Below are 100,561 nucleotides of genomic sequence, written 5' to 3'. Positions count from 1 at the left end.
AGCAAGCGGCTTATTTTTAATGTGAATGAGACGATGTTGTCTCATCCTGAGTCTGCCATTTTTTCATGAAGCGCTGAATGCGCGCGATGGCTTCTTGCAGTTGTTCGATTGAACTCGCGTAACTTGCTCGGACATAGCCTTCACCGCTTGCTCCGAAGACGGATCCTGGAACGACGGCGACGCGCTCAGCGAGCAACAATTGCTCGGCGAACTGCTCACTCGTCAGCCCAGTATGACCAATGTACGGAAAAGCATAAAAGGCACCGCCTGGTAAGTGCGTCGGAAGACCCGCATCGTTTAACGCCTTGACGAAGTAATTCCGACGTTGGCGATAACTTGTCACCATATCAGGGACCGTCTTATGACGAGAACGTAACGCTTCAATACCCGCGAATTGGACGAGTGTTGGTGCACACATCATTCCATATTGGTGGACCTTCAGCATCGATTGCGTGATTGCAGGTGGTGCGCAAGTAAAGCCGAGCCGCCAGCCCGTCATCGCGAAGGCTTTCGAGAAACCATTGATGATGATTGTCCGCTCCCGCATACCAGGAAGGGACGCAAAACAAATCGCTTCCGTTTCGTAGGATAGCTCCGCATAGATTTCATCACTGATGACATATAAATCATGCTTTTGAACAAGTAACGCGAGGTCCGCTAATTGATCGCGTGTCATCGTCGAGCCTGTCGGATTCGATGGGAAACAGAAAATGATTGCTTTCGTTTTGTCCGTCAGCAACTGTTCGATCGTTTCCGGTTGAATCGCAAAACCGTCTTCTGCGTGACATGCAGCGGCGACAGGAATTCCTCCAGCAAGTTCGATCAAGGGGGCATATGAAACGAACGCCGGTTCAACGACGATGACTTCATCTCCCGGATTGATCAAACTACGAAACGCAAGGTCAAGTCCTTCCGAAGCTCCGGTCGTGACGATGATCTCTTCCGTCGTCGAATAGGAGATGGCGAACTTTTCTTGCATGTAAAGCGCGATTTCCTGACGTAACTCGAGTAAACCGGCGTTAGCACTGTATGCTGTGTAGCCCTGTTCAAGTGCTGCAAAGCTTGCTTCTCGGACGTTCCATGGCGTGACGAAATCGGGTTCACCGACACCAAGTGAGATGACATCTTCCATCGATCCGGCTAAATCAAAGAAACGACGAATGCCGGATGGGGCTAGCTGTTCGACACGTGTTGATAAAGATTTCATGGAGACACCTTCAATCGTTTGTCGTCATCATCCTGACTGAAGAGAACGCCATCGTGCTTATACGTCTTTAAGCGGAAATGGGTCGTCGTCGAGATGACGGAGTCGAGTGTCGATAATTTTTCAGAAACGAATTGAGACACTTCTTGTAGCGATTTGCCATCAAGTACGACTTGTAAGTCATATGCGCCTGACATCAGATACAGGGACGTCACTTCCGGGAAACGATGGATCCGCTCTGCGACTTCATCAAAGCCGCGTCCCCGTTTTGGTGTGACTTTGACATCGATGAAAGCTGTCACGCCGTGATGGGCATGAATCTTTTGCCAGTCAATGACGGCGGTATAGCCGAGTAGGACACCGTCACGTTTGAATGTTTCGATCGAAGCTGCTACTTCTGACGCTTCCCAATCGAGCATCTGCGCAAGTAAGTTTACGTCCATCGGACCATTTTGTGTTAATAGTGCTAATAATTCGAGTTGTTTTTCGGTGTACATGGAATCACTCACTTTCTGTCAATTGACCATTGAAGGTACGGCGTGTCTGTCGCAATCGTGCGCGTCGTTCTTCCTGAACGATATGGAAGTTCTTCATTTCACGTGTCGGAAGTTGATGTTTTTCGACCAGGCGGTCAAAATAGACGCGTCGCGTTGCGTCTTGTCGTGCCGACTCATGATTGCCGGACGGGTTGAAGGCGTACAGGACGGTTGCTCGTGCCGGATGTAACACTAAATGATCCTTACCGACGCGTAAAATCCAGTCCCAGTCCCAGTAGTTGAAGACGTCTTCATCAAACAGACCGAGTTGATCGTGGAGCGATTTACGGTAGAGCGATCCGGACGGAATGTACGTCGAGTCTTCTCGGATCGTCTCCGGATCATACGGGTACGCGAACGGTTCGGAATGGAGTGCAATCCGGTGACCGTCTTCCCAGCGATACGTAAAGAGCTCCGCGTCCGTATACGTTAGATCCGCGCCGGCTTCGAGATCACCGACTGCCTCTTCGAGATGACTCGGTAATAAGAGGTCATCGTCATCATGAAGTAAGATATACCGACCGGAAGCGAGCATGACACCGTGATTTCGAGCACGGACGTGATGATTTTCAGGTAACTCGACATATGTGATCTGCAGACGATCCTGATAGGCAGAGGTCACTGCTGAGACATCGTCGCCATTATTGTTTAGGACGATGACATCGAAGTCCTGATAGTGTTGACGTGTCAACGCTTCTAGCGCTTCTGCTAGTTCGCGAGGACGATTGTATGTCGGGATGATGATGGATACGGTTGGCATCAGCGATCGCTCCTTGAACAAAGACACCTGTTCAGGAACAGGTGTCTTCTTGTTTTTTTACATGTTTGCTTCGATACGTGGTAGCAGCTCATTCCATTCTGCTTCTGGTTCTTTCGTGACCGTCACGAAGTCGCCGTAAGCGAATAGATTATCGATGCCGTCGATCGCGATCAAAGATGCGAGCAACGTATCTTCCGGTGCATCTTCTTTTTTGACACTCGTACTTTTCGCACCGAAGCGCTGTTCCTCGAGCGTGATTTTGACGGAATTCGGGTTTGGTGTGTAATCGACTTGCATAGGTAAGCTCCTTTCAACGTACATACGTATATGCCATATGTCATCTTTTCGTGATAGTTGGATTCAATCCTTCTTCCTCCAAACGGAAGATCGGTACGTTCAGTATATCAGAAAATTCGAAGAGATTATTTTTCTTCTGATAGGAGAAATGACTCATCTTTATTTTAAGGGTTCGCGTGAACTTATAATATGTTTTACTCGCTATCTCAATATATCTCAAAAGGCGTCATGATGCCTTTTTCAAATTGTTTGACCTGAATTTCAAAGCAAGGGGTTATTTTTTTAGATTTCAGTGATAACCTATATCTTGTACATTAACAGGTTTAAAAACGTCTAAAACGTCTATATATAGAGTGATACTTGTAGAGTTCTTTCTATATGTAGGACGTCTTTTTTTAGTTTAGCGTATTTCATCGTGTAATGCGAACCTGTTTAACGATAGAGAATGGGAGTGGTTCATAGTGGCATCTCCACTGAATACAGCACGCATCTTTAAGGGTGCAATGACAATAGAAGACGTATATGTCGTGATTCGACAAGCGACGGAAACGTATCCGGAACTTGATATCGACCGCTATACAGAACGTGCCATCCGAGCGCTTGAAGGGAAGTCCTTACAAGCAGATCAAGTCTATGAACTGTTAACGATGCATGCACTCGATATGTTGAAGGCAGAAGAGCCGAACTGGACATTCGTAGCGACAGCGACTTACTTAAATCGGTTATATCTAGAAGCGGGTGAAAACCGCGGATATGCAGCGGAAGAACGATATGGTTCGCTGTATACATTGATTGAAAAGCTGACAGAAATCGGTATCTTCACGAAACATTTACTGGATGCGTATTCGAAAGAAGACATCAACGAACTGTCGGCAACGATTGATCCTTCCCGCGACCACCTGTTCACATACATTGGCCTTCGGACACTGGCAGACCGGTATCTTGCACGTGATCACGTCAAAAATTTGTACGAGCTACCGCAAGAACGATTCATGGTCATCGCGATGACGCTGATGCAGAACGAACCGAAGGAACGTCGTTTAGAACTCGTCAAAGAAGCCTACTGGGCATTGTCGAACCTCTACATGACGGTCGCGACACCGACGCTTTCGAACGCCGGTAAATCATATGGTCAACTCTCATCATGCTTCATCGATACAGTCGATGATTCGCTACGCGGCATCTATGACTCGAACACGGATGTAGCGACACTTTCTAAGGGTGGCGGCGGAATCGGTGTCTACATGGGGAAAATTCGCTCACGTGGATCAGACATCAAAGGCTTTAAAGGTGTTTCAAGTGGTGTCATCCCATGGATGAAACAATTGAACAATACGGCAGTCAGCGTCGATCAGCTCGGTATGCGCCAAGGATCAATCGCCGTGTATCTTGACATCTGGCATAAGGACATCCTCGAGTTCTTAGATGCGAAGCTCAACAATGGGGACGAGCGACTTCGGACACATGACTTGTTCACGGGCGTTAACTTACCAGACCGCTTCATGCGTGCTGTAGAAGCACGAGAAGACTGGCACCTGTTTGACCCACACGAAATTCGGACGATTATGGGCTTCAGCCTTGAAGATTATTTCGATGAGACAGAACAAGGCGGTAGCTTCACGGAACGATACGAAGCATGTGTCAACGAACCGCGTCTCAGCAAAAAAACAGTCCCAGCGATTGATCTCGTCAAACGCTACATGCGTTCGCAACTTGAGACAGGGACGCCATACATGTTCTTCCGTGACGCCGTTAACCGTGCGAATCCGAATAAACATGCAGGCATGATCTATTCATCAAACCTGTGCTCGGAAATCATGCAAAACATGAGTCCGACGACCGTGACAGAAGAATATACAGAAGACGGTAAAATCATCGTCACGAAGACACCAGGTGACTTCGTCGTCTGTAACTTATCATCGATTGCGCTTGCACGTGCGGTTCGTTCAGATGTTCTCGAACGATTGATTCCGATTCAAATGCGGATGCTTGATAACGTCATCGACTTGAATACGATCGATGTTCCGCAAGCACAATTGACGAATCAAAAATACCGTGCCGTTGGTCTTGGAACATTCGGTTGGCACCATCTGCTCGCGCTCGAAGGTATCCGTTGGGAATCGGTCGAAGCGGTGCAATACGCAGACCGTCTCTACGAGAAAATCGCTTACTTGACGATCGATGCGTCGATGCAACTTGCGAAAGAGAAAGGCGCGTACCGTCTCTTTGAAGGTTCAGAATGGCAAACAGGAGAGTACATCAAACGTCGCCACTACAAAACGACGGATGAACTCGATTGGGATCGTCTCCAAGCCGACATCACGGCGCACGGGATGCGGAACGCTTACTTGATGGCAGTCGCACCGAACTCATCGACGGCGATCATTGCGGGAAGTACGGCATCGATTGATCCAATCTATAAAAAAGTCTACTCAGAAGAGAAGAAAAACTATAAGATCCCAGTTACCGTTCCGGATTTAACACCGGAAACGAACTGGTTCTATAAATCAGCGTTTGAGATTGACCAGTTATGGAGCATTCGTCAAAATGCTTCGCGTCAGCGTCACATCGACCAAGCGATCAGCTTTAACCTGTACGTGAAAAATAACGTCAAAGCAAAAGAATTACTCGAGATGCACATGGAAGCATGGCAACTTGGGATGAAGACGATCTACTACACGCGTTCGACGACGGTTGAGATCGACGAATGTGAATCGTGTTCATCATAAGATAAGGAGGACGATATCATGAAGGCAGCAATCGTATATGCGTCATTGAGTGGAAACACGGAGGAGGTGGCAGAACTCGTCGCGAAGACGTGTTCTGAGATGGGAATCGAGCCGACGATGTTGTTTGCGGACGAAGTGACGACGTATCAGTTAATGCCTTATGATATCGTCTATTTTGGTTCGTATACGTGGGGAGATGGGCAATTACCCGACGATATGCGCGACTGTCTTAGAACGGTTTTGAAGGAGAGCACGCATGCGATTCCGCAGGCAGCTGTTTTTGGAACAGGGGATAAGATGTTCGTCAAATATTGTCGCGCCGTCGATGAGATGGCGTATCACCTCTCGAAATTCGGGATCCCGCTTGCCGGAGAACTGTTGAAAATCGAACAGTCGCCACGCAATCGCCCGCATCTCGTCAAGGAATGGACAAGACGGACCATTCTTCAATTACAGCAAGAGGGAGTCGAAGCACATGGAACAGCTACAAAAAATCAAACTGCTTGATGCACGTCATCCAAACCGCGCGACAGCGATCATCGGTGGCGAAACAAGTGCCATCGTCAATTGGAACGACATTGCGTATCCACAGTTTTATTCGATTTACAAACAACTGTTATCGAACTTTTGGATTCCAGATGAGATTTCAATGTCAAAAGACATGCAACAATGGAATCAATTGAGTGAACGGGAACAAGATGCATTCAAACGAATCATTGGGCTACTCTCGATCCTTGACTCGGTTCAGACACGCTACATCTTAGAATCAGCGATGTTCACATCAGACTCATCCGTTCATGCGATTCTCGCCATCATCGCGCAACAGGAAGTCGTTCATAATCAATCGTATAGCTACGTCTTATCCAGCTTAGTTCCATTGGCTGAACAAAACCGGATTTTCGATATCGCGAAAGACGATGACATGGTCATGAAGCGTAATGCATTCATTCTTGATTTATACGAAGATTTCCAAAATGACCGGACGCCAGAGAACTTCGCGAAATCACTCGTTGCTTCAATCGTTCTTGAAGGGATCAACTTCTATTCTGGCTTTGCTTTTTTCTATAACCTAGCGCGCCATCAGAAGATGGTCGGAACATCGACGATGATCAGCTATATTCAACGTGATGAATTGCAACACTCGTACTTCATCAGCCAGTTATTGCGTGCTGTCTTGTCAGAGCATCCAGAAATCGATGCAGATGGCTCATTCACACAATTCGTCTACGACACGTTTAAGCGTGCGGTGGATCTTGAAATCGAATGGAGCGAATATGTCTTGCGTGATTTAGACGGTCTGGACGTCAGTGAGATGCGTGACTATGTCAAATATCTTGCGAACAAACGCCTTCGCGTCATCGGTTTGTCGGACCTCTACGAAGGACACGACGAAGACGTCATGCCATGGATTCGGGCGTATTCAGATGATTCGATGAACGCGACGAAATCGGACTTCTTCGAACAAAAATCACGTTCATATGCGAAAGTAACGGATGCGAATGGATTCGATGATCTGTAAGTGAAATGAAAAGCATGTGGAAAGGACTAACTGATAAAGTTTTGTTTACACTATTCAGTTAGTCCTTTTTCTAACGGCTTAAATAATCGAAAATTCAGATATCAAAGGAGGTGGTCCGGAAAAGTGTACAAAAAAAGCAGCTGCGAAATCGCAACTGCTTAGTACAGCGAGGGAGTTAACTCTCAGCTGCACGTTGCGTTCGAACAGACACGGCAATGTCTATTCGAACAAGAATAGTGTTGTTAAGAACTTAATCAAACAATACTACATATGTGCCTCAAGTAAAACAATTTTATTTGTTCGAAGCTGAAAGTAATCCTTCCTTGCTTAAAGGAAAGGAGGACTTCGAATGTGCCTTATTAAACCGCACTATCGTAATGCACACTGGGTATGTGGACATTTTCGTCGCGATAAATGGATTGAAGAACACTTTCGTTCAGGTTCATTTGTGAACGGTCATTGTCAATTGCAGTTTGATTTTTGAGTAAGTAATGTCCCTCTTAATTTATCATTGCTTCTACTCTATATTTCCTTTACGCTAGGACAGGTGAGGTTCTGCTCGACTCCTGCGAAAAAACAAGTCGTCATGACCCTGGAAGATGCGACGCATCTGAAGCGGCATGAGGGCTTGTCCGCGGAAAGCGAGCAGACCGAGACTGTCCGTTTTTATTAGAGCGTTTTGAAAGTCGTTCCCATCACTTTTCGGTATCTGTTTTTTAGGTCAATTGAGTAAAAGAACAAAAAAGGGCCGAACTCGGAAAGTTCGGCAGAATCAGGGGGAATACTTGAAGTCTTGCTACTAAAATGTTCCCTTGTGAAATAAAAAATAAACAAATTCCAAAAATATTTTTTACGATACAAGAAAAGTGTGTTATTATAAGTTGATGAATTTAGTTAGGGAGTGTATACATTATGGCAAACTTTGAAAAAGACCAAGTCGTTACTGGTAAAGTAACTGGTATTCAAAACTTCGGTGCTTTCGTAGCACTTGACGAGCAAACACAAGGTCTCGTCCACATTTCAGAAATCTCACACGATTACGTAAAAGACATCAACGATTACGTAAAAGTTGGCGATGAAGTAACTGTTAAAGTTCTCGACATCGACGAAGCTAACAAAAAAATGAAGCTTTCGATCAAAGCAACTCAGGAAGCTCCAAAACGTGAAGCACGCGCGAAAGGTCCACGCAAAAACGCTGGACGTCGCGATGCAGGTCCTGCTTTCAAACAAGAAGAAGCACCTGGATTCAACGTTCTTAAAGGTAAATTGGAAGAATGGATTGAAAAATCAAACTTCCAAAAATAAGCCACATGAGAGAATCGACATCGGTCGGTTCTCTTTTTTTTGCGATTGTTACATACAATAAGCATTAAATTAGATGCGAAAGGGGAATGTGTGGATAATGTAAGGTGTTCATTACTTATTGAGGAGGCAACACAGATGGAAAACTTTGAATATCGCAATCCAACAAGACTTATTTTTGGTGACGGTCAAGTCAGCCAACTGAAACCACAACTCGAAGCACTCGGTGCGAAGAAAGTCATGCTCGTCTTTGGCGGTGGAAGTATTAAACGTAACGGCGTCTACGATGATGTCACACATGAACTCAATGCGGCAGGAATCGAGTACGTCGAATGCGACGGTGTCGAACCGAACCCGCGCATCGAAACTGCAGAACGCGGAATTAAAATTGCACGTGAAGCAGGCGTTGACGCACTACTTGCACTTGGTGGCGGTTCTGTCATCGACTGCACGAAATTGATCGCAGCAGGTATCCCGTATGAAGGCGAAGCATGGGATCTCGTCATCGGTAAAGCGACACCCAAAACAGTCATTCCATTCGGAACAGTCTTGACGCTTGCAGCGACAGGTTCTGAGATGAACTCAGGATCGGTCATCACGAACTGGAAAACACAAGAAAAATATGGTTGGGGTAGTCCGCTTACGTACCCAACATTCTCAATTCTTGATCCAAAATACACAGTCAGCGTACCGAAAGATCAAACGATCTACGGTATCGTCGATATGATGAGTCACTGTCTCGAACAATACTTCCATCCTGCACATGCACCGGTTCAAGAACGCATGACAGAAGGTGTCATGAAAGCAGTCGTCGAAGCAGCACCAAAACTCGTTAACGATCTCGAAAACGTGGAACTTCGTGGAACAATTCTCTTCGCTGGTACGATGGCGCTCAACGGTGTTCTTCAAATGGGAGCACGCGGCGACTGGGCATCACATAACATCGAACATGCTGTCTCGGCTGTTCATGACATCCCACATGCGGGTGGACTCGCGATTCTCTTCCCGAACTGGATGCGCCACGTACTCGACGAATCAAACGCACATCGTTTCGTCACACTCGGTGAGAACGTCTTTAACGTCGACACGGAAGGTAAATCAGAGATGGAAGCAGCACATGCAACAATCGACGCGATTAGTGCTTTCTGGACATCACTCGGCGCACCAAACCGTCTTGCGGATTACGACATCAAAGAAGATACAGTCGATTCAATCGTCAAGTCAGCAATGACTCGCGGCGACTTCGGAAACTTCAAATCACTCGGAAACGAGGATGTTCGTCAAATCGTGACAGCTGCCCTATAACAACTCGTAACATTTGCTAATCTTTTCACAAAAGACTTGAACGACCTTCCTTCTTGCGTTTTAATGAAAAGGAAGGTCGCATTTCGTTGCGAATGAATAAGGAGGACGATGGCATGTCAACAGTACGTTTTGATTATTCGAAAGCCCTACAATTCGTAGGTCAACATGAAGTAGAACACATGACGGAGACCGTAAAGACGCTCCACCATGCGATTCATGCAGGAACAGGTGCAGGAAGTGATTTCTTAGGATGGGTAGATCTTCCGACGAACTACGATCAAGCGGAGTTTGCACGTATCCAAGCGTCTGCAGAAAAAATCAAGTCGGATTCTGATGTGTTGCTAGTCGTCGGAATCGGCGGTTCGTATCTCGGTGCACGTGCGGCAATCGAGATGCTTGGACACTCATTCCATAACTTGTTATCAAAAGACGAGCGTAAAGCACCACAAATCATCTATGCAGGGCATAATATCTCATCAACGTATCTGCATGATTTATTTGAAGTACTTGAAGGAAAAGATGTATCGGTCAACATTATCTCGAAATCAGGTACGACGACAGAACCAGCAATCTCGTTCCGTCTCTTGAAAGCATTCATGGAAGAAAAGTACGGTAAAGCAGAAGCGAAACACCGGATTTACGCAACAACGGACAAAGCCCGCGGTGCATTAAAAACACTCGCAGATTCTGAAGGATACGAAACATTCGTTATTCCAGATGATGTCGGCGGACGTTTCTCTGTGTTAACGCCAGTTGGTCTATTACCGATCGCAGCAGCAGGAATTTCGATCGAAGAGTTAATGCAAGGGGCACGTGACGCACAAGAGCGCTACGCGAGCGAAAACTTAGCTGACAACGAAGCGTACCAATACGCAGTCGTCCGAAATGCATTGTATGCGAAAGGGAAAACGATCGAGCTACTCGTCAACTACGAACCAGCACTTCATTACGTATCAGAGTGGTGGAAGCAATTGTACGGCGAATCTGAAGGAAAAGACTTCAAAGGGATCTTCCCAGCAGCAGTTGATTTCTCGACCGATCTTCATTCAATGGGACAATATGTCCAAGAAGGTCGTCGAGATCTGTTTGAGACAGTCATTAAAGTCGGACAAGCGCGTCACGCGTTGACGATTGAAGAAGACGCTCAGGACCTTGATGGATTGAACTTCCTCGCAGGACAGTCGATTCAGTTCGTCAACGATAAGGCAGCAGAAGGCACATTGCTTGCGCACACGGACGGACAAGTTCCGAACCTGACAGTCGAACTTCCAGAGATGACACCGTATCACCTCGGATTCCTGTTCTACTTCTTCGAAAAAGCATGTGCGATGAGTGGTTACCTCCTTGGAGTAAATCCATTCGATCAGCCAGGCGTCGAAGCGTACAAGAAAAATATGTTCGCTCTTCTTGGAAAACCAGGATTCGAAGCAGAAAAAGCAGAACTCGAAGCACGTTTGAAGTAATACAAAACGACAGTCGATTGTTCCTTAGTGGAACATCGGCTGTTTTTTTACGTTCACGAGATGAGGACGAGTAATCATTTTCCAGATTTATAGGCAATCCTAGCGTTTTCACTTTTAGAATACCCGTGAAACAGGTAAAGTGAAGTTAGAAGAAGAAATGAGGTGCACGTACGTGATTACATTCTTGGATTATTATCAAAATCAAGTGGAGTTAAGTTTTGAGGACCATCCGTTCTCGGATCGCCCTCTACATGTGTGGGTCATTGCCGTGTACGAAGGGAAATGGTTGCTGACCCATCATAAGCAACGCGGATATGAATTTCCGGGTGGGAAGGTTGAACCGGGTGAAACGGCAGAAGAAGCCGCACGTCGTGAAGTGATGGAAGAGACAGGCGGAAAAATCGATTCCTTGAAGTACATCGGGCAATATCGTGTTGCCGGAAAAGGGGATACGATCATTAAAAATATCTACTTCGCGCAAATCGAATCGCTGTCATCCCATTTGGCTGTAGATGAAACAGATGGTGCTTTTCTGTTCGAGGAACTCCCTGATCGTCTCGATACGAACCGACAATACAGTTTCATGATGAAGGACCGCGTCCTTCCAGAGACACTCCGTGTACTTAGCGAACGCCGATTGGTTTGAACTTCCGCGGCAAGGTCCGTTTCGGACGTTTCGGATGTTCTATACGACGACAGACGGGGAGCGCGTCGGTGCCTATATCGTACTTCCGCAAGTCGCGAACGGACAGGGGATTCTCTACTTGCGAGGTGGCACACGATCTATCGGAATGGTTCGACCGACACGGCTGCTCGCGTTCGCGCAGGCTGGTTTTTTCGTCATGGCACCTTTCTATCGGGGAAACTTAGGCGGAACAGGAAAAGAAGATTTCGGACATCGGGATGTCGAAGACGCATGCAGTGCTTTCGATTGGTTGCAACAACGTGTCTCGCATGTTCATGCATTCGGATTTTCTCGTGGGGGGCAAATGGCATTACTCCTGGCTCATCATCGTCCAGTTTCGCGGACGGTGTCGTGGGCAGGCGTGACCGAGTTGACATGGACCTACGAGGAGCAGAAGACGATGCAAAAAATGTTGCGTCGCTATACGGGGGGGACACCAGACACCGTACCTGAGGCGTATAAGGTGCGCTCGCCGCTTCATGTCGCTCCTCAAGGTGAAGTATTATTGATTCACGGTGCGTATGATGAGAACGTTCAGTTACGACATGCGACGGCTTATGCTGCACGTCATCCCGACCAAACCCTGCTTCAGACTTATGCGTATGCACATCAGTTCCCGATCCATGAAAAATTACGTGTGACGCGTGATATTTTGACTTGGTTCGAGACAGGCATTTGGAACCGATATGATACATGATTCAAGCAATACGACGTTTGTCGTATTGCTTTTTGTATTTTGGAAGATGAAGCATAGAGATTGAAAAAACAGACCATTGATACATTGTAAAAAACAATAATCTCCTAAAAAGTAAACTTTGATATAATAGAAACCATCTGAGGACAATGGAGGGGGCAGGAGAACGATGGATATCTTATTAGCACGTCAACCCATCGTTAATCGAGTTGGATCAATTGATGCATTTGAATTATTGTATCGTTCGATTGAACAAATGACTATTTTTGATGGGGATTTAGCGACGATGGATGTATTGACGAATACACTCGTCCATATGGGGGTGGAACATGTCGCGGAAGGAAAAAAACTTTTCGTCAACTTTACGTCAGATTTGTTGAAAAGTGATCTGATTCATTATTTAGATCCTAACCGATTCGTCATTGAAATTTTAGAGACAGTTGATATTGATACTGAAATGTTGTCTGTTCTGCATAGTTGGAAAGAAGCAGGCTTCACATTAGCACTTGATGATTTTGTGACAGATTTACTTCGACAGCACGGAGCGGAATTGTTTGCGTTGATCGATTTAATTAAAATCGACATCGAGGCAATTTCCCCTCGCGAGCAAAGTGCCATTTTGCATATCGTTCGACGTAATTATCCTCATATTAAGATGCTTGCTGAACGTGTCGAGACGCACGAGGATCATACACGTTGTCTTGATATGGGGTATGACTGGTTCCAAGGCTATTTTTATGCTAAACCGATGCTGATGAAAGGGAAAGCTGTTCCACCACAATTGCCGGTGTTGTTAAAGATGCTGAAGTGGCTTGATACGGATGAGAAGTACGATGAAGTCATTGATGAAATCGAAGCCAATCCGTATATCAGCATCCAGGTATTACAACTAATCAATTCTCCGGGAGTGGGATTACGCAATACAGTTAGTTCCGTTCGTCAAGCGATCTCACTACTTGGCTTCGCTCAACTTAAAAGCTGGATTTCGTTGATTGTCTTACGTGAAATGAAGCTCGCAAGTCCTTATGAATGGTCGAATGAGTTGCTGCGATCTTCCTTACATTGCGCAAAGCTCTGTGAGTTGTTTGCAACAGAAACAAGGACGCTGCAACAAGAGAGTGCCTATATGATCGGCTTGTTATCGCATATCGATGCGTTATTGTCCGTTGATATTGACGACATCATCGATCAATTGCCAATCGAGGATTCCTTGAAGATTGTCCTCCAAGGAAAAGACCATCCGTTCCGGGATTGTCTAGTGCTTGCGATCAGCGCAGATCGCGGTGATTTCGAACAGTTCGAATTGCTCAGTCAACGGTTAGGTGTATCACTTCCGCGAGCATATGCGTTACTTACGGAAAGTCAGGAGTGGCTTATGCAAAAAGAGATGCATCTTCAAGAAGAGACAGATGCCATTCTATAAAAAAAAGAGCCCTGAGGCTCTTTTTTTTATAGACATGGACCTGCTGACTTGATCGCATCCGTCGCACTTTCGAAACGAAGGAAATTATGTTGGAATTTCTCAGCAAGCGAACGCGCTTGTGTGTTGTATTCGTCAGGATTTGACCAGACGCGTACCGGATTGAGTAATTCACTTGGAACACCAGGAACTTCAAGTGGCATATGAAGTCCGAAGATTGGGTGCTCTTCTGTTGGAATCGCTGCAAGTGTTCCGTTGACGGCAGCGTTGACCATCGTCCGTGTATACGATAGCTTCATTCGACTACCTGTCCCGTAAGCACCGCCTGTCCAGCCTGTGTTGACGAGATAAACGGTCACACCGTGACGATCAATCAGTTCTCCGAGCATCGTCGCATACTTTTCAGGTATCAGTGGAAGAAATGGTGAACCGAAGCATGTCGAGAACGTTGCTTCCGGTTCCGTGATACCACGCTCTGTTCCAGCAAGTTTTGATGTATAACCTGATAGGAAATGATACATCGCTTGTTCTTTCGTCAATTTACTGATCGGAGGCAAGACGCCATACGCATCAGCCGTCAAGAAGACAATCGTCTTCGGATGACCAGCCCGTGATGGAACAGCGATGTTATCGATCGCTGTGATCGGATAAGCAGCACGTGTATTTTCTGTCAACGATGTGTCATCATAATCAGGATGACGAGATTCATCGAGCACGACGTTTTCAAGGACAGTTCCGAAACGGATCGCATCAAAAATTTGCGGTTCTTTTTCGCGTGACAGATTGACCGTCTTCGCATAACATCCACCTTCAATGTTGAAGACGCCGTCATGCGACCAACCATGCTCATCGTCACCGATCAATTGACGGCTATCGTCTGCTGACAGGGTGGTCTTACCAGTACCGGATAGACCGAAGAACAAGGCGACGTCGCCTTCGTGTCCGACGTTTGCTGAACAGTGCATCGAAAGGACATTTTCTTGTGGTAAGAGGTAGTTCATGACAGAAAAGATCGATTTTTTGATTTCGCCCGCATATTCGGTTCCGCCGATCAAGACGATCCGGTGTTCGAACGACATGGCGATGAATGTCTCGGAATTCGTTCCGTCAACGGTAGGATCTGCTTTGAAATGTGGCGCGTAGACGACCGTGAACGGTTCGAAGGCAGCCACTTCAGGATACTCGCGTAAAAAGAGTTGTTTGGCAAACAGGTTATGCCAAGCGTATTGTGTGAGCACACGAACCGGAAGGGTGAAGTGCGTATCTGCCCCAGCAGCAGCTTCTGTGTAGTAGAGCTGATCGGCCTCGTTCATGTAACGAAGAACCTTTTGTAACAATTGTTCAAATTTGTCTCCATCCATCGGTTGGTTAACATGACCCCAATCAATGTGAGACTCGCAGGAAGAATCACGGACGATGAACTTATCTTTTGGTGAACGACCTGTAAATTTCCCCGTTTCTACAGATAGTGCGCCGTTCTCAGCAAGGACACCTTCTTCGTTTCGAATCGCATGTTCGACAAGTTCAGCAACAGATAGTTGTTTGAACACATGCTCTTTCTTGAGTAGTTCTTCGATATTCAGGACCGTCATCGGCATCCTGACCCCACCTTTCCCCTACGTTGGTTTTGGCTCACTGCATTTAGTATGACACATTCATTATATATGACATACTAAAGGGAGCGCAATCATTTTCTGGTGCTGATTTCTATTTATCTGGAAACGCTTTCAGCATTAATAGTTTAACATCTCTTTTAAAAAGTTTCGACTAGAATTTGAAACCTTGCTTGACAGAGTAGGTACAACTTTATATCATGTAATTCGTAACGGATACTCTTATTCTGAGCAGGTGGAGGGAACAAGGCCCGAAGAAACCCGGCAACCGTCCTACATTAATTCATATATTAATGAGGGAAAAGGTGCTCTCCTGAAGCGAAGTAAACACTTCGAACGATAAGAGGGTAAAGGAAGAACGCACAACCTTTCCCTGACCATTTTTTGGACTTGGAAAGGTTTTTTTCATTTTACCGTCCCACTCAACTAGGGGAAATGAGTACACCGTCAAATTCTTTTTTGGGAGGGTCATACATGACAAACCTTAATCGCCGACTATTCACGTCGGAGTCAGTCACTGAAGGTCATCCAGATAAAATCTGTGACCAAATTTCGGATTCAATCCTCGATGCGATTCTTGCAGCGGATCCAAACGCACGTGTTGCGGCAGAAACTTCTGTTACAACAGGTCTCGTTCTCGTTGCAGGTGAGATCACGACATCCACTTACGTCGACATTCCAAAAGTCGTTCGTGAAACGATTCGTGAAATCGGCTACACACGCGCGAAATACGGTTTCGATGCGGATACATGTGCTGTATTGACATCGATCGATGAGCAATCAGCAGATATCGCTCTTGGTGTCGACCAAGCGCTTGAAGCACGTGAAGGTAGCATGTCTGATGCAGAAATCGATGCAATCGGTGCAGGAGACCAAGGTCTTATGTTCGGTTACGCAACGAAAGAAACACCAGAACTCATGCCACTTCCAATTTCGCTTTCGCACCGTCTCGCACGCCGTTTGGCAGAAGTGCGTAAAAACGGTCAACTCGACTACCTTCGTCCGGACGGAAAAACACAAGTCACGGTCGAATACAACGAGAACAACGAGCCGGTTCGTGTCGATACGATCGTCATCTCGACACAACATGCGGAAGAAGTTACGCTTGAGCAAATCCAAGCTGATTTGAAAGAACACGTCATCACACCGGTCATCCCGGCTGAATACATCGACGCAGCAACGAAATTCTTCATCAACCCAACTGGTCGTTTCGTCATTGGCGGACCACAAGGAGATGCTGGATTGACTGGTCGTAAGATCATCGTTGATACGTATGGTGGATACGCACGCCACGGCGGTGGAGCATTCTCAGGTAAAGATCCAACAAAAGTCGACCGTTCAGCTGCATACGCAGCACGTTACGTCGCGAAGAACCTCGTTGCTGCAGGTCTTGCAGACAAAGCAGAAGTTCAACTTGCGTACGCAATCGGTGTCGCGCACCCTGTATCAATCGCAGTTGATACATTCGGCACAGGAAAACTTCCTGAAGCACAACTCGTCGAATTGGTTGCTGAAAACTTCGATCTTCGTCCGGCTGGAATCATCAACATGCTTGATCTCCGTCGTCCGATCTATCGTCAAACAGCTGCATACGGTCACTTCGGTCGTACAGATGTTGAGCTTCCATGGGAGCAAACAGATAAAGCAGCAGTTCTTGAAGAACAAGCAAAACGTTTCGCATAATCAAAAAGTCCGGAAATCCTACGTGGGTTTTCGGGCTTTTTTGTTTCCGCGGAACTTTGCAGGAAACGAATGTTTTTTCTAGAAAAGGGTAAAAGTACATGAGTCGATTTGTATGAGTATAAAGGGGGGTTCCGATTATGGAAATACGCGAAGCTATTCCAGCTGATGCAGGACGTATTCATGACATTGCTATCACATCTTGGTTGGATACGTATGAAGAAATCTATTCCGAACGTTCGAAAGCGCATTTCGTGCAGGAGGCGTATCCGCAAGAAGAAGTCGTTCGTGCGATCCGGACGGCGGAAGAAGCACGGGGAGAGTATTTTTATGTCGGAATCATCGACGAGGAAATCGTCGGTTTCATTCATGCTGTTGATGTCGAAGGAACATGGGAGATCATTCGGCTTTACGTCTTGCCGGAATATCAGCAAAACGGAATCGGAAGACGTCTGATTCGTGAACTCGAACGACAAGGAGCCGTCCCACTCGAAGTCTACGTGGAAGCACGTAACTATAAAGCGCGTCAATTCCTGACCTCATTTGGTTTTGAAGAACTTAGTGAGATGACGGAAGAAGTGTTTGGGCAAGCGGAATCAGTCGTTCGTCTTCGCCATGTTGCCTCGTGAAATCCGTCTCGGGACGGTTTCGTTTGCGTTTGAAATAAGGTATCGTGAAAAGGAAGTATGAAGTGAAGAGGTGAGTTTGTGGTTGAACAACCAACAGGAATCATCGTATTAGTCTATCCGTTACAACTGCGTGCCCGTCCGAGTGAAGCTTTGATTCGAGTACTCGAAAGAGAGTATGAAGTGCTACTCGTCGACGCACCACGTCGCATTTCGTTTGAAGAGCACGGTCAACTGTTAAAAGAAGCATTACGCGAAGCAGGAAAACGAAAGCTACCGATTCATATCATCGCCTGTAGCATGGGGGCACTCGTCGTCAATCGTCTGTTGCAAGAATATGAACTACCAGTCGCAAGTCTTGCGTTCGTTTCACCATTGTTTGATTGGCATCCGTCGAAACAACTCGGAGGTGTCAAACAAGTCTTCGCGAGTGCGTTTGATCGTTTCCGTCCCGATGCGCCACTCGGTACGTTGCCGTTTGGTCAAAGTACGGAAGATACCGTTCGCATCGGTGAACTGACGTATGCGCAGTACCGGGAAATCGAAGAAGAGATCGTCGTACATGACGAGGAACGAAAAAAACTGCCTCGTGTAAACTTGGCTTGTTTTTATGCACCAGACGATCAGTTCGCAGACGTCAAACTGACACTCGAAGTATGTCGGAAAATGGGTGGCGATCAGATTTACTTACAACGTCTACACGGTTTCCCGCATTTCAGCTTTGAACGGTTGAATACACGGTTTGCGGAAAAATTATTGTTGTTTTTTAAATTAGTCGAAGAATGAAAGAAGTGATGGTTTCCATAGCGGAAGCCATCACTTCTTTATTTCTACTGTCAGCGCACTTTTTTCTCGATCGCGATGATGAACGGTGGATGATTCTGTTGATTCAAGAAGCGGTACTGAAGAACGGCATAACCTTGCTGATCAAGGGCTGTGACGTAATCTAGGACAGCATCGCGTTCCCGTTTTCCTTCAAGATGACCGTGATAGACGACAAGGACGACAAGACCACCAGGTGCAAGTACCGGGAGGAGAGCGTCGAGTGCTTCAAGCGTCTCTTCACCTGTCGTCGTGATCGATTTATCACTTCCAGGCAAGTATCCGAGATTGAAGACGCCGGCACGAACAGGCCGTCGTTCGTCCGAAAGACGCGCACCAACATGGATGTGACTTTCGTGATAAAGATCGACGCGTTCTAACATTCCGGCTTCGTCGAGACGTCGTGTCGATTCCTCGATGGCTTGAGCTTGGACGTCGAACGCAAGGACTCTACCTTCTGGACCGACGCATTCTGCTAAGAACTGCGTATCATGTCCATTTCCGGCAGTCATATCGACGACGCAGTCACCAGGTTCGATGACGGACTCCAGTAATTGTTTCGTATAAGGTAGTACACGGGCAAGTGACATGGCATAGACTCCTGTTCCTATGGGCTGTTTTTCTCTTTATACATGATCATCGTATGTATGATTCCTCCTGCATTATACCATCTTTTGAGTCATTGACGAAAAGTGAAGTGGCTTGACAGGCGGGGGAGGGATTGCGTAAAGTGGCAAGGTTGAGAATGAAATAGGAGGACCAAAGGTATGCCAAAATTACCAAAAGCGGTCTGGATCCTCGTCCTTGCGATGGCCATCAATACGACGGGATCCTCTTTTTTATGGCCGTTCAATACATTATATATTCATGAATATTTAGGGGAGTCGATGACAAAAGCCGGAATGGCGTTATTCGTCAACTCAGCCTTAGCAATCGTTGGGAACTACTTAGGCGGAAAAGCGTTTGACCGACTCGGCGGAAAGAAGACGCTTGTCATCAGTGTCATCGGACTTGTCCTGTCTTCCGTCGGCTTGTTGCTATTTCATCAGACGTATATTGGATACGTCGCGATGCTTGGATTGATTGGATTCGTCGGTGGGATGGTTTTCCCAACGATCTACGCAATGACGGGCGTCATCTGGCCGGAAGGCGGACGCCGCGCCTTTAATGCGATCTATGTCGCGCAAAACGTCGGTGTAGCCCTCGGGACAGCTGTTAGTGGTCAAATTGCTGCTTTTTCGATTCAGTACATCTTCATCGCCAATCTCGTTCTCTATATCGTCTTTGCCATCATTTTGTTTGTCGGTTTGTCCTGGATTCAGGCGCCAGCGCGGATGCATGCGGCACATGACGAGATCGAAACGACACGCACACCACTTTCGCGCGGATCCGCACGGACGATGTTGCTCGTTTCGATCGGTTATGCCTTACTTTGGTTCGTTTATGTGCAATGGCAAGGGACCTTTGCTGTCCATACGAAATCGCTCGGTGTCACGATTTCCGAGTACTCGATTCTTTGGACAATCAATGGAGCGCTTATCGTGTTCGCACAACCTTTATTAACACCAATTCTTCGTTGGTTTGGAGATGATTTGAAACGCCAACTGATGACCGGGACAGGCATCTTCCTTCTCTCTTATCTGATTGTTCCGTTTGCAGGCGGCTTCAAGATGTTCCTCGTGGCGATGATCATTCTGACAATCGGTGAGATGTTCATCTGGCCAGCGGTTCCTGCAATGGCGGCGCGACTTGCGCCAATCGGAAAAGAAGGAGAATTCCAAGGATACGTTAATATCGCTGCTTCAGCAGGACGGATGATCAGTCCGACAGTTGGAGGTTTGATCTACGATTTATCAGGTATGTCAGCAGTTTTCTTGACCTTAATTGGATTGATCCTGTTAGCAGGAGTTGTCTTCCTTCGTGCTATTCCTAAAACCACATCATGAGCTTTATCTTGTGAGACAGCGGACAATAGATCAGCTGTCTTTTGTTACATCATTCGTTCGAAAATTATAAAACAAACATTTAATAATATGGAATATTTCGGCAAAGAAACGGGTACTTTCTAATCAAGAACTTGAAAAGAAAGGTCATATGAACGTTGCTTCTTTTTGACTGGAGGTGCACGGATGGAAAGGTGTCAATTCATCACAGATGCCGCAACTTGGACGACACACGTACAGAAACAGCCTCTTGATATCTTCTATAGTCACCAATACGTCACGCTCAACGCTAGACCGTCTGAGCAAGCGGTATTATTTCTTTATGAAGGTCATGCAGGGACACTGTTTTATCCTTTTTTGAAGCGTCGTATTTTTGATACGCCTTATTCAGATCTCATTACCCCGTACGGCTATGGCGGACCGGAAATCATCGGTCGACTGACTGCGTCCGAGATCCAGCAGGCTCGTTTATCCTTTGAGAGGTGGGCGGAGCAAGAATCGATCGTCTCGGAAATGATCCGCTTTAATCCATTAACAGGTAATGAACGGTTTATGCAGGACTGGACAAAAGTTTCCTTCATCCGTCATACGACGAGTATTGATTTGCGTCCTTCACTTGAAGATATCATGCAGACATTTCATAAGAAGACGAGAAGCATGATTCGTAAATCGCTTGCTTCACCCTTAACCGTCAGAACAGGAACACGGGACGATCTACCTGTTTTTTTAGCGTTGTATCATGAAACGATGGACCGGAAGAATGCCTCGGCTCATTATTATTTTACCGCGACGTATTTTGAGCAATTGATGGAGACGAACCCACTTTGTGAGCCCTTATTACTGATGGCGGAAATCGACGGAAAAGCGGTTGGAGGATACTTCGTATTGCTTGGAAAAGAATACGCCCACGGTCATTTGATCGGCTGTAAGCGGGATGAAGCGAAGATGTTCCCGAATCAGCGACTTGAGTACGAAGCAATTCTTCAGGCAAAAGCACGGGGACTCGTCGAACAACATCTTGGGGGCGGGTATCAAGAACGGGATAGTCTTTTTGAGAGTAAATGCCGTTACACTGGATATCGACTATTTGAGTATCATCAAGGAAAATCCATCCTGCAGCCATCACTATATGATTTGCTCTGCATACGATACGGATCAAATGCTGATTCCGATTATTTTCCGGCGTATCGACAAGCTGGTATTCAGGTGGCAACTAGTTAAATAGATAATGAGAGTATGAAAACGACTACATCGTGTAGTCGTTTTTTTGATATGCTGAAGTCAGGATCGATCAATAAAGGGGGAGTTATCGTGAAAAAACGCGGTCTGATTTTTGATATGGACGGGGTTATCTTAGATAGTGAGATTCGCTACTTTGAAGTGCATCAACAGATGTTCAAAAGGTTATCGATTCCGCTTGATCCGGTTCAGTATGCGACGTTCATGGGAAAAACAGGAGATGAAATGTGGGAAGAACTCGTCGCCCAGCATCAGCTGAAAGAAACAGCTAGTGCGTTGCTTGAGGAAGAACATCGCTTGTTTCAAATTCATGCAAAGCCGGAAGAGTGTGGATTAAAAAAAGGCGTCACACAAGTCATCGAACAAGCGGCGACTCTTGGTTACGATATCGGCATTGCTTCTTCGAGTTCACTTCAGAAAATCGAACGTGTCATCCGTCATTATGGGCTTCCGATCACGCACTACGTCAGTGGAGAAGAAGTCATCCGTTCGAAACCGGATCCCGCGATTTTTCGACTTGCGGCAGAGCGGATTGGACACGCACCCGAGAACTGTCTCGTCATTGAAGACGCTGCGAACGGGATGATTGGTGCGAAAGCAGCAGGCATGGAAGTGATTGCGCTTCTTGATGACCGGATGCCAACGCAACGCTTAGAGCAAGCGGATCATGTCGCGCAATCACACGCAGAAATCGAGGAAATTTTACGGAAGCGTTGACGCTTGAGGAAGAAACAGATTACACTAGAAAAAGATAGTCAAATGCATGGAACTGAAGCAGTAGGGGAAAGGTGCCGTCAAGAGAGCTGGTGGAAGGTGCGAACCAGTCGGTAACAACCGTGAACTCGTCAGGGAGCACGATTCGTGAAGTCGTAGTAGCGAATCCGGTCTTTCACACCGTTATCCGTGAATCAAGCGGTCTGTCATAGACAGACAACGTGGGTGGTACCGCGGAAGCCAAACCGGTCTTTCGTCCCTTTTCTTAGGGGCGGAAGACCGGTTTTTTTTAGATTAGAGGAGGAAAAGACATGCCGTACAATCATCGCGAAATTGAACCGAAATGGCAGGCGCGTTGGGATCAAGACAACGCCTTCGTCACGACAGAAGATCCAGAAAAAGAAGGGTTCTATGCCCTTGATATGTTCCCGTATCCGTCAGGTGCTGGACTCCATGTTGGTCATCCGGAAGGTTACACAGCAACGGATATCCTCGCACGGATGAAGCGGATGCAAGGATACAATGTCCTTCACCCAATGGGATGGGATGCGTTCGGATTACCAGCAGAACAATACGCGCTCGATACAGGAAACGATCCACGCGAATTCACAGCGAAAAACATCGAGACGTTCAAGCGTCAGCTTAAAGAACTTGGATTCTCGTATGACTGGGATCGTGAAATCAACACAACGGATCCAAAATACTACAAATGGACGCAGTGGATCTTTACGAAGTTGTATGAAAAAGGACTTGCCTTCGTAGACGAAGTCGCAGTCAACTGGTGCCCGGCACTTGGAACTGTCCTTGCGAATGAAGAGGTCATCGACGGATTATCCGAACGCGGAAATCATCCGGTTGTGCGTGTTCCGATGCGTCAATGGGTCTTGAAAATCACGGAATATGCGGATCGCCTTCTTGAAGATCTGGATGATCTCGATTGGCCGGATTCTGTCAAAGAGATGCAACGCAACTGGATCGGGAAATCTGAGGGTGCTGAGATTGATTTCACGATTGATGGACATAAAAAACAAGTCACGGTCTTTACGACACGTCCGGACACGATCTTCGGTGCGACGTATCTAGTACTTGCACCGGAGCATCCATTCGTAGCTGACATCACGACAGCGGATCACAAGGAAGCCGTCGATGCGTACATTTCGCAAGTCCAAACGAAGTCAGATCTCGAGCGAACGGATTTAGCGAAGGAAAAAACGGGTGTCTTCACGGGTGCTTTTGCGGTCAATCCGATCTCAGGCGATCGTCTTCCAATCTGGATCGCTGATTACGTCCTTGCTTCTTACGGAACAGGTGCGATCATGGCTGTTCCAGGACACGATGAGCGCGACCACGAATTCGCGAAACAATTCGACTTACCGATCGTTGAAGTCGTCGCGGGTGGAAATGTCGACGAAGCAGCCTACACAGGAGAGGGCGAACACGTCAACTCGCATATGCTTGATGGACTTGGGAAACAAGAAGCAATCGAGACGATGATCGCTGAACTCGAAACGAACCAAGTCGGTCGTAAAAAAATCACGTATCGACTCCGAGACTGGTTGTTCAGTCGTCAACGGTATTGGGGCGAGCCGATTCCAGTCGTTCATATGGAAGATGGTTCAATGAAAACACTCAATCAAGAGGAATTACCGCTTGAACTTCCAATCATTCCAGAAATCAAACCGTCTGGTACGGGCGAATCACCACTTGCGCTTGCTGAAGACTGGTTGGATTACACAGATCCTGAAACAGGAATGAAAGGCCGTCGCGAGACGAATACGATGCCACAATGGGGCGGAAGCTGCTGGTACTATCTTCGTTTCATCGATCCACACAATGAAGAAGCGATTGCGGATCCAGAAAAATTAAAATACTGGCTTCCTGTCGATATTTATATCGGTGGGGCAGAGCATGCTGTTCTCCATTTGTTGTATGCACGGTTCTGGCATAAAGTCTTGTATGATGCAGGCGTCGTACCAACAAAAGAACCATTCCAGAAGTTATACAACCAAGGAATGATCCTTGGAGAGAACAACGAGAAAATGTCAAAATCTCGCGGTAACGTCATCAACCCAGATGAAATCGTCAAGTCGCATGGTGCTGATACGTTACGTTTATACGAAATGTTCATGGGACCACTCGATGCATCGGTTGCCTGGTCTGAGAACGGTCTTGACGGAGCGCGTCGTTTCCTCGATCGCGTTTGGCGCTTGTTCGAACGGACAGCAGACATTCAAGACGTCACGGAAGTCGATGCTGACTTCGAACGGACATACCACCAGACCGTCAAGAAGGTCACGGAAGACTTCGCGAACATTCAGTTCAACACCGGGATTTCGCAACTCATGGTCTTCGTCAACGAAGCGAATAAACAGCCGGTTCTTCCGCGTCACTTCCTTCGTGGATTCATTCAATTGTTAACACCAGTCGCACCGCACCTTGGTGAAGAACTGTGGGAACAACTTGGCTTTGAAGAGACATTGACGTATGCGGCATGGCCAACATTCGATGAATCAAAACTTGTCAGCGATACGATGGAATTCGTCATTCAAGTGAACGGTAAAGTTCGCTCGAAAATCGAAATCAACATCGATGCGACAAAAGAAGAAATCGAAGCACTTGCCTTTGCTGATGAAAAGACACAAGAATGGATTGGCGACAAGACGGTTCGGAAAGTCATCGTCGTACCGAAAAAATTGATCAATATCGTGGCGAACTAAGCCATAACCCCTTTCATTCACTTGATGCGAATGGAAGGGGTTTCTTCATTTCCGTCGCAAGTCCGCTTTTTTTTTGAACGTCCTTCTGCTACACTGAATCAGAAACCGAGAAAGAAAGGCGATTATCATCAATGAAACGATCTTATATAGTCTATACAACGATTTTTGCTGTCGTTTCGGGGTTGATCCTTTGTATACTGCTCGTCTTCTCGAAGCCAGAGACGTTGTCACGTATTCAGGAAACGTTCGCGAAAATCGAGACGCAATCGAAGCATCAGGCAGCTGTCAAACAGGTGCCACCGAAAACGCCTTCAGCCATTCCGAATCCAGAAGAACCGTTAATTAAAAATGTTCAACAGATGTTATATGATGATTCCATAGGTTCGTACCTCGTCGTAACAGAGGACTACCGTTTCTTTGAAATCAGTGGAACTGGAGAACGTATCAATGCGACGTTTCAGTTGGAAGAAGGGAAACTCTTATTGTCTGGTCTTGACGGGATGACACTCGTTGACGGAGAGACAGTCGCTTTATTGACGTCGAATCAAATTCTAGTCACGATTAAACGAAAAGATGGCGTCTGGAGTGAAGAAAAACGCGAAAAAGTACAAGGGACGACGATTCGAGACAGTTTCCATGGTCTTGGATATGATGCGAAGAAAAAAGAATTCTATACAATCAATCAAATTCGCTCGATTGGTCGTGTTGAATTGACTTACTTTGCAATGAAAGAGGACAAAATCAAGATTGATCCAGATGCTTCGGAAAAGAAGAAGCGTGCCTTAAAGAAAAAGCAAAAACCACCGTACTTGTCGATCATCAAACGAGAGAAAATCGAAGCGGCGAGCGGAATGCGAAGTGATGCGAAAAAAGCATTTGAATCCAGATTCCGTCCGATTGGTCTTGCAGAACGGCAAGGTCGGATCTATACGTTAGACTCAGAAGCACTTTATCTTTATTCGATTGATCAGAAAGAGAAAACGATTACGGGGGAGACAGCGAGTCCGAAAGTGTATGGATCAAAAGGAATCTTTGTACAAGATAATGAATTGTTCGCCTTAGTCGTCACGGATAAATTCTCAAGTCGATCATTCACACCGATTGACTGATGTAGAAAAAAGACCCGATTTCTCTGATTAACAGAGACAAATCGGGTCTTTTTTGTATTAAGAGACAGTGTCACGTGCCATCTCTGCAGCGTGACTACCGGCACAATGACCCGTCACGAACGCAGCTGTGATATTGTATCCACCTGTATAGCCATGGATATCAAGAATTTCGCCAGCGAAGAATAATCGCTCCGCCTTTTTCGACATCATCGTTTTGGGATCAATCTCTTTGATCGAGACACCGCCACCAGTGACGAAGGCCTTATCGAAATCGAGCGTTCCTGTTGCTTTGAGTGGGAATCGTTTCAATTGTTGCAGGAAGTCCGTCCAGTCCTGTTTCTTGACTTGTGTACAAACTTCATCGCCAAAGCCAATTCGAGCGAACAGGAGTTCAAGCAATCGTTCTGGTACAAAACCACGAAGGGCATTCCGAACCGATTTCTTCGGATTTGCCGCAAGTGCTGCCTGGAAGCGTTCTGTTAATGCACCAAGTGACTCATCCGGGAAGAGATCGATCGATAGATGAACGATCGTCTCTTTCGATCGTTTGCGCTCTTTGATCGTATATTGGCTACACCGTAAAGCGATCGGACCACTTAAACCGAAGTGTGTGAACAGTAGATCACCCGTATGTGTCTTGATTGCTTTGTCCTTTTTACCGTGAACCGTTAAGGCAACGTCACGCAACGACAGTCCTTGTAACGTTTTTTCATGAATGAACGTATCACCTAACAAAATCGGGACTTCCGTTGGGAAAAGTTCCGTGATCGTATGACCCGCTTTTTCAGCCCACGGATAGCCGTCACCCGTCGAACCCGTGTGCGGAACAGATTGTCCGCCGACCGCTACGATACAACTTTTTGCTTCAAGACGCATGCCGTTTTCTAAGATGACAGCTGCAAAAGAACCATCTGGATGGAAGTCGAGCGTAGCGACTTGCGCGTCTGTTTGAATCTCGGCGCCATGTGCACGGATTTGATCGATCAATACACGAACGACGTCTGCCGCCTTATCCGAGACCGGGAACATCCGACCGTTATCCTCTTCTTTGAGTGCGACACCAAATCCTTCGAACAAATCGATGATCGATTCATTATTAAATTGAGAAAAGGCGCTATAAAGGAAACGTCCGTTTCCTGGAATCGACTGGACGAGCTCATCGAGTGGCTTTCGGTTCGTGACATTACACCGTCCGCCGCCAGAGATTGCGAGCTTTCGTCCTAATTTATTTCCTTTATCGAGCAGGAGCGTCCGGGCTCCGGCTTGTAAAGAGGCGAGCGTCGCCATCAAACCGCTCGGTCCGCCTCCGATTACGATTACATCGTACATAAGGTCACCTCATTCATAGAATTCTGCTTGTTTCACTTTAGCAGAAGTTGCGACTGTAAACAAACCGTCTCTTTCAATTCAAGATAGACAGCGGTATAATGATTTGCAATTGTGTACGAGAGAACTTGTATAATGAGACAGTCACGATTAGAGTGTCGATTTAAAAATTAGAAAGCGTGAGGGATGTTACCATGTCCACAGTCAGTAATAAGCAGTCTACTTCTTCCGGCAATGCAGGATTCGTTCGTGGAACGATGCTCCTGTCCGGTGCGTCACTGATTTCCCGCGCACTGGGTTTGATTTATCTCTTTCCGTTTCAGTTCATGGTCGGTGCGACAGGTATCATGTTCTATACCTATGCCTACAACTACTATGCGATCATGATTGGTCTTGCGACAGCGGGGATTCCTGTTGCCGTCTCGAAATTCGTCGCCAAATACAATGCGTTAGGAGAATATGATACGAGTGAACGTTTGTATCGGTCTGGTCTAAAAATCATGTCCTTGACCGGGGTTGTTTCTTTTCTTGCCTTATTCTTCCTTGCACCGTATTTAGCACACCGGGCGATTCCAGGCGGTGACGTCGATTCAGCCTCGTACGTCGATGCCGTCACGATGACGATTCGAGGGGTTAGTTTTGCGTTACTCTTGATTCCACCGATGAGTATGACGCGTGGATATTTCCAAGGGTATCAATCGATGGGACCGACTGCGATTTCGCAAATTCTAGAACAAATCGTCCGCATCATCTTCTTACTCGTAGGAGTCAGCATCGCCATCTATTTATTTGATTCAGGTGTAGCCTTTGCAGCGACGATTGCAACGTTCAGCGCATTCATTGGTGCAATCGGTAGTGTCGCGGTTCTCATCTATTACTTCCGCAAACGATCCAGTGGTTTACAAGAACTACGCGCTACACAAATCGTCCGTTCGCCGGATCGCCCGTTAACGGATTTGTATAAGGAATTATTGACGTACGCGATTCCAATCGTCATGGTCGGTCTTTCGACGCCGCTTTACCAAGTCATCGATCAGAACACGATGAATGCCGCGTTACAAAGTATTGGCTATACGCTCGAAGCTGCCGGAAATGCGACGGCCTATCTGATTGCGGATAGTCATAAGATCGTCTTGATTCCGGTCTCGGTCGCAACAGGCTTATCGTTGTCTGCGACGCCACTGTTGACAGCTTCCTTCACGCAAGGAGATATGCGAAAAGTACGGGCTCAAATTTCACAGATTTATCAACTCGTCTTCTTCGTGACGATTCCGGCAGTTGTTGGAATGATTCTCCTCAGTGAAGAAACGTTCCATGTGCTCTTTCCGAAAGATCAAGCAGCATGGGTCTATCTGTTGAGTTATGCACCAAGTGCCTTGTTCCTTGCCCTTTATTCAGTCACGGCAGCGGTCCTTCAAGGGATTAACCGTCAGTACTTTACGATCATCGCAACACTTGCTGGATTACTTGCGAAGTATCTCTTGAATGCACCGTTGATTCATTTGACGGGTGATGGAACAGGTGCTGGATATGCGACGATCATCGGCTATCTCGTTGCGACCGGTTTGATGTTCTTCCGGATCACACAAACGGTGAAGTTCCCATTCAGTACGGTCTTACGCCGGACGTCGTTGATCTTGATCATCAGTGCCTTGATGGGAGCGGGTGTCGCGCTCGTCAAGTGGGGAATGGTATCCATCTTGCCAGAGACGACATGGGCGTCTCTATTGATTCTGATCGTAGGTGCAGCAGTCGGAATCGTGATTTTTGCAGGACTCTCGATTTGGAGTGGCTTAGCAGAAGTCGTATTAGGGCGTAAAATTTCATTGAAACGAGGACGAGGTCATGCGTCTAGATAAATTGTTATCCAACATGGGAGCAGGCTCCCGAAAAGAAGTGAAGCTGCTGCTGAAGGCAGGGGCGATTCAAGTCGATGGAGAGATCGTGCGTGATCCGAAACAACATGTCGATGTCGAGACGCAACAGGTTCTGATGTATGGGGAACCGGTTACGTATCAAAAATACATCTACTTGATGATGAATAAACCACCGGGTGTCATTAGTGCAACAGAAGATAAACGAGATGAGACCGTTATTGATCTGTTGTTTGAAGACGTGACGTATTTCAAACCGTTCCCGGTCGGACGACTCGATAAAGATACAGAGGGTCTATTGCTGTTGACGAATGATGGGTCGTTTAATCACGCTTTAATGTCTCCAAAGAAACACGTCGAAAAAACGTATTACGCAGAAGTGACAGGAGTGTTGACGCAAGAAGACATCGAAGCGGTTGCGGCAGGCGTCACGTTAGAAGATGGCTACCGAGCAAAGCCGGGAAAACTTGTCATCTTATCGACGACAGAAACAGATTCAACGCTTGAATTGACGATCACGGAAGGGAAGTTCCATCAAGTCAAACGGATGATGCTTGCGCTCGGGAAAGAGGTCACGTTCTTGAAACGGCGCTCGATTGGCCGCTTGGAACTCGATCCGGCACTTGCGCTCGGAGATTATCGTGAACTGACGCCAGCGGAACTGTTTTTGTTTGAGTGGCAACCTGAATAAGCAAAACGAAAAGGCGGTGGAATGAGCGTACATTCCATCGCCTTTTGTTATGGGTTTCGATTATTGATTACGCAATGCTTCTGCGATTGGATAAGGACCACTGAGTACTTCGAATACACGAGATTGTGTCGGATGATCGATCAAGTGAACGAATAATGCTGCGATATCATCACGCGACACCTTACGATCTTCGTATGAATCGAAATGCTCTTTCGTTTCGACAGTGCCTGCCGGGTCGTCGTAGCTGAGTGGACCAGGACGTACGATCGTATAATTGAGTCCGCTTTCCTGGAGGTGTGCGTCTGCTGTTGCTTTAGATTCGAGATATACTTTCAATTCACCTTTTGGTTCTTCGGTACCTACTGAACTGAGCATCAGGAAACGATCGATACCGTTGGCTTTTGCTGCATCGATGACTTTAATTGCGCCTTCTTGATCGACGGCGCGCGTCAATTCGTCTGATGCGCCACCAGCACCCGCTGCAAAGATGACGACGTCCGCATTACTGATGACACCACTGACATCCTTCGTCAAATCCCCAAGTCTGACTTCAGATGCACCGAGTGCAATCAAATCGTTGATTTGATTTTCTTCTCGTACGACCGCGATTGCTTGATGATCACCTTGTTTAGCGATCAATTCGACCATCTTGCGTCCGGTCGTTCCGTTTGCTCCAATGATTAAAATATTCATTCTGCTCAACTCCTTCTCCCAATAGCTATACCCCACGTTTTAAAAAAGATAACAAAAAAAGACGCGAAGAATCGCGTCATCGAAAGATATACATAGTGAAACAGTGGATCAACCCGCTTGCTTTTGTTTCTTGCTCGACGTCCATGTACCGCGTCGAGGGCTCACAATGAGATTGTTGTATTCGAGCACGTTCAAATCCCGCTGAACGGTCCTTGAAGTGATGCCAAACTCTTCAACCAACTCTGCTGTCGTAGTAGCTCCGTTCTCTTGGATGTAGAGATAAATCGATTTAATCCGGGTCAACATACGGTCTGTAGAATCTTTCATTGGTATAACCACTCCCCCAATGGATAGAATAGTGTTCTAAAGCTTCGGGTGACAAAAGACAATGCAATATCCAGTTGTTTCGCCTTTAGTATAACGTTTTGATGTTAAATTGCAAGTGATTTAACCGAACGTTTGCATAAAAAACATATTCAAACAGATTGTAAAGTCGATAATTGGAGTTTTAATATCGTTTAATGTTCGTTATTTAAACAAATAAAAAAGAAAACAGAATTTGGATGTTCGTATCTGAACGAATATTCGCTATACTAGAAAGGTGTATAGGAAACGAATTCAACCTAGAATGAAGGAGCGAAATCAGATGGTGAATTGGAAAGAAGAAGTACTCGCGCGTCGCGAGGACTTATTAGAGGATTTAAAAGAACTACTGCGGATTCCGAGTATACTTGATGAATCAACAATCGAAGAAGGTGCACCGTTTGGTCAAGAAGTCAAACGAGCCCTTGATTGGATGCTCGCGACAGGGGAACGAGACGGATTCAAGACAAAAAATGTTGATGGATACGCCGGACATTTGGAATATGGTCAAGGGGAAGAGTTACTCGGTATTCTTTGTCACTTAGACGTCGTACCAGCTGGTGGCGATCACTGGACATACGGTCCATTTAACCCAACGCTTGTCGATGGGAAACTGTATGCGCGCGGTGCAATCGATGATAAAGGACCGACGATGGCAGCTTATTATGCCTTGAAGATCGTCAAAGAACTCGGATTACCGCTCTCAAAACGTATTCGTTTGATTGCTGGAGGAGATGAAGAGAGTGAATGGCGTTGTGTGAATCATTACTTCAAACATGAAGAGATGCCGACTCTCGGCTTTGCACCAGATGCCGACTTCCCGATCATCAATGCGGAAAAAGGACTGTATGATGGGTTATTGATTCAAGGGAAACCAGCGCAAGCATCTGATACAGGCTACCATCTCGTTCGTTTTGAAGGCGGCGAACGTCCGAACATGGTTCCGGGTCATGCCCAAGCACTTCTTCGTGTCGTCGAATTGGGGACGCTTGAAACGGATTTCCATACGTATCTTGAAGAACAAGGCTTGTCTGGGACGGTCAAGCAAGAAACGGAAGGTCTTGTTCTTGATGTGAACGGTGTCGCAGCCCATGCGATGGAGCCGGATAACGGTAAAAATGCTGCCTTACATTTAGCACGTTTCCTCAATACGCTTCACTTGGATTATAACGGTCGTCGTTATATTCAGCTTGTCACGCACATGTTCCGTGATTCTCGCGGTGTAGCGATTGGTGTCGCTGCTTCAGACGAGACAGGTGACTTAACGATCAACGGTGGTGTATTCCGGTATGCAGAAGAGCAAGGAACAGCGTCGATCAACATCCGTTATCCTTATTCAGCAGACTTCACGGAACGCTTGCAAATCATCAAGGAAGCGGCAGCGGGATATGGCTTCGAGTTACAGACTCGAACACATATGACACCACACCATGTCGATCCGGATCATGAATTGATTCAGACACTGAGTGCCGTGTATGAACGTCATACGAACCAACCAGCTGATCTGATTGCTATCGGTGGTGGTACATATGCACGTTCGTTGACGGCAGGGGTTGCATTTGGACCAGTCTTCCCAGGTGGTCCTGAAGTTGCCCACCAAGTCGATGAATATGTTGATTTTGAAGAACTCTTGCTTGCTGTCGCGATTTATGCAGAAGCAATTTATGAACTCGCAAAATAATGACTGATGATCCCCCGCATCGTGAAGATGGGGGGATTGCTTCTTGAAAGGAAGTTCCGTGTGAAAAATCGTCAAACTTATCATTTCCAAGCGTTATATTTCTTTATTTTCTTTGGACAAGGTGCACTCATTCCGTATCTTGCGCTTTATTTCTCAAGCGATGCGTTCGGTCTGTCCGCTTCAGAGATTGGTACAATCGTTGCGATCGGACCGATTCTCTCTATTTTCTTACAGCCCGTTTGGGGCATCGCGGCAGATCGACTCGGAAAGCCGAAACGTCTCTTACTCGTTGCCATGCTCGCCGCTGGAGTATTTACATTAAGTTACTTACTGACGTCCGCTTATCTACTTTTACTGTTGATTTCATGTGTCTGGGCATTATTCCAGTGTGCGCATATTCCACTCGTTGATACATTAGCGATCGAATATACACGAAAACGTAAGGTAGATTATGGCGCCTTGCGTCTTTTTGGATCAGCTGGTTTTGCTTTAGCCGTCTTCATCCTTGGACAAATCACTGAAGAGGGCGGACTTGGTCTGATTTTTTATGCGACCGGTGCAGCTTGGGTTCTTGGTTTTCTTGTGTTGATCGGTATTGAAGAAACGGGGAACGTACACATTTCACATCAACAACAGGTACCGTTGAAACAACTCTTTTCGAATCGACGCTTCTTGTTATTCTTAGCGGGAGGGAGTTTGATCTTCGGACCGATCTTCGCCAATAACTATTACTTTGGCAGCTACGTCACGATTCGTGGAGAGACAACCGCGCTCGTCGGGACCTTGTTCTTCGTCGCCGTTCTGTGCGAAATCCCGTTCATGCGCATCGCTTCGCGTCTATTGTTACGATTCGGAGCGATTCCAGTTCTTGTCTTCATTTCCTTGCTGTCAGCTGCTCGTACGGCGATGATCGCATTAGAGCTTCCGATCGTCATGCTTTGGGTATTGTCTGCGATGCAAGGAATGATCGTCGGATTGTTGATCCCTGTTGCATTAGACTATGTTCGGTCACTCGTTCCAGAGACGATGGTCGCAACAGCTGTCAGTACATATATGGCAACGACGACAGGGCTAGCGACAGCGCTGTTTAACTTGATGAGTGGGTTTGTGCTAGACCAAAGTACAATCTATACCGTCTTTTGGGTATATACAATTAGCAGTATTCTTGGTGCCGTCCTGTACAGTGTCAGTGGTCGAATGAAGGAGTGAAGATACGATGAGACAGGAACGACACTTTTTCGTTGCCTTACCGATTCCTTCTGAAGATTTAGCAAATATCGCTAATCGTTTATCTCTATCTGATTACTTTCGAAATGTCTATACGTTAGAAGAGTACCATTTGACGCTTCGTTTTTTTGGCCCGCTGGAGGAAGAAGAACAACGATCGTGGAAACAGCAACTGCAGGAGATTGCGCGCACGATCGAACCTTTCGTACTTCGATTAGATCGTCTAATTACCTTTGGACAAAGCGAGCGACCACGTGTCGTCGGATTCGGAACAGAAGCAGAGGAATTGTTTCGATTAGTGCGTCTGATTGATCCAAGTGCGACTAAACCATTCGTTCCGCATGTCACGATCGCGAAGAAGTGGCGCACGGAGGCGGAAGAATGGACGACGAATCCGATACAACCGGTGGAATGGACTGTTCGTGAACTTATTCTGTTTGAAGTACGACCAGGCGTTTCGCCGCGATATGAACCGGTTTACCGGATTCATCTAGGTAAAGAGGAATGAGGTGATCCCCATCGCAATCTTGATGAAACTATATGACTTAGATAGTCGATTTGAAAAAAATCCGCTTGAGATGACAAAACGGTTCGGTGAACATCAGGCGCTTGATTACGCTCATGTCTATCGTAGATGGGAGGCTGGAGAATTATTTCCCGGGGAAACGCTCATCCGTCCGAAGAAGTGGTGGCAAGTGATGAAAAAAAGCGAAGTCATTCAACTTCCGGGTAAACAATTATCTCGAAGAGCGTTTGATAAATGGTACAAAAAACGTCTCGAGTTACAAAAATTATTAAACGTCACTGGTGGAGCGGGCGAAGAGGACATTTGGCGGATTCCGTTAAAACGTCATTTAGACTTTTATCAGATGTTACACCTCTTGAATGAACAGTATGCAATGTTTTATCGCGCCGTCATTCAATATCAAGTCGGGGAAGTCGAATTGAGTCCGTTTGTCGTCGGTCCATCCGCGATTTATATCATGGAATGGCTTGACGGTGACGAAAGTATCTATCATATCCGGCGAGATAAGTTGTGGCGGGAACAACCGTTCAAGGCATCCACAAAACAAATTTTGAATCCGAACATCGGTTTAAAGCGGACGGAAGATATTCTACGCGTCGTACTTGGGCGAGATTATGTCTTGCCGATCGAACGAGTCATTTTAGCACCTTCAGGTTATTTTGATCAGATTCCAAAAGAGACGACGACGACTTACGTCAATAAAGTCGAGTTTCCAAACTGGCTGCAACGAATGAATGCAAGTGCGCCTCATACAAAAGCGTTTCAGATGCGGGTGTGTGAAAAAATCCTAAAAGAGACCGTATCGATCCCGTTTCAAATGGCAATTCTAAGTGAAGGGCAGTCACGAATTCAAGAGTAGGGGAGGAAGCGACGGCATTGTCGTTGCGAAAGACATGACGAACCAAGAGGTGGTAATACCGGTGATCCGGGCAGAGTTCTCATCGTTTCGAAGCATCCGAGTCGAGGTCGAAGGCAATCCGTCAATCCACTGGTCGCTTGAATGTGATGGGAAACCGCTTGAAATTCAACAGACCGAAACGCATCGAGAGGAACAGTTCGTGATTTATGAGTTAACGGTTCTTAAACCAGTCGAGTTAGAATGCCGCTATGAGGTGTTCGGAGCAGGCAGGTCAATCCGTGTCGTTCCTGATCGATTAGTTCGGACGGAAGCGTTCGAGCGAAAGTACCGTTATGAAGAGAAGCTCGGTGTCTGGGAAGAAGACGATACGTATCATTTTGCTGTCTGGTCGCCTGTCGCAGAGCAAATCGTGTGTATCGTATACGATCAAGATGAACAGGTACTCGGAAGACACAAGATGGAGCGACAAGAGCAAGGTACCTATCACCTTCGACTTGGGCAAGAGTCAGCAGAACGATGGTACCGCTATGAAGTGACGACGTACGTTGGCACACATGAAGTCGTCGATCCATACGCTCATGCGATATCGGAGAACGGTCGTTACGGTGTCATCGCCGACGTTGAACAGACGATTTCCGAGTGGTTTCCAAAGCGAGTCGCGCGTCCTCTGTTCGTCAAACCGTCGGACGCTGTCATCTATGAAGCAAATATTCGCGATTTTACGATTGATCGTTCCGCTGGTTCAAGTCATCCGGGACAATATGCAGGGGTGGCGGAACGTGGAACAGTTTCTTCTCGTGGACATGCGACAGGTCTTGATTATCTTCTTGATCTCGGGATTACGCATCTGCAGCTGTTGCCGGTCCACTTCTTCGAAACGACCGATGAACGAACAAGGTCGCCATATAACTGGGGATACGATCCGATGCTTTGGTTCGGATTAGCTGGGAGCTACGCGAGTTCGGTCGCACCGCTCGTTCGCGTCCGAGAATACGCGGATATGGTGGAGCGACTCCATGAAGCAGGGATTCGTGTTACGTTCGATGTCGTCATGAACCACGTTTTTGTTCGGGAGCGTTCCTCTCTTGAACAGCTCGTTCCGGGTTATTATTTCCGTTACGAAGTAGACGGCACGCTCTCAAACGGAACGGGTGTTGGAAACGATACCGCATCCGAGCGATTCATGATGCGTCGACTCATCGTTGATTGCTTGACATACTTTGCTCGTGTCTACCGCATTGATGCGTTTCGATTTGATTTAATGGGCATTCATGACATTGAGACGATGAATGAAGTACGTGCAGCACTCGATGCGATTGATCCTACGATTCTTGTGTATGGAGAGGGCTGGGATCTTGCGACGGCATTGCCGGAACGATTCAAAGCGATGAGCGCCTCGGCTGCGCAAATGCCGCGAATCGCTCATTTTAATGACGTGTTCCGTGATGCCTTGAAAGGATCGACGTTCAGTGCATACGATCGAGGATTCGTTGCCGGAGACGGATGGAAAGAAGGAGAGGTCCGAAACGGGATTGCGGGTAGTGTTCATATCGATAACCAAACGTATGGACGTTTTCCGGAACCGACGTATTCGATCAACTATGTCGAGGCGCACGATAACCATACGCTGTACGACAAATTGAAGATCTCCTGTCCGGAAGCGGACGAACTTCAGTTATTACGGATGAGTCGATTAGCTCAAACGATCGCTTTGCTTGCGCAAGGCATTCCGTTTCTGCATGCGGGTCAAGAGTTCTTGCGTACGAAACAAGGTGTCGAAAACAGTTATAATGCATCGGACGAAATCAACCGAATGGACTGGGAACGCCGGGATGATCATCTCTCACTCGTTACGTATATCAAGACGATTTTACAAATTCGCAGAATGCATGGCGGATTCCGTCTACACCGGGCGAATCAGGTTCGAGAACTGCTTCGTTTCATCAACTTACGTCCGGGTGTCATCGCCTACGAAGTCGAAGCGATCCATTCGTACGATGCGTGGCAACGCACGCTCGTTGTCTACAATACGACGCACGAAATCGTGGAAGTCTCACTCGATCACTCGCGCTGGAATGTACATGTCCAAGGGGATGATGCCTCGGTCGACCCGCTTCTGAAAGGTGTCGATAGGATTCAAGTCCTTCCGTTGTCAACGACGATTGCGACGTGTTAAGATAAGCATTGTGCCTTAGGCAAATCTACTAAAAAAGTTGAGCGGATTATAATGGAAATAGATATTTTAGATGCGCTTGGCGAAGGCTGGACCCTTACGCCAGCAGGTGGAATCACAGGAGAAGCGTACATCGCTTCAACCGGACAATCAAAATTGTTCTTAAAACGAAATTCATCGCCGTTCTTGGCGATTTTATCCGCGGACGGAATCGTCCCGAAATTATTATGGACGAAACGAATCTATAGCGGGGATGTCATCAGTGCGCAACAATTCATTGAAGGCGACGAGTTGGAGCCGGAAATGATGGAACGTCCGGAAGTGGCGCGTTTGCTTGGGAAAATCCATGATTCGAAGGAATTGCTGTTCATGCTACAACAGCTTGACCAACGTCCGATCGAGCCTGATGAGTTATTGCGCCAATGTCACTTATATTTTCAACCAGAAGACTTAGAGAATCCAGAACTGGTAGAACTTGCGATGGATTATCTCGAACGAAATCTGGAGCAAGTAAGAACGGATGAACAAGTCGTCTGTCATTCAGATCTAAATCATAATAATTGGTTGACGGGAGCGGACGGTCAACTCTACCTGAACGACTGGGATGATGCGATCATTGCCGACCGTGCGTATGACCTCGGGATGATGTTATACAGTTATGTCGATGAAGCGGCTTGGCCCGAATGGTTTGAGCATTATGGTCATCCGTTGACGAATGATCTGAAACAACGAATGCATTGGTATGTCGTAGCGCAAGCTGTATTATCCTTGTATTGGTATGAAGATATGCGTCATCCGGATGTCGAGGACAGCTATCATTTTCTAGAACAGTTACTTGAATACTCGAACGACTAAAAAGCGTGTCATTCCGAAAAGGAACGACACGCTTTTTTGATTAACCTTCTGCGATTTTAATCTCTTTTTCAATATCATGACTTTCAAGATCCGCCGACCGATACGCTTCAGTCGTTGGTAAACGTAAATCAAGCTGCGGTTTTTCTTCGAATGTGACGGTGACGTTCTTGACCGTGTAGTCAAAGACATGGCCTCCGCCCGCGCGTTCAGCATCGATGAAATGAAGATGATATCCAGCGACGGCGATGCCGTGACCGAACCGTGGTGTGTAGTAACCGGCGAGTGTTCCTTCCGTTTGTTCGAAAGTACGCGCGCTTTGAGAGGCGACAGCTTCCGTGATTGGAACGAACGGTTTCTCTTGACGTGCGACGGTACGTGTCTGCACCTCTGTGAACGTTCCATCAATTCGAACGGCATAAAAACTATTGATCGTCGGTAGTTGTTCATTCAACCAGTGTTCGAATTCCGATTTTGACATCTCTTCTGTCACGGAGAGCGTTTGCTCTGGCACGAAACGGGTCAAAGTCGCAAACGGCGTTGTCGTCTCAGGCTGAAGTGGTCGAGCGCTACCGTCTGAACGGAGCTGGTAGAACTGACCATCAAAACCAATCATCTCACCATCCAAGTGGTCGAACGTTCCGATACCAAAATTTCGTTGATCAATAACGGACGCGTATGTGACTTCACTCTCGAATACTCCGTCGAGTAGTGCCATCATCGTTGAAATCTGGACGAGTGTTTTATCGTGTGTCATGTGAATCCTCCTCAGTTCAATTGATCGAGATGAACTTGTTCTCCGAGCGCGATGTTGTCGCGATAATCAATCGGAACATCGACGATGACTGGTCCTTCTGTCGCGAGTGCTTCATCCATGATTGCGGCTAGTTCAGATGGATGATTGACGCGTAATCCTTTTGCTCCGAAACTCTCAGCATATTTGACGAGATCGACGTCACCAAATGACGTACCGGATTTCCGTTTGTATTTCATCTCTTGTTGGAACGCGACCATGTCGAATCCGCTATCACGCCATACGAAGTGGACGAGTGGTGAGTTCAAACGAACAGCTGTCTCAAGTTCCATTGCCGAGAAGAGGAATCCACCATCACCTGAAATCGAGACGGCCTTCTTACCAGGACGTACGAGTGTTGCTGCGATTGCCCAAGGAAGCGCGACACCAAGCGTTTGCATCCCATTACTAAAGAGAAGGTGACGTGGTTCGTACGAACGGAAATGACGTGCCATCCAAATATAGTGAGAACCAACGTCGACTGTTACCGTGACATCATCCGCAATTTTTTCACGTAACGTCTTCATGAAATAGAGTGGGTGCGTCAACGGAGAATCCGCGACAGGAGGAACATCGCGATCGACAAGACGTTGATGTAATCCTTCAAGGAATTGAGCTGAACTTTCAGGTAATGTGAGTGGTTGCAGGCGCTCGGCGATTGCATCGACCGTTTTCGCCATATCACCGACAAGCTCGCGGTCTGGGCGATAGAAGTGGTCAATTTCAGCACGCATTTGATCAATATGGACAAGCGTCCGGTCGTGCGTCGGTTGGTTCCAGAATTTCGGATCATAGCCAATTGGGTCATAGCCGATCGAGAGGACGAGATCCGCTTCTGCGAGCAGTGCATCTCCCGGTTGGTTACGGAATAGTCCGACGCGTCCATAGAAATTCGATTCAAGCTCACGTGATAATGTGCCGGCCGCTTGGAACGTCTGGACGACAGGAATCGAGACGTGTTTGAGCAGGGAACGAATCGCATGTACGACGTCCGGCTGACTCGCACGCATACCGAGCAACAAGACAGGTAGCTTCGCATCTTGGATCAAACGAGCTGTTTCTTCAACCCAAGCTTCTGGTGCAACACCGAGCTTCGGTGCTTCAACCGCACGGAATGCCGTGACGTTCGCTTCGCTCAATCCGACGTCTTGTGGGATACTAACGAAAGCAGCCCCAGATGTTGTTTCCGCTGTTCGGAAAGCATTGGACAGTACTTCTGGAATATTATCGGCATCTTGCACTTCTGCACTGAAGTTCGTAATCGGTGTAAAGAGTGCCTGATTGTCCATGGACTGATGTGTTCGTTTTAAGCGGTCTGCTCGTGTAACGGCTCCGGCGATTGCGACAACTGGGTCACCTTCAGAGTTTGCTGTCACAAGACCTGTCGCTAAGTTTGATGCGCCTGGGCCAGATGTTACAAGTACAACGCCTGGTTTGTCTGTCAAGCGACCAATGGCTTGAGCCATGAATGCAGCATTTTGTTCGTGACGTGCAACGATGAGTTCAGGTCCCCGATCCTGTAACACATTGAAGACGGAATCAATTTTGGCGCCAGGAATACCAAAAATGTAATCTACACCCTGTTCGATGAGTGAATCGACGACTAAGTCTGCACCTGTTTTCTTCTGTACTAGTTCTTTTGAATCACTGTTTTTATTTTCGTTCATTACAATTCTCCTTTTTACCAACGTTTTTTGGTGTTCGATAGCTGTAATAAATAATCTGTTTCGAAAAAAGTATACATCTGTTTCATGGTAAATCCAACCTAAATTCGTTTAGAGAATAAAAAAAGTACCTTGTGTACGATTACACAAGGTACAGAGATTGCGCTTATTCAACGTCGACTTTTCCGAAAGTCGCCCAGACGAATAAGGCACAGATGCCCATGACGAGAACGATGGGGGAGCCCCAAGCAATCAAGAAGTCTTCCATGGTATAGCCCTCCTTTTTAGTTCTTACGTACCTTTAGTGTAGTAGATTGCTCACTGTTTCTCAAGTGACGAACTGCTGAACATTCTTCAATCGGGATTGAAGAAGTTCTTATATAATTACCCGAATCATGATAAACTTATCTGCGGATAATTTAAGTTTGGAAAGGATGAACGATAGTGCGTTTACGACATAAACCATGGGCACAGGATTATATGAAGGAACAATCCTCGATCTATATAGCAGAACCAGCATCCCTGAAAGGAAACTGGGCGACAGAGTTTAAAAATGATAATCCGATCTACATCGAAGTGGGGTCAGGAAAAGGAGCCTTCATTACAGGGATGGCAAACCAACATCCGGAGATCAACTTCATCGCGATTGAACTTTTTGAGAGCGTAGCAGTGACGATCGTTCAAAAATTAGTAGAGGCTCCACAAGCAAATGTTCGCGTCTTGACGGTCGATGCGAAAGATTTACGTGATTACTTCGAAAAAGGTGAAGTAGCGCGCGTTTATTTGAACTTCTCGGATCCTTGGCCGAAGACACGCCATGCGAAACGTCGTTTGACGTATAAAACGTTCCTCTCAACGTATGAAGACATCTTACCTGCGAAAGGACAAATCCATTTCAAGACTGACAATCGAAAGTTGTTTGAATCGAGTCTGATGACGATGTCGGCATACGGTATGCGTTTTGACTGGATGTCGCTTGATCTACATGCGAATGAACCGGAGGATAACGTCCGGACAGAGTATGAAGAGCGCTTTTCTTCAATGGGTCAACCAATTTATCGGATGGAAGCAACATACCAAAATTAATTTAGACAAAAAGTTTTCTTATTTTCCTGGTATTTCTTTCACACTTTTTTCTTATTAATTGGTACAATGTTGTTGACTGAAGAACTTGTACTTATAGGTAAAGGGGGAATTTGGGGATGTGGCAGAAAAGCTTAGCCTTCGTAACGGCGCTCTTTCTCGCGTTAAGTATCGGTCAATCGGTACTTGCTGCGGTTGATACCTCAGAAATGACAAAAGCATTAAATGAGGAATTACCAACGACGCATTACGATTATAAAAAAGGTTCGGTCAAAATCGAGGATCCGAAGACGTTCACGAACGGAAAAGGAGAAGAAGTCATTGGCGGAATCGCTGTCATCAAGACAGTTCGTGACGGCATCTTCATCACAATCAAACGTGAAATTCACTTCTTCAATGCCGATAGCGGTAAATTGTTGACGAATGCCGACGCTGCAAAAGTTGATGGCGTAAAAGAATACATCGACAGCAACTCGGATAATCTTCATCAAAAAGTCGTTTACTGGTTACCGGTACTCTTGATGTTGTTGATCATCGCTGTACCAGCGATCGTCTTATACATCGTCGTACCACGTTTGTACTCTACTTCGGAATACATGAATCCGATTTATGAGCGCAACGATAACCCGCGCTAATCAAAAAAACCTCTACCCGTTTGGGTAGAGGCTTTTTTTTTATGCTAACAACACAAAGATGAAAGCGAGTATGGCGGGTAATCCTTGTTTAAGTAAAATGGAACGATTAGCCGTCAAGGCGCCATAGAGTGCGGCGATGATCACACAAGCTAAAAAGAACAGTTGGACAGCAATATCTTCACGGATCAGACCAAACAGAAGACCAGCAGCTAAAAATCCATTGTAGAGACCTTGATTGGCAAAAAGCGTCTGGATTTGCTTAGATGCGACCGCTTCATCCGTCAGTCCGAATGTACGTCGTGCCGCCTTAGAGGATAAAAAGAACATTTCAAGAGCCATGATATAAAAGTGCTCTAAGGAAACAAGTAAAACGAAGATAGTAGCAAGAATGGACATGAATCATACCTCCTTTATAGGAACGTGAAAAAAAGACCGTACTTCATCGATTGAAGCACGGTCTTCTGATTAAGCGTATTCGAGTAATGCGCCAGTTTCGGCATCGACTGTGAATTGATACGTTTTTTCGTCATCACCTTCAAGGACCGAGATGCCACCTTTATAGCTTTGGTAGTCACGTGACTCATATGCGTAAGCCTCCGGTGTTGCAGAGATCCATGCACCTTGGACACGTCCTTTTGCTGAAAATGTGCGTTTCGTGATTTCGAGCGCTTCTTCGGCAGAAAGTTGTTTATTGTCAACGGCCTTCTTCACTGCGAAAGCGGCGACGACAGCTGCTGCCAATCCGATAATCCAATAGCGTTTTTTCATTAAAATTCCCCTCCTTACAGGTTCTATTCCTACTGTACCAAATAATTCGTTCAGAGAGAAACAAAAGGTTAAGTGATTGAAGCAATTTTTTGTATAATGGGTAACAGGAGGCGATACATATGAATGAAAAAACGAGAGAGTTATTTCGAACACTGACGGAATTAAATGGGGCACCAGGGTTTGAACACGATGTTCGTCAGTTCGTTCGCGAACGCATTACACCTGTCACGGATGAGATCGTTACAGATGGACTGGGTTCGATTTTCGGGAAGCGAACAGGGGATGCGACAGGACCGAAAGTCATGGTTGCCGGACACATGGACGAAGTGGCATTCATGGTGACGCAAATCACGAAGAATGGGATGTTACGGATCCAACCGCTCGGTGGTTGGTGGAGTCAAGTATTGCTTGCCCAACGATTCTCGATCTGTACAGACAACGGTATCATCCCTGGTGTCATCGCGTCGATTCCACCACACTTATTAACAGAAGAAGTACGCAATAAGCCAATGGCAATCAAAGACATGTTCATCGATATCGGTGCGGATTCAAAAGAAGAAGCGGAATCGTTTGGTGTACGTCCGGGTATTCCGGCAGTACCATTTTTCCCGTTCACACCGATGGCGAATCCGAAGAAAATCATGGCGAAAGCATGGGATAACCGCTATGGTGTCGGAATGGCAATCGAATTGTTGGAGGAGACGACAGCAGCGGATCATCCGAACATTTTGTTCTCTGGTGCAACGGTTCAAGAAGAAGTCGGATTGCGCGGTGCCCAAACAGCGACGACGCTTATCGATCCTGATGTGGCGTTCGTCGTCGATGCGTCTCCTGCCAATGATGCGTCAGGAGACAAAACGGAATTTGGTCAACTCGGACAAGGACCATTACTCCGTATTAAAGACAGCGTCATGATTCTTTCGAAAGAGATGACGGATTATGTCCTTGATACGGCAGAATCGAACAAGATTCCGTATCAATACTACGTCGGTGCAGGTGGAACGGACGGCGGTGTCATCCATCGCTCGAACAATGGTATTCCAACAACAGTCGTTGGTTTACCGGCACGTTATATCCATACGCACGCATCGATCATGCATACAGATGATTATGATGCGGCGAAGGAATTGCTACGAAAACTCGTCACGAATCTTGATACGACGACGCTTGCAACATTGCAAGTCAAGTAAATAACGAACGGGGAGGACCATCCTCATGAAATAGACGGCGGACTTATAATCCGTCGTCTATTTTATTGTAGTGAGAACATAATGATGTTGATTGTCTTGTCAGTTGGAAAAACAGCCTAGTCGAATCGAAAGTGGATTTGGTATAATGATACGCGATGTTGAGTAAAGGACGTGACAAGATGTTCAAGCAAAAGGGAATTTCACTTAGCCCTAAAGTATATTTCATCACTGTATTAAGTTATATGGCGCTTGGTTTATTCAGTTCGCTGATTATGGGCTTGATTGTTCAAACAATCGGAGAAGGGTTGGTAGATCGTGGTATCGAAGCAAGGTTTCTTATTCAATTAGGCGAGCAGGCGATTGCTCTGACGGGACCAGCGATCGGTGTCGCCGTAGCGTTTGCGCTTGAAGCACCGCCACTCATCTTATTTGCAGCAGTTGCGGTTGGAGCATTTGGATATGAAGCTGGCGGACCGGCAGGTAGTTACATTGCGACGCTACTTGCAACAGAAATCGGAAAACTCGTGTCAAAGACGACGCGACTCGATATTCTGTTGACGCCGTTCGTCACGTTGCTAGTTGGATTCGTTGCTGGACGTTATGCCGGGAAATGGATTGGAAAAGGCATGACCGATCTGGGTGAAATAATTCGCTGGGGGACGGAACGCGAACCGTTGTTCATGGGTATCTTCATTGCTACCGTCATGGGACTTGCATTGACAGCGCCGATTTCAAGTGCCGCACTTGGAATCATGCTTGGATTGGATGGACTTGCTGCGGGTGCTGCGACGATCGGCTGTGCCGCTCAAATGATTGGTTTTGGTGTCATCAGTTATCGTGATAACGGAATCGGGGGCGTCATCGCACAAAGTATCGGCACATCGATGCTCCAAGTCGGAAACATCATCCGCAATCCTTGGATTCTCATTCCGCCTACGATCGCAGGTGCTATCCTAGCGCCATTCGCGACTGTTCTGTTGATGCTTGAGAGCAACCCAGAAGGCTCAGGCATGGGGACGAGTGGTTTTGTTGGTCCATTGATGTTGTTGAAGACGATGGGATTTGAAATGGAATACTATGTAGCCGTCATCGTATTATGTTTTATTGCGCCTGGCATCATCAGTTATCTCATCTATCGGTTATTACTTCGACTCGGTCGGATTCAAGATGGTGACTTGAAAATCGAATATTAAGTACAAAAAGCTGATTCTAAAGAATGTGTCTGTTTGACCGAATGGTGGATAAACAAGGACATGCCTTTTGAATCAGCTTTTTTTCATTTCATAAAGAGAATCCGAATGAACTCGAATAAAAACTCGTGAAGAAGATGTAAAGATAAACGAGATAGAGGGGTATCAAGTAACGCATGCGCACGACAGGTAATTTCCGAGCAAGTCGTTTTCCGAGTGCTTCGAGTAGAATGATGACCGCGAAACCGACAACTAAATATAAAAAGATTTCGGGTAAGCTCCGTTCGGAATCAATGAAGGAATAGCCGTAACGTAAACAACTCGTCATGCCGATGAAGCCGACGAAGCGTTCGAACGGATGTTTGATTGGTTGATCTGCCATAGTGAAGTCCTTTCAAGGTGTTTTCTAGTTGCAGTATAGCAAACCGAGCACAAAAACGCACAGTCACATTTGAATATGCTATGATGAGGGCAATGACTTCTAGGGAAATTAAAGGAGGAAACCATCATGAAAACATTACAATCCAAACAAGAATTCGATACAGCAAAACAAGGCAAGGCCGTCTTTTTATTCTCAGCAAACTGGTGCCCGGATTGTCGCTTTTTAGATCCGTTCATGCCGGAAATCGAGCAGACGTTTGACGCGTTCGAATTTTACTATGTCGATCGCGACGATCACATTGAAATTGCCCAGGAAATGGACATCTTCGGAATTCCAAGCTTTGTCGCGTTCCGAGATGGTGAAGAAACAGGGCGTTATGTCGGCAAAGAGCGGAAGACACCAGAACAAGTGACAGCATTTTTAGAAACGGTTTAAGAAAAAAGCGAGCGCTGACTCGCTTTTTTTCATGATAGAAAGGATGAAATCAAGTGGAACTACAACAAATCCGAAGAATGATGACACAAACATTCGAAGAAGAAGGTTATACAACGTATTTCGATCGTGAAAAGTCCGTGTTACGAATTGAGCGGAAGCATGATAAATCAGGCGTTGATGTCGGATTGAACCCGCTCGTCGCAAAAGCAAAACGAAGAGGTGTCATCGCAGTCGAAGAGACGATCGAATACATCCGTGCTGTGCTCGGACAAACGGATCAAATTTCACTCGTTGGACAAGAACAGAAAATATTCCCTGTCATTCGGGCTAAATCGTTTGCTGATACGACAAAAGAAGGAAAAACGCTTGTTAGCACACCACATACTGGTGAGACGAAAATCATGTACGCACTTGATTTAGGGGCGACATATCGTTTGATTGACGAGGAGTTATTGGCATCTGCAGAATGGACGGCTGAACAGCTGTCGGAAGCTGCACGTTTTAACCTGAAATCGCTCGATGCGCCATTTAAACAAGATGAAGTAGCGGGGAACATCTTTTATTTCTTGAGTCTTGGAGACGGATATGAGGCGAGTCGTGTCTTGAACAAGACATTGTTAGCTGATTACGCGGCGCGGATCGAAGGGGAATTCGCTGTTGGTATTCCACACCAGGATGTCTTGATTTTTGCCGATATCCGCAATGACGCTGGATATGATGTCTTACAACAACTCATGTTTGATTTCTTCTCGAACGGTCGTGTACCTGTTACGGCATTGCCATTCTTATATGAAGATGGCAATCTTGAGCCGGTCTTCGTCCTTGCGAAAAACAAGCAGCCGAAAGAGTAAAGAATCTGATACAATAGGCATTGTGAGAAAGACGGAAGGGAGTCATGGATTGAATGAATGTGTTTTATAATAAAGAGGGCGTCGGTGACGTCTTAATGATCATTTTAGAAGACGCACCACGTGCGGAAGTGACGGCGACTCGTGAAGGAGACGTAGCAACAATCAAGCATGGTGATCGTATTGTTGGTTACAACTTGTTTGAGGCGTCGAATACATTTACGATCGAGTCACAAGGACCGGTTGAATTGACGGAAGAATTGGCAGCACGCATCCAAAAGGAACTTGCAAACCGAGATATCGAATTGTCACTCGAACAAGTTGACTATTCTCCGAAATTCGTTGTCGGGTTTGTTGCTTCTTGTGAGAAGCATCCGGATGCTGACAAATTATCGGTCTGTCAGGTAGAGGTGGATAACGGAACTTTACAAATCGTTTGTGGAGCGCCGAATGTAGCAGCGGGTCAAAAGGTCGTCGTCGCTAAACCGGGTGCGGTCATGCCGTCTGGGTTAATCATTCGTCCTTCAGCATTACGTGGCGTACCGTCAAGTGGTATGCTCTGTTCAGCGCGTGAGCTCGGACTTGCCAATGCGCCACAAGAAAAAGGGATTCTTGTACTTGATGATACATCAGCAGTAGGGGAAGCATTCTCAATCGGTCGATGATTCGACCGATTTTTTAACAAGATGGAGGGGTGAACGTATGAGTAATCGTTATGAACAGTCACTAAAGGAGCAAGCTGCCCGAATTCGTCGAGAGCTTGCGGGGGAACGTGAGACAAAGCCGGTAGAGCGTCCGAAAAAAGAGGAGCGCGAAGACCGCTTCGTTTTAACAGATGTTCCTTCACCGATTTATGGATTCCAACGTCCGAAACAATCTGTATCTGAAACGGTAGAAGCTGCGGAAGAAACAAAAACCGTTGAACAGGTTTCAGATGCAGATGAACAGGGAATTACTGATGAGGTTACTTTGACGGAGCAGGAGGCTGTTGCGCCGGAAGAAGTTGTCTTAGACAATGCAGAAGCAGATGCTGGCTTTGTACCGGTGACGGACGTTGAATTACTTGTACCGGAACCTGAAGCCAATCAAGATCACGTAAGCGAAGTCGAATTGCCGACCGTACCTGAAACAGAAGAAACGGTTGTAAAAGAGCGGGTAAGTGAAGCGCCTTCTACACGTGAAACCGTAGAAGAGCAAACTGTTCCGATGGATACATCGAGCGAGGCACTTCTTGATGATCAAGAAGCAGAGAAGCAACAATCGGAAGAAGTCACTTCGATTTTGGATCCATCTGTTACTGAAGCGGAAGCAGTAGCACCCGTTCAGTCGGAAGTGAAAAAGCCGGTTGGACCGCCTGTCAATGTCGTTATGACGACAAAAGACTTGATGGCGATGTATCGTGCGCGTCGAGAGCAAAATAATTTACATGGTAAAAAATAAATCGGTTTGCTATAATGGTACAGGTTTTGTACCCGAGCCCGATGGTACGGACCGGAACGTGAATTGGAGGGCTTTTATATGACAAAGTATCATTTTGTTGGAATCAAAGGAACAGGGATGAGTGCGCTCGCCCAAGTACTACATGAGATGAATCATGAGGTACAAGGTTCAGACATCGAAAAGCACATTTTTACTGAAGACGCGTTACGGGCTAAGGGAATTCCATTCTTCCCGTTCAATGCGGATAACATCAAAGAAGATTATGTCATCATCCAGGGGAATGCCTTTGGAGATGATCATCCAGAAATCGCACGGGCAAATGAACTTGGTTTAACGATCCATCATTATTACGATTTCTTAGGACACTTAGCAAATGAATATCGTTCGGTCGCCATTACAGGCTCACACGGAAAAACGTCGACGACAGGTTTGCTTTCACACGTCTTGAGCGGTATTACACCGACGGCCTTCTTGATCGGAGACGGAACAGGGGCAGGAGTAGAAGATGCGAAGGCATTCGTCTTCGAGGCATGTGAATACAAACGTCACTTCTTATATTACAAGCCGGATTACGCTATCATGACGAACATCGACTTCGATCATTCGGATTATTTCACGGGAATCGATGATGTCGTTTCGGCTTTTCAAGAGATGGCGATGCAGGTCAAGCAAGCAATCGTTGCTTGTGGAGATGACGAACATCTTCAAAACATTCAAGCGAATGTACCTGTTCTTTATTATGGATTCGGAGAAAACAATGATTTCCGAGCTGAAAATGCGACATCAACGCCAGACGGTACATCGTTTGATGTCTATTTACGTGATGATTTCTATGGCACGTTCCTGATTCCAGGATTCGGTCGTCATCATGTCTTGAACGCATTATCGGTCATTGCGATCTGTCAGTACGAAGGATTGAGTAAAGAAGACGTTGCTGAACGTTTAGCAACATTCGGTGGAGTGAAACGCCGCTTCAGTGAGTCAGAATTTGGCACACAAATCTTAGTAGACGACTACGCACACCATCCAAAAGAGATCAGCGCAACGATCGAGTCGGCACGGAAGAAATATCCGGATCGTGAAGTCATCGCGATTTTCCAACCGCATACGTACACACGCTTGAAATCATTCATGGATGATTTTGCGACATCTTTACGTGAAGCAGATGCGACATATCTATGTGAAATCTTTGGTTCAGCACGTGAGCAGGAAGGGCAAGTTCGAGTCGAAGATTTGCAGGAGAAAATTCCGCAAGCTTCTATTCTGACGCGCGACAACGTTTCTGTCCTACGTCAGCATGAAAATGCTGTGCTTCTATTCATGGGAGCGGGCGACATTCAAACGTATCAGCATCAATATCAAAGTGTAAAATAAGTGAGAACCAAAAGTGTCACTCGATTAGAGTGGCATTTTTTTGTCGTAAATTTGAATTGTGATAGTAAAATCAAAAAACTGATAGGGAAAATCTAAAATAGGATTGCATCTTGAAATAAAGTTTGAAATAGTGTGTATGTGTTGAAGTTATTATAGAGAGGAAAGACACCATGGGACAGATTTTACTCATCTTATTGCTCCAGTTGATTTACGTTCCTGTTTTGACATTACGGACGATCATGCTTGTCAAAGGGCGGACCGTCATTGCCGGACTCTTTGGGACGGTCGAAACATTGATTTACATTTTTGCATTAGGAATCGTGTTCCAAGACTTAACGACACTTGGTATGGTCGTTTATGCACTCGGATTCGGACTTGGTATACTCATTGGTGGATATGTCGAACGAAAACTAGCCATCGGTTACAATATGATCCAAGTACACACACAAGAATTTCCGGCAGAACTCATTCAAGTCATCCGTGATAATGGTTTCGGTGTGACGCATTATCAAGGACAAGGTCGAGACGGTGTTCGTTACCGATTAGATGTCCTTGCGGCACGAACACGTATGAAAGTGCTCCGTAACCTCGTCGAGGAGTATGAACCGAAAGCATTTCTCGTTGCCTTCGATTCCGTCGACTTCAAAGGCGGATATATGCTAAAGGGATTAAAACGTCCGCGATAATCCAATCTTCCTGAAAATGATGTTTATCCTTTGTTATTTAAGGATAAAGATGAATTAGAACGTCATTTGAAATCAGGAAAGGGGAATATCAGATGATCAGTAATCATGCAAAATCAGCTTTGAATCAACAGGTCGCAAACTATGGGGTCCTATTCGTTAAGCTCCATAACTACCATTGGTATATTAAAGGTCCAGACTTCTTGACGCTTCACGAGAAGCTTGAAGAACTCTATACATGGGTGTCTGAGCAGTATGATGTCGTTGCGGAACGTCTCTTGATGAATAACGGGACACCTTCAGCGACGCTAAAAGAATATTTAGAACAAACGACACTCGAAGAAGCAAAATCAGGTTTGTCAGCAGATGAGATGATTGATTCGGTCATTAAAGACTTCCAACAAGTCCGAAAAGAGATGCTTGATGCGATTGAACATCTTGAGGCACAAGACGTAACAGTGGAAGATGATCTGCTTGGTCAAGCGAAGGAAATCGAAAAACAAATTTGGATGCTTCGTGCGACATTGAAAAAATAAGATATAGAAAACGGATGCCCCTGTCCTATGAAGGACGAGCCATCCGCTTTTTCTTATTTCAGGTTTTCAGGATTGAGGACTTCGAGTTCAGGAAGGACGAAACGACCGTCTTTACGGATCAATACGTCGTCAAACCAGATCTCCCCACCACCGTAATCAGGGCGTTGGATATTGACGAGATCCCAGTGAACGGATGAATCATTACCGTTGTAGGCTTCTTCGTAAGCTTGACCCGGCGTGAAGTGGAAGCTGCCATCGATTTTCTCATCGAACAGAATATCCTTCATTGGATGCTGGATAAAGGGATTGACGCCAATCGCAAATTCACCGACGAAACGAGAACCCGCATCTGTATCGAAGACTTGGTTTATACGATCCGTATCGTTCGCCGTCGCTTCGACAATTTTACCGTCTTTGAACGTCAGTTTGACGTTTTCAAACGTGAATCCTTGATACGGAGATGGTGTGTTATATGAGATGACACCGTTGACGGAATCTTTAACGGGTGCCGTAAAGACTTCACCGTCCGGAATATTGGCATTTCCGGCACATTTAATTGCTGGGATGTCTTTGATCGAGAACGAAAGGTCCGTTCCTGGTCCGACGAGACGAACACGATCCGTCCGGTTCATCAAATCGACGAGCGGTTCCATCGCTTGTCCCATTTTTTCGTAATCAAGCGTACAGACATCGAAGTAAAAGTCTTCGAATGCTTCTGTCGATTGATTGGCAAGTTGAGCCATCGATGCTGTCGGGAAGCGAAGGACGACCCATTTCGTTCCTTTGACGCGATCCTGTGTATGCATCTTACCAATCGTTTGACCGTACAGTTTCATTTGTTCAGCTGGTACATCCGATAGTTCATTGATATTATCACCAGCTCGTAATCCGATGTATGCATCCATCGCCTGCATCTGCTTACGTTCGATGTCTGCCATCAATTGGAGTTGCTCTTCTGAAGCATTTCGGTATAATTTTCGTAGGATACGATTATCCTTAAGTAAGACGAACGGATGACCGCCAGCCGCGTAGGCAGCTTCTACGAGTGCTTCGACTAGTTCACGTTCGATACCGAAATTTTCAATCAATACTTTTTCACCAGGTTCAAGGGCAACCGAATAGTTGATCAGATTCGTTGCCAGTTGAGTAAGACGTGGGTCACGCATGAAATTTCCCCCTCGAAATGGATGATGTAGGTTTCAATTATCATTGTAACGGAAATAAACCATTTGGAGTAGCAGGAACGACTTGCTACATGTCGAACTAACAACAAAAGACTAAGCAAAAAATTGGAGGCAAGAACCATGGAAATCACATTAGGCGGAATCGCCGGATTAGTCGCTGCGATCGCATTCGTAGTGCTCGTCATTTTCCTTGCCCGTGTACTAAGTGCTGCAAGTAAGACGCTGAACAATGTAGCCAACACGACAGCAGGACTTGAACGTCAATTGGACGGTATCATGATGGAGACGACAGCGTTGTTACATAAGACGAATCGTCTTGTCGATACGATTGAAGAAAAAACCGAGTTGCTTGCACCTGTTGCAAACTCGATCGAAGAGCTTGGTACGTCCTTGAATAAAGTAACAGATTCTGTCCGGACGGTATCCGATACGGTCGCTGGTGCGGCAGATACGAATAAAGACCAGATTGCACAAGCAGTCCGTTGGGGCTCAGTCGCTGTAGAATTATTCAAAAAAAATAAACCGGCAGAAACAACAGTTTCAAATCATACGACAGCAACGACGACAGTCGAGAAAAAACCACGTCGTCGATTCCGGAAAAAAGCAGAGACACCGGTTACACCGGAAGTCGTATCCGTCCCGGACGTCGAAAGCATTCCAGATGAGTTGAAAGGAGATCGTAAATCATGACGAAACAACATCCATATCAAGCACAAGATTCTTCTAAAGGAGGAGGTTTCCTTGCGGGAATCATCGTTGGTGGATTGATTGGTGCCGCGGCAGCTCTCCTTTCTAGTCCGAAATCAGGTCGTGAGATGCGCGACTTAATCGACGAGCGTACGGCTCCTGCACGTCAACGTTTGACGGAACAGACGCAAGTTGTTCGCGAAAAAGCAGAACCACTCGTAGGAGAATGGATTCAACTGGCAAAAGACAAAGCAGCACCTGTCATTGAAAAAGCAAAGAATAATTCGACGGTTCAAGAAGCGGCACAATACGCTGGTTTTGAGAAGGATCAGGCAAGTATCGATGCAGCTCTCGCAGAAGCAGAACAGCTTGTACGTGACATCGAGCGTGAAATTGGGGACGAAGTCGATGGCGCATCCGTGGCAGAAGAAATCGATACGGAAACGGTCGTTGATCTTTCAGAGCTACGGGAACAGTTAGCGGAAGAGCAAGAGGAAGACAATGACCCACAATCTGATGTGAATCATAAGAAATAAGAAGTGAATACGGAGCTCTCATCATGAGGGCTCTTTTTCTATGTTTCTTTATAGAGAAAACGTAGAAAAAATTATATGAAAAAACGTAATTTATTTTCATATTTTAAGAAATCATGCAGCTTCTTTATGTACAACATGGAAAGAGTTCGTTATAATTAGTTGCTATTACGAGCTATATGCTGATTAGGGAGTGGTAGGACATGGATCAACACGCAGAATTAAAAAGATTACGGGATGAACTCGATTTAGTGAATGCAGAATTATTGGAATTGATGAACCGACGTGGTCAAATTGCTGTCGAAATCGGAAAAGTCAAACGAGCACAAGGGCTTGACCGTTACGACCCTGTTCGGGAACGTCAAATGCTCGAATCAATTGCTGCTAATAACCATGGACCTTTTGAAACAGGACGCCTTCAGCATGTATTTAAAGAAATTTTCAAAGCTTCTCTTGAATTACAAGGAGAAGATCGGACTCGGAAATTACTCGTATCACGGAAACAAAAACCGACGAACACGATCATCCAAATCGGAGATGCTGTCATCGGAGATGGTTCTCAACAATTGATTGCTGGACCATGTGCGGTCGAGAGCGAGGAACAAGTATTCGAAGTCGCGGAACAACTCGCGAAACACGGCGTGAAGTTCATGCGAGGTGGAGCGTACAAACCACGCACATCACCTTACGACTTCCAAGGTCTTGGACTCGAGGGTCTAAAAATGTTGAAAAAAGCAGCGGACGCGCACGGTTTGCATGTCATCACTGAAATCATGACGCCGAGTGCGGTTGAATCTGCTTTACCATATGTCGACATTATCCAGGTTGGCGCACGCAACATGCAAAACTTCGATTTACTAAAAGAAGTCGGTCGTACAAATAAGCCGGTTCTTTTAAAACGAGGACTTGCTGCAACACTCGAGGAGTTCATGTACGCGGCTGAGTACATCATGGCAAGTGGTAACGATCAAGTCATTTTGTGTGAGCGCGGCATTCGGACATATGAACGTGCAACACGGAACACGCTTGATATCTCAGCAGTTCCAATTCTGAAGCAAGAGACACATCTTCCTGTCATGGTCGATGTGACGCATTCGACAGGACGGAAGGATCTTCTGTTGCCAACAGCGAAAGCGGCTTACGCGATCGGTGCTGATGCTGTCATGGTTGAAGTCCATCCGTTTCCGGCACTCGCACTATCTGATGCGAACCAACAACTTGATTTCCAAGAATTCGATACGTTCGTCGAAAACTTGACGACTACCTTTCCGGCACTAAACGTTCAATGATTTTCGAAAAAGGGTGACCTAAAGCGAATGAAAACGTTTTACAATGAAGGAAGAATGGGAAAAGAAAACTATCTTTTCCTGTCTTCCTTTCGTGTTGCCTAAAAATGAAAACGAAATGAAAACACTTGAGATGGATCATACTAAAGGAGGAATTTGTTTTGAATAGTAATATTACGATTTATGACGTCGCACGAGAGGCGGCTGTCTCGATGGCGACCGTATCGCGTGTCGTCAACGGGAATCCGAACGTTAAACCATCCACGCGAAAGAAGGTCCAAGATGCAATCGAACAACTGGGTTACCGCCCAAACGCTGTTGCTCGTGGACTTGCAAGTAAAAAAACGACGACTGTCGGTGTCATCGTACCCGATATCTCGAACATCTTTTTTGCGGATTTAGCACGGGGAATCGAAGATGTTGCGACGATGTATAAATATAACATCATTCTTTGTAACTCCGACCAAAATCGGGAAAAAGAAATCCATTTGCTCAATACATTACTTGGAAAACAGGTTGATGGGATCATCTTCATGGGTGGGCGTCTACATGAGGATCTCGTTCGTGAATTCAAGACATCACCTGTGCCCATCGTTCTCGCTGCGACACTAAATCAAGATTATGACCTTCCTGCCGTCAACATCGATTACGAAAGTGCTGCACATGACGCCGTCAAATCATTGATTGACCGTGGACATGAACGGATCGGGTTCATCACTGGTCCACTTGAACAGCAAATCAATGGCGAAAAGAAATTTGCTGGTTATCGTCGAGCGCTCGAAGAGGCAAATCTTCCGTTCAGCGAACAAAACGTCGTCCTTGGAAACTATACGTATGATTCAGGAATGAAGGCGATGAACCAGTTGCTTGAACTTGGAGAAGATTGCCCACGTGCGATTTTTGCTGGAACAGATGAGATGGCTCTTGGTGTCATCCATGCCTTACAAGATGCCGGACACCGTGTTCCAGAAGACTTCGAAGTCATCGGACACGATAATACACGTCTTGCGACGATGATTCGTCCGAAACTGACGACTGTCGTTCAGCCGATGTATGATATTGGAGCAGTCTCGATGCGTCTTTTGACGAAGATTTTGAACAAAGAAGAAATCGAAACGAACGATGTCACGTTACCACACCGAATCGAACAACGGGATTCGACACGCCCTTAATCGAAAAAGCGTCTCTTCTCTCAAGCAAGCTGCTTGAAAAAAGAGACGCTTTTTCATTTTGTGACGGTGATGAGTTCATCTTGGTGATGATGGAGTTGATCATTTTCGACGTGCAGACGCACCGTCGTCTGACCGGGGGCGTTCAATGTGACTTTTCCGCTGTATGCATCACCTTTTTTAGTTAATGGAACATAATTATGTTTTTCAATACCGGTTTCAATGACTTCGACTTGAACGTTCGCCTTTAATGGTTTTCCATCGAGAAAAACGTGAAAGGAGACAGGGAGGTCAGCACCAGCCTTTACTTTCGTCGCACCCATATAATGGACAGACAGACCATCGACGGCTTCGTGTTCATGCGATGCTTTCTCTTTTTCATGTGAATGATCCATGACGACAAAAGAGATCTTATCCATGTGATGGAGTCCTTTTTTATCATTAATATGATAGAGACCTTCGTATTCACCTTCAGCAAGTTTGGCTTCTGCTTGATAGAAACCTGTCTTTTTCAAGGTTGCTTTGAATTTTTGATGTGCCCCATCTTGTTTTCCAGCTTTCCAAACTTCAAACGTCACGTCCTCAAGGTTGACGGGCTTTTTCTTTTCGACCGCGGATGCTTTAAAGACGACGGCATCTTCATCCATTGTCTTTGCTGGGATATCGACAGTGACGTCGACGGTCGGTTTTCCGGCCCCTTGCATGTTATCGTGATCCATTGCCTGCTTTTCATTCCCACATCCTGCAAGTACGATCCCGGTCGACAGAATGAGACCGGAGTAAAGCCATGCCTTTTTCATGATGATTCCCCCAACTATTCGTTTACTAAGTAAAAATTCCATATTTAGTATAGCAACAAGATGTGAACTCCGAACGAAATAAATGTGAAGATAAAAAGTCAATTAATCAGCGGAATAGGGGGAAATCGCTGTCAGTTGTTTTTTACGTTCATCGTTTACGAATGGCCAAATCAATCGTTTGACGGTCTCCCAATTTTTTTCTTCAATTTCAGGACGTCTTGGAATTGCGGGATAAAGTGGTGACGGATCATGCCAGTGCGTGGGTGGCGCTATTTCCTGTCCGCCCCATCGTTCTTGCCATGCAATTGGAATTTCCCCGTGAAAAGGATCTTGTCCTGTCATGGCAGCAAAAACCTGACTCCACGCGCGAGGAACGACACGATACCAATCATAACCACCGCCGCCTAAAGCAACGATTTTTCCATCTGTATACTTTTCTGCCGCAGCCACAGCGATTTGAGGAATCTTTTCATAACTTTTCATCGTTAAGGATAGATGCGTCAATGGGTCAAGCACGTGCGCATCAGCGCCATTTTGTGTGATGATGAGATCCGGTTGAAACAACTCGCATGCCTCAAAGAGTGCCGTCTCATAAGCAAGTAAAAACGAATCGTCTTCCGTAAAAGCATCCAGTGGTACATTCCAGCTAAAACCGTATCCTTCTTCAGAGCCTCTCTCCGTTACCATCCCCGTTCCTGGAAATAAGTAGCGACCCGTTTCATGGAGAGATAGTGTCATGACATCATTTCGATTATAAAAGGCCCATTGCACACCATCCCCGTGGTGAGCATCCGTATCGACATAAAGGATTTTACAGTGATATTTTTCAATCATCGCCGCCATGGCGACAGCCGTATCGTTATAGACACAAAACCCTGAAGCACGTCCGCGGAACCCGTGATGTAATCCACCGCCGATATGAAAGGTGCGTTTATACTTACCAGATAAGACGAGGTCACATGCTTCAATCGTTCCGCCGACAAGGAGGGAAGCACCCGAATGCATGTCTTGAAACAAGGGAGTATCTTCCGTACCAAGACCGTACATCTGTGCCTTGAGTGGTGATAATACTCCGGTTCCGGCTGCTTTGACAGCAGCAATATAATCCTGATCATGAACGAGTGCCAATTCTTCATCGGTCGCATGACGTGGGGCGATACAAGGGATGTCATCTAATTGATGCATCGATTCAAGCAAGGAAACGGTTAATTCGAGACGGATTGGGTTAAATGGGTGGGTCTCGGAAAATCGATAGGTTGCTTCTTCAGGACTATACAGATAAGCAAAATCCTTCATCTGCTCACATCCGGTCCAAGTACATCGAATCCTTCTTTGCGTAACTTCTCGATGATCCGAATTGGATTCATCGTCTGAACACGAAACGCAACAATCCGGACATACGGATCGTCTGTTGGATACACGAGTACATTTAAAATATTAATATTCGTTTTAGCAAGCAGTGCGGAAATCTTCGCTAATGTACCTGCTGTATTCTCGACACGGATCTCGATTTGGGAACTTGGTTCGAGTGCACCCGTCAACTGAACGAATGTCCGTAACAGATCCGTTTCCGTGACGATACCGACAAGACGTCGACCGCGGACGATTGGCAAGCAGGATAAGCGATATTCATAAAACAGCACAGCCGCATCTTCTAGAAAATCAAGCGGATGGGCCGTGACAGGGCTTTCGATCATAATGCTTGAAACGGGATACTGTAGGTCTTGTTTTGCTGTGTCCGGATGAAAGATGCTACTCGCGCTTTGAATTTCCTTTAGTCCGACAAGACCGACGAGTTCATGACGGGCATTAACGACGAGAATATGACGAATCTGATGACGTTGCATGAGTTCAACCGCATGCGCGATGGAATTCGTCGGTTGCATCGTGATGCACGTCGTATTCATGATTTGTTCGATTAACATGACGATTCCTCCTCGAGCTCAGTCATACATGAAGCGTCTTCTCAAGCGTAGCGCATCAAAATGAGCGACGACTTCAGGTGAGACGTGTTTTCCGATACGTGCCATCAGGCAGTTAGCAGGGTGGGAGGCGATTTCCGGATCATCGGTCGGGAAAAAGACAAGACCACCATGGTTCATCATCTTCTCCATGATCTTCCGGTAATCCCACACAGATAGTCCACTCCCCTTTAAGTCCCAATGCCAATAATATTCAGTCGTTAGAATTAAATAATGTTCCATGGCAGGATCTAGCATGGAGATTTCAAGCAATTTTTTACCAATCTGTTGTCCGCGGAACCGAGAGGAGACTTCAATCGCCCCGAGTTCCAAGATGTACGGATTGTTTCCCTCACTCCATGTTTCATAGGGATCAGGATATAAGTAAGTCACATAACCGATGATTTCCGTTCCTTGACGAGCGACGATGATCCGTCCTTCTTCAAGGTCCGCAATCTCAACGAGCGCTTGATGTTGTTCAGCGGGTGGACGAAAAGCCGTTAACCCTGAATCGAGTGTATACGTTGCTAGTGTTTGACTCGGTACGGGACCTTCGATGTCAACAGGACCGAGTGATGTTTCATGCGTCCGATGATTGAATTGTTTTTCAAACATGTAAGCGTCACCACCTTCCTATTCATTATAGACGAAAGCGCTTGAGTAAAGAGAGGGATTTTTTAACAAATTGACGGCAAATGGATTGAACTGACGGATAACTAGCTTATAATAAAGAGGAAAACATAGAAGGGGAGGAACGAGACATGAAAGTTTTGAAAGCGCTTCCGGGGAAGCATTGGTTAGCAGAGTATGATGAAACGAACACGTACGACTGGAAAGATGCTGAGCAGTACTTTTCATGGGCGACAACGGGGAAAGTCAATATGGCCTATGAAGCAATCGACCGCCACGCAGAAGGCGAGCGGGCGAACAAGGATGCGCTGATCTATTTCGATGGAATGACGGAACAACGATTCACCTATGCAGACATGAAACGATTGACGAATAAAGCGGCAAACGTATTAGTCGATGCAGGAGTCAAAACGGGTGACCGGATTTTCATCTTCATGCCACGCTCACCAGAACTGTACTTTGCCCTACTTGGTGCACTGAAAGTTGGGGCGATCGTCGGTCCGTTGTTTGAAGCATTCATGGAACAAGCTGTTCGTGATCGTTTAGTTGATTCTGAAGCGAAACTACTCGTGACAACGAAAGCGTTGCTCCCGCGTGTTCCAGTTGGGGAACTGGAATCACTTGAAAAAGTAGTACTCGTTGATGAAGGCGTTGAAGAATCAGAAACATTACTTGATTTCCGAAAAGCTTTCAAGCAAGCATCCGATGTATTCGAACCGGTCTGGTTGGATCGTGAAGACGGATTGATCTTGCACTATACTTCAGGATCGACAGGGAAGCCAAAAGGTGTCCTCCATGTTCAAAATGCGATGATTCAGCATTTAATGACAGGACGTTGGGTACTCGATCTACAAGAAGACGATGTCTACTGGTGCACGGCTGATCCAGGATGGGTCACAGGAACAAGTTACGGTATCTTCGCACCGTTCTTAAATGGGGCAACGAACGTCGTTGTCGGTGGACGTTTCAATCCAGATTTCTGGTATAGTGTTATCGAGAAGTATAACGTAACGGTCTGGTATAGCGCGCCAACTGCTTTCCGGATGTTAATGGGAGCGGGGGCGGACGTCGCGAATCACCATGATCTTTCAAGTCTTCGTCATGTGTTGTCTGTCGGAGAACCATTGAATCCAGAAGTTATTCGTTGGGGAAAAGAAGCATTTGACCAACGCATTCATGATACATGGTGGATGACAGAAACGGGCGCGATGATGATTTGTAACTACAAGTCTATGGACATTAAACCGGGATCGATGGGGAAACCAATTCCAGGAACCCAAGCTGCGATCATTGATGATCAAGGAAACGAGTTACCACCGTTCCGGATGGGTAACCTTGCCTTGAAAACACCGTGGCCATCGATGATGCGTCAAATTTGGAACAATCCACAAAAATATGAATCCTATTTCTTTAAAGGATGGTATGTGTCAGGCGATTCTGCCTATATGGACGATGAAGGCTATTTCTGGTTCCAGGGGCGTGTTGATGACGTCATCATGACGGCTGGAGAACGGGTCGGTCCGTTTGAAGTTGAAAGCCGTCTCGTTGAGCACCCAGCAGTCGCGGAAGCCGGAGTCATCGGGAAACCAGACCCGGTGCGAGGCGAAATCATTAAGGCATTCATTGCCTTACGTGATGGTTATGAGCCAACGGATGAATTAAAACAAGAAATCCAAGCATTCGTCAAGGAAGGTCTAGCTGCTCACGCGGCCCCAAGAGAAATTGATTTCCGAGATAAGTTGCCGAAGACACGAAGTGGTAAAATCATGCGCCGTGTTCTGAAAGCATGGGAGTTGAACTTGGAAACGGGCGATTTATCGACGATGGAGGATTGAACATGAAAAAAGGATGAATCACCGAAACAGGTGATTCATCCTTTTTGTTAGTTTTCAGAAGCAGCATCTTTTTTCTTTTCATCTTGTTTCTTTTGTTGCTCTTGCTGTTTCTTCGCATCTGCCTCTTTTTTCTTAGCGTCCGCTTCAGCTTTCTTTTTTGCATCGGCTTCGGCTTTTGCTTTTGCATCGGCTTTTGCTTTTGCGTCGGCTTTTGCTTTTGCGTCGGCTTTTGCTTTTGCATCGGCTTTTGCTTTTGCATCGGCAGCACGTTTTGCGTCATCTGCTGCTTTTTTCTTTGCCTCAGCATCTGCTTTTTCTTTAGCTTGATCTTGTTGTTTTTGTTGATCTTCTTTCTTCTGTGCGTCTGCCTCTTTTTTCTTTTCTTCTACTTCTTTCTGTTTCTTCGCTTCGGCTTTTTTCTTTGCTTCTTCGGCTTTTTTCTTCTTATCTTCTTCTTTGAAGCGACCACTGTTTTGGAAGTCATTTGCTGTTACAGAAGATGGTTGCGTGAAGCGGGCGCCAGATTTGAAGTAACTGCTGTTTGCACCATACGATGCATTCGCCATCTGTGACCAGAGCGTCTGCGTACGTTGGTAGTACGTTGACGGACCGATGAGTGAGTTGTTCTGGTCGTGTCCTGTCCAGACGGCAAGGGTTACACCAGGAGTAGAACCAACAAGATAAGAGTCTTTGACATCGTTGGTCGTACCCGTCTTACCGGCCCAATCTCCCGGTACGTTCAATCTAGCTTTAGCGAACGTCGCTGTACCTTTCGTGAAGACACCACGCATCATATCAAGTGTCAGGTAAGCTGTTCGTGGTTCATAGATCCGTTTTTTCTTCGGTTTTGCTTTATAGATATCTTTTCCGTCTTTCGTGATTTTCGAGATGATGTACGGTTGGACGAATTCGCCATAGTTGGCAAGTGTCGCGTAAGCACCTGCAAGTTCGACAGGTGTGATTTCCATTGTTCCGAGTGCCGCAGAAGGGGCATAACGGATCGCATCAGGTACTTCAACTCCCATATCGACGAGTTTTTGAATCGAATTCGACATGTTCATCTTCTCGTAAATCTTAACGGCCGGTACGTTCAATGATAGTTCTAATGCCGTACGAACCGTTACATTACCACGGTAACGTCCACCTTCGTTCTTGATCGGACGGTCGCCAGGTTGACGTGGTACAGTCTGGTAGTAGTACTCTTCATCATTAACGGTAGAACCTGGTGTGATCAAGCGATTTTCAATCCCGTTCGAGTAAACGAGGATTGGTTTTGCCGTTGACCCGATTTGACGTTTGGCTTGGAATGCCCGGTTGAAATCGTCAGCTTTTCCATCCATATACCGTCCGCCGACGAATCCGAGGATACGTCCCGTTTCATTTTGAACCATGACTGCTGCTGTTTCTTCTGGATCCTGTTTCGAAACGCTTTTTTTCGTTTTTGGATCGACGACTTGTTTGTATTGCATGCTTCCTGGGAAGTTCGCACTGTTCTTCGCAGGTTGTTGCATCGCTTCATGAATTTTTTTATCAAGTGTCAAGTGAACTTTGTAGCCGCCTTGGCGTAGTGCAACAAGTGCTTGATCTTGATAGTTGGCACGCACTTCTGCCAGTTCAGACGGTTTCACTTCATCTTCTTTCACGCCATCTTGTTTCATCAGATACTTCGTCATGATTTTCGTCGCTTCACGTTCGGCTAAATCGTAGACGTACGGATACGTATCACGAGAACGTTTTGATTGTTTCGCGAAATCTTTCGTAATATCATGCTTGATTGCTTTTTCGTACTGTTCCTTCGTGATGTTTTTTGCGACATACATCCGCTTCAATACTGTTTTCATCCGGTTGACGCTTGGCGTCAAGTCCTTTTTGACGACGCCACCTTGAAGGTAAGGGGTGTAGTAATAAGGGTTTTTAGGAATCCCAGCGAGAAAAGCTGCTTGTGGTAACGTCAGTTTTTTTGCGGATTTGTTGAAAACTCCTTGTGATGCAGCCTCGATCCCCGCGATGTTACGACCGAGTGAATTGCGACCGAATGAGACGACATTCAAGTACGCTTGTAAAATTTCATCTTTTGACATCGCGTTTTCAAGGCGCAATGCTAAAAGAATTTCTTTCGCTTTCCGTTCGAATGAGACTTCGTTCGTCAAGATTTGGTTTTTGATTAATTGTTGTGTTAGCGTACTTCCGCCTGTGCGCGACGCAGAATTCGTTAGTTCTTGTAGAACTGCTCGTAATGTCGCTTTTGGAACGACACCATCGTGTTGATAGAAGTCTACATCTTCCGTTGATAAAAGCGCATCGATCAAGTAAGGAGAAATCTTCTTGATATCGACAGGCTGACGTTCTTCATCTGTTGAGATGTTCGTCAGCTTTTCACCACTTCCCCAATAAATTTGGCTTGTGACGGCATAGCTGTTGACTTGTTGTTTCATCTCAGTCAATGGTGGTGCTTTTGTGTCCTTGACGAGCGAAGCGAAATAGCCGCCCGCTGCACCAACAGAAAAACTACCGACGAGTAAGACAGCTATGATGAGGAACAAAATGATGTTCCATGAAACATCATATGTGATATTTGACCAGTGCCGAACGGCTTTCGTCCGGGGATGATTCCAAAACTTGAACCAGTTCTCGCGCATAAATGATCTCCTTTGCATCTTAAACTTAGGTGTAAATTAATATTAAATCACAGATAGACGTATTATACCATAAATCTACTAATGAAATCGGACTTGACAGCGGATTCGCCTTCGACGTATCATGAAACCATCTTATTTTCGTATATTGCGTTAAACCATGATCGGAATATAGTAGTAAGTCACTCCCTGTGACAGAGACCTAGTGGTGCTGCGAACTAGGACACAGTGAACTTACGAATTACGCTTCCAGGAGTTTCTTGAGAAATCAAGCGGTCCGTCCCGTTATCGACGAACCAAGTGGTCCTTTTACACAAAAGGACAATTAGGGTGGTACCACGGAATATTCCGTCCCTTCGTTTTAGACGAAGGGACGGTTTTTTTGTTAATAGTGAACTTTAGGAGGAGAAACAATGACGTTATTAGAGGATTTAGAATTTCGCGGGTTAATTAACCAAATGACAGATGAAGAAGGGCTGAAAACATTACTCGAGAATCCGACGACGCTTTACACAGGCTTCGATCCAACAGCAGATTCACTTCACATCGGACACTTGTTGCCGATTTTAGTCTTAAAAAGATTCCAACAAGCGGGTCACCATGTCGTAGGTCTCGTTGGAGGGGCAACTGGGATGATTGGGGATCCGAGTGGTCGTGCAACGGAACGGTCATTGAACACATCGGATATCGTCGAAGAGTTCGCGAATCGGATTAAAGATCAACTGTCACGTTTCTTACCACTTGAAGGTGAAAATCCGGTCACGATCGCCAATAACTTAGACTGGACGAAAGATTTGACAATCATCGATTTCTTACGTGATATCGGAAAACACTTCCCGGTCAGCTACATGCTTGCGAAGGACTCTGTTGATTCACGTCTTCAAAATGGTATCTCATTCACTGAGTTCTCATACATGTTACTTCAATCGTTTGACTTCTTGAAACTTTACGAAGACAAAGGATGCCGTCTTCAAGTAGGAGGTAGTGATCAGTGGGGGAACATCACAGCAGGAATGGAGCTGATTCGTCGTGCTGGTCATGAAGAAAAAGCATTCGGATTGACAGTACCGCTCGTTACGAAAGCGGATGGTCAGAAATTCGGTAAGACAGCTGGCGGTGCGGTCTGGTTAGATGCTGATAAAACGTCACCGTACGAGTTCTACCAGTTCTGGTTCAATGTAGACGATCTCGACGTCATCAAGTTCTTGAAATACTTCACGTTCTTGACGCACGAAGAACTCGATGCACTTGCAGAAGAAGTCAAGGCAGCACCAGAGAAGCGCGTCGCACAACGTCGTCTTGCAGAAGAAATGACGGTTCTCGTCCACGGTGAAGAAGGTCTGACACAAGCACAACGTATTACGACGGCACTCTTTAGCGGAGATATTAAATCGTTGCAAGTCGAAGATATCGAAGATGCCTTCAAAGGCATGCCACGCTTTACACTCGGCGAATCAAACAACCTCGTCGACGTGCTCGTTGAGGCGAAGATTAGTCCGTCAAAACGTCAGGCACGTGAAGACGTCACGAACGGTGCGATCTACCTCAACGGAGAACGCGAGCAAGACTTAACGAAAGAAATCACTGAATCAGATGCAATCGGTCGCTTTACGATCGTACGTCGCGGAAAGAAAAAATACTTCGTCGTCGAGCATGCTTGATGATAAACGAAACGCTCCCTGCACATAGATGCAGAGAGCGTTTTTTAAGCTGTCCGGAATAAGCGAAGTGGCAACAAGCGAACGGCGATCGTCGTGGCAATGACGGCTTTGATCGTATCCCATAAGACGAAAGGATAGTTGATCGCAAAAGCATCTTTGAACGACAGATCGAGTACAGCCATCAGACCGAATGTTCCGAGCAAGTAGACTAAACCAAGTCCGAAGACGATCATCCCGATGAAGAGGGGGACGAAACGACGTGTTTTTTCAGCGATGAGACCGATGAAGAATCCGGCAATCGGAAAGGCGATCAAATACCCAACAGTTGGTCCGACGAATGGAGCAAGTCCACCTTTTCCGCCGAGAACAGGGAGACCAGCAGCTGCGAGCAATAAGAAGATCAAGACAGCAAGTCCACCGCGTTTTCCACCGAGAATGGCACTGACCGTCATGATTGCGAGCATCTGAAGTGTGATCGGAACGGCGCCGACCAGTTGGATCTGCGGCAAAGAGCTGACGGCTGCGATGATGGCAGCACCAAGGGCGATGAACGTTAAATCTCTTGTTTTCATGAATAAAGTCCTCTTTTCTATTTGTGTTAACTATGTATGTTTATAGGTTAACACAAATAAATAATTGGCGTCACTCTTTTTTTAAGACCAGGTATACATTTTCATGATATGTACAAAAAAAGCACCCACCGAAGTGAGTGCTGGAACAATCGATTAACGTGAGTAGTACTCGACGACGAGTTGTTCTTGGATTTGATCGTTCAATTCAGAACGCTCAGGAAGACGGACGAACGTTCCTTCGAGCTTCTCAGCATCGAAAGTAACGAAGTCTTTAGTTGCTGGAGCAACTTCGAGTGCTTCTTTGATAACGACAAAGTTCTTCGATTTTTCGCGAACTGAGATCGTTTGACCTGGTTTCACGCGGAACGACGGGATGTCGACGCGAGCGCCATCAACTTGGATGTGACCGTGGTTGACGAGCTGACGAGCAGCACGACGTGTACGAGCCATACCCATACGGTAAACGACGTTATCAAGACGTGTTTCAAGTAAGAACATGAAGTTCTCACCGTGAATACCAGGCATTTTGCCAGCATCGTTGAACATACGGTTGAATTGGCGTTCGTTTACTCCGTACATGTGACGAAGCGTTTGCTTCGCTTGAAGTTGAAGACCGTACTCAGACATTTTACGACGGCTGTTACCGTGTTGTCCTGGAGCGTACGGACGTTTTGCGATTTCTTTTCCTGTTTCAGTAAGTGAGATACCGAGACGACGTGAAAGTTTCCAAGCTGGACCTGTATAGCGAGCCATAATAAGACTCCTCCTTAGTGTTCGTTATTATTTGCATAAAAATAATAACGCCATCAAACCCACGTTACGCCCATTTCATGATGTGGCACCCTCGCTTGATAGCAAAGTTACACGATGCCCCTCCGGTTATTCACCGAGTCATGAAATGTGATACGTAAGCGATTTGACCGCTATCGTTATCATTTCTGCACTTTTACAAGTATACGGTGTGGACAATCGACTGTCAATCAGAATTACAGATGACGAAGTAGTGTCGTACAGAATGCTTCTAAACCAGCTTGGTCGACTTCATCGAAACGGTTGAATTCTGGGCTGTCGATATCGAGGACGCCGATCGTTTGTCCGTCTTTGACGAGTGGAATGACGATTTCAGAATTCGATGCCGCGTCACATGCGATATGACCTGGGAATTGATGAACGTCTTCGATCCGTTGTGTCGTTTGTTCTGCTGCGGACGTTCCGCAAACACCACGACCGAATGGAATACGGACGCATGCTGGAAGTCCTTGGAATGGTCCGAGGACGAGTTGGTTTTGCTCGGTATCCGTCAAATAGAAGCCGACCCAGTTGATACGGTCGAGGAATTGGTTGAGTAACGCGCTCGCATTCGATAAGTTCGCGACTTGATTGTCTTCTCCCATTAATAACGCATCGAGTTGTTTTGACAGCATGTCATATTGTTTCGTCCGGTCACCTTCATATGTCTTTGTTTCGAACATAATAAAATTCCTCCCGTGAAAAGCGTATTTTTTTTAGTTTAACGAGTTTTCGTGTAGCTGACAAACAATTGATTTTTGGACAAAGGATTCAAAACAGCGGAAGAAATCAGGAAAAGCCTCTGTAAATCTATGCAAAACGGTTGCGCTATACTATTATAAGGATAAGATTATTGCGATTTAGAGAAAATCTAAAGTCGTACGACAGAGTGGAGGTCGTGACAAATGTGGGCATGGGTGATCGGAGTCATCGTCATCGTATTACTCGTCATGCTATTCAGCATGATCAGTCGAAAAAAATACTACACGAAAATCGATGAACTTGATATGCGCAAACAAGGCATCGTCAGTGCATCGATTCCAAAGGAGTTGCAGGACTTAAAGCAACTACCGATGGCGGGTGAGACGGAGACGAAGTTCAGCTCCTGGCATCAAGCGTGGGAAGAGTTGTTAACGGTCCACGTCGCCCAAATCGATGAAACCCTTTACCGAGCGGAAGAAGCGCTCGATAAATACCGGTTCATCGCCGTCAAGAATGACCTTGAAGTAACGGAACAATTGATTGCGGAACTCGAAGGATTGATCGATGAGATGCTCGTCGAGATGTCGACGTTCAAAACGAATCAATCGGTTCTAGCAGAGTTGAAAGCGCAAGGGGAAGCTGATTCTGGGCAAGTTCGGAAATCGTTATTGATCCAAGCGAACTCATTCGGTCCGGCGCTCGCGCGTCTGGAAGAACGAAGTGAACAAATCAACGCGCACTGGAATGAGATGTGTCAATACGAAGCTTCGGGTGAAGTGACGAAGGCGTACGAAACAAGCTTGTTGCTTGAGCAAGAAGTAGCGACGACGCGTCAGCTTGTTGAACTCGTGCCGAAACAATGGAAGATTCTCGCACATGAATTGCGTCAACGGATTGATCAGCTCGGAGCGGGTTATAAGGAAATGTCGTTAGATGGGTATCCGCTTGAACCACTCGGTCTTCAATCCGAGATCAAACGGTTCGAGGAACAACGTCTGAGCCTTTCTGAAAAAATCGAGATGCTTGAAGTCGATGGTTTAGAAGAAGCGATTCAACAGTTATCAGCCGACGTTGATCAAATGTACGATACGTTCCGTCGTGAAGTTGATGCACGTCATCAAGTGAAAAAAGAAAATCAATCCTTGAAACAAAAAGCATTACGGATGCGCGAACGGATTCATCAATTGGCGCAAGAGTTCAGTATTTTACGTGAAAAGTATGAAATCTCAGCAGATCTTGGAATTCACTACGAAACGATCCAGCGTGACGAAGAGCTACTGTTTGAAGCGGCAAAAGATCTCGATGAGTCGATTGCTGGGAAAATCATTCCGTTCAGTATGCTCGAAGATCAAATGCGCGATGCGATTCGCTTAGAGGAACAGTTGATGATTCAGTACGAACGCTTTACGGTCGAACTTCAAGCGCTTCGAAAAGAAGAGACAGAAGTGCGCGAACGGATCGTCGAATGGCGTCATCAGCTCTCGCAAACACGTCTTCGTCTGAAACGACTTGGATTACCGAACTTACCAACGGAAGTTGAAGAAGCACTACGTAATGCGAATCGTTCGCTACAGACGCTTGAGACACGGCTCGAAGAGTTACCGTTTAATGTCCGATCGATCGTTGCACAAAGCCAAGACGTCCAAGAAACGTTTAAACATGTGCAAGAACGGTTAGATACATTAGTGTTCGAAGTCACGTATGCCGAACGGCTCGTCCAGTATGCGAACCGATACCGTCGCCACGACAACGAGATACATATGTCGCTGACGATCGCGGAAACGAAGTTCTTAGCGGGAGACTATGAACGTACGATCGTCTTAGCGGAACGTGTCCTAAATGAATACGATCCGGACGCGATCGAACGCATTAAACGATCGTGTGCACCAGAGGAAACGTTGCACGTTTAAATCAGGATCGACAATTCAGGGTGACCGTCATGGTCACCCTATTTTTGTAAAAAGAGGAGTGAGTAGAATGGGAACACTATACGTAAACGGATTGATTCGAACGATGGCACATGAAGAGGACGTCCATTCAGCGATGTTCGTCGAGAAGACGCGGATCATCGCAATGGGGGAGGAAGGAAAACTACGTCGACGTTTCGGTAGACGTATTGATCAGATTCAAGACTTGAACGGAAAAGCTGTTTATCCAGCCTTCACAGACGCACATATTCATCTGATTGGCTACGGGGAAGCAATCAACCGTGTCGATGCCTCGCGTTATACGACGCTTGAAGCATTAGGACAAGCTTTCCTCAAGGCAGAACCAATCAATGGGATTCACGTGGCGGAAGGATATGACGAAACGAAACTTGACCGTGCGCCGACAAAAGCATGGCTGAATCAGTTGTTCCCGGACGCTCCTGCCTTATTAAAACGGACAGACCGGCATACCGCACTTGTCAACGATGTTTTATTCCAACAGCTCGGCTATAAAGCATCGACTGTCATCGATGGTGGAAAGATCGGCTTATCGGATAACGGCGAAGCTGACGGATTTTTGTACGATGCGGCGCTTGAACCTTTGTATGCGTTACAAGCTGGAAACTTAGAGCGAAACAAATCGTCACTCCGATCAGCAATCAAGAGTTTGTATCAATACGGCATCATTGCGGCACACACAGAAGATTTATCGTATCACGGAGATGTCGCGGAAATCCTCCAAGCATATAAAGAAGTGACAGAAGAGACAGGCTTCCATACACATCTACTCGTTCATCATCTTGTCATCGATGAGTTCGTGCAACAGCAACCAATTTTGCCATCAACGATGTCAATTGGTGCGATGAAACTATTCGTCGACGGCGCACTCGGAGGACGGACAGCTCTTCTCGGTCGTGGTTATTCTGATGATCCGACGACACGTGGTATCGAAGTGCATACACCAGAACAACTCGAACAACTCGTCAAGCGTGCACGTAGTTACGGGTTTACAGTTGCGGCACATGTCATCGGTGATTTAGCGATTGAACGATTCGTACAGGTGCTCGAGAAATATCCAGCACCAAAAGGCAAGCGGGATCGGATCATTCATGCGACGGTCGTTCGACCAGAAACGCTTGCACGAATTCGGAAGTTACCGGTCTTGATTGACGTTCAACCGGTCTTTTTACTGGATGACGCAGACTTTATCGTCGATCGACTCGGATTGAACCGCTTAGACTGGAGTTATCGTTTACGTTCGTTAGCTGAGACCGGCGCATTATTATGCGGTGGGGCAGATGCGCCGATCTCTGACCCCGATGTCCGGCGTTCCCTGTATGCAGCGACGGAAGGAACAGCGGGACGTGTCAATAAGGTGAATGAGACGTTATCGATGTACGAAGCCTTGTTACTCTTTACGAAAAATCCACATCTCGCGACCGAGACACATGGACGCAAAGGATTACTCCTACCAGGATACGATGCCGATTTCGTCATCTTTGAAGAAGACTTCTATCGCTTGCGTGGTGAAGCCATCTTGAATAACCGTTTAGTGGAGACTGTCCAAGCTGGTAAAATCGTCTATCAGGCAGAAGCAGCCTTAGTTTGATGTTGCTTCTGCATAGTGCGAAATAGCTTCTGAATAAAAAGAAGATAGTCCAGGTGCATACGTATCGTAATAAGCGCGAAACCGTTCGTCGGACACGTACATCTGACCGAGTGACTCAAAAATAGATAACTCACATGGGTAATAGTACGTATCGATGAAGTCATGTTGTTCCTTGACGACCTGTTGAACGTCCGGGTCAGATGCCGCACGTCCGTCGCGGTAAAGGATCGTCAAGCGTTGATCGAGTTGTTTGTGCATGGCGCTAAGTCTTTCTTTCTCATTTGGGGTACGTTGTTTTTGTCTTTTTGCACTGATTCGATATGCGTCGGTGTCACCGTAGTGTTGTTGGACTTCATCTGCATGTTGTTTTTCGTGCATGACGATCTCTTCGTGACGTAAACCGCGGAATAATTGTTCATCTTTCATGGGGAGTCCTCCTATTAAAGTGAGTAATGTTTGTTCAGCGAGTTGAGCGAGCATCTGATAATGCGAAGCTTTTTCTTGAAGTAGTACAATTTGTTTTTTCAATATCGTGTGATGACTGGAGTCAGATTGTGTAAGTAATCTTTGGATTTCTGACAGCGGAAAATCAAGAGAGCGATAGAGAAGGATTTGTTGTAAACGTAAAAGATCCTCACTGCTATAATATCGGTGACCGGCATCGTTGCGCTTTGGCACAAGGAGACCGAACGTCTCATAATGATAAAGCGTTCGTTTTGTGACGCCGGTAAGTTTGGCGATTTCCTGAGTGGAATACATCATCTGTGTACCTCCTTTGATTGGAGTATAAGGGGTGACGTAACGGAAGATGCAACAAAAAAATCTGCCCTGAGGAGGCAGATTTTTTTATTGTCATAAGAATGAGCGTTGAATCTTATGCCAAAATGTATTGTTCGTCAATTTGACGGTTTTAAGTTCTTTTTCAGAGAGCTGGATATCGACTGAATCCGTTCGTGTCAGGCTGAGTGCTTCGTTATCCATCCCGATGATCGGATAATCGTTTCCGTCCTCAATGATGCGTAACGAGAGTTTCCGTCCGCGGTTCAATAGGAAAGCAGAACCGAGTGTCCGGTACCGGTTATTGTTAACGGAAGCGATCTCGCTGACTTGAAGACAGTGGATCAATGGATCGACGATCGCACCAGAAAGTGACTTGTTATAAGCCGTAGATCCCGTCGGTGTTGAGATGACCATTCCATCCCCGCGGAATGTCTCAAACAGGAAGTCATCGATATAGACTTCGATTGCGAGTGATTTGATGATGCTCGACTTTACGGAACATTCGTTCAGACAGAGCATCGGTGGTCCACCGTTGATGGATGCTTCAAGTAGTGGATAACGACGTACTTCGATTTCGCCATCCGAGACACGATTGCCCGTCTCTTTAAAGATTGCTTCGACCGCAGAAAGATCATTGATATCAAAGTCACAGTAGAACGAGTTTGGTCCTTCAGCGAATCCGACATAGATCGCATCATCACGGAAACCTGTGAAGCGTGCTGCTTGCAAGAAAGCCCCATCTCCACCAATCGAGACGATGATGTTTGCTTGTCGATGATCTTGGACGACATTCAGTCCGTATCGTGTACCGACATCAATCAACTTTCGCACCTGCGTCTCGTGTCTTTGTGTATTTCGGTAGTACAGGTAGACATTATTTCGAGCCATGGTCAATTCCCCCTTGAAAGCGTTTCATGAACTCTTTTATTATACCTGTTTTTTAGAAAGACGGGTACTGAAGTCCATCAATTATGGCAGAATACTTGCCATCTTCGCAGATCATTCCTATAGTTAAATAGAAAATACAGTATATCCAATCAGGGGAAAAGGGGAATTCATATGGCAACGTTTAAAGGAAATCCAATCACACTTCAAGGTACAGCGGTTCAAGTCGGACAAACAGCACCGGACTTTCAAGTGTTAGCTAACGACTTATCGCCCGTAACACGTGATACATACCAAGGTGTTCGAATCATCAGTGTCGTCCCATCAATCGATACAGGGGTATGCGATGCGCAGACTCGTAAATTTAACGAAGAAGCAGCTAAAATCGAAGGTGTGACGGTCATGACGATCTCAAACGACCTTCCGTTCGCGCAACGTCGTTGGTGTGCGTCAAGTGGTCTTGATCAAGTCGTGACATTGTCTGATCACCGTGATCTTTCATTCGGTACACAGTACGGCGTGGCAATCGAAGAATTACGTCTGCTTGCTCGCTCTGTCTTCGTCTTAGATTCGAACAACGAAATCACGTATGTCGAATACCTCGAAGAATCAACGGATGAGGTAAATTTCGAAGCAGCACTGGCTGCAGCACGTGAAGCGAAGTAAGAATGGTTTACAAACGACGCTGAAGCGTTACAATGGAACTAATGATAGAAACGGCTCCCGCTCTACGGGGGGCCGTTTCGTTTTGGAGAGGATGACGTACATGGAGCCGTTAGAAAAGTTATATAAGGAATTAACACGTCAAACAAAACAAATCGAACGTGATCTTGATATGCCTTACCTAGAAGCGTTGACGACTGTGATTGACCGGTTGAACGATCGCCATACTGAAAATGTAGACAAAGAGGTCATTCGAAAGGCAGTATCGCTTGCTATTTTAGAAGGGATGAAACAAGCGCAACCGAACCATTTGCCGACGCCAGACAGCGTCGCTTTGTTTGCTGGTTATCTAATCGGGAAATTGGTAGGTAAGGAGGACATCCGACTACTTGAATTAGGAAGTGGAACAGGTGGTATGTTACACGCTGTCTTGAGTCAGCTTTCGACGGGCACATCTGCTGAAGCAGTTGAGGTAGATGAGACGTTAATTCGTTTATCGGCAGCGGTAACGGAATTACTCGACTACCCTGTTACGTATACGCATCAAGATGCGTTACGACCTTTGTTGCTAGATCCAGTTGATCTTGCGATGGCTGATCTCCCAGTCGGTTATTATCCGGATGAAGAGGCTGCTGCTTCTTACATCTTGAAACGAGATGAGGGTATGAGCTATAGTCATTTCTTATTGATCGAACAAGCGATGCAATACGTCAAACCAGGTGGGTTCGGTGTTTTTGTCATTCCGAACGGTTTGTTCCAGCATGATACGGAAGGCAAGTTGAAACAGTACTTTGAATCAAAAGCGCACGTCATCGGCATTTTACAATTGCCGTTAACCATGTTCAAACAAGAACAGGCAGCAAAAAGTTATTTGATCGTCCGTAATCATTTAGCCGGTATGAAGATGCCAAAACAAGCGTTACTTGCTGAACTACCATCTTTCACAGATGCCCGTGCGTTTGGTGGTATGGTGAAACAGATTGATGAATGGATTAACACAGAATTAAAATGAATTACGCAAAGTGATTGAAATCTGTCGTTAATTTGACTATTCTAGTTGTAGAACAGAAATAGAAGAAAACCTAAACAGATGTGAATGTTCATTGGATTCAAATGGAAAAGGGGAAAAATCATGGCAAAAATTATGGCGGTAAACGCAGGTAGTTCGTCTTTGAAGTTCCAATTGCTCGAAATGCCGAACGAAACGATGATTGCAGTCGGACTCGTTGAACGTGTCGGTAAAGACGATGCAATCTTTACGATTAAATATGGTGAAGGACAAAAGTATACAGATGTCCTCCCGCTTGCAACACATAAAGAAGCAGTCGAGTTATCCCTCGAAAAATTAATGGAGTTCGGAATCATCTCGTCTTACGATGAGGTTAAAGGTGTCGGACATCGTGTTCTTCATGGTAAAGAAAAATATGCAGACTCTGTATTGATCACGGATGAAGTCATGCAAGATATCGAGTCGTATACAGAACTCGGACCACTTCACATTCCACCAAACTTGATCGGAATCCGGGCATTCCAAGCATTGCTTCCGGAAGTGCCGCAAGTGGCGGTCTTCGATACGGCGTTCCATCAAACGATGCCAGAAGAAAACTTCCTTTACAGCTTACCGTATGATTACTACACAGAATACGGTATCCGTAAATATGGTTTCCACGGTACGAGCCACAAATATGTTACGGAACGTGCATCTGAATTACTCGGTCGTCCATTAAAAGACCTTCGTTTGATCTCATGTCACTTAGGTAGCGGAGCATCAATCGCAGCAGTTTCGGGTGGCGAATCAATCGATACGACGATGGGCTTCACACCGCTTGAAGGGATCACGATGGGAACACGTTCTGGTTCACTTGACCCAGCTTTGATTCCATTCTTGATGGAGAAAACAGGGAAAACAGCGGAAGAAGTCTTGAACGTCATGAACAAAGAGTCTGGAATCTACGGACTCTCAGGTCTTTCAAGTGACTTGCGTGACGTCCAAACGGCTGCGAAGGAAGGAAACCACCGTTCAGAGATGGCACTCCGTATCTTCGCGAACCGTATCCACGGATACATCGGGCAATATGCTGCTGAGATGAATGGTGTTGATGCCATTATCTTCACAGCTGGTGTTGGGGAAAACTCAGATTCAATCCGTGAGCGTGTCCTACGTGGTCTCGAATTCATGGGCGTTTACTGGGATCCATCACTCAACAATGGAGCTCATGGAGAAGAACTCTTCATTAACTACCCACACTCACCAGTCAAAGTCATTATCATTCCAACGAATGAAGAATTGATGATCGCACGCGATACAGTTCGTGTTGGTGGATTGGTTGCTCAAAACGCATAATTTTTAAAAAGGACTGAATCGTTAACACGACGATTTAGTCCTTTTTTTGATGAAATCCCAGAAAAGTGATACGCGAACGTATGATCTATTGTTACGACGTTTGTCATACAACGAAAAAAGAAGCGTCATCATCGTAAAAATAAACCTAAAAAAGGGTCATTTCTTAAAAAAATGAGTCTTTTGTAACATAACGGTAATAGTACAGACATATTTTTGTGGTCTATATGTAACGGCACTACTTGCTTTTGTCATGTATATTAATCTCAGTTAACAAACACGAAACAATGATGGAGGAGAAAATACATGATGAAACGAATGCTCGCAAGTGTTTTAACGGTCGTGTTAGCACTCAGTTCGTTCGCAGGTCTTCAAGCAGAGGCTGCAACTAAGAAAAGCGTCAAGTCAACAGTCGATAGCCTAGTCATTCGTCAAAAAGCTACTACTTCTTCGAAGAAACTCGGTCTTCTATATAAGAACCAAACGTTATCGTACAAAGCAAAAACAGGGAACTGGTACAAAGTAAGCTACAAAGGTAAGACGGCTTATCTTAGCGCGAGCTACTCGAAGGTCGTGACGTCAAGCGGATCAAAAAAACAATCTACGGGCGGTTGGAAAACAGTCACGAACGTGAGTGCGACAGCCTATACACCGTATGATCCAGGCAGTGGTAACCTGACAGCAATCGGTTGGAACATCAAAAGCTCGAAAAAGAAAGTCGTAGCTGTTGATCCACGTGTCATTCCACTTCGTTCGACAGTCAAAGTGTATTATAAAGGGAAGTTGAAAGGGACATATACAGCTGCTGATACTGGCGGTGCCATCAAAGGTAAGAAGATGGATATCCTTTACTACTCTCGTTCAGAAGCATTCAACTGGGGTCGTCGTACCGTTACAGTAAAATACAAATGATTTCAAACCATCGGACATCGGTTCGATGGTTTTTTGTTTAAGCAGGTCGTCAAAAAGCCTCTCTTCCTTTGAGATGAAGGGAGAGAGGCTTTTGTTTGATAGAAGAGTGGTTCATAAACGAACGATCAAGACGTCACATTTTGCGTAACGCGTAATGCTTTCAGAGACACTACCGATGAAGAAACGCTCAACAGCGTTTAAGCCGGTCGCGCCACAGATGATTAAATCAGCATCGTGATTAGGAGCAAGTTTTTTGGCAATCGTGACTTTTGGAGAACCGTATTCAATTGCAACTTCGACTTCCTGTACACCGCGGTCTTGAGCGGTCTTGACATATTCGTCTAGCAATTCCTTCGCGTAAGATTCAGCACGTTCCGTGATGGTACGGTCATATGCTTCTACTGTTGCGAACGTCCGTGTATCAATGACGTGTGCGATGATCAATTTTGCATCATTTCGCAATGAAACATCGATTGCCGTCTCGAAGGCACGTTCTGCCTCTTTTGAGCCATCCACTGCTACAAGTACATTATGATAGACGATTGCCATGATGAATCCATCCCTTCGTAATCGATATGATGAGTACACCCTAATTATACCATTCTCTTACTGGAAGCGGACGAAACATTCAACGAGTTCTAAAAATTGTCCTACCTTTCCATTCCATCGTAAGATGGAGTCAGTGAAAGGGGGCGATGCCAAGATGAGGCACGCGTTAATTACAGCAGGTACAAAAGGATTGGGAGAACGAGTAACACGCCAGTTATTGGAAGAAGGATGGAAAGTAACGGCGTTCCATCGTTCCGAACCCGAGTTTACACATCCGAATCTTGTGACGATTCAAGCAGACGTGACGAACCAAGAAGAAGTGGAACACGCAACTCAACAAGCAATTAACGAGCAAGGTCGGATTGATGCGTTGATACTTAATGCAGGACCATATATATTCGAGCGGAAAGCATTAGTAGATTATAGCGATCAAGAATGGAATGAAGTCATTACCGGGAATCTGACCGCTAGTTTCTGGTTGTTACGTCAAGTATTACCCGTCATGCGTAAGCAAGCCTATGGTCGAATCATCACGTATGGTTTTCCGGAAAGTGCGACAGCGCCAGGATGGGTGTACCGGGCGGCGTTCGCTGCTGCTAAAAGCGGGATGGTGAGTTTGACGAAGAGTGTGGCGCTTGAAGAGGCAGAGCACGGCATTACGGTCAACATGGTCAATCCGGGGAACATCGTCGGTGATAACAAGACGAAACGGATTTCCGAAGCAGAGCAAGATGAAGAAACACCAGTCGGAAGAACGGGTGTGGGGGAAGATATCGCTCGCGCCATCTCCTTCTTACTCGCAGAAGAATCAAGTATGATCACAGGTGCGATTCTTGATGTGACAGGGGGCGTCAATGTCGTCCATCAATCCCGTAAGTAAATAAAAAACACCTAATCCATCGCTTGGATTAGGTGTTTTTACTGATTTAAGATGATGGAATCGATTGAAGGTGTTTTGGTGTGCGAGTTAACGCAACCGGACCTTCTGCAGTAAGATGGATATCATCTTCGATCCGGACGCCACCGACTCCGGGAACATAGATACCTGGTTCGAGCGTGTAGACGATACCAGCTTCAGCCGTCAGTAAGTTGTTCGAAGCGAGGGACGGGAATTCGTGAACCTCGATTCCGAGTCCGTGACCGACGCGATGTGTGAAGTACTGACCGTAGCCAGCCTCTGTGATGACGTCGCGGGCTGCTTTATCCAACGAGCCGAGTGTCGTACCGATCTGACTCGCTTTTGTCGCGGCTTCAAGTGCTTGGCGGACCGTTTCATAGATTTTCGTCTGTTCTTCGCTTGCCTGACCATAAATGAAGGTCCGTGTAATGTCTGAACAGTAGCCTTTCCAAATGACACCGAGATCGAATAGGACGAAATCGCCTTCTTGGATGACGCGGTCACCTGGGACACCGTGTGGATCAGCACTGTTTGCACCAAATAGGACAAGCGTATCGAACGACATCTCGCGGACGCCTTTTTTCTTCATTTCATATTCGATTTCCGCAATGACTTCGATTTCCGTGATACCTGGACGGATCGCTTGTTTACCGATTTCGATCGCTTCATCCGCAAGTGCTGCTGCTTCTTGAAGGATAGCAATTTCTTCCGGTGTTTTCTTCAAGCGAAGCGCTTGTAAGGACTCACCAATATCAAGAATGGCTGCATTTTCAAGATGTGAGCTCAGTTCTTGATATCGACTAAACGTCATATGTTCACCTTCAATACCAATCCGATTGTTTGAATGTTCAAATGTCTTGAATAATTCAGCTAAACGATCGAATGGATTTTCATGATCCTCATACGTGACGACGTCTCCTTCCCAAGGACTCGCTGCAACGATACTTGCTTCGAGTGCCGGACAGAATAATACATGTTTGCCAGTTACATCAACGAGGACTGCCATGACACGTTCGTGTGGTTCTGCGTAGACTCCTGAAAAGTAAAAGACATTCGCCTTTGAAGTAATGACGGCTAAATCGATTCCTTGTTCTTTCAAGAAAGCACTAATGTAATTCGTACGTTCGCTCATATGTGACTCCACCTCTCTACTCATTTTCTACATAAGTATACCATCGTCCGATTCGAAAAACATTTCTCGTAAATCAGACTAGTACACGTTTTCATCTTTGGAGTAGTACAGTATAATGACAGGAGAGTAGAAAAAAGGAAAAGAAGGGATACAGTATGCCTACGAAACACGAACAGATCATTCGACATATCGAAGATCTTGATGTCGGAACGAAGATTTCCGTCCGACAAATCGCGAAGGACTTGACCGTATCCGAAGGAACGGCCTATCGCGCCATCAAGGAAGCGGAGAATCTTGGGTTCGTCTCGACGATCGAACGAGTCGGAACGATTCGAATCAAAAAGAAACAAAAAGAAAATATTGAGAAGCTGACATTCGCGGAGGTCGTGAATATCGTCGATGGTCAAGTTCTCGGTGGAAGAAACGGATTACACAAGACATTGACGAAATTCGTCATTGGCGCAATGAAGCTTGAAGCGATGATGCGTTACATCGATGTCGACAGTCTCGTCATCATCGGGAACCGTGAAAAAGCACACGAACTCGTGCTTGAAGCAGGGGCCGCTGTATTGATCACCGGTGGATTTGATACAACGGAGGATGCAAAACGATTGGCGGATGAGATGGAGTTACCCATCATTTCGACGTCATACGATACATTTACGGTCGCAACGATGATCAACCGAGCAATTTATGATCGATTGATCAAAAAAGAAATCTTACTCGTCTCGGATATCTTGATCCCTTTACATGATACGTTCTATTTACAGACGACGGATCCGATTTCACGTTGGCACGAGTTGAACGAACAGACGAAACACAATCGTTATCCTGTCATCGACGAACAAATGAAGGTCGTCGGTGTCGTGACGGCGAAGGACATCATTGACCGTCCACATGACTGGGCTGTTGAAAAAGTCATGACGCGGCATCCAATTACGGTCGGCATTCGAACGAGTGTCACGAATTCTGCGCATCAGATGGTATGGGAAGGCATCGAAATGTTACCGGTCATTGACCAGTATGGACGATTGCTTGGGATCATTAGCCGTCAAGATGTCCTCAAGGCGTTGCAACTAGCGAATCGCCAGCCGCAGGTCGGGGAGACATTCGATGATCTGATCACAGGGCAGATTAAAGCGGCAGAGGACGAACGGGGACCGTACTTATCCCTTGAGGTTTCTCCACAAATGACGAATTTCATGGGGACTGCTTCAAGTGGTGTATTGACGACGCTTCTCGTCGAAGGGGCGACGCGAATGTTGCGTCACATGAAGAAAGGTGACCTTGTCATTGAAAACGTCAGCATCTATTTCATTAAACCTGTTCAGATCGAGAGCACGGTAACGATCCGGGCCAATGTCTTTGACGTTGGTCGGAAATTCGGGAAAGTCGATGTCGAAATGTATCAAGGTACACAAATCGTTGCGAAAGCACTCGTGACTTCGCAACTCATCGATCGTTAAGTGAATACAAAAAGAACCGAAGTCGATTGACTTCGGTTCCTCTGAATCTCGCTCAGGATTGCTCCATCTCACGGACGACATATGGATAAATCTTTTTGTAACGGATGAATCCAGCGATGAATGAAGCAACACCGACGACGATTAAAATAGAACAGACCACTTTTCCGACGAGTGTCGTTAATCCGTTCCCGGAAACGAACTGGTTGACGGCAAATAGGATGACGAACAGACTCAACCAAATGCTCGCTTGTGTATTGAACAAGTATTTTCGGTTCGTGCTTTTCGTATGGAACGCGCGGCGTTTTGCTAACAAATACCCACCAAGCGAGAAAACGATGAGGGCGATGAGGATGAATTGCATGTTAAAAGGACCTCCTTTTTGTCTTCATCTAGTATCATATCAAGATTAGAGGAGCTGTGCACAGTGAAAGAGCAAATCAAACAAATGATTGAAGCTGCAAATACGATCATCATTCATCGTCACGAACGACCAGATCCCGATGCACTCGGTAGTCAGTTCGGCTTACAATTGACATTGCAACACCAGTTTCCTGAGAAAACAGTCTTGTCGGCAGGTGAGATGGCGACATCATTGTCATTTATGGGGAAGCTCGATCAGGTAGAAGACGAGTTATACAAAGAGGCGTTAGTCGTGATTTTGGATACGGCGAATCAAGCACGGATTGACGGGAAGGTCGCGATGACAGGAAAAGACGTCATTAAAATCGACCATCATCCCGATGAGGATCCATACGCGTCAGTGCAACTCGTCGATACGACGATGAGTTCGACATCGGAACTGCTCGTTCATCTATTGAATGAATGGGGATACGACATTCCGGCATCAGCTGCTATTCAATTCTATGCGGGAATCGTCGGTGACACGGGACGTTTTCAATTCCGTGGTACGACGAAACGAACCTTTGAAGTCGCGGGGCAATTGATTGATGTAGGGATTGATACAGATTGGTTGTATCGGAATATGTACCAAACAGAACTGGCGGCGCTTCATCTACAAGGATATGTTCTTCAACATATTCAATTGACGGATCAAGGTGTCGGTTATGTCGTCTTGACACAGGATACATTGAAGCAATTTGGAGCAACGGTCGAACAAGCATCGTTACTCGTCAATAGTTTTGCCGGTTTACAAGGAATGAAGTGCTGGGCGCTGTTCCTCGAAACGGATATGGAAGTTCGCGTCCGAATTCGCTCGAAGGGTCCGGTCATCAATGAAGTAGCAAAAGAATTCAATGGCGGTGGACATCCAATGGCGTCTGGTGCGACGATTGAACAGTTAAGTGAAGTCGAACGTGTCGTTAATCGTCTGAATGAGGTCGCTGCGAACTTCCAGTTTTAAATGGAAAAAAGGCTGCTCGGTCTCATTCCTCTCATGAGGAAGTGGAGCGAACAGCCTTTTTATGCTTATTTCGTTTTTGTTTCTTCTTGCGGAATGAACCATACGCCACGATCTGTGTGGTCTTCAATGACATTCAGTTGAAGTTCAGCGACCGACTTGCGAATCTTCTCAGCGATTTCTTCCGTTTCAGTAAAAGCAGTAACACCTAACTTTAGTTGTTCAACCTTTTCACGTGCGATTTGACTACGATTCAAAATCATGAGAAATGCTCCTTCCGTACCCGTCATGATATTTCTATACTTATTGTAGCGAATAATAAATCAGATGGCGAGTACTTGAGTTAGTTAGATATGAATGTTCTGAAAACTTTTTAAGCTTTCATCAGAAGAGAGAGGAGAATAGAAGATGCACTTAAATGTCCGGACACAATATAGTCCCTTACAAAGTTTGATTCGAATCGAGACGTACCTCGATGAGCTTGTTCATCGTCAGCTTGGACGAGCGATCATCTGTGAAACGACATTAACCGGAGTTCCGGCATTCATCGAGGCGTGTCAGCGTCGACAGTTACAACCGGTCATTGGCTGGGAACAGCGAATCGAGGAAGAAGACTGTTGTATCTTGTGGTTTGCTTTTTCTTCTGATGGCTTACGGCAATTGTACCGATTAGCTAGTGAACAACCGGTTATTGAAACCTCATCGCTCATTGCGGTGCTCGTTCCGCTTCGTCAGGCATCGGAAGATATGACACGTCTACGTCGTTCCGTCGTGCAATGGATGGGACACGTTCAAGGGGCGCGTACATATATGGGAGTGACTTCGAGCCGCTCGACGGTCGAGCGAGAGAGTCGCATGCGTTATCGGGAAGTAGCCGCATCACTCGGTGTAGAGACAATCCCGGTCGATCCTGTCCGTTATCTTCATCGAGCTGAAGCCCCAGCTTATCAAGCAATACGTGCGATCCGTGAAGCATCGACGTTCCAAGATCAAAAAACAGATCGTCTGATGCATTTAAAGACTCGAGAAGAGTTACTCGAAGACTTTACGGAGCGAGAAATCACGATGGCTGAGCAATTTGCCGCGACATCTGAACGCTTAGAATTACCGTTCCAGCAACGTCCATTACCGCGCGTCGCAGAAGATTCGAATGCGATGCTACGGACGCATGCTGAAGAAGGATTACTGGCACACGGTCATGAAAGTAAAGAAGCGGCGGAACGGCTCGCCTATGAACTGTCCGTCATCGAACAAACCGGATTTGCTGATTATTTCTTGATCGTCGAGGAACTTATCCGACGAGCAAAGGCGAAAGGCATTCATGTTGGACCTGGTCGTGGGTCGGCAGCAGGCTCTCTCGTTAGTTATGCGCTTGGAATCACGACGGTTGATCCGTTGAAATATGGATTACTCTTTGAGCGGTTTTTGAATCCAGAGCGGATTTCGATGCCGGATATCGATATTGATATCGAAGATGAACGACGCGAAGAGGTATTAGAAGATCTCGTAATGCGTTATGGAAAAGACCATGTCGCTCAAATCGGAACATTATCAACGCTTGGTGCCAAAGCCGCTCTGCGAGACGTCGGACGAACACTGGAGTTTTCAAAAGATGAACTGGATGCTGCAGTCAAGCAGCTTGGAAAATCGACGACGTTACAAGGAATCGAACAAAATAAACAGACGTATCGCTGGTTCTCTGGAAGTGAAAAACGTCGACAACTCTTACAGCTAGCGCAAGCAGTCGAAGGTCTCCCGCGACAACGTTCGGTTCACGCAGCCGGCGTCGTCATCGGGTCAGAGAATCTCGTCGAGACGACACCCTTAGAGACAGGACCGAACGAGCGATACGTGACGCAGTTCCTGATGCAAGCATTAGAACGTCAAGGATTACTGAAGATTGACTTGCTGGGACTGCGCAATCTTAGTCGTTTGCGTCGGATGGAAGAATTGATTCGAAGAGAACACCCCTCTTTTACGCTCTCGCAAATTCCAGAAGAAGATCGTGCGACGTTCCAAGTCTTTGCCCGCGCTGAGACGGATGATATCTTCCAATTCGAATCACCAGGCATGAAACAAACATTGCGAGAAGTGAAACCGAATCGATTTGAAGATTTGGTCGCCACGATGTCGCTCTATCGTCCAGGACCGATGAAATTCATTGATCTGTACGCAAAACGAAAAGCCGGTCAACCTTATCAGATGGTACATCCTGTATTAGAAGAGGTGCTGGCGTCGACATATGGCATCATCGTCTACCAAGAGCAAGTCATGGAAATCACACGCCGAGTGGCTGGTTTTACGCTTGCTCAAGCAGATATATTACGACGTGCGATTTCCAAGAAGAGTACGGATTCGCTCGAACAGGAACGTCTCCATTTTTTAGAAGGTGCACGAACGAATGGATTCGATGATACAGTAGCACATTCACTTTATGAACAAATCGAACGTTTTGCCGGATATGGATTTAACCGAAGTCATGCAGTCGCCTACTCAAAGATTAGTTATGCCCTTGGGTATATCAAAGCGCATTTCCCGCAAATTTTCTTTCTCGTTTCGGTGGAACAACCGGAACGCCTCGTCCGGTTGATGCGCGAACGACGTCTCCCTGTCCTATCACCGGACGTCTGGATTTCCGATTATCGTTCTTCACTAGAGGGAAAGGGGATTCGACTTGGAATCCATGTGATTAAAGGTATTTCCGAGCGAGAGTTCGAACGGTTAAAAGAAGCGTCGAAGCACACGGCGACGATCGCCGATCTATTGACTCATGTCGGATGGGGTAAAAAGGAACGAGCAAAAATCGAATCACTACTTTATAGTGGCGCATTAGACCGAGCGACGCACGGCGATCGTGGACTCGCTGAACAAGAGGTGCTCGAGTACTTCACGGAATCATCGAATACCTTATTACCGGACGAACTGGCAATCCTCGGGAAACGCCGGACACAGAAGTCATCGAAACGAAGCGATTCCGACTGGGCACGCCTGGAACGAGATGCACTCGGATTCTGGTTAACGTATTCTCCTTTGACGACAGCGATGAAAGCACCGGTCGAATCTGCTTATTTTCATGATCTTAGTGTCGGAGCAGACACGCATTATTTAATCTGCTATATTGATCAAATCCGAGAATTCAAGACGAAACGCGGTCAAGAGATGGCGGTCATTCAAGCGGTCGATGGGTATTCAAATGAAGAAGTCGTCGTATTCCCAAGTCAGTATGAGCGGTTCCGTCGTTCTCTTTATTTAGGGAATGTCTTATTGATCGAGTTAAAGGTTCAAGATCGTGAAGGGGAGCGCCAATTCATTTTGGAACGGCTCCGGCCACTCGGACAAGATGTATTGTTCGTCAAGTTAACATCAAAAAATGAGCTAGCCACACTCGAACAATTGTTAGAAGCTGCGCCAGGCGATATTCCAGTCGTCGTTCGCTACGCTGATTCACGCGAGACGAAATCGTTACCGCCACTTTATGCGGTTCGGCATGATGATGAATTATTAGCTCGTCTACGTATGCAGTTTGGTGAGGATCATGTTGTCCTGAAAAATGTGCCTCGCTCAAACTAGTAGTAGGTAATAAGATTTGTTATAATAAAGGGTAATTGGTCTGACCAATGCCACCGATTAAAGCAACCGACTAAAGGGTCAGAAAGGTGGTGCCGTATCGATATGGAGAAGAAACGAAATGCGTTTGAAGCCAATATCGCGGCGATTAAATTGATGATCGAACAAGATGGATTAGTTCCAGGAGACCGAATCCCATCGGAACGGGAACTGGCAGAACGACTATCCATCAGCCGACCGTCCGTACGAGAAGCATTACGGACGCTCGCTTATTTAGGCATCGTCGAGACACGGCACGGAGGCGGAAGCTTTCTGTTAAACCGTGACGATCATACCTATATTCAAATCATCGCTCAATTCTTAGTGACTGGCGATTCGAAGTTCGAAGACTTGGCAGGAACGCTCCGCTTGCTTGAGCAAGCAGCGCTCGCGCAGCTAGATGACCTTTCGGTGCTTGCACCAGTCGTTGCATCCGATGCAGCGTTTCGTGAGACGTTGATTCAGACGGTCGATAACGATCTGTTTGAACGAATCTGGCGACAAGTCAATGCCTTCCATAAAAGCTTCGGTCAAGGGGAACTCTATACGCAAGTGGAACGGGAACAACTCTTGAACCGCCCATAGATGACAAGGGGGAACTGAACGTGCAAGCATTTTTTCGAAAACCTAAAAAGTTCGTCACGTTGACTTCAAAGGAGCAACGTGTCGATGTGCCTGTTGGCCTAATGACGAAATGTCCGAAATGTAAATTGATCCAATATACGAAACAACTAGAAGCGAACCTACGCGTCTGTTCATGTGGATATCATCATCCATTGACTGCGCAAGAACGTTTTACGCAATTATTTGATGAAGGTTCGGTAACATATTTTGATCTGCCGGCAGTTCAAGCTGATCCCCTCGGATTTGAGGACTATCCGGAAAAATTAAAAGGAGATCAAGTCAGAACGGGTCTTAAGGAAGCGATCGTCTGTGGCGTCGGGAATGTGAATGGTCACCCACTCGTCGCTTGTGTCATGGATGCGCGATTCCGGATGGGCTCGATGGGAGCTGCCGTTGGTGCTGCAATTTCTGAAGCTGTTCGTTACGCGACGAAACATCGTCTACCTGTCACGATATTCTCTGCTTCAGGTGGGGCACGGATGCAAGAAGGAATGGTCAGTCTCATGCAGATGGCAAAATCAAGTCTCTTCTTAAAACAGCATTCAGATGCAGGGTTACTCTATATTTCTTGTATGACCCATCCGACAACCGGTGGTGTATCAGCAAGTTTTGCGATGCTCGGTGATTTCAACATTGCTGAACCGGGTGCGTTGATTGGATTTGCGGGTCGCCGGATCATCGAACAGACGATTCGTGAAAAACTACCGGAAGATTTCCAAACAGCAGAATTCTTATTGCAAGCAGGTCAACTGGACGATGTCGTATCACGACACGATCTGAAGACGTACTATACGCGAATCTTAAAGCTACATGCGGAGGGAACGAACCATGCAACCATTTGACCAACCAGTCATCGCGTTACGCGAAAAAATTCTTGAGCTTCATGACATGGCGGAAACGCAAGGACTTGACTTCAAGGAAGAACTGCAACTTCTTGAAGAACGCCTTCATCGGTTAGAACTCGATATTTACGGGAATATGAAAGCGTGGAATCGTGTTCAGTTGGCACGTCATCCAGAACGTCCAACGACACTCGATTACATTGAATCGATTTGTGAAGATTTCATCGAACTGCACGGTGATCGTCATGGGTATGATGATGCAGCAATCGTCGGTGGAATCGGAACGCTAAATGGTCGTCCCGTGACGATCATCGGTCATCAACGCGGAAAAGATACAAAAGAGAACATTCGTCGTAACTTCGGGATGCCACATCCAGAAGGGTACCGGAAAGCACTGCGTCTCATGCAACAAGCGGAAAAATTCAACCGACCGATCATTACGTTCATTGACACGAAAGGAGCATATCCAGGACGTGCGGCAGAAGAACGCGGTCAAAGTGAAGCCATCGCGAAAAACTTGTTTGAGATGGCTGGGATGACTGTGCCAATCATCTCGATTGTCATTGGTGAAGGCGGTTCAGGTGGTGCTTTAGGAATCGGCGTTTGTGATCAACTCTTGATGCTTGAGAACTCGACGTATTCCGTTATCTCTCCTGAAGGTGCTGCAGCATTATTGTGGAAAGATGCGAGTCTTGCGGAAAAGGCTGCAGAATCGATGAAAATCACAGCACCTGATTTGTTACGCCTTGGAATCGCGGATGCTATCATTCCTGAAGTCATCGGAGGAGCACATCTTGATGTGTCATTACAGGCGGATAAATTAAAATCTGTCTTGGTACAGAAGCTCGAAACTTTGGTTCATCTGACCAAGGAAGAGCTCCTCGATCAACGGACCGAAAAATATCACCAAATTGGCACATAAGCACCATGTAATCGCTATCATGATTGATATTCCTCATTTCCGGAATTGATGATGAAAAAGATAGTGAAAGTTTATGCAATCTGCCCTGTTGTAAAACAAGAAAACAACGTGCTATTTTAGATTCAGATTAATGGAGAGGTGATTAACGTGAGTTTAAAACGGATTGCTGTCTTAACGAGTGGCGGTGATGCACCAGGTATGAACGCCGCGGTGCGTGCTGTCACGCGTAAAGCGATTTTTCATGGCTTAGAAGTATTCGGTGTCTACAACGGGTATCAAGGATTAATCAACGGGGACATCGTCCAGTTGAACCTTGGATCAGTCGGTGACATCATTCAACGAGGTGGAACGTTCCTACGTTCAGCACGTTGCCCTGAGTTCCGTACAGAAGAAGGACGAGCAAAAGCGGTCGTCAATCTTAAGAAATTTGAAATTGATGCACTCGTCGTCGTAGGCGGAGACGGGTCGTATCGTGGTGCCCAAAAATTGACTGGACTTGGCTTCCCGACAATCGGACTTCCAGGTACGATCGATAACGATATTCCTGGAACGGACTATACGATCGGTTTTGATACAGCGCTCAATACTGCGCTTGAAGCGATCGACAAAATCCGTGATACAGCATCGTCGCATGAGCGGACGTATGTCATTGAAGTCATGGGACGCGATGCGGGTGATATCGCATTATATGCAGGACTTGCTGGTGGAGCAGAATCGATTCTTGTTCCTGAACGTCCTGAAGATTTAAAAGAAGTGCTCGATCGCATTCAAAGTGGTGTCAACCGCGGTAAGAAACACTCGATCGTCATCGTCGCTGAAGGTGCAGGTCGTGCTCAGGACGTGGGAGACGCTATCGCAAAAGAAACAGGTCTCGATACACGCGTCACGGTTCTTGGTCACGTTCAACGTGGTGGAGCACCGACGGCAGCGGACCGTGTACTTGCAAGTCGGATGGGGGCACATGCCATCGAAATCCTACTTCAAGGAAAACAAGGACGTGTCGTAGGTGTACGTGGTGGCAAGATGATTGATCTCGATATCGATGAGGCACTCGACGCAAACAAACATGAGCTGGATCTTGAAATCCTTGAGCTTTCAAAACAGCTTTCGATTTAACGAACATCGATAGGATTGGAATGGGCAAGAGAACTTGGCCAAACACCGTAGGAGGTTTATGGAATATGCGCAGAACTAAAATTGTATGTACGATCGGACCGGCGTCAGAAAAACGTCTCCCAGAAATGATCGAAGCAGGTATGAACGTCGCTCGTTTGAACTTCTCACACGGCGATTATGAAGAACACGGTGCACGAATCACAGATATCCGTCGTGCAGCAAAAGAAGCAAACAAAATCGTTACGATTCTTCTTGATACGAAAGGTCCAGAAATCCGGACGCATACGTTCGAAGATGGAAAAGCACTTCTCGTACGTGGACAAGAAGTCATCGTCGTCAGTGGTGACGCAAACGAAATCGTCGGAACAAAAGATAAGTTCTCTGTTACGTATGAAGGACTTTATGATGACGTCGAAGTTGGTTCGATGATCATGCTTGATGATGGTCTCATCGGTCTTCGTGTCGTTGAAAAACTTCCAAACCGTGAACTTCGTTGCTCTATCGAAAACGAAGGTGTCATCAAAACGAAAAAAGGTGTCAACTTGCCAAACGTGAAGGTTAACCTTCCTGCTTTGACAGATAAAGACGTAGCTGATATCGAATTCGGAATCAAGAGCGATGTCGACTTAATCGCACCATCATTCGTACGCCGTGCGTCTGACGTCGTTGCGATTCGCCAATTGCTTGAGAAAAACAATGCGACTCACATCAAAATCTTCCCGAAAATCGAGAACCAAGAAGGCGTCGATAACATCGAAGAAATTCTCGCGATTTCAGACGGTTTGATGGTAGCGCGTGGTGACCTCGGTATCGAGATCCCGACAGAGGACGTAACACCAACTCAAAAAGACTTGATCAAGCTTTGTAATGACTTTGGTAAACCGGTCATCACAGCAACACAAATGCTTGATTCAATGCAACGTTTCCCACGTCCAACACGTGCTGAAGCATCAGACGTCGCGAACGCGATTCTTGATGGTACGGATGCAATCATGCTTTCAGGTGAGACAGCAGCAGGGGACTACCCGATTGAATCTGTCAAAATGATGCACTCGATCGCAAAACGTACAGAAAAAATGCTCGACTACAAACTCTTGTTGAAAGATCGTCAAACTCGCAGTGAGCACACAGTAACGGATGCGATCGCTCAAGCCGTTACGCACACAGCAATCAACTTGGATGCAAAAGCAATCTTGACACCGACACAATCGGGCTACACAGCATCACGTATCTCGAAATACCGTCCGGAGCCGAACATCGTCGCTGTTACACCAAGCGCACGTGTCGCACGTCAGTTAAACATCGTATGGGGTGTGTATCCAATCGTCGTCGATCATCTCTCAGACAACACGGATGATATGTTGACACTTGCTGCAGATACAGCGAAAGATGCTGGTTTTGTTACAGACGGTGACCTCGTCGTCATCTCGGCTGGTATCCCTGCTTTGACTGCTGGTACAACGAACATGCTAAAAGTTCACATCGTTGGTAAAGAGATCGCAAACGGTCGCGGAATCGGCGAACGTGGTGTTGTTGGTGAAGTCGTCATTGCAAACAATGCTGAAGAAGCAAATGCGAAAGCGAAACCAGGCATGATCCTCGTTACGAACTCAACAGATCGTGACATGATGCCTGCAATCGAATTGGCTGCAGCAATGATCACAGTAGATGGTGGATTGACTAGCCATGCTGGTATCGTTGGACCATCACTCGGTAAACCGGTCATCGTTGGTGTTGAAAATGCATTGACAGTCTTCAAAGACGGTCAAATGATCTCAATCGATCCACTGACAGGTAAACTGTATAACGCATAATTCATTCATGACGGACGTGACTTAGGTCATGTCCGTCTTTTTTTCATGAGGAGGACGTATGGAAGCTTATCTATTTTTGATTGCCCTCGTCTTCATCGGGGTCATCGCACAAAATAAATCATTGATCATCGCTGCTGCTTTCCTGTTGATCGTCAAGGCGATCGGACTAGATGGTCGATTATTTCCATCCTTGCAGGCAAAAGGAATCACGTGGGGTGTCACATTGATTACGGCTGCGATTCTTGTACCGATCGCAGCAGGGGATATCGGATTTAAGGAACTTATTCAAAGTATTCGGGGGCATATCGGCATCATCTCATTTTTATCAGGAATCTTCGTTGCGATCGTAGCGGCACATGGTGTTGGTCTGATGAAAGAAGACCCACTTGTCACGACGGCATTGCTTGCAGGAACGATTCTCGCAGTTGGACTCTTTCGGGGAGTACCCGTTGGTCCGCTAATTGGTGCTGGGATCGCTGCGCTTGTCATCGGAATGTGGGATATCATCGCAAAAACGTTCACGGGATGAGCAGGATCAGCAAAGAATACGAATTAATTTTTTGATAATAGTATGCAAGTTCATTCACTTTTTGGGTAATTTTGTTTATACTAAGAACAGAAACAAGATGGTCTATTCAAGAGTACAGCGGTACAAGCATGGGGAACGACTCTTGAGTGGACGTCTTTTTTTCAATACGGAAATGAAAGCGTTTTAAATTTCTGGGGAAAAAAAGGGGGATTATTGTCATGACGCAAACTAAAGGTTTAGAAGGAATCGTCGCGACGACATCGAAAATCAGTTCGATCATCGATGGTCAATTGACGTACGGCGGTTATACAATTGATGATTTGGCGGAGCACGCCTCATTTGAGGAAGTCGTCTTCTTATTATGGAACGACCGTCTACCAAAAGAAGAGGAATTGAAGCAACTGTCGGAAGCACTCATTTCCGAAGCACCAGTTGCGACTGCCGTTCTCGAGACGATGAAGGTAGCACCAAAGTCGGCGAATGCGATGGCAATGATTCGAACAGCGCTCTCTCAACTCGCGCTTTACGATGAAACATCAGAAGATATGTCGACAGAGGCGAATTACGCTAAAGCCATCAAATTACAAGCGCAAATCGCAACACTTGTTACGGCTTACGCGCGTATCAAAAAAGGGCAGGAACCAATCGCACCTAAAACAGGTCTTTCTTACGCTGCAAACTTCCTGTTCATGTTGACAGGCGAAGAGCCGACAGAAGTGGCTGAAAAAGCGTTCAACCAAGCGCTTGTTCTTCATGCAGACCATGAGTTGAACGCTTCGACATTCACGGCACGTGTTTGTGTTGCGACACTCTCTGACGTCTACTCAGGTGTGACAGCAGCGATGGGTGCATTAAAAGGACCTCTTCACGGTGGAGCGAATGAAGCCGTCATGAAGATGCTGTTAGAAATTGATTCGGTTGAAAAGGTTGACGAGTATGTTCATAATAAACTTGAGAACAAGCAAAAAATCATGGGCTTCGGTCACCGTGTCTACAAGGACGGCGATCCACGTGCGAAGCACCTTCAGGAAATGAGTCGTCAGTTGACTGCTCAAATCGGGGAGCCGAAATGGTACGAGATGTCAGTTAAGATTGACGAGATCGTCCAGTCGGAAAAAGGATTGAAACCAAACGTTGATTTCTATTCCGCTTCTACGTACCATGCACTTGGACTTGATACAGAACTTTTCACTCCAATCTTTGCGGTAAGTCGAATGTCAGGTTGGTTGGCGCACATTTTAGAGCAGTATAGCGATAACCGTCTGATTCGTCCACGTGCAGACTACACGGGTGAAACGCACCGGACATATGTGTCCATCGAAGAACGTTAAAAGGACGGAGAGGAGTAATCCTCTCCTGATTTTTGATGTAGATTACAATTACTTAAGGGGGATTTTTAGACATGGCTACACTTCAAGGCGAAAACATCACAGTAACGAACGGTACACTTCAAGTTCCAAATGCTCCAATCATTCCATTCATCATTGGTGACGGAACAGGACCTGACATCTGGAATGCTGCGGTACGCGTATTTGATGCAGCAGTTGAAAAAGCCTATAACGGTGAGAAGAAGATTGAATGGAAAGAAGTCTATGCTGGCGAAAAAGCATTCAACAAAACAGGTAACTGGTTACCAGAAGAGACACTCAATCTCATCCGTGAGCACATCATCGCAATCAAAGGACCACTTACGACACCAGTCGGCGGCGGTATTCGCTCATTGAACGTTGCATTACGTCAAGAGCTTGATTTGTACACATGCCTTCGCCCAGTTCGTTACTTCACAGGTGTTCCTTCACCGGTTAAACGCCCAGAAGATACAGATATGGTCATCTTCCGTGAAAATACTGAAGACATCTACGCAGGAATCGAATATGCAGAAGGTAGTGAAGGCGTTGCAAAACTGCTTGAATTCCTTCAAAACGAAATGGGTGTCAACAAAATTCGTTTCCCTGAGACATCTGGTCTTGGAATCAAACCGATTTCAAAAGAGGGAACAGAACGCCTCGTTCGTGCAGCAATCGAATACGCACTTGAGCACAAGCGCGCTTCGTTGACACTCGTTCACAAAGGAAACATTATGAAGTTCACTGAAGGAGCTTTCAAAAACTGGGGTTATGAGCTTGCTGAGCGTGAATACGCAGAGCACGTCTTCACTTGGAACCAGTACGATCGTATCAAAGAAGAAGAGGGAACTGAGGCTGCGAACAAAGCACAAGCAGACGCTGAAGCTGCTGGTAAGTTAATCGTAAAAGACTCAATCGCTGATATCTTCTTACAACAAATCTTGACTCGTCCAAAAGAGTTCGATGTCGTTGCGACAATGAACTTGAACGGTGACTACATCTCGGATGCACTTGCTGCACAAGTGGGTGGTATCGGAATCGCACCTGGAGCAAACATCAACTACATGACTGGTCACGCGATTTTTGAAGCAACTCACGGTACAGCACCAAAATACGCTGGACTTGATAAAGTAAACCCATCATCTGTCATCTTGTCAGGCGAAATGATGTTCCGTCACCTCGGTTGGAACGAAGCAGCAGATCTCATCATCAAATCGATGGAAACATCGATCGAAGCAAAAGTCGTCACATACGACTTCGCACGTCTCATGGATGGTGCGACTGAAGTGAAGTGTTCTGAATTCGCGGACGAACTCATCAAAAACATGTAATCCGATCAGGAGGAATGAGTCGATGAACAGACGGAAGAAGATCGCAGTCATAGGAAGTGGCTTTACGGGCGCGACGACGGCACTTTACCTTGCCCAGCAAGAGTTAGGTGATATCGTCCTCGTCGACCGACCAGAGCAAGAAAATCCGACGAAAGGAAAGGCGCTTGATATGCAAGAAGCAGCGCCAATCCTCGGATTTGATGTTTCGGTAAAAGGGACATCGGATTATGCAGATATCAAGGACGCAGATATCGTCGTCATCACTGCCGGCATTGCTCGAAAGCCGGGCATGAGCCGCGAAGACCTTGTCAGCACGAATGCTGCCGTCATGACAGCTGTGACGAAGGAAATCGTCGCGCATGCACCAGAATCGATCATCATCGTTTTGACGAACCCGGTCGATGCGATGACGTATACGGTCTATCAAGCATCTGGTTTTCCGAAGGAACGTGTCATCGGTCAGTCCGGAGTCCTCGACACGGCGCGTTTCCGGACATTTCTAGCAGAAGAACTCAATGTTTCTGTGAAGGATGTATCAGGGTTCGTGCTCGGTGGACACGGAGATGATATGGTACCGCTACTGCGCTATTCTCAAGCAGGAGGAATTCCGATTGAGAAGCTCATATCGAAAGAACGACTCGATGCGATCGTTGACCGGACCCGTAAAGGGGGCGGTGAAATCGTTCAGTTACTCGGAAACGGTTCCGCTTATTACGCGCCAGCAGCGGCAATTGCTCAGATGGTCGAAGCGATTTTGAAGGATCAGCGACGTATTCTTCCGGCAATCGCTTATCTCGAAGGCGAATACGGATACAACGATATGTACTTTGGTGTACCGGTCATTCTTGGTGGGAACGGTGTCGAGCACGTCTACGAACTCGAGCTGACTGTCGATGAACAAGAAGCATTGAACCGCTCTGCGTCTACCGTCCGTTCGGTACTCGACTTATTAAAATCCTGAATCTAAAAAAAGACGAATCTGTCACTTTCGACAGGTTCGTCTTTTTCGTCTCGTTACAGTAGGTGTTGCGAGTTTTGACAATGCGGACAGGTCAGCCGATCACATCAAACGATAGATTGTTCGAGAAGACCATTTTTGAGACAAACGGTGCATCGGGCCATGATATAAGCTTCTTTTATATATAAATGTGTAAAGTAAAATGGTTAGTTCACACCATGTTATCCATGTAGTATAAAAGTTCCAATTTTAAAAAACATGTAGAATAAATGCTTGTATTAGGGTAAGGACAAAGGTACGTCATTTTATTCCACTAAGGGGGATTTTACATGCGCGCCGTAACGTACCAAGGAACAAAAGATGTTCAAGTCAAACAAGTACAGGATCCATCGATTGATAAAAACGATGACATCATCGTAAAGATCACCTCGACTGCAATTTGTGGTTCGGATCTACACATTTATCAAGGGAATATGCCGGCTCACAAAGACTATGTCATTGGTCATGAACCGATGGGCATCGTTGAAGAAGTTGGACCAGGAGTGACGAAGGTCAAACGGGGAGACCGCGTCGTGTTACCGTTTAACGTTGCTTGCGGTCACTGTTTCTTTTGCGAACATGATATGGAAAGTCAATGTGATAACTCAAACGGAAATCCGCATGTCGATACAGGTGGATATTTTGGTTTTACAGAAGAGTTTGGTGGACATCCCGGTGGTCAGGCGGAATATTTAAAAGTACCATTTGGAAATTTCATGCCGCTCGTAATTCCTGAATCGTGTGAACTAGAAGATGAAGCGTTGTTGTTCTTATCTGACGTTTTACCTACAGCATATTGGAGTGTCCTGCATGCTGGTGTGAAAAAAGGGGACACGGTCGTCGTACTCGGATCGGGACCTGTCGGACTGATGACACAAAAATTCGCATGGATGCAAGGTGCGAAACGGGTCATTGCGGTGGATGATCAAGTCTATCGATTAAATCACGCCAAAGTGACGAATAAAGTCGAGACCGTGAATTTTTCAGATCATGCAGAAAGTGGTGCCTACATCAAAGAATTGACGCAAGGTGGGGCAGATGTCGTGATTGATTGCGTCGGTCTTGATGGGAAGATGTCACCTGTTGAAAAAATCGAACAAAAGATTGGTTTGCAAGGGGGAACGTTGAGTGCCATTGATATTGCGAAGGATGCTGTCCGGAAGTTTGGTACCGTACAGTTGACGGGTGTCTATGCGAAAAAATATAATCAATTTCCACTCGGCGACTTTTTCACTCGAAATATCACACTGAAAATGGGACAAGCACCCGTCGTCCATTTGATGCCGGAACTGTTCCAGAAAATCATCAATAAGGAATTTGATCCGACGGACATCGTGACGCATCGAGTGGCACTCGATGATGCTGCTGCAGCCTATCAAACCTTCAACGATCGAACAGATGGATGCATCAAGGTCGTTCTAAAACCATAAGTCACTTCACATGCAAACAACCCATCCAAAATCGGATGGGTTGTTTGCATTAAAAGAAGAAAACTGGCCACAAGATACCGACAGCTAAACCGAGTAAGAGACCAACGAATACTTGAAACTCAGTGTGACCGACGAGTTCATTCAGAAGAGGGGTCTCATGACGAATTCCCTTAAAATAATCATTGAGTAATTTTGCCTGAACACCAACAGCTTGTCTGACACCCGTCGCGTCATACATGATGATTGTGGCAAATATGGCAGCTAGTGCGAAGAGCGAAGATGAGAAGCCTTCCTGAAAACCGATGACCACGGCTAACGCGACGACAGTCGAGCTATGTGAACTAGGCATACCACCGGAAGCAAACATGATCTCCAGGTCGAACTTTCGGGTCCGTACCAAACTCGTAACAAGCTTCGCTGCTTGAGCGATGAACCATGCCGTGATGGCTGCAAAAAGGGGATGATTCCATTCCATACATTCTACCTCCTACGATTGACGATATGTATTGATTCCCCGTTTTTATCGCTTTTACACGAATGATCAAGAGGGATTCATCGTCTCCTTTAAAGATTATGTAAAGAAACAGCAGAAAGATTTGTGATTTTCCAGTAAAAGTCGGTAAGATGAAGACAGACGAAGCGGATTCCACGGAATTCCTCATTCGAAAGAACGAAACTTGAGGGGGATGCAAGGTTTGAAAGATAAAATTATCGTGGTAGATGATGAATTGTCGATTGCAACACTATTGAAGTTTAATTTAGAGCAGGCTGGTTTTGTCGTCGAAACGGCACATGATGGAATGTCAGGTTTGAAATTAGCGGAAAAACAAGATGCCGCACTGATTGTACTGGATCTTATGTTGCCGGAACTCGATGGTCTGGAAGTATGTAAACGACTACGTCAACAGAAAATCAATACACCGATCTTGATGCTGACGGCAAAGGATGATGAGTTTGATAAGGTGCTCGGTCTAGAACTCGGTGCGGACGATTACCTGACAAAACCGTTTAGCCCACGCGAAGTCGTTGCCCGTGTAAAAGCGATTTTACGACGGATGAGTCATCAGACAGCATCCCCGGATGAGGTCACGGACGGAACGATTCTGATTGGTGACGTCAAAATCGTTCCGGATAACTACGAAGCTTTCAAAGCAGAAGAACGTCTTGAACTTACTCCTAAGGAATTTGAATTGCTCGTATATCTCGCTAAAAATAAAGGACGTGTCTTGACACGAGATCAACTGTTATCCGCGATTTGGAATTATGATTTCGTCGGCGATACGCGTATCGTGGATGTGCATATCAGTCACGTCCGTGAAAAAATCGAACCGAATACGAAAAAACCGATTTATATCAAAACGATTCGCGGTCTCGGGTATAAGATGGAGGAGCCGAAACCAGAATGAGTAAGTATCGGAAACGGTTCATCTTTAAAATGATTTCTTTCATTAGTTTGGTGCTTGTTGCACTCGGTTTTCTACTTGGACAATCATTTAAGGAATTCTATGTTCAAAATGAAAAAGAAAAACTGATGGATGAAACCTCGCTTGTCGAGACGATCCTACAAGGGCGCGAAGTTTCTGATATGGCACAGTACGTGAATCAATTGTATGCCGAATCCAATTTTGACATGATCTTATTTAACGGACGTGGGGAAATCATCGCAGGTACTCCTGTTGATGTCACGAAACTGAAAGTAGCAACGCTCAATTTCTCAGCGATTCCCAAAGATGGCACGTTTGAATCGAAGACGGATGACAGTGTCGTCCAGTTCACGAAGCCTGTTCCAACAGCAGATGGTGGAGAAGTGTACGTCAGTTTCATTCGTTATGCTAAAGATTTGAATATTATCTATTCACGGATTTGGACGGTCATTTTCTTCTCACTCCTTGCTTCGCTCGTAATCATCTTTTTGACAATCTATCGTTCAACGAAACGGTTCCTACGACCAATCGCGGAGGCGACCGATGTGTTGCACGAACTGTCACATGGGAATTACAAGTCACGCGTCTACGAGTTAGCGGCACCAGATGAATCACGTGATTTAGGACGCTCGATCAATCTCCTCGCACGAAATCTAGAGAATGCATCATCCGGTGAAGCGATGCAACGGGCACGACTCGAATCCTTGATCGAATACATGGGAGCAGGTCTCATGCTGATTGATGAAAAGGGTTATGTACTACTTGTTAACCGTACCTATCGGGAGATGTTCCATATTCACGAACCATCTAGTGGAAAATTATATTACCGCGTACTTCCGAACGAAAAGATGAGTCAGGTGATTGAAGATGTCTACCTGACAGAAAAACCGAATCGCAAACAATCGAGTGTCCGTTTCGGCATCAACAGTCGGACATTTATGGTCAGTGCCGCACCGATTTTTGATAAGAACGGTCGCGTGCAAGGAACGACCGTTGTCTTCAACGATATTACGGAAATTAAAAAGCTGGAACAGATGCGCAAAGACTTCGTTGCGAATGTCAGCCACGAATTAAAAACACCACTGACGTCCATCAAGGGGTTTGCAGAAACGTTACTCGATGGTGCGCAAGATGTTCCGGAAATCCGGGAACAATTTTTGCGGATCATTCATGATGAATCAGAACGAATGCAGACATTGGTCGAAGACTTGCTCGAACTATCGCGACTGGAACAAGACAACTATCAGCTTGAAACAGCGATCGTTGATGTGACGAGTCTCGTTCGCGAAACCGCTGAGCTGTTGCATCGACGAGCAGCGGAAAAAGAGATGATGATTCATATCGAAACGGAAGAGGAAGTCTTCATCCGGGCAGATTTGAATCGGTTGAAACAAGTCGTAGTCAACTTAGTTGCGAATGCGTTGAACTACACCCCGAACGGTGGTAACGTCTGGATTCAACTCGAGGATGGAGAAGAGTCTGTCCAACTCATCATCAAAGATGATGGGATTGGTATTCATCCGAAGGAGACGCAGCGTATCTTCGAACGGTTCTATCGTGTCGATAAGGCGCGAAGCCGTAATTCAGGTGGAACGGGTCTCGGGCTGGCCATTGTTAAACACATCGTTGATCTTCACCATGGAGAAATTGATGTCGAATCGGCGGAGCAACAAGGAACGACGTTTACGATTCGTTTACCAAAACATGGCTGAATTTCACAGTGGATTCACAATTCCTTAATAGATGTATCTTATGATGAAAGTACCTTCTTCATCATCTGTATGGCGACTGGATCAGCTCCCATGTCGTCATGCCCTTGGCGGTTGACTCTCCTTGAGTCAATCGTCTTTTTTTGGTCATTTTTAGCGAACAAATGTGTGCAGAGTGATACAATAGGGACAGAAAATCGATTAAAGGGGCGTAGATGATGGAAAATAAATTGTTATTGATTG

96 protein-coding genes, 1 riboswitch and 2 other annotated features (1 of these 99 cut by a window edge) are annotated in these 100,561 nt (G+C 46.1%); of the genes, 65 read left to right on the top strand and 31 right to left on the bottom strand.

What is annotated here, in order from left to right; genetic code table 11:
• Window positions 1-16: 16 nt before the first annotated feature.
• The 4 genes from B3S86_RS10295 to B3S86_RS10280 are packed head-to-tail and all read right to left on the bottom strand — an operon-like array spanning window position 17 to window position 2,797.
• A complete protein-coding gene (locus B3S86_RS10295) occupies window positions 17-1,207 on the bottom strand; it encodes an aminotransferase (protein WP_290752166.1) in 1,191 nt (396 codons plus the stop codon).
• Complete coding sequence (locus B3S86_RS10290; protein ID WP_035406085.1) at window positions 1,204-1,701, bottom strand: Lrp/AsnC family transcriptional regulator; 498 nt, start codon at window positions 1,699-1,701, stop codon at window positions 1,204-1,206. Before B3S86_RS10290 ends, B3S86_RS10295 begins: the two co-directional genes overlap by 4 nt.
• 4 nt (window positions 1,702-1,705) lie before the next feature.
• A complete protein-coding gene (locus B3S86_RS10285) occupies window positions 1,706-2,500 on the bottom strand; it encodes a glycosyltransferase family 2 protein (RefSeq protein ID WP_035406088.1) in 795 nt (264 codons plus the stop codon).
• Window positions 2,501-2,557: 57 nt separating this feature from the next.
• Complete coding sequence (locus tag B3S86_RS10280; protein WP_290752159.1) at window positions 2,558-2,797, bottom strand: NifU N-terminal domain-containing protein; 240 nt, start codon at window positions 2,795-2,797, stop codon at window positions 2,558-2,560.
• A 461-nt stretch (window positions 2,798-3,258) separates the two neighbouring features.
• Here B3S86_RS10280 and B3S86_RS10275 point away from each other — a divergent pair, with 461 nt between their 5' ends.
• The 9 genes from B3S86_RS10275 (at window position 3,259) to B3S86_RS10235 (ending at window position 13,917) form a co-directional block, all read left to right on the top strand.
• Window positions 3,259-5,526: a ribonucleoside-diphosphate reductase subunit alpha gene (locus B3S86_RS10275; RefSeq protein WP_056062774.1), complete on the top strand. Its 2,268-nt coding sequence runs from the start codon at window positions 3,259-3,261 to the stop codon at window positions 5,524-5,526.
• Window positions 5,527-5,544: 18 nt separating this feature from the next.
• Window positions 5,545-6,033 (top strand): flavodoxin domain-containing protein, encoded by a 489-nt coding sequence (locus tag B3S86_RS10270; protein WP_035406096.1) that lies wholly within the window; start codon window positions 5,545-5,547, stop codon window positions 6,031-6,033.
• Entirely contained in the window at window positions 6,002-7,045 is a 1,044-nt protein-coding gene (locus B3S86_RS10265; protein WP_035406099.1) for a ribonucleotide-diphosphate reductase subunit beta, read from the top strand. Before B3S86_RS10270 ends, B3S86_RS10265 begins: the two co-directional genes overlap by 32 nt.
• A 912-nt stretch (window positions 7,046-7,957) precedes the next feature.
• Complete coding sequence (yugI, locus tag B3S86_RS10260) at window positions 7,958-8,350, top strand: S1 domain-containing post-transcriptional regulator GSP13 (RefSeq protein WP_012371159.1); 393 nt, start codon at window positions 7,958-7,960, stop codon at window positions 8,348-8,350.
• A gap of 135 nt (window positions 8,351-8,485) precedes the next feature.
• Window positions 8,486-9,652 (top strand): iron-containing alcohol dehydrogenase, encoded by a 1,167-nt coding sequence (locus tag B3S86_RS10255; RefSeq protein ID WP_290752150.1) that lies wholly within the window; start codon window positions 8,486-8,488, stop codon window positions 9,650-9,652.
• A gap of 113 nt (window positions 9,653-9,765) precedes the next feature.
• Window positions 9,766-11,115: a glucose-6-phosphate isomerase gene (locus tag B3S86_RS10250; protein ID WP_035406105.1), complete on the top strand. Its 1,350-nt coding sequence runs from the start codon at window positions 9,766-9,768 to the stop codon at window positions 11,113-11,115.
• Between the two features lie 172 nt (window positions 11,116-11,287).
• A complete protein-coding gene (gene ytkD / locus B3S86_RS10245; protein ID WP_035406108.1) occupies window positions 11,288-11,761 on the top strand; it encodes an RNA deprotection pyrophosphohydrolase in 474 nt (157 codons plus the stop codon).
• Entirely contained in the window at window positions 11,733-12,497 is a 765-nt protein-coding gene (locus tag B3S86_RS10240) for an alpha/beta hydrolase family protein (RefSeq protein WP_290752145.1), read from the top strand. Before ytkD ends, B3S86_RS10240 begins: the two co-directional genes overlap by 29 nt.
• A 166-nt stretch (window positions 12,498-12,663) precedes the next feature.
• Window positions 12,664-13,917 (top strand): EAL and HDOD domain-containing protein, encoded by a 1,254-nt coding sequence (locus tag B3S86_RS10235; RefSeq protein WP_290752142.1) that lies wholly within the window; start codon window positions 12,664-12,666, stop codon window positions 13,915-13,917.
• Between the two features lie 26 nt (window positions 13,918-13,943).
• Here B3S86_RS10235 and pckA read toward each other — a convergent pair whose 3' ends face one another.
• Window positions 13,944-15,512, bottom strand: coding sequence for a phosphoenolpyruvate carboxykinase (ATP) (pckA, locus tag B3S86_RS10230; protein WP_197026209.1), 1,569 nt, complete (start codon window positions 15,510-15,512; stop codon window positions 13,944-13,946).
• A 234-nt stretch (window positions 15,513-15,746) separates the two neighbouring features.
• Window positions 15,747-15,873: riboswitch (SAM riboswitch) on the top strand.
• A 128-nt stretch (window positions 15,874-16,001) separates the two neighbouring features.
• Between pckA and metK the strand changes: the two genes are divergently transcribed.
• The 3 genes from metK to B3S86_RS10215 all read left to right on the top strand — a co-directional run bounded on the left by metK (window position 16,002) and on the right by B3S86_RS10215 (window position 18,619).
• Window positions 16,002-17,210: a methionine adenosyltransferase gene (gene metK / locus B3S86_RS10225; protein WP_023469108.1), complete on the top strand. Its 1,209-nt coding sequence runs from the start codon at window positions 16,002-16,004 to the stop codon at window positions 17,208-17,210.
• A gap of 137 nt (window positions 17,211-17,347) precedes the next feature.
• Window positions 17,348-17,836, top strand: coding sequence for a GNAT family N-acetyltransferase (locus tag B3S86_RS10220; RefSeq protein ID WP_035406114.1), 489 nt, complete (start codon window positions 17,348-17,350; stop codon window positions 17,834-17,836).
• 78 nt (window positions 17,837-17,914) lie between these two features.
• Window positions 17,915-18,619 (top strand): serine aminopeptidase domain-containing protein, encoded by a 705-nt coding sequence (locus B3S86_RS10215; RefSeq protein WP_035406117.1) that lies wholly within the window; start codon window positions 17,915-17,917, stop codon window positions 18,617-18,619.
• A gap of 50 nt (window positions 18,620-18,669) precedes the next feature.
• Here the strand turns inward: B3S86_RS10215 and B3S86_RS10210 are convergent, their stop codons facing one another.
• Entirely contained in the window at window positions 18,670-19,266 is a 597-nt protein-coding gene (locus B3S86_RS10210; RefSeq protein ID WP_255344364.1) for a class I SAM-dependent methyltransferase, read from the bottom strand.
• A gap of 156 nt (window positions 19,267-19,422) precedes the next feature.
• On the opposite strand from B3S86_RS10210, the gene B3S86_RS10205 reads away from it, so the two are divergent.
• From B3S86_RS10205 to B3S86_RS10185, 5 genes are all read left to right on the top strand, one after another.
• Window positions 19,423-20,601, top strand: coding sequence for an MDR family MFS transporter (locus tag B3S86_RS10205; protein ID WP_056062761.1), 1,179 nt, complete (start codon window positions 19,423-19,425; stop codon window positions 20,599-20,601).
• Between the two features lie 183 nt (window positions 20,602-20,784).
• Window positions 20,785-21,819, top strand: a complete 1,035-nt coding sequence (locus B3S86_RS10200; protein WP_290752134.1) for a peptidoglycan bridge formation glycyltransferase FemA/FemB family protein — start codon at window positions 20,785-20,787, stop codon at window positions 21,817-21,819.
• A 90-nt stretch (window positions 21,820-21,909) separates the two neighbouring features.
• Window positions 21,910-22,554, top strand: a complete 645-nt coding sequence (locus B3S86_RS10195) for an HAD family hydrolase (protein WP_035406128.1) — start codon at window positions 21,910-21,912, stop codon at window positions 22,552-22,554.
• Between the two features lie 38 nt (window positions 22,555-22,592).
• Window positions 22,593-22,815 (top strand) — a binding site (T-box leader).
• 47 nt (window positions 22,816-22,862) lie between these two features.
• Window positions 22,863-25,268 carry a leucine--tRNA ligase gene (gene leuS / locus B3S86_RS10190; protein ID WP_035406130.1) on the top strand — a complete coding sequence of 802 codons (2,406 nt, stop codon included), beginning with the start codon at window positions 22,863-22,865 and terminating at the stop codon, window positions 25,266-25,268.
• A gap of 131 nt (window positions 25,269-25,399) precedes the next feature.
• Complete coding sequence (locus B3S86_RS10185; RefSeq protein ID WP_035406133.1) at window positions 25,400-26,377, top strand: hypothetical protein; 978 nt, start codon at window positions 25,400-25,402, stop codon at window positions 26,375-26,377.
• Window positions 26,378-26,434: 57 nt separating this feature from the next.
• Here the strand turns inward: B3S86_RS10185 and B3S86_RS10180 are convergent, their stop codons facing one another.
• Window positions 26,435-27,706, bottom strand: a complete 1,272-nt coding sequence (locus B3S86_RS10180) for an NAD(P)/FAD-dependent oxidoreductase (protein ID WP_035406136.1) — start codon at window positions 27,704-27,706, stop codon at window positions 26,435-26,437.
• A gap of 191 nt (window positions 27,707-27,897) precedes the next feature.
• Here B3S86_RS10180 and B3S86_RS10175 point away from each other — a divergent pair, with 191 nt between their 5' ends.
• Together B3S86_RS10175 and B3S86_RS10170 are read left to right on the top strand one after the other, a co-directional pair.
• The gene (locus B3S86_RS10175) at window positions 27,898-29,562 is read left to right on the top strand and encodes a putative polysaccharide biosynthesis protein (protein WP_290752128.1); all 1,665 of its coding nucleotides are present in this window, start codon (window positions 27,898-27,900) and stop codon (window positions 29,560-29,562) included.
• The gene (locus tag B3S86_RS10170) at window positions 29,549-30,268 is read left to right on the top strand and encodes a pseudouridine synthase (protein WP_290752126.1); all 720 of its coding nucleotides are present in this window, start codon (window positions 29,549-29,551) and stop codon (window positions 30,266-30,268) included. Before B3S86_RS10175 ends, B3S86_RS10170 begins: the two co-directional genes overlap by 14 nt.
• 60 nt (window positions 30,269-30,328) lie before the next feature.
• On the opposite strand, the gene B3S86_RS10165 is transcribed toward B3S86_RS10170, so the two are convergent.
• Window positions 30,329-30,961, bottom strand: a complete 633-nt coding sequence (locus B3S86_RS10165) for an SDR family oxidoreductase (protein ID WP_035406145.1) — start codon at window positions 30,959-30,961, stop codon at window positions 30,329-30,331.
• Window positions 30,962-31,069: 108 nt separating this feature from the next.
• Window positions 31,070-31,288 (bottom strand): DeoR family transcriptional regulator, encoded by a 219-nt coding sequence (locus B3S86_RS10160; RefSeq protein ID WP_023469095.1) that lies wholly within the window; start codon window positions 31,286-31,288, stop codon window positions 31,070-31,072.
• Between the two features lie 319 nt (window positions 31,289-31,607).
• On the opposite strand from B3S86_RS10160, the gene pepV reads away from it, so the two are divergent.
• The 6 genes from pepV (at window position 31,608) to B3S86_RS10130 (ending at window position 38,645) form a co-directional block, all read left to right on the top strand.
• Entirely contained in the window at window positions 31,608-33,005 is a 1,398-nt protein-coding gene (gene pepV, locus B3S86_RS10155) for a dipeptidase PepV (protein WP_290752122.1), read from the top strand.
• Between the two features lie 60 nt (window positions 33,006-33,065).
• On the top strand, window positions 33,066-34,214 hold the full coding sequence (locus B3S86_RS10150) for an MFS transporter (RefSeq protein ID WP_290752119.1): 1,149 nt from the start codon (window positions 33,066-33,068) through the stop codon (window positions 34,212-34,214).
• Between the two features lie 7 nt (window positions 34,215-34,221).
• Window positions 34,222-34,740 carry an RNA 2',3'-cyclic phosphodiesterase gene (gene thpR / locus B3S86_RS10145; protein WP_290752116.1) on the top strand — a complete coding sequence of 173 codons (519 nt, stop codon included), beginning with the start codon at window positions 34,222-34,224 and terminating at the stop codon, window positions 34,738-34,740.
• A gap of 1 nt (window position 34,741) precedes the next feature.
• Window positions 34,742-35,617 (top strand): hypothetical protein, encoded by an 876-nt coding sequence (locus B3S86_RS10140; protein WP_290752113.1) that lies wholly within the window; start codon window positions 34,742-34,744, stop codon window positions 35,615-35,617.
• Between the two features lie 61 nt (window positions 35,618-35,678).
• Window positions 35,679-37,793 (top strand): type I pullulanase, encoded by a 2,115-nt coding sequence (gene pulA, locus B3S86_RS10135; RefSeq protein WP_290752110.1) that lies wholly within the window; start codon window positions 35,679-35,681, stop codon window positions 37,791-37,793.
• Between the two features lie 51 nt (window positions 37,794-37,844).
• Complete coding sequence (locus tag B3S86_RS10130) at window positions 37,845-38,645, top strand: phosphotransferase family protein (RefSeq protein ID WP_056062733.1); 801 nt, start codon at window positions 37,845-37,847, stop codon at window positions 38,643-38,645.
• Window positions 38,646-38,685: 40 nt separating this feature from the next.
• On the opposite strand, the gene budA is transcribed toward B3S86_RS10130, so the two are convergent.
• From budA to cydS, 3 genes are all read right to left on the bottom strand, one after another.
• Window positions 38,686-39,399: an acetolactate decarboxylase gene (gene budA / locus B3S86_RS10125; RefSeq protein WP_214852765.1), complete on the bottom strand. Its 714-nt coding sequence runs from the start codon at window positions 39,397-39,399 to the stop codon at window positions 38,686-38,688.
• Window positions 39,400-39,410: 11 nt separating this feature from the next.
• On the bottom strand, window positions 39,411-41,102 hold the full coding sequence (gene alsS, locus B3S86_RS10120; RefSeq protein WP_056062730.1) for an acetolactate synthase AlsS: 1,692 nt from the start codon (window positions 41,100-41,102) through the stop codon (window positions 39,411-39,413).
• Window positions 41,103-41,265: 163 nt separating this feature from the next.
• On the bottom strand, window positions 41,266-41,367 hold the full coding sequence (cydS, locus tag B3S86_RS15410; protein WP_414651135.1) for a cytochrome bd oxidase small subunit CydS: 102 nt from the start codon (window positions 41,365-41,367) through the stop codon (window positions 41,266-41,268).
• Window positions 41,368-41,543: 176 nt separating this feature from the next.
• Between cydS and trmB the strand changes: the two genes are divergently transcribed.
• Together trmB and B3S86_RS10110 are read left to right on the top strand one after the other, a co-directional pair.
• Window positions 41,544-42,185: a tRNA (guanosine(46)-N7)-methyltransferase TrmB gene (trmB, locus tag B3S86_RS10115; RefSeq protein WP_035406161.1), complete on the top strand. Its 642-nt coding sequence runs from the start codon at window positions 41,544-41,546 to the stop codon at window positions 42,183-42,185.
• A gap of 116 nt (window positions 42,186-42,301) precedes the next feature.
• On the top strand, window positions 42,302-42,817 hold the full coding sequence (locus B3S86_RS10110) for a hypothetical protein (protein WP_035406163.1): 516 nt from the start codon (window positions 42,302-42,304) through the stop codon (window positions 42,815-42,817).
• A 39-nt stretch (window positions 42,818-42,856) separates the two neighbouring features.
• Here the strand turns inward: B3S86_RS10110 and B3S86_RS10105 are convergent, their stop codons facing one another.
• Both B3S86_RS10105 and B3S86_RS10100 read right to left on the bottom strand, forming a co-directional pair.
• Complete coding sequence (locus B3S86_RS10105) at window positions 42,857-43,213, bottom strand: DUF1304 domain-containing protein (RefSeq protein WP_035406166.1); 357 nt, start codon at window positions 43,211-43,213, stop codon at window positions 42,857-42,859.
• A 69-nt stretch (window positions 43,214-43,282) separates the two neighbouring features.
• A complete protein-coding gene (locus tag B3S86_RS10100) occupies window positions 43,283-43,585 on the bottom strand; it encodes a PepSY domain-containing protein (protein ID WP_012371126.1) in 303 nt (100 codons plus the stop codon).
• A 119-nt stretch (window positions 43,586-43,704) separates the two neighbouring features.
• Between B3S86_RS10100 and B3S86_RS10095 the strand changes: the two genes are divergently transcribed.
• Together B3S86_RS10095 and B3S86_RS10090 are read left to right on the top strand one after the other, a co-directional pair.
• Window positions 43,705-44,775 (top strand): M42 family metallopeptidase, encoded by a 1,071-nt coding sequence (locus B3S86_RS10095; protein WP_056062727.1) that lies wholly within the window; start codon window positions 43,705-43,707, stop codon window positions 44,773-44,775.
• 179 nt (window positions 44,776-44,954) lie between these two features.
• Window positions 44,955-45,968, top strand: a complete 1,014-nt coding sequence (locus B3S86_RS10090) for a PTS transporter subunit IIC (protein WP_214852777.1) — start codon at window positions 44,955-44,957, stop codon at window positions 45,966-45,968.
• An 88-nt stretch (window positions 45,969-46,056) separates the two neighbouring features.
• Here the strand turns inward: B3S86_RS10090 and B3S86_RS10085 are convergent, their stop codons facing one another.
• Window positions 46,057-46,347: a hypothetical protein gene (locus tag B3S86_RS10085; protein ID WP_056062721.1), complete on the bottom strand. Its 291-nt coding sequence runs from the start codon at window positions 46,345-46,347 to the stop codon at window positions 46,057-46,059.
• 126 nt (window positions 46,348-46,473) lie between these two features.
• Here B3S86_RS10085 and B3S86_RS10080 point away from each other — a divergent pair, with 126 nt between their 5' ends.
• From B3S86_RS10080 to B3S86_RS10050, 7 genes are all read left to right on the top strand, one after another.
• Entirely contained in the window at window positions 46,474-46,782 is a 309-nt protein-coding gene (locus tag B3S86_RS10080) for a thioredoxin family protein (protein ID WP_035406177.1), read from the top strand.
• 53 nt (window positions 46,783-46,835) lie between these two features.
• Window positions 46,836-47,633, top strand: a complete 798-nt coding sequence (locus B3S86_RS10075) for a DUF1444 domain-containing protein (RefSeq protein ID WP_056062718.1) — start codon at window positions 46,836-46,838, stop codon at window positions 47,631-47,633.
• A gap of 53 nt (window positions 47,634-47,686) precedes the next feature.
• On the top strand, window positions 47,687-48,295 hold the full coding sequence (gene ytpR / locus B3S86_RS10070) for a YtpR family tRNA-binding protein (RefSeq protein ID WP_035406183.1): 609 nt from the start codon (window positions 47,687-47,689) through the stop codon (window positions 48,293-48,295).
• A gap of 37 nt (window positions 48,296-48,332) precedes the next feature.
• Window positions 48,333-49,070, top strand: a complete 738-nt coding sequence (locus B3S86_RS10065) for a hypothetical protein (protein WP_290752088.1) — start codon at window positions 48,333-48,335, stop codon at window positions 49,068-49,070.
• 78 nt (window positions 49,071-49,148) lie between these two features.
• The gene (murC, locus tag B3S86_RS10060) at window positions 49,149-50,444 is read left to right on the top strand and encodes a UDP-N-acetylmuramate--L-alanine ligase (protein ID WP_035406189.1); all 1,296 of its coding nucleotides are present in this window, start codon (window positions 49,149-49,151) and stop codon (window positions 50,442-50,444) included.
• Between the two features lie 170 nt (window positions 50,445-50,614).
• Window positions 50,615-51,130, top strand: coding sequence for a DUF2179 domain-containing protein (locus tag B3S86_RS10055; RefSeq protein ID WP_035406192.1), 516 nt, complete (start codon window positions 50,615-50,617; stop codon window positions 51,128-51,130).
• A gap of 92 nt (window positions 51,131-51,222) precedes the next feature.
• Window positions 51,223-51,663, top strand: a complete 441-nt coding sequence (locus B3S86_RS10050; RefSeq protein WP_023469073.1) for a Dps family protein — start codon at window positions 51,223-51,225, stop codon at window positions 51,661-51,663.
• A 53-nt stretch (window positions 51,664-51,716) separates the two neighbouring features.
• Here B3S86_RS10050 and B3S86_RS10045 read toward each other — a convergent pair whose 3' ends face one another.
• Window positions 51,717-52,829, bottom strand: a complete 1,113-nt coding sequence (locus tag B3S86_RS10045; RefSeq protein ID WP_035406195.1) for an aminopeptidase — start codon at window positions 52,827-52,829, stop codon at window positions 51,717-51,719.
• Window positions 52,830-52,967: 138 nt separating this feature from the next.
• Between B3S86_RS10045 and B3S86_RS10040 the strand changes: the two genes are divergently transcribed.
• From B3S86_RS10040 to ccpA, 4 genes are all read left to right on the top strand, one after another.
• Window positions 52,968-53,537 (top strand): DUF948 domain-containing protein, encoded by a 570-nt coding sequence (locus tag B3S86_RS10040; protein WP_035406198.1) that lies wholly within the window; start codon window positions 52,968-52,970, stop codon window positions 53,535-53,537.
• Window positions 53,534-54,070, top strand: a complete 537-nt coding sequence (locus tag B3S86_RS10035) for a YtxH domain-containing protein (protein ID WP_035406201.1) — start codon at window positions 53,534-53,536, stop codon at window positions 54,068-54,070. Before B3S86_RS10040 ends, B3S86_RS10035 begins: the two co-directional genes overlap by 4 nt.
• Before the next feature lie 200 nt (window positions 54,071-54,270).
• The gene (locus tag B3S86_RS10030) at window positions 54,271-55,356 is read left to right on the top strand and encodes a bifunctional 3-deoxy-7-phosphoheptulonate synthase/chorismate mutase (RefSeq protein ID WP_290752076.1); all 1,086 of its coding nucleotides are present in this window, start codon (window positions 54,271-54,273) and stop codon (window positions 55,354-55,356) included.
• Window positions 55,357-55,514: 158 nt separating this feature from the next.
• On the top strand, window positions 55,515-56,525 hold the full coding sequence (ccpA, locus tag B3S86_RS10025; RefSeq protein ID WP_035406207.1) for a catabolite control protein A: 1,011 nt from the start codon (window positions 55,515-55,517) through the stop codon (window positions 56,523-56,525).
• A 53-nt stretch (window positions 56,526-56,578) separates the two neighbouring features.
• Here ccpA and B3S86_RS10020 read toward each other — a convergent pair whose 3' ends face one another.
• The 4 genes from B3S86_RS10020 to B3S86_RS10005 form a co-directional block, all read right to left on the bottom strand.
• Complete coding sequence (locus B3S86_RS10020) at window positions 56,579-57,322, bottom strand: FixH family protein (protein WP_290752071.1); 744 nt, start codon at window positions 57,320-57,322, stop codon at window positions 56,579-56,581.
• Window positions 57,323-57,424: 102 nt separating this feature from the next.
• Window positions 57,425-58,618 (bottom strand): acetoin utilization protein AcuC, encoded by a 1,194-nt coding sequence (locus tag B3S86_RS10015; protein WP_290752068.1) that lies wholly within the window; start codon window positions 58,616-58,618, stop codon window positions 57,425-57,427.
• Window positions 58,615-59,247 carry an acetoin utilization AcuB family protein gene (locus B3S86_RS10010; protein WP_035406212.1) on the bottom strand — a complete coding sequence of 211 codons (633 nt, stop codon included), beginning with the start codon at window positions 59,245-59,247 and terminating at the stop codon, window positions 58,615-58,617. Before B3S86_RS10010 ends, B3S86_RS10015 begins: the two co-directional genes overlap by 4 nt.
• An 18-nt stretch (window positions 59,248-59,265) precedes the next feature.
• Window positions 59,266-59,898 carry a GNAT family N-acetyltransferase gene (locus B3S86_RS10005; protein WP_023469064.1) on the bottom strand — a complete coding sequence of 211 codons (633 nt, stop codon included), beginning with the start codon at window positions 59,896-59,898 and terminating at the stop codon, window positions 59,266-59,268.
• A 146-nt stretch (window positions 59,899-60,044) separates the two neighbouring features.
• Here B3S86_RS10005 and acsA point away from each other — a divergent pair, with 146 nt between their 5' ends.
• Window positions 60,045-61,748 carry an acetate--CoA ligase gene (acsA, locus tag B3S86_RS10000; protein ID WP_056062704.1) on the top strand — a complete coding sequence of 568 codons (1,704 nt, stop codon included), beginning with the start codon at window positions 60,045-60,047 and terminating at the stop codon, window positions 61,746-61,748.
• A 47-nt stretch (window positions 61,749-61,795) separates the two neighbouring features.
• On the opposite strand, the gene B3S86_RS09995 is transcribed toward acsA, so the two are convergent.
• A complete protein-coding gene (locus B3S86_RS09995; RefSeq protein ID WP_290752061.1) occupies window positions 61,796-64,387 on the bottom strand; it encodes a transglycosylase domain-containing protein in 2,592 nt (863 codons plus the stop codon).
• Window positions 64,388-64,535: 148 nt separating this feature from the next.
• Window positions 64,536-64,743, top strand: a binding site (T-box leader).
• Between the two features lie 54 nt (window positions 64,744-64,797).
• On the opposite strand from B3S86_RS09995, the gene tyrS reads away from it, so the two are divergent.
• On the top strand, window positions 64,798-66,045 hold the full coding sequence (gene tyrS / locus B3S86_RS09990) for a tyrosine--tRNA ligase (RefSeq protein WP_035406219.1): 1,248 nt from the start codon (window positions 64,798-64,800) through the stop codon (window positions 66,043-66,045).
• 44 nt (window positions 66,046-66,089) lie between these two features.
• Here the strand turns inward: tyrS and B3S86_RS09985 are convergent, their stop codons facing one another.
• The 3 genes from B3S86_RS09985 to B3S86_RS09975 form a co-directional block, all read right to left on the bottom strand.
• Entirely contained in the window at window positions 66,090-66,617 is a 528-nt protein-coding gene (locus B3S86_RS09985) for a biotin transporter BioY (protein ID WP_290752056.1), read from the bottom strand.
• Window positions 66,618-66,770: 153 nt separating this feature from the next.
• On the bottom strand, window positions 66,771-67,370 hold the full coding sequence (rpsD, locus tag B3S86_RS09980; RefSeq protein WP_035406229.1) for a 30S ribosomal protein S4: 600 nt from the start codon (window positions 67,368-67,370) through the stop codon (window positions 66,771-66,773).
• Window positions 67,371-67,603: 233 nt separating this feature from the next.
• On the bottom strand, window positions 67,604-68,089 hold the full coding sequence (locus tag B3S86_RS09975; protein WP_023469058.1) for a GAF domain-containing protein: 486 nt from the start codon (window positions 68,087-68,089) through the stop codon (window positions 67,604-67,606).
• A 222-nt stretch (window positions 68,090-68,311) separates the two neighbouring features.
• Between B3S86_RS09975 and ezrA the strand changes: the two genes are divergently transcribed.
• On the top strand, window positions 68,312-70,018 hold the full coding sequence (gene ezrA, locus B3S86_RS09970; RefSeq protein WP_290752050.1) for a septation ring formation regulator EzrA: 1,707 nt from the start codon (window positions 68,312-68,314) through the stop codon (window positions 70,016-70,018).
• Window positions 70,019-70,085: 67 nt separating this feature from the next.
• Window positions 70,086-71,645, top strand: coding sequence for an amidohydrolase (locus B3S86_RS09965; RefSeq protein WP_290752046.1), 1,560 nt, complete (start codon window positions 70,086-70,088; stop codon window positions 71,643-71,645).
• On the opposite strand, the gene B3S86_RS09960 is transcribed toward B3S86_RS09965, so the two are convergent.
• Window positions 71,637-72,407, bottom strand: a complete 771-nt coding sequence (locus tag B3S86_RS09960; protein WP_290752043.1) for a MerR family transcriptional regulator — start codon at window positions 72,405-72,407, stop codon at window positions 71,637-71,639. The genes B3S86_RS09965 and B3S86_RS09960 overlap by 9 nt on opposite strands.
• Window positions 72,408-72,497: 90 nt before the next feature.
• Window positions 72,498-73,313 (bottom strand): NAD kinase, encoded by an 816-nt coding sequence (locus B3S86_RS09955; RefSeq protein ID WP_023469054.1) that lies wholly within the window; start codon window positions 73,311-73,313, stop codon window positions 72,498-72,500.
• Window positions 73,314-73,478: 165 nt separating this feature from the next.
• On the opposite strand from B3S86_RS09955, the gene tpx reads away from it, so the two are divergent.
• The 4 genes from tpx to B3S86_RS09935 all read left to right on the top strand — a co-directional run bounded on the left by tpx (window position 73,479) and on the right by B3S86_RS09935 (window position 77,226).
• Window positions 73,479-73,976 (top strand): thiol peroxidase, encoded by a 498-nt coding sequence (gene tpx, locus B3S86_RS09950; RefSeq protein WP_155960139.1) that lies wholly within the window; start codon window positions 73,479-73,481, stop codon window positions 73,974-73,976.
• A 100-nt stretch (window positions 73,977-74,076) separates the two neighbouring features.
• The gene (locus B3S86_RS09945; protein ID WP_023469052.1) at window positions 74,077-74,985 is read left to right on the top strand and encodes a class I SAM-dependent methyltransferase; all 909 of its coding nucleotides are present in this window, start codon (window positions 74,077-74,079) and stop codon (window positions 74,983-74,985) included.
• Window positions 74,986-75,105: 120 nt separating this feature from the next.
• Window positions 75,106-76,317: an acetate kinase gene (locus B3S86_RS09940; protein ID WP_290752039.1), complete on the top strand. Its 1,212-nt coding sequence runs from the start codon at window positions 75,106-75,108 to the stop codon at window positions 76,315-76,317.
• 303 nt (window positions 76,318-76,620) lie between these two features.
• Window positions 76,621-77,226: a 3D domain-containing protein gene (locus B3S86_RS09935; protein ID WP_035406242.1), complete on the top strand. Its 606-nt coding sequence runs from the start codon at window positions 76,621-76,623 to the stop codon at window positions 77,224-77,226.
• A 111-nt stretch (window positions 77,227-77,337) separates the two neighbouring features.
• Here B3S86_RS09935 and B3S86_RS09930 read toward each other — a convergent pair whose 3' ends face one another.
• On the bottom strand, window positions 77,338-77,775 hold the full coding sequence (locus B3S86_RS09930; protein WP_029342342.1) for a universal stress protein: 438 nt from the start codon (window positions 77,773-77,775) through the stop codon (window positions 77,338-77,340).
• A gap of 154 nt (window positions 77,776-77,929) precedes the next feature.
• Here B3S86_RS09930 and B3S86_RS09925 point away from each other — a divergent pair, with 154 nt between their 5' ends.
• Window positions 77,930-78,655, top strand: coding sequence for an SDR family oxidoreductase (locus tag B3S86_RS09925; protein ID WP_290752035.1), 726 nt, complete (start codon window positions 77,930-77,932; stop codon window positions 78,653-78,655).
• Between the two features lie 46 nt (window positions 78,656-78,701).
• Here B3S86_RS09925 and B3S86_RS09920 read toward each other — a convergent pair whose 3' ends face one another.
• Entirely contained in the window at window positions 78,702-79,805 is a 1,104-nt protein-coding gene (locus B3S86_RS09920) for a M24 family metallopeptidase (RefSeq protein ID WP_035406247.1), read from the bottom strand.
• Between the two features lie 155 nt (window positions 79,806-79,960).
• Here B3S86_RS09920 and B3S86_RS09915 point away from each other — a divergent pair, with 155 nt between their 5' ends.
• Entirely contained in the window at window positions 79,961-81,271 is a 1,311-nt protein-coding gene (locus tag B3S86_RS09915; protein ID WP_023469046.1) for a DRTGG domain-containing protein, read from the top strand.
• A gap of 52 nt (window positions 81,272-81,323) precedes the next feature.
• Here the strand turns inward: B3S86_RS09915 and B3S86_RS09910 are convergent, their stop codons facing one another.
• Window positions 81,324-81,632 carry a YtpI family protein gene (locus tag B3S86_RS09910; RefSeq protein ID WP_035406252.1) on the bottom strand — a complete coding sequence of 103 codons (309 nt, stop codon included), beginning with the start codon at window positions 81,630-81,632 and terminating at the stop codon, window positions 81,324-81,326.
• Between the two features lie 63 nt (window positions 81,633-81,695).
• On the opposite strand from B3S86_RS09910, the gene B3S86_RS09905 reads away from it, so the two are divergent.
• Window positions 81,696-82,631 (top strand): DHH family phosphoesterase, encoded by a 936-nt coding sequence (locus B3S86_RS09905; RefSeq protein WP_290752030.1) that lies wholly within the window; start codon window positions 81,696-81,698, stop codon window positions 82,629-82,631.
• Window positions 82,632-82,696: 65 nt separating this feature from the next.
• Here B3S86_RS09905 and B3S86_RS09900 read toward each other — a convergent pair whose 3' ends face one another.
• Window positions 82,697-82,891 (bottom strand): hypothetical protein, encoded by a 195-nt coding sequence (locus tag B3S86_RS09900; RefSeq protein WP_035406258.1) that lies wholly within the window; start codon window positions 82,889-82,891, stop codon window positions 82,697-82,699.
• A 145-nt stretch (window positions 82,892-83,036) separates the two neighbouring features.
• On the opposite strand from B3S86_RS09900, the gene dnaE reads away from it, so the two are divergent.
• From dnaE to B3S86_RS09845, 11 genes are all read left to right on the top strand, one after another.
• Window positions 83,037-86,198, top strand: a complete 3,162-nt coding sequence (gene dnaE / locus B3S86_RS09895) for a DNA polymerase III subunit alpha (RefSeq protein WP_290752027.1) — start codon at window positions 83,037-83,039, stop codon at window positions 86,196-86,198.
• A gap of 102 nt (window positions 86,199-86,300) precedes the next feature.
• Entirely contained in the window at window positions 86,301-86,819 is a 519-nt protein-coding gene (locus B3S86_RS09890; RefSeq protein WP_035406263.1) for a FadR/GntR family transcriptional regulator, read from the top strand.
• A gap of 20 nt (window positions 86,820-86,839) precedes the next feature.
• Entirely contained in the window at window positions 86,840-87,700 is an 861-nt protein-coding gene (gene accD, locus B3S86_RS09885) for an acetyl-CoA carboxylase, carboxyltransferase subunit beta (RefSeq protein WP_056062672.1), read from the top strand.
• On the top strand, window positions 87,687-88,622 hold the full coding sequence (gene accA, locus B3S86_RS09880; protein WP_035406271.1) for an acetyl-CoA carboxylase carboxyl transferase subunit alpha: 936 nt from the start codon (window positions 87,687-87,689) through the stop codon (window positions 88,620-88,622). The genes accD and accA overlap by 14 nt, the downstream gene beginning before the upstream one ends.
• A gap of 147 nt (window positions 88,623-88,769) precedes the next feature.
• Window positions 88,770-89,738: a 6-phosphofructokinase gene (pfkA, locus tag B3S86_RS09875; protein ID WP_035406276.1), complete on the top strand. Its 969-nt coding sequence runs from the start codon at window positions 88,770-88,772 to the stop codon at window positions 89,736-89,738.
• A gap of 65 nt (window positions 89,739-89,803) precedes the next feature.
• Window positions 89,804-91,552, top strand: coding sequence for a pyruvate kinase (gene pyk, locus B3S86_RS09870; RefSeq protein WP_035406280.1), 1,749 nt, complete (start codon window positions 89,804-89,806; stop codon window positions 91,550-91,552).
• Between the two features lie 58 nt (window positions 91,553-91,610).
• Window positions 91,611-92,081: a DUF441 domain-containing protein gene (locus B3S86_RS09865; protein ID WP_035406282.1), complete on the top strand. Its 471-nt coding sequence runs from the start codon at window positions 91,611-91,613 to the stop codon at window positions 92,079-92,081.
• A 218-nt stretch (window positions 92,082-92,299) separates the two neighbouring features.
• Window positions 92,300-93,412 (top strand): citrate synthase, encoded by a 1,113-nt coding sequence (gene citZ, locus B3S86_RS09860; RefSeq protein ID WP_290752017.1) that lies wholly within the window; start codon window positions 92,300-92,302, stop codon window positions 93,410-93,412.
• 71 nt (window positions 93,413-93,483) lie between these two features.
• The gene (icd, locus tag B3S86_RS09855; RefSeq protein ID WP_290752012.1) at window positions 93,484-94,758 is read left to right on the top strand and encodes an NADP-dependent isocitrate dehydrogenase; all 1,275 of its coding nucleotides are present in this window, start codon (window positions 93,484-93,486) and stop codon (window positions 94,756-94,758) included.
• A 22-nt stretch (window positions 94,759-94,780) separates the two neighbouring features.
• A complete protein-coding gene (gene mdh, locus B3S86_RS09850; RefSeq protein WP_056062660.1) occupies window positions 94,781-95,719 on the top strand; it encodes a malate dehydrogenase in 939 nt (312 codons plus the stop codon).
• A gap of 326 nt (window positions 95,720-96,045) precedes the next feature.
• Window positions 96,046-97,185 carry a zinc-dependent alcohol dehydrogenase gene (locus B3S86_RS09845; RefSeq protein WP_035406295.1) on the top strand — a complete coding sequence of 380 codons (1,140 nt, stop codon included), beginning with the start codon at window positions 96,046-96,048 and terminating at the stop codon, window positions 97,183-97,185.
• A 49-nt stretch (window positions 97,186-97,234) separates the two neighbouring features.
• On the opposite strand, the gene B3S86_RS09840 is transcribed toward B3S86_RS09845, so the two are convergent.
• Window positions 97,235-97,660 carry a divergent PAP2 family protein gene (locus B3S86_RS09840; protein ID WP_035406299.1) on the bottom strand — a complete coding sequence of 142 codons (426 nt, stop codon included), beginning with the start codon at window positions 97,658-97,660 and terminating at the stop codon, window positions 97,235-97,237.
• Window positions 97,661-97,871: 211 nt separating this feature from the next.
• Here B3S86_RS09840 and B3S86_RS09835 point away from each other — a divergent pair, with 211 nt between their 5' ends.
• The 3 genes from B3S86_RS09835 to polA all read left to right on the top strand — a co-directional run.
• Entirely contained in the window at window positions 97,872-98,591 is a 720-nt protein-coding gene (locus tag B3S86_RS09835) for a response regulator (RefSeq protein ID WP_369792024.1), read from the top strand.
• Window positions 98,588-100,321: a two-component system histidine kinase PnpS gene (gene pnpS / locus B3S86_RS09830; protein WP_035406301.1), complete on the top strand. Its 1,734-nt coding sequence runs from the start codon at window positions 98,588-98,590 to the stop codon at window positions 100,319-100,321. Before B3S86_RS09835 ends, pnpS begins: the two co-directional genes overlap by 4 nt.
• 212 nt (window positions 100,322-100,533) lie before the next feature.
• A protein-coding gene (gene polA / locus B3S86_RS09825) for a DNA polymerase I (RefSeq protein WP_035406304.1) crosses the window boundary here: on the top strand, window positions 100,534-100,561 show its beginning. The gene runs 2,570 nt beyond the window's last position; the window shows 28 of its 2,598 coding nt (coding positions 1-28); the start codon lies at window positions 100,534-100,536; its stop codon lies off the right edge, out of view.

The sequence above is a fragment of the Exiguobacterium sp. UBA3968 genome (assembly GCF_002385115.1).
Lineage (GTDB): Bacteria > Bacillota > Bacilli > Exiguobacteriales > Exiguobacteriaceae > Exiguobacterium_A.
This window is presented reverse-complemented; position numbering and strand designations above follow the sequence as displayed.

What these genes read in the sequence shown, in the direction of transcription:
- B3S86_RS10050 (WP_023469073.1), top strand. Translation starts at nt 51,223, where the DNA reads ATGATCAGTAATCATGCAAAATCAGCTTTGAATCAACAGGTCGCAAAC.
- B3S86_RS10200 (WP_290752134.1), top strand. Translation starts at nt 20,785, where the DNA reads ATGGAAAGGTGTCAATTCATCACAGATGCCGCAACTTGGACGACACAC.
- B3S86_RS10090 (WP_214852777.1), top strand. Translation starts at nt 44,955, where the DNA reads ATGTTCAAGCAAAAGGGAATTTCACTTAGCCCTAAAGTATATTTCATC.
- mdh (WP_056062660.1), top strand. Translation starts at nt 94,781, where the DNA reads ATGAACAGACGGAAGAAGATCGCAGTCATAGGAAGTGGCTTTACGGGC.
- B3S86_RS10085 (WP_056062721.1), bottom strand. Translation starts at nt 46,347, where the DNA reads ATGGCAGATCAACCAATCAAACATCCGTTCGAACGCTTCGTCGGCTTC.
- B3S86_RS10080 (WP_035406177.1), top strand. Translation starts at nt 46,474, where the DNA reads ATGAAAACATTACAATCCAAACAAGAATTCGATACAGCAAAACAAGGC.
- acsA (WP_056062704.1), top strand. Translation starts at nt 60,045, where the DNA reads ATGAAAGTTTTGAAAGCGCTTCCGGGGAAGCATTGGTTAGCAGAGTAT.
- B3S86_RS09985 (WP_290752056.1), bottom strand. Translation starts at nt 66,617, where the DNA reads ATGAAAACAAGAGATTTAACGTTCATCGCCCTTGGTGCTGCCATCATC.
- tyrS (WP_035406219.1), top strand. Translation starts at nt 64,798, where the DNA reads ATGACGTTATTAGAGGATTTAGAATTTCGCGGGTTAATTAACCAAATG.
- B3S86_RS09890 (WP_035406263.1), top strand. Translation starts at nt 86,301, where the DNA reads ATGGAGAAGAAACGAAATGCGTTTGAAGCCAATATCGCGGCGATTAAA.
- pnpS (WP_035406301.1), top strand. Translation starts at nt 98,588, where the DNA reads ATGAGTAAGTATCGGAAACGGTTCATCTTTAAAATGATTTCTTTCATT.
- citZ (WP_290752017.1), top strand. Translation starts at nt 92,300, where the DNA reads ATGACGCAAACTAAAGGTTTAGAAGGAATCGTCGCGACGACATCGAAA.
- B3S86_RS10220 (WP_035406114.1), top strand. Translation starts at nt 17,348, where the DNA reads ATGGAAATACGCGAAGCTATTCCAGCTGATGCAGGACGTATTCATGAC.
- thpR (WP_290752116.1), top strand. Translation starts at nt 34,222, where the DNA reads ATGAGACAGGAACGACACTTTTTCGTTGCCTTACCGATTCCTTCTGAA.
- B3S86_RS10105 (WP_035406166.1), bottom strand. Translation starts at nt 43,213, where the DNA reads ATGTCCATTCTTGCTACTATCTTCGTTTTACTTGTTTCCTTAGAGCAC.
- leuS (WP_035406130.1), top strand. Translation starts at nt 22,863, where the DNA reads ATGCCGTACAATCATCGCGAAATTGAACCGAAATGGCAGGCGCGTTGG.
- B3S86_RS09960 (WP_290752043.1), bottom strand. Translation starts at nt 72,407, where the DNA reads ATGATGTATTCCACTCAGGAAATCGCCAAACTTACCGGCGTCACAAAA.
- B3S86_RS10040 (WP_035406198.1), top strand. Translation starts at nt 52,968, where the DNA reads ATGGAAATCACATTAGGCGGAATCGCCGGATTAGTCGCTGCGATCGCA.
- B3S86_RS10270 (WP_035406096.1), top strand. Translation starts at nt 5,545, where the DNA reads ATGAAGGCAGCAATCGTATATGCGTCATTGAGTGGAAACACGGAGGAG.
- B3S86_RS09945 (WP_023469052.1), top strand. Translation starts at nt 74,077, where the DNA reads ATGGAGCCGTTAGAAAAGTTATATAAGGAATTAACACGTCAAACAAAA.
- alsS (WP_056062730.1), bottom strand. Translation starts at nt 41,102, where the DNA reads ATGAACGAAAATAAAAACAGTGATTCAAAAGAACTAGTACAGAAGAAA.
- B3S86_RS09900 (WP_035406258.1), bottom strand. Translation starts at nt 82,891, where the DNA reads ATGATTTTGAATCGTAGTCAAATCGCACGTGAAAAGGTTGAACAACTA.
- B3S86_RS10250 (WP_035406105.1), top strand. Translation starts at nt 9,766, where the DNA reads ATGTCAACAGTACGTTTTGATTATTCGAAAGCCCTACAATTCGTAGGT.
- B3S86_RS09845 (WP_035406295.1), top strand. Translation starts at nt 96,046, where the DNA reads ATGCGCGCCGTAACGTACCAAGGAACAAAAGATGTTCAAGTCAAACAA.
- B3S86_RS09995 (WP_290752061.1), bottom strand. Translation starts at nt 64,387, where the DNA reads ATGCGCGAGAACTGGTTCAAGTTTTGGAATCATCCCCGGACGAAAGCC.
- B3S86_RS10065 (WP_290752088.1), top strand. Translation starts at nt 48,333, where the DNA reads ATGAGTAATCGTTATGAACAGTCACTAAAGGAGCAAGCTGCCCGAATT.
- B3S86_RS09910 (WP_035406252.1), bottom strand. Translation starts at nt 81,632, where the DNA reads ATGCAATTCATCCTCATCGCCCTCATCGTTTTCTCGCTTGGTGGGTAT.
- ezrA (WP_290752050.1), top strand. Translation starts at nt 68,312, where the DNA reads ATGTGGGCATGGGTGATCGGAGTCATCGTCATCGTATTACTCGTCATG.
- B3S86_RS10265 (WP_035406099.1), top strand. Translation starts at nt 6,002, where the DNA reads ATGGAACAGCTACAAAAAATCAAACTGCTTGATGCACGTCATCCAAAC.
- B3S86_RS09835 (WP_369792024.1), top strand. Translation starts at nt 97,872, where the DNA reads ATGCAAGGTTTGAAAGATAAAATTATCGTGGTAGATGATGAATTGTCG.
- B3S86_RS10035 (WP_035406201.1), top strand. Translation starts at nt 53,534, where the DNA reads ATGACGAAACAACATCCATATCAAGCACAAGATTCTTCTAAAGGAGGA.
- B3S86_RS10295 (WP_290752166.1), bottom strand. Translation starts at nt 1,207, where the DNA reads ATGAAATCTTTATCAACACGTGTCGAACAGCTAGCCCCATCCGGCATT.
- B3S86_RS09965 (WP_290752046.1), top strand. Translation starts at nt 70,086, where the DNA reads ATGGGAACACTATACGTAAACGGATTGATTCGAACGATGGCACATGAA.
- yugI (WP_012371159.1), top strand. Translation starts at nt 7,958, where the DNA reads ATGGCAAACTTTGAAAAAGACCAAGTCGTTACTGGTAAAGTAACTGGT.
- B3S86_RS10045 (WP_035406195.1), bottom strand. Translation starts at nt 52,829, where the DNA reads ATGCGTGACCCACGTCTTACTCAACTGGCAACGAATCTGATCAACTAT.
- B3S86_RS10030 (WP_290752076.1), top strand. Translation starts at nt 54,271, where the DNA reads ATGGATCAACACGCAGAATTAAAAAGATTACGGGATGAACTCGATTTA.
- B3S86_RS09925 (WP_290752035.1), top strand. Translation starts at nt 77,930, where the DNA reads ATGAGGCACGCGTTAATTACAGCAGGTACAAAAGGATTGGGAGAACGA.
- B3S86_RS09840 (WP_035406299.1), bottom strand. Translation starts at nt 97,660, where the DNA reads ATGGAATGGAATCATCCCCTTTTTGCAGCCATCACGGCATGGTTCATC.
- B3S86_RS10165 (WP_035406145.1), bottom strand. Translation starts at nt 30,961, where the DNA reads ATGAATATTTTAATCATTGGAGCAAACGGAACGACCGGACGCAAGATG.
- B3S86_RS10255 (WP_290752150.1), top strand. Translation starts at nt 8,486, where the DNA reads ATGGAAAACTTTGAATATCGCAATCCAACAAGACTTATTTTTGGTGAC.
- pepV (WP_290752122.1), top strand. Translation starts at nt 31,608, where the DNA reads ATGGTGAATTGGAAAGAAGAAGTACTCGCGCGTCGCGAGGACTTATTA.
- B3S86_RS10170 (WP_290752126.1), top strand. Translation starts at nt 29,549, where the DNA reads ATGCGTCTAGATAAATTGTTATCCAACATGGGAGCAGGCTCCCGAAAA.
- accA (WP_035406271.1), top strand. Translation starts at nt 87,687, where the DNA reads ATGCAACCATTTGACCAACCAGTCATCGCGTTACGCGAAAAAATTCTT.
- budA (WP_214852765.1), bottom strand. Translation starts at nt 39,399, where the DNA reads ATGACACACGATAAAACACTCGTCCAGATTTCAACGATGATGGCACTA.
- B3S86_RS10280 (WP_290752159.1), bottom strand. Translation starts at nt 2,797, where the DNA reads ATGCAAGTCGATTACACACCAAACCCGAATTCCGTCAAAATCACGCTC.
- B3S86_RS10055 (WP_035406192.1), top strand. Translation starts at nt 50,615, where the DNA reads ATGGGACAGATTTTACTCATCTTATTGCTCCAGTTGATTTACGTTCCT.
- B3S86_RS10175 (WP_290752128.1), top strand. Translation starts at nt 27,898, where the DNA reads ATGTCCACAGTCAGTAATAAGCAGTCTACTTCTTCCGGCAATGCAGGA.
- icd (WP_290752012.1), top strand. Translation starts at nt 93,484, where the DNA reads ATGGCTACACTTCAAGGCGAAAACATCACAGTAACGAACGGTACACTT.
- metK (WP_023469108.1), top strand. Translation starts at nt 16,002, where the DNA reads ATGACAAACCTTAATCGCCGACTATTCACGTCGGAGTCAGTCACTGAA.
- B3S86_RS10160 (WP_023469095.1), bottom strand. Translation starts at nt 31,288, where the DNA reads ATGAAAGATTCTACAGACCGTATGTTGACCCGGATTAAATCGATTTAT.
- dnaE (WP_290752027.1), top strand. Translation starts at nt 83,037, where the DNA reads ATGCACTTAAATGTCCGGACACAATATAGTCCCTTACAAAGTTTGATT.
- B3S86_RS10100 (WP_012371126.1), bottom strand. Translation starts at nt 43,585, where the DNA reads ATGAAAAAACGCTATTGGATTATCGGATTGGCAGCAGCTGTCGTCGCC.
- rpsD (WP_035406229.1), bottom strand. Translation starts at nt 67,370, where the DNA reads ATGGCTCGCTATACAGGTCCAGCTTGGAAACTTTCACGTCGTCTCGGT.
- B3S86_RS10185 (WP_035406133.1), top strand. Translation starts at nt 25,400, where the DNA reads ATGAAACGATCTTATATAGTCTATACAACGATTTTTGCTGTCGTTTCG.
- ytpR (WP_035406183.1), top strand. Translation starts at nt 47,687, where the DNA reads ATGAATGTGTTTTATAATAAAGAGGGCGTCGGTGACGTCTTAATGATC.
- B3S86_RS10010 (WP_035406212.1), bottom strand. Translation starts at nt 59,247, where the DNA reads ATGTTAATCGAACAAATCATGAATACGACGTGCATCACGATGCAACCG.
- B3S86_RS10095 (WP_056062727.1), top strand. Translation starts at nt 43,705, where the DNA reads ATGAATGAAAAAACGAGAGAGTTATTTCGAACACTGACGGAATTAAAT.
- B3S86_RS10005 (WP_023469064.1), bottom strand. Translation starts at nt 59,898, where the DNA reads ATGTTTGAAAAACAATTCAATCATCGGACGCATGAAACATCACTCGGT.
- B3S86_RS10020 (WP_290752071.1), bottom strand. Translation starts at nt 57,322, where the DNA reads ATGAAAAAGGCATGGCTTTACTCCGGTCTCATTCTGTCGACCGGGATC.
- B3S86_RS10235 (WP_290752142.1), top strand. Translation starts at nt 12,664, where the DNA reads ATGGATATCTTATTAGCACGTCAACCCATCGTTAATCGAGTTGGATCA.
- pyk (WP_035406280.1), top strand. Translation starts at nt 89,804, where the DNA reads ATGCGCAGAACTAAAATTGTATGTACGATCGGACCGGCGTCAGAAAAA.
- B3S86_RS09975 (WP_023469058.1), bottom strand. Translation starts at nt 68,089, where the DNA reads ATGTTCGAAACAAAGACATATGAAGGTGACCGGACGAAACAATATGAC.
- B3S86_RS10180 (WP_035406136.1), bottom strand. Translation starts at nt 27,706, where the DNA reads ATGTACGATGTAATCGTAATCGGAGGCGGACCGAGCGGTTTGATGGCG.
- B3S86_RS10285 (WP_035406088.1), bottom strand. Translation starts at nt 2,500, where the DNA reads ATGCCAACCGTATCCATCATCATCCCGACATACAATCGTCCTCGCGAA.
- B3S86_RS09920 (WP_035406247.1), bottom strand. Translation starts at nt 79,805, where the DNA reads ATGAGCGAACGTACGAATTACATTAGTGCTTTCTTGAAAGAACAAGGA.
- B3S86_RS09865 (WP_035406282.1), top strand. Translation starts at nt 91,611, where the DNA reads ATGGAAGCTTATCTATTTTTGATTGCCCTCGTCTTCATCGGGGTCATC.
- cydS (WP_414651135.1), bottom strand. Translation starts at nt 41,367, where the DNA reads ATGGAAGACTTCTTGATTGCTTGGGGCTCCCCCATCGTTCTCGTCATG.
- B3S86_RS10205 (WP_056062761.1), top strand. Translation starts at nt 19,423, where the DNA reads ATGCCAAAATTACCAAAAGCGGTCTGGATCCTCGTCCTTGCGATGGCC.
- B3S86_RS10130 (WP_056062733.1), top strand. Translation starts at nt 37,845, where the DNA reads ATGGAAATAGATATTTTAGATGCGCTTGGCGAAGGCTGGACCCTTACG.
- B3S86_RS09935 (WP_035406242.1), top strand. Translation starts at nt 76,621, where the DNA reads ATGATGAAACGAATGCTCGCAAGTGTTTTAACGGTCGTGTTAGCACTC.
- B3S86_RS09930 (WP_029342342.1), bottom strand. Translation starts at nt 77,775, where the DNA reads ATGGCAATCGTCTATCATAATGTACTTGTAGCAGTGGATGGCTCAAAA.
- B3S86_RS09915 (WP_023469046.1), top strand. Translation starts at nt 79,961, where the DNA reads ATGCCTACGAAACACGAACAGATCATTCGACATATCGAAGATCTTGAT.
- pckA (WP_197026209.1), bottom strand. Translation starts at nt 15,512, where the DNA reads ATGCCGATGACGGTCCTGAATATCGAAGAACTACTCAAGAAAGAGCAT.
- B3S86_RS10290 (WP_035406085.1), bottom strand. Translation starts at nt 1,701, where the DNA reads ATGTACACCGAAAAACAACTCGAATTATTAGCACTATTAACACAAAAT.
- B3S86_RS10015 (WP_290752068.1), bottom strand. Translation starts at nt 58,618, where the DNA reads ATGAAGGATTTTGCTTATCTGTATAGTCCTGAAGAAGCAACCTATCGA.
- B3S86_RS10110 (WP_035406163.1), top strand. Translation starts at nt 42,302, where the DNA reads ATGTGGCAGAAAAGCTTAGCCTTCGTAACGGCGCTCTTTCTCGCGTTA.
- B3S86_RS09955 (WP_023469054.1), bottom strand. Translation starts at nt 73,313, where the DNA reads ATGGCTCGAAATAATGTCTACCTGTACTACCGAAATACACAAAGACAC.
- B3S86_RS09940 (WP_290752039.1), top strand. Translation starts at nt 75,106, where the DNA reads ATGGCAAAAATTATGGCGGTAAACGCAGGTAGTTCGTCTTTGAAGTTC.
- murC (WP_035406189.1), top strand. Translation starts at nt 49,149, where the DNA reads ATGACAAAGTATCATTTTGTTGGAATCAAAGGAACAGGGATGAGTGCG.